Genomic DNA, 113,469 nt, shown 5'->3' on the forward strand with positions numbered 1-113,469 from the left:
TCGCTAAGCGGTCGAGGAACATACGATCGTGGGAGATGATAACAGCGCAGCCAGCGTATTTTTCGAGCGCGTCTTCGAGCGCTGCCAGCGTTTCCGTATCAAGATCGTTGGTCGGTTCGTCGAGCAGCAGAACGTTGCCGCCCGCCTGCAACATCTTGGCAAGATGCACGCGGTTGCGCTGACCACCGGACAGATTGCCGACCTTGGCCTGCTGATCGCCGCCCTTGAAGTTGAACGCGCCGCAATAAGCGCGGGAATTCATTTCAAACTTGCCGAGCTTGATGATGTCGTTGCCGCCGGAAATTTCTTCCCAGACATTCTTGTTCGGATCAAGGTGATCGCGGCTCTGATCGACGTAACCAAGATGCACAGTATCACCGATGCGGATCGAACCGGAGTCCGGCTTTTCCTGACCGGTGATCATCTTGAACAGCGTCGACTTACCGGCACCGTTCGGGCCGATAACACCAACAATGCCACCTGGAGGCAGCTTGAAGGTCAGGTCCTCGATCAGCATACGGTCGCCAAACGACTTGGTCAGACCTTCCGCTTCAATAACCACCTGACCGAGACGCTCACCTGCCGGGATCAGAATCTGGGCATCGCCCGGACGCTGGTTTTCCGCAGCTTCGACCAACTGATCATAAGCCTTGATACGTGCCTTCGACTTCGACTGACGCGCTTTCGGGCTTGCGGCAATCCACTGGCGTTCTCGCTCAAGAGCTTTCTGACGCGAATCTTCTTCACGACCTTCCTGAATCATGCGCTTGGACTTGGCTTCCAGATAAGCAGAGTAGTTGCCTTCGTAAGGAATACCGCGACCGCGATCGAGTTCGAGAATCCAGCCCGTTACATTGTCGAGGAAGTAGCGATCATGCGTGATGAGCAGGACAGCGCCTTCATATTCACGCAGGTGCTTTTCCAGCCAGGCAGTGGTTTCAGCGTCAAGATGGTTGGTCGGTTCGTCAAGCAGCAGCAGATCAGGCTTCGACAGCAGCAGCTTGCAAAGTGCAACGCGACGACGCTCACCGCCCGAAAGCTTGGTGACGTCGGCATCCGCAGGCGGGCAGCGCAGAGCTTCCATCGCCATTTCAACCTGGCTTTCCAGATCCCAGAGATTCTGGCTGTCGATGATATCCTGAAGCGCCGCACCTTCGTCTGCGGTTTCATCAGAATAGTTCATCATCAACTCGTTGTAACGGTCCAGAATGGCGGTCTTTGCAGCCACACCTTCCATCACATTGCCGAGCACGTTCTTTTCTGGGTCAAGATGCGGTTCCTGCGCGAGGTAACCACAAGTAGCACCGTCTGCGAGCCAGGCTTCGCCGGTGAAATCCTTGTCCATTCCAGCCATGATCTTAAGGATCGTTGATTTACCGGCGCCGTTTGGGCCGAGAATACCGATCTTCGCATCTGGATAGAATGACAGATGAAGGTTTTCGATAACCTTCTTGGCGCCGTAGGCTTTGTTCAGCCCGGACATATGATAAATGAATTGGCGTGCCATAAAGCGCGTCGTCTCCGCAGGTTGAGAAGCGCGATCGGTCCAATGCTTGCCGAGCCGCGCGGAAATTATTGACGCGTATGTAGGCTAATTATGCCCCGGAAGCAAACGGCAACCCGCGAAACAGAAGCCGTGGAAACGGCCGATCAATGTTTGATGAGAACTATAAATAATGAAACCGGGCGCGGATATTTCCGTCACCCGGTTTCCCCTCTGGCCACCGTCCGCGAAAGTTTCCTCCCTTTCATCGGACGGCCTGCAAGTTATGACGTGGAATCTTTGTTTAGACGCCCCTGATTGCCCTTCAAAACCCCGTCTGCCGAGCTAGATTTGCTTAAGCTTCTGCGCTTTTCAAGCGGAATCTGCACAAAAAACGCAATTGCCTAAAATTCATTCACTCCGAGCTCCTGTGCCTGTTATAACGACGCCGCATCGCGGGAGATTGACTATTTGCACGGCATAAAATCAGATGACGAAATGACATTCAAAACCATTCATCGTCTGTCGGTTTCAGACAAATCAGAACTCCCGTTCCGCGCCGTCTGCGCCAACAGGCCGCGAGCAGTCGTCCAGATATGTCACGGCCTCGCCGAACATTCCGCGCGGTACGAACGCTTTGCCTCGGCATTGGTCGCGGCGGGCTACCACGTCTATATCCACGACCACCGGGGGCACGGGAATAATATCGGTCCTCATACACCCAAGGGCATGTTCGCACAGAAGATGGGCCATGTTGTGGCTATCGAGGATGTGCGGACGCTCAACCGCCATATTCACGAGAGCCATCCGGGCTTGCCAGTCGTTCTTTTCGGCCATTCCATGGGCGGACTGATCGCGCTGAACTACGTTCAGAACTACGCCGATACAGTCGATGCGGCGGCGATCTGGAACGCAAATTTCGATGGTGGAGCGGAAAGTGCCGCAGCGCTGGCACTTCTTTATATGGAGCGCATGCTGAAAGGCTCGGATGTCCCCAGCACCATTCTGCCGAAAATGACATTCCGCGCCTGGGGCCGGTCCATGCAAGGCCACCGCACGCTATTCGACTGGCTTTCGCACGATCCGGCTGAAGTCGATGCCTATGTCGCAGATCCGCTCTGTGGCTTCGATGCCAGCGTAGCGCTGTGGATCGATATTTTCCGCTTGATCCGCCGTGGTGCAGACGACCGGAACTTCTCGAAAGTCCCGCGAAACATGCCGTTTAACCTTGTTGGCGGTGCGGAAGATCCGGCAACAGCAAACGGTGCGGCTGTGCGCAGGCTGGCAGAGAGAATGCGGAAAATGGGCTTCGAACACGTCAATTGCACGATCCTGCCCGGCACCCGACATGAGAGCCTCAACGAGATCAACCGAGATCAGGTGACGCAGAATTTTCTGGATTGGCTTGCAGATGCTCTTCCGTATCCTGCAATGTCCGGCTAAAAAACGGCAGTCAATCGATCAATCGAGCTATTATCCAGGCCTGAACTCACGATTACTTGAACCGCCTTGGCTTTGCCATCCAATCAATGCTATGGAGCGCGCCTTGCGCGTTATCGGATTTCCGGGCAGGAAAGCCGAGCTTATGCAGATAGCGCGAGGAATAAAGGAACACTCCGCTTGGACACACCGACGATTTCTGTGGTTATCCCCTGCCGCAACGAAGCCGACAATCTTGCATTCCTGCTGGATGAAGTCGATGCCGCCATGCAGGGCCGCGCATACGAAGTCATCGTCGTCGACGACGGTTCGACGGACTCAACCAGCGATGTGCTTGCAGGCCGCATCCATGCGGGCAAGCCGCTTCGCCATCTGCGCCACGACCGGTCATCAGGCCAGAGCGCCGCAGTGCGCTCCGGTGTGTTTGCAGCGCGCGGCCCGATTGTCGTGACGATGGACGGCGACGGACAGAACAACCCCGCCTACCTTCCCGTTCTGGCAGATGCATTGATGAAGGCTGGGCCTGACTACGGCATTGCGGCCGGACAGCGTCTCAAGCGCACGGATACGAAACTCAAGCAGCTTTCGTCTCGTTTTGCCAACAATCTGCGTGGTGCGATTCTGAAAGACAAGACACGCGATTCCGGCTGCGGCCTGAAAGCGCTGCGCACCGACCTCTTCCGGCAATTGCCTTTCTTCGATGGATGGCATCGCTATCTGCCTGCGTTGGCAATCCGCGAGGGCTTCGACGTCGTGCATGTCGATGTCATCGATCGCGAACGCCGCCACGGCAAGTCCAATTACGGTATTCTAGACCGTGGAATGCGCGGCATTCTGGATCTTTATGGCGTCTGGTGGCTGCGGAAGCGTCGCAAGGTCGTTCCCCGCGTGAGGGAGATCACCCATGACTGATATTTTCAACAGTCTGTCGCAGTGGCTGCATGAGGTATTCGTGGCGCAGTGGGACGGCTGGATTGTGCTGGGATTCATCGCCCAGGCCTGCTTCACCATGCGCTTCGTCGTGCAATGGCTCGCTTCCGAAAAGGCGAAGCGCAGCGTCATGCCGGTCGCCTTCTGGTTCTTCTCGCTTTTCGGTGGCACCTTGCTGTTGATCTACGCGATCCAGCGCAAGGATCCTGTATTTATCGCAGGCCAAGGACTTGGCCTCGTCGTCTATATTCGCAATCTCTGGCTCATCGCCAACGAGAAAAAGCGGCCGACGACCGGGGAGTAAACTCCCCGGAATTTCTAGAGTATTTCCGGACGCAAAACCGGTTTCCACTTTTGCTGGAAATGCTCTGGTCAGGCCGGAAGCGTCCGGCCGACCGACCGATAATCGAGCCCGGTGCCTGCAATGTCTTCTGCCTTGTAGACATTGCGCAGATCAATCAGCACATTTCCGGCCATGACACCTGCCACGCGTTTCAGATCAAGCGCACGATAAGCGTTCCATTCCGTCAGCAGGGCGACGACGCCCGCTCCCTTTGCCGCTTCGTAAGCCGAATTGCACCAGACGACATCGGGAAGCACCGCCCTGGCAGCGTCCATGGCTTCCGGATCATGCGCCTGAACCTTGATCCCGGCCTTCTGAATGGCCGCGATAATATCGAGCGCCGGTGACTCGCGAATATCATCCGTGTTCGGTTTGAAGGCAACGCCGAGAACGGCAACGGTATCCGCACCGTTCTCCTTGGCAGCAGCCACGATCCGTTCAGCCATCGACTGTTTGCGCACCTCATTGACCGCAATGACTTGCTCAATCAGCGATTGCGGTGCCGCATATTTTTTGCCGGTCGCAGCGAAGGCACGCGTATCCTTCGGAAAGCACGATCCGCCAAAGCCCGGACCCGCATGGAGGAATTTCGAGCCGATGCGATTGTCCATGCCGATGGCGCGCGCCACTTCCTGCACGTTGCCGCCGGTCTTTTCGCAAAGATCGGCCACTTCGTTGATGAAAGTCACCTTCATGGCCAGAAAGGCATTGGCCGCATATTTGATGATTTCCGCGTTTTCCAGCGATGTGACGACCATTGGCGTCTCGCGCAGATAGAGCGGACGATAAAGGCGCTGCATTGCCGTCTTGCCGCTCTCATCCTCGACGCCAACGACCACACGGTCAGGTCGCATGAAGTCTTCAATAGCCGAACCTTCCCGCAGGAATTCCGGATTGGACACCATAGAGAACGGCACACCTGGACGAGCAGCCTTGATACGGTCGCGGATGCGCGCATTGGTGCCGACCACCACCGTCGACTTGATAACGACCACGGCGCCGGGCTTCATGGCGGCTGCAATTTCATCTGCAGCCGCTTCGATATATTGCAGGTCCGCCTCGCCGTCGCCGCGACGGGACGGCGTGCCGACCGCGATGAAGATGACGTCGGCATCGGCGACGCTTGCTGGAAGATCGGTACTGAACTCCAGCCGGCCATCGCGAATATTGCGGGTCATCAGTTCATCGAGCCCCGGCTCGAAAATCGTGACCTTCCCGGCTGTCAGCCGCTCGATGATCGACGGGTTCTTGTCGACGCAGGTAACGTGAAAGCCGAATTCGGCAAAACACACACCCGAAACCAGCCCCACATAGCCCGTTCCGATCATCGCCAGCTTCATAGGTTCAGTCCTTCAGTTTGCCTTCGTGAGAGCCTGTCGAAACTCCAGTTTCGGTTCGCCGACAATGGTCGCTTTGGAGCCCCGGAGCATAATGTACTTAAAGTTACATAAGCACCGGAAGCGCAAAACAACGCCATTTGCAGGCAACCAGAGCCGAAATATCGGTAGGTTCACAGCCATTTGTCGTAGTCGGATACCAGAAGATGCAGCGGCTTCTCGTTTTCTTCGATATTCGAAAAGCGGCCGATCGGCTCGCGGAAAATATTATCGGTCAGGTCATCGTTGACGGTGGAAACCTCGCCGATCAACACATCGCCGCCCTCGCCCCAGAAGGCATGCCAGTTGCCAGGCAGCAACGTCACGCTTTCACCCGGCTGAAGCTTCAGATGAGCGCCAGCCTTCTGCGTCACAAGACGTCCATCCGTTGCAACTGTCACGTCAGTTTCTTCATCCACACTGCCGTCTGGCAGTGAGTTGAACAGTTCCAGCACCAGCGTGCCGCCGCCGCGATTGATGATGTCCTCGGCTTTCACCACATGGCGATGCATCGGCGAAAGCTGGTTCTTGCGCGAAATCATGATCTTTTCGGCATAAAGCATTCCGCCCCCGCGCTTGAGGTCCTCGGCATTGCCGTTGCGCGTGGTGAAGAGGAACAGGCCGAGATCAGCGAACTTGCCCTGCCCGTAATCCGTAATATCCCAGCCGAGACGTGCATCGCGAATGGCGTGCGCATCTGAAGAGGTCCGCGCCTTGAGTTCGTCGGGCGACCAGTAAGCGAAAGGCGGCATAACGTAGCCGAAAGAACGGATGAATGCGTCGCTTTCGCGGATGATTTCGTTGATTTCAGAACGTTTCATGGCCACCGAGCCTCCCATGGTATGAAACAGATTGGGATAGGTTGACGTGGTAACTGGCTTTTAAACCAATTTGCAATCCCGGAAACGCTCCGAGGGCGGTTGTAACACACATTTGCAACGATCTGGTCACGCCGCAAAAGCGACATTTTGGCGTGTCGTCTTTACGCGAAAACCATGTCGCATCCCAATGCGCGTTTAGAATAGTTCAGTGATTGAATCAGCATAACGGAAGCCAGTTCACAGACCTCGGGAGATGTGGGCAAGCTATTGAGATAACGGGACAAGCCGTGCTTCCGGAAGACAAAAGGAACACCGGATCGAGCCTTAGTCGCTGGGAGAACAGCAAAGGGCAGATCCAAGATGGAAAGCAAGGGTTCGAGGCTATGGACGTTCGCAACGAAATGCTGGGGCTGTTGACCGGGCGCGACCCCAATTTCAGCCTGGAGCAGAAATTCTACACCGATCCAGAATATCACAAGCTGGATCTGGAGAATATTTTCTACAAGGACTGGCTGTTTGTCGGTCACGATTGCGAATTGCCGAAAACCGGTTCCTACATGACCGTGCAGATCGGCGCGTATCCCGTCGTCATCGTTCGCGATGCGCAGGGTGGCATTCGTGCTTTCCACAATTCCTGCCGTCATCGCGGCTCGCGCATTTGCGCCGCTGAAAAGGGAACCGCTGCAAAGCTCGTCTGCCCTTATCACCAGTGGACCTACGAACTGGACGGACGCCTGCTCTTTGCACGTCAGGTTGGCCCGGACTTCAAACCTGCCGAATATGGCCTGAAGCCGGTTCATTGCGAAACCGTCGCCGGCTATATCTATGTCTGCGTCGCTGACGAAGCACCCGATTTCGGTGCCTTCCGCAATCTCGTTGAGCCTTATCTCGCGCCGCACAATATCAAGGACGCAAAGGTCGCTTTCGAAAGCTCCATCATCGAGAAGGGCAACTGGAAGCTCGTCTGGGAAAACAACCGCGAGTGCTATCACTGCGCCGCGAACCATCCCGAACTCTGCCGCACCTACCCGGAAGCTCCGTCTGCAACCGGCGTGCAAGGTGTGATGGAAGACCCCGAGATCAACCAGCTCTGGAAGAATTGCAACAGCGTCGGTCTGCCTGCGGAATTCAACATGTCGGAAGACGGTCGTTATCGCATCACCCGCATTCCGCTTCTGCGCGATGCTGTGAGCTATACCATGTCAGGCAAGGCGGCTGTCAAGAAAGCCTTGAGCGATCAGGTGGCTGGCAATACGAATATCGGCGCAATGCTGCTGTTCAACTATCCATCGACGTGGAACCACCTGATGGCGGATCACGCAATTTCCTTCCGCGTGCTGCCGATCAGTGCGGAGGAAACGCTAGTCACCACCAAATGGCTCGTCCACAAGGATGCTGTTGAAGGCGTCGATTACGATCTCGACGAACTGACACATGTCTGGATTCAGACCAATGATCAGGATAGGCAGATCGTCGAAGAAAATGCGGTCGGCATTCGTTCACCCGCCTATCAGCCCGGCCCTTATTCGGTCGAGCATGAAGGCGGTGTGATGCAGTTCCTCGAATGGTACACCAACACCATTACACCGCGTCTGCGTGGCGAAACGGCAAAGCTCAGCCGCGTCGCCTGAAATCGTAATGCGAATCGAGAAGTGAGAAGGCCATGCAGCCTCTGAAATATCTGGACGAGATGCTGCCGTGGAACGACAGGTTGCAGATGCTGGAATGCATTTCGGCCATCGAAGAAGCGCCAGACGTGATGACCTTCTCCTTCAAGACCGCCGAGGACAACTGGTTCCGCTATACGCCGGGCCAGTTCGTCACACTCGAACTGCCGATTGAAAGGGCGGACGGTCTCGGCCCGGTGCTTCGGACCTATACGCTGTCCTCGACCCCTTCCCGTCCCTACCACGTCTCCGTCACGGTCAAGGCGCAAAAAGACAGCATCGGCACACGCTGGATGCTCGACAATCTGCGCCCGCCGATGAAGATCAAGGCTTATGGGCCAAACGGCGACTTCTCCCTCGCCAACCATCCGGGCGAAAAATATCTTTTCGTTTCCGCCGGTTCCGGCATCACGCCAATGGTCTCCATGACGCGCTGGCTTTTCGACTGCGCACCTGCAACCGACCTGGCTTTCATCAATTGCGCACGTAGCCCGGACGACATCATTTTCCGGCGCGAACTGGAACTGCTGGCCGGCCGCATGGAAGCAATGCATCTGGCCTTCATCGTCGAGCAGTCGTCGGCGCGCCATGTCTGGCTGGGCCTTCACGGACGCATCGACCGCGCCCGGCTTGAATTGCTTGCACCCGATTTCCTGCATCGCAAGGTTTTCTGCTGCGGACCGGAACCGTTCATGAACGGTGTGCGGGGCCTGCTGGAAGATGCCGGTTTCAACATGGCCAACTACCATCAGGAGAGCTTTCAACCAGCCAGCGAAATTTCATCGGTTCCGGTGCCTTCGTCGCTCTCCGAAACGCCAAGCATTCCCAGCGCTGCCCCGGCTCCGGCAGTTGCAGCCGCAAGCGTCGTCTTCAGCCTTTCCGGTGTGGAAGTCGAATGCACTGAAAACGACACGATCCTGCTTGCCGCACGCAATGGCGGCCTCAAGATTCCGAGCGCCTGCGAGTTTGGAATCTGCGGCACCTGCAAAGTGAAATGCCTCGGCGGCGAGACCGAGATGACCCACAATGGCGGCATTCGCGACGATGAAATCGCCGAGGGCTATATCCTCGCCTGTTGCAGCCGCCCCCGCGGTCGTGTGGAGATTGATGCTTAGAGCACATCGCGAAAAGTGTGAAACAGCTTTCGTGATGCGCGCTCTAAAATCAGGCCTTCTTGAGAAACTCGGTCCGCAGTACCAGCCCCTTGACCTGCTTGGTGCTGCAATCGACTTCGTCGGGATTTCCGGTGAGGCGAATCCCCTTGACCAGTGTTCCCCGCTTCAGGGTCGTGGATGTTCCCTTGACCTTCAGGTCTTTGATGAGCGTGACGGAATCGCCGTCATTCAGTTGAGTGCCATTGCTGTCGCGCACGATTACGTCGGTCATGACGGTTTCCTGTCTGGTTTTGGTTTGAGCCGTCCGTAGCACTCTTGCCGACGTTATACCAGAACACGGCTTACTGCTGGTCTCGCGAAACCTGTCTGGCTATAGTCAATAACGCAATGAGCAAAGCGGGAGCACTCCATGATCGGTCATGCACTTGTGGTAATCGACGTACAGAATGATTTCTGCCCCGGCGGTGCGCTGGCGGTTAATCGCGGTGACGAAATCATTCCCACCGTCAACCGGCTGATCGACGAAAGCGAGCACGTCATCCTCACACAGGACTGGCATCCAGCCAATCATTCAAGCTTCGCATCGACCCATTCCCACGCCAAGCCCTTCGACACGATCGAAATGGCCTATGGCCTGCAGACGCTCTGGCCCGACCATTGCGTTCAGGGCAGTCACGGCGCGGATTTCCACGCTGACCTGCAATGGATGCGGGCCCAGCTCGTCCTTCGCAAAGGCTTTCGCATCGGCATAGACAGCTATTCGGCATTCTTCGAAAACGACCGCAGCACACCGACCGGTCTTGGTGGGTATCTGCGCGAACGCAACATCGGCTCGCTCACGCTGGTGGGGCTGGCTACCGACTTCTGCGTAGCCTACTCGGCGCTTGACGCCATGGCCGAAGGCTTTCAGGTGCGCGTCCGTCTGGATGCATGTCGCGGGATCGATCTCAACGGCTCGATGGACATCATGCTGCAGAAGATGAAGCAGGCTGGCGTCGAACTGATCGACGAGCCTGCTTCGGCTTCGCACCTGTTATAGCATACTATTCCAGTTCGCCGTCCGGCAGCACGACAAAGATCAATACGGCAATGATTGTGATGAAGAACCGGAATGCGGATTCGATCCCGTTCCATGTTTGCGACATCCACATGCCGAACCATTCTCCGCCAACCGACATGAAGCCGACCTGCCAGACCAGAAAGCCGAGCGACAGACCGGCAATCGCCCATTTCTTGGAGCGGTTGAAACTGACCGCCCGGTCAGTCAGACGGCCAAGCATCGCAAACGCTCCTATCCAGCACAGGATTGCCGTCAGCGTTTCAGCCGCGATGATAAGCACATAGGCGGCATTGTGCAGCATCGGACTAGCGATGGCGCGATATTTGATCGTGGCATCGGGAAAGATAGTGTCCATCATCAGGACGTGCTGCACGAACCCGAAATTGGTGTCGTAATCGGTAATGTTACCGAACGAAACCAGCGTCGCGAAAAAGGCAATCGCCGCCACGAAGGCAGTTTTGCTCAACCGTGTTACGATCATGGAAACGTCTCTCCCCGAATTGGCCGCAGCGCACCGATCATGTCCCCTGAAAGCAATCTCGGCATGAAAGCGATGTCACTCGCATTCGATGATGGTCTTCAACTCCAGTGATTCGGTCAAGGCCAACAAAAAAGGGCAGCGAGAGGCTGCCCTTTTGATCCTGTGACACAAGGCGGCTTTAATGCCCTGTTGCCTCTTCTGCTTCTTCCTGCCAGTTCGGATTGAGCCGGTTGTAGCGCAGCGAAGACATGAACGAGAGGCCGATCAAAGCCGCACCGATAAGGCCAGTGATGACTTCCGGAATATGCACCAGCGTCTGGACATACATGATGACCGCAAGAACCAGGATCGCATAGAAAGCGCCATGTTCGAGATAGCGGTACTGGCCAAGCGTCTTGCGCTCGACAAGCATGATGGTGAGCGAACGCACATAAAATGCGCCGATACCGAGGCCGATCGCGATGATGAACAGGTTCGTGGTCAGCGCAAACGCGCCGATTACGCCATCGAAGGAAAAGCTGGCATCAAGCACTTCAAGATAGATGAAGGCGCCCAGACCACCGCGATGGACCATGTCCATCTGCTCCTGCGTCGCGTCCAGAACCTCACCCAATCCTTCAACGGCAAGGAAGGTCAGAAGACCGAACAGGGCTGCGATCAGGAATGTGTGCGAATGCTCGGCATCCAGCTGGTAGGAAAAGAAGATGATCAGGGCGATTGCGACGCCAATCTCGACACCCTGGACCGAAGCGAACCTCGACATGCGGCTTTCGATGGCTTTGATCCAGTGCACATCCTTCTCGACATCGAAGAAGTACTTCATACCGACCATCAGCAGGAATGTGCCGCCAAAGGCAGCGATGCCTGTATGCGAATCCGAGATCACGCGGGCATATTCATCCGGCTGCCAGATCGCAAGCTTCAGCGCCGAGATCGGATCGGTCCACATGGCAACCGCAACGATGGCCAGCGGAAAGATGATGCGCATGCCGAAAACAGCAATGATAATGCCCCAGGTCAGGAAGCGATGCTGCCATTCGGGCGTCATGTCGCGCAGGATGCGGGCATTCACGATAGCATTATCGAAAGAAAGCGAAATTTCGAGAACGCTCAAAACCGCACAAATGATGAAGACGGAGACCATTCCCCCAAAAGTGCCGGTCATTTCGTAACCGAGCCAAACGGCACCTGCGAGACCCAATACGGTAAAAACCATGGGCCAAATAAAATAACGAAGAGTGGCCATTTCAAACCATCGAATTATTATTGTTTATCAAACGGACAGGCACCGGCCACGGCAGCGCATGTTATCCGCGAAGCGAAAACCGCTTCTCGTTACGCGCTCTACCTGACCACTGCTCTTCCCGCCAAGGCGTAACGGCTATGTAAGTAGCTTGCCAGATGCAAACAAGAGAAAGCGTGGCAATAAATTGGCTAATTTGCGGATTTGATGTGCTGAAATATTTCGTTACTAATCCATGATACTAAAGTAGGACAGACCTGCGACCTCAAACACCTGTCCGTCCAGTAAAATCTTCCAGAACGCCTGATTTGTACGAATTGTCACGTGGCAAAAACTTTATCTCAACATAAATTCATAGTGAGGGCTGCATATCGCCATCGGTTGCTCCCGCTTCAGGAATGAGGAAATTCAACAGATGATTGCTCCGGAAGAGCTACAGCGTCGAATAGAGAAAAGACTTGCCGAGAGCAGTTTTTCACAGCCGGAGCTTCTGATCCGGCGCGCGCATCGCATGGCACAGGAAGGCAAGAATGGATCGGCCTCTGTCGCCGACGCGCTGCTCAAGGAAGCCGGTTCGCAAATCGGCCTGCATGAACTCTCCGAAATAATCGACCATAAGCCGTGGCTGCTCGAAATGATTATCAACGGCGCTGGAAAAAAGGGCGGCAATTCTGACCACCATTAGGAACAATTTCTGCAAAAACATGAAGTACCCACGCAGGAAAATCAGTCTGTCTGGATAATTTCTGATCCCGCTTTGATCAGATAAGATGCACCTCATACCGCGATACACTTCCAGAATTTGTCTTTCATACGTGATTGCAAGGGGAGAACTAGACGATGATAACTGGACCTCAATGCCGTGCCGCGAGGGCGCTCGTGGAATTCTCCCGCGAGCGTTTGGCGCAATTGTCCGGCATCGACGCACAGATAATCGAACGGTTTGAGCGCAAGCTGGGCCAGCCAACGGATGAGCAGATTTCGGGACTCGCGGACGCGCTGGAAAAAGCCGGGGCGCAATTCATTCCAGAAAATGGCGGCGGCGCCGGTGTACGTTTGAAATTCAACCGTTCGGAAACCAGACGTATTGCCAATCTGGAAAACGAGGGCGGCCCGACTGCTTCCGACGACGTTCCGTAGCCGGGAACCTGGTGAACCGTAAACGCCCCCATCCTGAAAGAGGATGAAACGGCTTTGTTGGGAATACTATGCTGGTTAAAAAGCGCCGGGCTGCTTCAATCAGACCGGCGCTCCGAGTTCTCAGTTCTCGATAAGGCTTACTTGGCAGTCAAGGCCGGCGGATCCAGCCGTGGCTGCATCTTGATCGTCACCAGATCCTTGGCTCCAAGATCATAATCTTTAAACGATACGCCGCGAAGGACCTGATCATCGTAGGTCTTGACGTAATAAGTCATGTTCTTCATGTCGGCGATGGCCGTCCACTGCGTGTATTCGAGTGGCGCACCCGGCTCCACGATCCAGCCTTTGGGAATATCAAAGTTGTTCGTGATGTGCTCGGCCAACCGTACACTTTGCGGGCCGCTTGGCACCTTCGCCGCAGACAGAACGAAACTCGTTGCACGCACGAACCTTGATGGAGGCGTCGTATCGCCAGGCACGCCCAGCATACCCGAGCCCTCCCCTAAAGGCTGGAAAGTAGCGCCATTGACTTTGAGCGGCTTGGTGTTTTCCGGCGACAGGTGAACATAATTACGCAAATTGGTCATATGCCAGTCGAAGGAGGGTGAATTCGTCATCACCCCGAGCGGATTATCATAAACCTTCAGCTTGCCATCCACCGGCTCGATGACGATCGATGCCCCCGTAGCGTCATGCAACGTATAGTGCACTGGCGGCGTGAAACCCATATTGGCCTGCTTGACATCAATGACGGCAACACTGGCCAGCGCATCCTTGACTTCAGCGACGGTTGAGAAATTGGTCAGAGCCCAGCTTAGAACATCCCACGGAGCAAGACTGTCTTCTGGCTTGGCCGTGGAAGGGTCCTGGAACTTGGCGAAATCCGGGAAATAGAGGATGCCGCCGGCAAGCCCTTTCTCGTTCATGCCGTCGGTGAGTGCCGGAATACCAAAGGCATTCATACCGATCACAGCGTATTTGCTCTTCCATTGCTTGCCGGGCTTTGCGTCGGCGGCAGTCGCCGTGAACGCATAGTTCCGCGGGACGACGATCATATCGGACTTGAGTTCGAACGCAAATTCCATTGTGCGCCCATAAACCATGCCACCATCACTCGTCGGGAGAACGAAGCTGGTGCAGGCGAAAGCCGCTTGAGGAACAACCAGGGCGGCAGCCATGAGCCCAGTTGCAACACCTCGTGCAAACATCCGGCGAGACGACTTCCAGATAGACTGTTTCGTTTTCATGATGACCTCGTTACTCCACGATTTGTCATTTCAAGTTTTGTCAAACTGACTTCCCCCGCCTCACCTCATTGAAGAAAAAGAGGCGCTGCTCCCGTTTCGAATAAATTATCGCTATCGATGAGAGTCAACACAACAAACCTTAGTATAAAGATCAAATTTCAGTTTATCTTGCGAGATGATTAACATATATATGGGGGTAAGTTTTTAATCCGATGTATTGCTGATTTTGCTAATACATATGATAGGGGGTTTTTCAGTGAGAAACAGAAGGTCGCATAACCAGAACGGGAATCTACTGAGAAAATATACCAGCAGTATTATATTAGCATCTTCTGTTTTATTAGCTGCATCAACGGCATCGCTCGCCGCGGATGCTGTGGCGCCACAACCAGAAATCCAGGATCAGCAGCGATGGCGTGTGATTTTCAGCCCTTATGTCTGGGGAGCGTCACTGAACGGCAGCGCCGGTCTGCTGGGTCGCAGCACTGATGTGAACGTCCCCTTCAGCGAGATTTTCGATAATCTCGACATGAGCTTCATGGGCAATGTCGATGTCGGCAACGGTACGGTCGGCTTTTTCATCGACGGGCAGTATGTCAAAACCAGCCAGGATGAAAATCTCCGCGACAACGAGCTTGCTCTCGACATCAAGACCACGACCCTGGCAGGTGGCGCTTACTATCGCATCTATGAACAGCAGCTCGAGGGAACGACACTTTTCGGAAACCAGCGTATTTTCGCAATCGAACCCACCATCGGCGTTCGCTGGACGAAGCTGGAAGCCGGCCTCGAAGTCGGCCGCTTCAGCGGGTCGCGCAAGGTCGAGTGGACCGATCCTTTCGTAGGTACGCGCGTCTTCTACGATATCAACGACCGGTGGAACATTTTCGCGGAAGCCGACATCGGCGGCTTCGGCGCAGGAACCAAGCTCAGCGCCAATGGCCAGATCTATCTCGGTTATCGCACGCTAGTTTTCGATGTGCCGACGACATTCCGCGTCGGTTATCGGGCACTTTATCAGGATTACAAGGACAACGATACGGTAGAGAAATTCAAGTATGACGTGACCCAGCATGGGCCTGTCATCGGTTTCTCCGTTACATTCTAGAGCGCGTTTCGATCTGATTGAATCAGATTGGCGCTCCAAGTATTTGCTTAAACGCGCATCCCGAGAATCGTTTCACACTTTTCGGGATGCGCTCTAATTCACGACAGTATGAATTCCAGTCGTTCGACCCGCCGCTAAACCGGCGGGTCTTTTGCTATCCAGCGTCACCTTTACCCCTTCTGGCGCGCACGAGACAAAGACCCGGAACAGTTTCAAGGATAGTAGAGAAACTGCAGCAGCTATCGACCAGAAAATCGATCGCTCTAAGTAAAATTCAACGACTTCTGCTAATAATGCGACCAAGAAGCTGTATATTTGAGCGCGTTTCGGTCCGATTGAATCAGATCGGGGCTCTGGCGCGTACCCCGAAAATTGTGAAACGTTTTTTGGAACAAAATACGCGTAAGATACTCTAAGTGGGGGATGCATGACTTATATCTTCGAGCTGCCTATTTATCTTTCTTTTGTGGCCTTCGTCGTACTGGGCATTGTATTTTATGCAGTCGGACGTTCCGCGCTGGACATGCTTTCCAAACATGCAACCAGCGATGCTCTGTCCATCCCGATCGGGGCCTTCATCAGTACTATTGCAACGGCCTGGGCTTTATCGCTGGGTTTTGTCGCAGCAGACATCTGGAGCGTCAATTCCCGTGCAGACCAGGCCACCAGCGAAGAGCGCTCTGCCATTTCCCGCCTGATCGGAACGTCCAGTACAGAGATATTGAACGCACCGAACCTCACCACCGCCCTGACCGGCTATCGTCTTGCCGTCATCGACGACGAATGGCGTGACAAGATCAACATCGAGCCGGCAGGCTCCGTCGAAACCGCGCTGCAGAATATCCGGCAGGAAATCATCAATCTGGCGCGCACAGACGTCCCGTCTCCGATTATCTCCCAGCTTATCAACGACTTCGATGCGCTGCAGGATGCACGCAATACCCGGCTGGCTGTCGGGTCGACCTCGATCGACTATTATAAATGGTATCTCGTACTATCCCTGACATTTCTCACGGCTATAACCATTGCAGCAACCCATGCCGATCGTGTGCGGGCAGGTGTAAAGGCGCTCGTCATTTATTCGCTCACAGCCTCTTTCTGCCTCTGGATTCTCGCAATCCATGCCAATCCCTATCAGGGACTGGAACGTCTTGAGCCGTCCCTGCTTTTCACCACCCATAAGCACGGCTAAGATATAGGGAGATTCGGTCTATTTTATCTTGCTGAAATTGCAGGGAAATCCGTCCAATCGAACGTGGAGCAGCGATTTGATAAAACTGCTGGGTGCTGGTGTTCTCATAGGCTTGGTGTTGCCGGTCGGGCTAGCGTCAGCGCAGACCTTTAGCGTCTGTCACGGCTATGAATGCCATTACCGGACCAAGGTTACGCTTACCGTGAAGGATCAGCAGCGCATCCGGAATCTTCTGCAAAGTGGCAGCCGCAGCGCAGATAGTGAACGGAAGGCATTGCGAACGGCAGTTGCTATCTTCGAACAGCGCGGCACCGCAGCTATCGGCGTTCGGGACAAGCCTCGAATGCAGTTCGGCAAGGCTCGCATAAAAGGCCAGATGGATTGCATCGATGAATCAACCAATACCGATAACTTCCTGCGCTATCTGCAGTCACGCGGCTGGCTGAAGCATCACACCGTTGCACGACGCACTTCGCGCGGCGCTTTCTTCGATGGTCGCTACCCGCACTGGACAGCGGTCATCGAGGACAGGCAGGGCCAGAAATGGGCCGTCGATTCCTGGTATGAGGCAGGCGGCGGACCGCCCGATATAATGCCGCTCCAGCAATGGAAGCAGCGCGGTTATATGGGCGAGCGTTAAAGACGTTTGACTGTCTTTCCGGTAACGATCACCGCCTTATATCGCTTGGCGAGAGCATTCATCCATTCACTATGAAAAGCGGGTATCCTGCCCGAGAGAATACAGGGCACCACAGAGGGGACGATCCATGCCTATTTTGAAGCGGTCTTTTTCCAGCATCTGCACCACTACGCTGGTCGCAGGCAGCATGTTTGTCGCGCCAATTGCCGAAGCATGCACGCGTTTCGTATATCACGGCGTCAGCGACCAGGTGATGACCGCGCGATCGATGGACTGGAAAGTGGATGTCGCGACCAATCTCTGGACCTTTCCACGCGGCATGAAGCGCTCTGGCGAGGCGGGCGACAACTCGATCCAGTGGACCTCCAAATATGGCAGCGTCATTGCTTCCGGTTATGATATCTCCACCACGGATGGGCTGAACGAAGCGGGACTTTCCGTTGGCGCACTGTGGCTGGTCGAATCCGAATATCCGAAATATGACGGCACCACGCCGGGTCTCAGCATTGCAGCCTGGGCGCAATATGTGCTCGATAATTTTGCTACAGTCGATGAGGCGGTCAAGAACCTGAGCGCCGATCCATTCACGATCGTCACGGACAAGGTGCCGGGCGAAGACAGGCTGGCCACGCTGCATCTGGCGATATCCGATTCCAGCGGTGACAGTGCGGTCATCGAGTATATCAACGGCAAGCAGGTGATCCATCACGGCAAGCAATATCAGGTGATGACCAACTCGCCGACCTATGACGAGCAGCTGGCGCTCAATTCCTACTGGACCCAGATTGGCGGCACCGTCATGCTGCCCGGCACCAACCGCGCTGCCGACCGTTTCGCGCGCGCCTCCTTCTACGTGAACGCCATCCCGAAAGCCGAGAACCCTGTTGAGTCGATTGCCAGTGTTTTCAGCGTCATTCGAAACACCTCGGTCCCCTACGGCCTGACGACGCCCGACCAGCCGAACATTTCATCGACACGCTGGCGGACGGTAGCCGATCAGAAGCGCAAACTCTATTTCTTCGAATCCGCTTTGACGCCCAATGTTTTCTGGGTTGACCTGAAGGAAATCGACTTTTCACCGGAGACCGGCAAGGTCAAGAAACTCGATCTTGGCGTGAATCAAACCAACACGTTCAATGGCGTCGTCAATGACAGTTTCAAGGAAAGCGAGCCCTTCAAGTTCCTCGGTCTCTGACCAGCTTTTGCAATTTTTGCTGAACCAATCGTGCCTCGTCGCGTTAGTTATTCATAACCAACCCAGAACGGAGGACCGACCAATGGACTGGAATCGCGTTGAAGGAAACTGGAAACAGGCCAAGGGCAAGATCAAGGAACAATGGGGTAAACTCACCGATGACGACCTCGATCAGATCGATGGTCAGCGCGAGCAGTTGGAAGGCAAAATTCAGGAACGCTACGGTATAGAGAAAGACCGCGTACGTTCCGATCTGGACGATTGGTACAATCGCCAGACTTGGCTTTCGTAAACCAGATTTGGCTTTCGTAAAAAAGTCGCCCTTGACAGTAAAGCCCTGCCATATGGCAGGGCTTTTTGATTTCTACCGGCAGCCGTCAACACGCTGCAGGGAGGCCGACAGCCCCATCAGGGAGAACGTATAGCGGGTCTGCGTACCACGTGCGGATGTCGCCTGCACCTTGAGCGTTTTGCCGGCACGCATAGCCCGCATCAGCTTCGCTTCATCGCCAATATTTTCGGCCCAGGCGCGATTGCCCTCGCTGAAAAATGGAAAGCGGGTGTCATCCACCATCACATTGACCGAGCTATCAGCCTTCAACTGATATCCCATAACCAATTGAGGGCTATATTGACCGTCTGCCTTGGAAATAATCACGAAATTATCGCCGTGCTGCACGCCTGTTGGATGAAAATTGACCGGTACAGTCAAAGCATAGCACTTGTTACCCGCAAGCTCGGTGTTCTGGTAAACGCCCCAATCGCGGAATTCACCCAAATAACTCGTCTTCGCTGAAGCCGCGAGAGAACTCGCCACCAACCCTGCCAATGCCAGCGTAACGGTGGCTGCATTTTTTCTCATCGCCCAAAACCTCCATGTTGTTGCCAGTTCACGTCACTTAAAAAATTGTTTCATTGCGTTACTATTTTCTTAACGAACTGCTAAAATTTGTTGAAAGTTTGCGATGAGAGCCAAAACACCAGCCTGATAAAGCAGGCAGCGTTGTGCAAACACGGCTATCGGCAACACCGAGCGGGCTGGCTGTACTTGTTGAAGAAGGATGTCAGAAACCGGATTCTCGAGAAAGCCCGAACCGCGAACAAGGCGCGGTTCCAAACGGGGATATCGCCCATCGCTTCAAAGCTGACGGAAGGAGAAAATGGTGGGCCCGGAGGGACTCGAACCCCCAACCAAGCGGTTATGAGCCGCCGGCTCTAACCAATTGAGCTACAGGCCCCACGCATCCTTGCCCTACCCTAAAGAAAGCCGGGATACAAGCTGTCAAATGCATCAGTTGCCCTAATGCGCACATATTCAGTTGCGAAGCATGCAACCTAGAACCACGGTGTTTCTGATTTGAACCGGCAGTTGCAATTGGCAGGCATTTCGAATCTGATATCGTTGGCTTCAGACATAAGAGGGAACTTAAGAAATAAATGATTTCAAAGGCAAAGCGGTCGACCTTATCGGCACGACCAGCTCCGCCAAAGCTGCCTCAACTTTCTCTACAGGAGATTTTATGAACAACCGCGCTACCACTCTTCTTGCAACCTCCTTTTCTGCAATCATGCTCGCAGGCGCCCTGACGCTGCCAGCTCTGGCACAGGAGAATCAGATGACGAAGCAGCCTGCGCGTATCGCCGTCACCGGCGAAGGCACCATGACCGCCTCGCCCGATATGGCCATCCTCAATCTTTCTGTGCTGCGCGAGGCGAAGACCGCTCGCGAAGCCATGACCGCCAATAACGAAGCCATGGCAAAAGTGCTCGAAGCCATGAAGAAAGCCGGTATTGAAGACCGTGATCTGCAGACCGGCGGCATCAGCATTCAGCCGCGCTATGTCTATCCTGATGACAAGAATGGCCTGAAAGAGCCGAGCATCACCGGCTACACGGTTTCAAACAGCCTGACGGTGCGCGTGCGCGATCTGGCCAAGGTCGGAAACGTGCTTGATGAATCCGTTACGCTCGGCGTCAATCAGGGCGGTGATCTGAGCTTCGTCAACGACAACCCGTCTGCGACGATCAACGAAGCGCGCAAGCGCGCCGTTGCCGATGCCATCGCCAAGGCAAAGACCCTTGCCGATGCTGCCGGTGTAGGCGTTGGCCGCGTCGTTGAGATCAACGAACAGAGCCGCCCACCAATGCCGATGCCAATCGCTCGCGCCCAGTTCAAGACCATGGCTGCTGGCGCGCCGGAAGATGCCGTGCCTGTTGCAGCCGGCGAAAACAGCTACAACGTTTCGGTCAATGTCGTTTTCGAAATAAAGGAATAACGGCATTCTGACTGGCGCGTAAAAAGGGGCGCACCAGCGCCCTTTCTCTAGCCCAACAGTATAGAAAAGCCCCGGACCAATTACTCAGGCCGGGGCTTTTGAATTTTGAACTATGTGCCTTAGCGAATGATCGGGCAACCACGTACATTTGCAAACACGACACCGGCAGGGCGACCGTGACGGAAACCGCGAACCTGAACCGACTTGCCGCGATAGACGACACGCGCATTGCGGATGCCCATGCGGTTGGCCTTCATCTTGGCGCCTTCAATGGAACAGGCACGGCCACGATAGACCGGACGGCCATGGTGGTAGCCGCGGTAGTCAACATTCACGATAGCGGAGCTTGCCGAAGTGCTGACGGCCGGAGTGACAACCGGCGATGCAGCATTGGCCGAAGCTGCCGTCGTGAAGATGGCGGCAACGCCAAGAGCGGCGGTTACAACGAACGACTTGAGCGAAATAGCAGACATCTTGGAACCTCTTTCGATTTGCTTTCAGGTCTTGCCTGAGACACCCGACAGTTAGTCCGCGATAGATGAACAGAATGAAAAACCCATGTTCATGTGCCGTTCAGCTTTCCGCAATGCAGAGCGCATATCCGGATGGCATCGAAATAAATTCAATTAAAACAATGAATTACAATAGATCCAAAACCATTCCGCGATATTGGACGGGCAGATTAAATTTACGCAATGTTTGAAAAACGCAGTTGAGCCATCATCGGCGGCTCGGCATCACCATATGGTCGATATAGTCGTCCTCATCTTCCAGATCGTGATCGAAAGCCGTGACCTTGCCGCGAACGGAGATGCCAGCCTCGTGCACCGTTTCGGGCGAGCCTGAAACAAGCGGATGCCACCAGTAGAGATCTGAGCCTTCGGCAACCAGACGGTATGCACAGGTCACAGGCAGCCAGTTCACCTCATCAACGATTTCCGGTGTCAGAAAAACGCAGTCCGGCACTGTCTTCTTCCGGTTCGGATAATCACGGCACTGGCAGCTGTCCGGATTGAGCAGCGTGCAGGCTACGCTCGTCCAGTAGATCTCGTCGGTGTCGTCGTCGAGCAATTTATGCAGGCAGCATTGGCCACAACTGTCACAAAGGCTCTCCCACTCGCTGCGGGTGAGCTGGTTCAGGGTCTTGGTGCGCCAGAATGGTTTGTCGTTCATGATGCAGCGTATAATGGAATTATGTCGAGAATGGCATAGGCAAATCGCCGCCATCTGGAGCGCATCCCGAAAAGCGTGAAGCGGTTTTCGGATAAGATGTGGGTCAAAACAAAAAGTTGGGTCGCGCCGGTCTGCTTCATTCCGATTGAAACACGCTCCAAGAACTCTTGAAATCAGATTCTTACCGGGTTAATAGTCCGGCGTCATCACAATGACCGTAAGCGTCTTACGTTAGGCAACGCATCAATCTGGCCGGGAACGGCAATTCGCATTGATGTTTCGTTGCGCCTTCCCCGCATAATATTCAGGAATACATATGTCTCAGTTTGAATGCGCACGCCGCAGAAAGCTGCCAGCACGCTATGCATCTATTGTGATGCCTTTCATCTTGTCGATCATGATGACATTCATCGTCTCATTGATTGCCACCGCCAAGAGCCTCGGCATTACCCATCCCGACCTCGCTTCGAGCTGGATGACGGCATGGGCTCTTTCATGGGTGATCGCTTTTCCGGTCCTCCTCGCCATTCTGCCCGTCGTGCGCAAAATGGTCGCTCTGGTGTGCCACCCGCATTGATAATTTCTAACGCGCATCTTATCCGAAAACCGTTTCACTCTTTTCGGGATGCGCTCTAAACAGAAAAAGCCGCGCATCGTGATGCGCGGCTTTTCAATCTTCTTGCAGGCGGTTCAGCGGAAAATAGCTTCACCTTGTTCATCCACGATCTGCCGTCCCTTGTTCAGCGAGATGCTGGCGGCATCTTCGATGCCGGGGCAACGGTCGGCACGAACGAAACGATATTCCTTCACTTCGCCATCAATCGTCTTGGAAATGACGCCGCAGACCTGATACTGCCCGCCTTCGCTATAGGGCGTAGCAATGATCAGAAAGTCCTTGTGCTCAAGGCGACCAGCCTCTTTCGGCTCTGCCGGTGTCTCAGAGGCAGAGCCCCCACCGAAAAGACGCTTCAAAAAAGACATATCGCCTCCCCTTCCCGTATGTTTTTGTTCGGCTTAGCTATCGAGGCCCGCTTAGCTGTCGAGGAACGAACGCAGTTTACGCGAACGGCTTGGATGCTTCAGCTTGCGCAGTGCCTTGGCTTCAATCTGGCGGATACGTTCGCGGGTGACCGAGAACTGCTGACCGACTTCTTCCAGCGTGTGATCGGTGTTCATGCCGATGCCGAAGCGCATACGCAGAACGCGTTCTTCACGCGGCGTCAACGAAGCCAGAACACGGGTCGTCGTATCGCGCAGATTGGCCTGAATGGCAGCATCGATTGGCAGAAGCGCGTTCTTGTCCTCGATGAAATCGCCCAGATGCGAATCTTCCTCGTCGCCAACCGGCGTTTCGAGCGAGATCGGCTCCTTGGCGATCTTCAGCACCTTGCGCACTTTTTCGAGCGGCATGGCAAGCTTTTCGGCCAGTTCTTCCGGCGTCGGTTCACGACCGATTTCATGCAGCATCTGGCGCGACGTACGAACGATCTTGTTGATCGTTTCGATCATGTGCACCGGAATACGGATGGTGCGCGCCTGATCGGCAATCGAACGGGTGATCGCCTGACGAATCCACCAGGTCGCATAGGTGGAGAACTTGTAACCGCGGCGATACTCGAACTTGTCGACAGCCTTCATCAGGCCGATATTGCCTTCCTGAATGAGATCGAGGAACTGCAAGCCACGGTTCGTGTACTTCTTGGCAATCGAGATAACCAGACGAAGGTTGGCTTCCACCATTTCCTTCTTGGCGATGGTCGCTTCGCGTTCGCCCTTCTGCACCTGATTGACGATACGGCGGAACTCACCGATCGAGATCGCGGTTTCGGTCGCCAGCATCTGGATTTCGGAACGCAGACGGTCGATAGCGCGCGCTTCCTTGGCTGCGAACTCTTTCCAGCCGCGGGCTGAAAGCGTACCAACGCGCTCTACCCACTTCGGGTCCAGTTCGTGGCCCTGATATTCCTTCAGGAACTCCTCACGACGCACGCCGAAAGATTCGGCCAGACGCAGCAGCTTGCCTTCGTTCTGCACCAGACGCTTGTTGATGTCGTAGAGCTGTTCGACGAGCTGTTCGATACGGTTCTGGTTCAGCGACAGCGACTTCACTGCCTTGATGAGCTGATCCTTCAGTTCCTTGTAGCGACGCTCCTGGCTCGACGACAGTTCACCCGTCGCGGCCAGACGGCCTTCGACCTGCTGGTCCTGCAGCTTGCGCAGCTTCTTGTAGGTGTCAGCGATGAGGTCGAGGGTTTCCATGACCTGCGGGCGCAGTTCGGCTTCCATGGCCGCCAGCGACAGGTTGGCTTCGTCCTCGTCCTCTTCTTCCTCTTCTGCGGGCATGTCGCCGCCGACATTGGTAATATCGTCGTCGTCACGCGAGCGGCGCTGAGACTTGTCATCGCGCGGCTTTTCCTCTTCCACGCGCTCGATCACCGGGGCCTGCTTGGCTTCCGGACCGGCATAGGTGGTTTCGAGGTCAATGATCTCGCGCAGCAGAATATTGGAATCGTTCAGCTGGTCGCGCCAGATGATGATCGCCTGGAAGGTCAGCGGGCTTTCGCAAAGCCCGGCGATCATCGTTTCGCGGCCAGCCTCGATGCGCTTGGCGATAGCAATTTCGCCTTCGCGCGACAGAAGCTCGACGGAACCCATTTCGCGCAGATACATGCGCACCGGATCGTCGGTACGGTCGGTCGGCTCTTTCTTGGTCGTGGTGGTGGCAACAGCCGTGCCGCCGGATTCGACCAGATCGTTGCTTTCTTCCGAGTCGTCGTCGCTGTTTTCTTCGCGATCGTTGTCCTGCTCGTCATCTTCAACGACATTGATGCCCATATCGGATAGCATCGACATCGTGTCTTCGATCTGCTCAGATGTCACTTCCTCGGAAGGCAGCACGGCGTTCAGCTCGTCCATGGTGACGTAGCCGCGCTTCTTCGCGAGCTTGATCATCTTCTTGACAGCATCGTCAGAAAGGTCGAGAAGCGGACCGTCGGTGGCACCTTCGCGCTCGACTTCGGCTTCTTCGTTTTCCTTAACCTTCGTTGCCATATGTTCTTCTCCAGGCGACCCCGGTCGCTTCTAAGATATATAGAGTTCTCGGACAGTTTTGCGAGGTTGCAATCCGTCGGTTGATTCTGCGAGTAGCCGATTTCCTGTTAATGGCGGATTAACCTTGCCACCGGTATCGGGCTTCATGATCTCCGATTTCTTGTGGGCAGATCAGGCGGTCGACCAGACAACGCCACTTTTCCGGCCCAGATCCAGTTTGCTGGTTACAGCATCGGATATCACCGGTTCTGTTCTTTTTCCTTGTTCGAACTGTCGTGATTCCGTCATTTACGCCACACGTCAAGAGCGACTCACCTGATTCGCGCTTAAAAAGCGAATCATTTGTTGTCGCGGCCTCATCGTTGGCCAGATAGAGCACGTTTTCCGGATCGCAACCCCCGCATTCGGGCTGTTCTTGCCGAACTGATTCGGAAAGCCGAATCAGAAACCGCCGGGCGGGCGCCCCGAAGACAGGCCAAAACCGTCGATCAGAGCTTCAGTCGCATCAGCTTTCAAAATCTGATTTTGTATATCTTTGAGACGCGCAAACAATTCGCCCGTCTCGTCTGTTTCAAGCGCGGCCTCAACGGCTCGCAGCTCCTTATGTAGTGTGCGGGCGCGCTGATGCAAGTGAAGCGCCTGCCGAAGGGCTTCGCGCGCATCGTCTTCAGCCGCCAATGCTGTCGCGGTCCAGAGCTTCGCGCCCCTGACCACGAGTTCGAGCATTTCAATCTGGTCGCCATGACCGGCATTCACCAAAGCACGCCGCATGGCGACGCCGTCTTCCATGTGTCCGGCAGCCAGCACATCCAGCATGGCCAGATGCAGCGACTTAAGGACTTCATGCCCCAGATCAAGAGCCGCCAGCGTCTCGAAATCCTCTTCGATCAGACGCGGATGATTGAGAAGCGTCAGCACGATAGCCGTTTCGCGCAACGGGGCATGCGATCCCGCGCCAGGCCTGCCGCCTTTTACGAGCGTCGAGCGCACCAGACTATCCGAAATCGCAAGACGGCCATTACCGCCAGCCGATCCGCCACGTCCACCATCATTCCGGCGGTTGAAAGACGAATTGCGCTGACCACCGCCTTGATACCCCTGACGACGTCCCTGGCCGAAAAAGGCCTGTGCCCGCTCGCGCATATCCTGACTGTAATGCCGCCGGATATCCTCATTCGCGATGCGGCTGGTAATTTCACGCAGGCGCGCTTCGAGTTCAGCCCGACGTTCCGGCGTATCGAATACCCCACCCGTCGTTTCCCGCGTCCACACCATATCGACCAGCGGCTTCGCATCGCGCAAAACCACATGAAATGCCGCCGGACCTTCGGCCTTGACCAGATCATCCGGGTCCTGCCCTTCTGGAAGAAGCGCAAATCGCAGTGATTTGCCTGGTTGCAAGGCAGGCAGTCCGAGATCGACGGCGCGATAGGCGGCGCGAAGCCCGGCCCCGTCACCGTCGAAGCACAGAACAGGTTCCGGGCTGATGCGCCAGAGAAGTTCGAGCTGTTCTTCGGTAAGCGCCGTGCCAAGCGGAGCCACCACCTGATGGATACCTGCCTGCGCCAGCGCAATCACATCCATATAGCCTTCAACAGCGATGATGGATTTGGCAGGCTCACCACCTTGCGGCTGGCAGGCCTTGCGCGCCCGCAAGCCGTTATAAAGAACCCGCCCCTTGTGAAACAGTTCAGTTTCCGGCGAGTTCAGATATTTGGCCGGGGCATCCGCAGAAAGCGCCCGCCCGCCGAAAGCGATGATCCGCCCGCGCAGATCTTCAATCGGAAACATGACACGATCGCGAAAACGGTCATAGGAAACGGCAATTCCTTCACCGTGCACGACAAGGCCGCATGCCTCGATCTGCTCGCGGGAAACACCTTTGCCTGCCAGAAATTCCTTCAATGCATTGCGCGATTCCGGCGCATAGCCAATGCGGAAAGATTGCTGCGTTGCGGTCGAAAGTCCGCGATCCCGCAAATAGGCGCGCGCCTTGGCACCGACGGCGCTTTGCAACTGACTTTCGAAAAACTGCGCTGCCAGTTCCATGACATCGTAAAGTGTTGCGCGTTGTGCCTCGCGCTTTTCCATTTCGGGATCGCGCGCCGGCATTGGAACGCCAGCCATATCGGCGACCCGTTCCACCGCCTCCGGAAAGCTCAAGCCCTCAAGGTCGGTCAGAAACTTGAAGTGATCGCCCGTCACACCGCAACCGAAACAATGATAGCGGCCCTTGCGGTCTTCACAGTGAAAGCTTGGCGTCTTTTCGCCATGGAACGGACAGCAGGCCCAGAAATCGCCCTTAGGGGGATTGCTTTTCTTGCGGTCGAACGAAGCGCGCGTTCCTATCAGCGTCGAGATCGGGACGCGGTCTCTGATCTCATCGAGAAAGGATGGCGAGAAACGCATTACAAATTTCACTTTCGATTTATTCAGGCAGGTCATACAGGCAGCAAGCGTGTATTCCAGAGAGTATATAGGCGCGCCCGCTCTGACAGTCCATCGCGCAGGCATGTCCCTCCCCGCTAATCACATGTCGCTGCCAAACAAGCGCATTGTCACAAAACTGTCATATGTTCGTCATGACGCTGCGGGAATGGATTGCATTTTATTGCGAACAAGCCCATATCTCTTGAAGATTTGATTAGCCGGAACATATTTTTTCTTCATTTGTTGCGTTAGCTTAATCACCTTGAGTTACAACACCCACCTCCAACCCGAAGGGATTTTGCCGTGAACGGTTCTTTGGTCCTTTTGCATCTGGCCGGTGCAGTTGCGCTTTTGCTTTGGGCGACGCGGATGGTGCGGACCGGGGTGGAGCGTGCCTATGGCGACCGGCTGCGCAGACGCCTGCGCAACCAGATGCAGAACCCGCTGCTTTCCGTCGCCTTCGGCCTTGCCCTTGCTATCGCCCTGCAAAGCTCGACAGCGGTCACGCTTCTCGTCGGTTCATTCGTCGGTTCAGGTTTTGTCAGCGGTGTCGCAGGCCTCATGGCCGTGCGCGGTGGCGAGCTTGGCTCCGCCCTTGTCGTCAAGATCCTGAGCTACGATCTCACGCTTCTGGTGCCGCTCTGCCTGGTCATCGGCACAGGTATCTTCATGACCACCGAGCGCCGCGACTGGCGCCAGATCGGCCGCATTCTGGTCGGCATCGGTCTTCTCATCATGTCGCTGGAAATGACCGGCCAGGCCACAGAGCCGTTGCGGCAAAGCGAATTGCTGCCGGTCATCGTCGACTATCTGTCCGGCGATCCGATCACAGCCTATCTGCTCGCAGCCCTGATGACATGGCTGTTTCATTCCAGCGTTGCCGCCGTCATCCTGCTCACCACCTTTGCCTCGCGCGGGCTGATCCAGCCCGAACTTGCCGTGGTGATGGTTCTGGGCGTCAATCTGGGGTCGTCGATCATCGCCCCGATCCTGACCCGCCATGCGCCGCCGGAAACTCGCGTCGTGCCGCTCGGTAATCTTTTGATGCGCGGTGCCGGATCGCTCATCATGCTGGTGCTTTACCAGACCTTCAAACCGTCGGTCGCCTTCCTTGGCGTCGATCCGGTCTCGCAGGTGGTCAATGCGCATATCCTGTTCAATGTCATCGTGATGATTGCCGGCATTCCGCTTTCCGGCCTCGTGCTGCGTGCAACCGAGGCGCTGGTCAATCTCAATGCGGGCAAGAACGCTCCGGCTGCACAACAACCAATCGAGATCGAACAATATAGCGCGCTCGATACTGCCGTTCTCGACCGGCCCTCGCAGGCGCTTGCCAATGCAACCCGCGAAGTGGTCGGCGTCTGCGACACGATCGAAGTCATGCTGCGGCGGATCATCGAGCTTTATGAAAAGCCCGATCAGCTGCGGATCGATGAGCTGGAAGCCCTTGATGACCGCGTGGACAAGCGCCATGCCGCGATCAAGCTTTACCTGACCCGGCTTGCAACCCATGAGATGACCGACTTCGAGTCATTGCGCATGCAGGAACTGCTGGGCGCATGTGTGAAGCTTGAACAGGTAGGCGACATCATCGTGCGCAACATGCTGGCGCAGGTTCAAAAGAAGATGGACCACAAACTGGAATTCACCGAGGAAGGCTGGACGGAACTCAGCCATTTCCACGCCATGGTTCTGGCCAATGCGCATATGGCGTTCAACGTGATCGTTTCACGCGACGGGCGCACGGCCCGCCAGCTCGTGCAGGAAAAGGACCGGCTGCGGGAACTGGAAAAGCAGACCAGCCTGCGCCATTTCACCCGGCTGCGTGAAGGCGCCACCCGCAGCATCGAAACCAGCACCATCCATCTCGATACGATCCGAGACCTCAAGCAGATCAACTCGCTTCTCGCCTCAATGGCCTATCCAGTCCTCGAGGAACAGGGCCTCCTCAGCGATACGCGCCTCAAGACGGTCAAGCAGAGCTGATGATATTCAAAAAAGCCCCCGCTGAGCGGGGGCTAAACAAAACGAAGGGCCGTTAAGCTTCACGCTTTCACTGCAAAAGCGATTTCACGATAGCACTGGCTTTGGTGAAATCCATCTTGCCTGCATAGCGCTCTTTCAGGACAGCCATGCACTTGCCCATGTCGCGGAGACCCTGGGCACCGATTTCAGCAATCACATCCGCGCAGGCCTGCTTGATCTCATCTTCGGTCATCTGCTGCGGCAGAAACTCGGTGATGATCGTGATTTCCTCACGCTCGGCTTCAGCAAGCTCAAGGCGGCTGCCTTCTTCATAGATGCGAGCGGACTCTTCGCGCTGCTTGACCATCTTGCCGAGAATGCCCAGCAGTTCTTCATCCCCGACCGGATCCTTGCCAGCGGTGCGGTTGGCGATATCTCGGTCCTTTACCGCAGCCAGAATAAGGCGCAGCGTCGACGTGCGACGCTTCTCCTGTGCTTTCAGCGCGGTTGTGAGGGCCTGGGAAATCTCCTGGCGAAGCATAACGTCTCTCCTGACGGTGTTGTTCTGTGTTGTTCGTCTCGTGCATCTATACAGCAAGCGCATAGAAACGCCGAGCTGTCCGAACCGCCATCCCGCGAAATAATAATACGGCGATTATCGTCATTATTTCAGGAAAGCATGGCTTCGGACGATTGACCCGGCCTTCAAGTTTCTCTATTGCTCAAGGCTTAGCAGGACATCGGCACGTGCTCGCGGCGGGAGGTTTAAATCCCCGCTGCCTTTTGGCGCATATATGACCCTTGACGCTTCATCTTTCAAGCCATCCGCCCTTAGCGGCACTGTGGCTGGTTGAAACACGGATGCGTGCCGCCTAAAGCATGCCGCCCAAAAGTGGGAACCGGTTTTGGGACAACGGCATGCACGAAAACAAACAGTTAGGGTGTCGATTTGATTCCATCAGTTCGGCGCACTAACTGGTAACGAAATAACAGCACACGCTGGCGTGCAGCTAACGAAACAGGAGTGCAGACCATGACAGAAACCACACCGAAAACAGCACCCTGGACTGTTGAGAAGCGAACCGCCGTCCTCGTACTCGCCGATGGAACCGTGATCGAAGGCAAGGGCCTTGGCGCCATCGGCGCGGTCGAAGCCGAAGTCGTGTTCAACACGGCGCTGACCGGTTACGAAGAAATCCTGACCGATCCGTCCTATGCCGGTCAGATCGTAACCTTCACCTTCCCGCATATCGGTAATGTCGGCACCAATGTTGAAGATATCGAAGACCTGACGCCAGCCAATCGCCACGGTGCTGTCGGCGCGATCTTCAAGGCCGACATCACCTCGCCATCGAATTTCCGCGCAACGGAAAATCTGGATGCCTGGCTGAAGCAGCGCGGCGTTATTGCGCTCGCCGATATCGATACGCGTGCGCTGACCTCGCTCATCCGCGAGCGCGGTGCGCAGAACGCAGTCATCGCGCATGATCCGAGCGGCAAGTTCGATCTCGATGCACTCAAGGCGCGCGCTGCCGCATGGAGCGGCCTGGAAAATCTCGATCTTGCCAAAGACGTCACCATCGGCCAGAGCCTCACATGGAAGGAAACACCATGGACGCTCGCAGACGGCTATGGCGAACAGGACACCCCGGACTATCACGTGGTAGCGCTCGACTTCGGCGTGAAGCGCAACATTTTGCGCCTGCTCACCGGCCTCGGCGCCAAAGTCACAGTGCTTCCTGCAACTGCGACGGCTGAAGACGTTCTGGCCCACAACCCGGATGGCGTTTTCCTGTCTAACGGTCCTGGCGATCCGGCCGCAACCGGCGAATATGCCGTGCCAACCATCAAGAAGCTTGTCGAAACCGATCTTCCGGTCTTCGGCATCTGCCTCGGCCACCAGATGCTGGCGCTCGCGCTTGGCGGACGCACCGAGAAAATGCATCAGGGCCATCACGGCGCCAACCATCCTGTCAAAGACTACACGACGGGCAAGGTCGAGATCGTATCGATGAACCACGGCTTCGCGGTCGATTCAGATTCGCTGCCGGAAAATGTCGAGGAAACGCATGTGTCGCTCTTCGACGGCACCAATTGCGGCCTGCGCGTCGTCGGCAAGCCGGTATTCTCGGTGCAGCACCATCCAGAAGCATCGCCCGGCCCGCAGGATTCGCACTATCTGTTCCGTCGCTTCATCAACCTGATCCGCGAAAAGAAGGGCGAAACGCCGCTTCCGGAACGCGAACAGGCAGCTTAACCCTGCCTCACGAGTTATCACAGTAAAAGGCCGGAGTGAAAACTCCGGCCTTTTCTGTTTTTCGTATCGATCAAACCTCTGACAGCTTGGCCGATGGTGTCGGGCGCACCCGCGCCACCACAATAACCAGCGCCAGAAAGACCAGCCCCGCACCGACGGCATAGGGCATGCCCGCAAAGACGAACGGCGCGTTCATGCCGGTAAACACGGCGAAAAGCTGCGTGAAGATAAGCGGACCGATAATCGTCGTAATGCTCGACACGCTTGTCAGCGCGCCCTGCAATTCGCCTTGCGCAGAAGGCGGAACCTTGCCCGCCGCAATACTGCGTAGCGGCGGATCGGCCAGACCTTCCAGCGCCGTCAGGAAAATGACGGCGTAAACCATCCAGCCTTCCCATGCTATGGCATAGCCGATCATGCCCAGACAGGAGAACAGCACACCTATAATTGCCGTGCGCCGCTCGCCGAGTATTGGCAGAACCCGTGGCAGAACCAGTGCCATGACGAATGCCGCCCCGATACCGAAAAGCCCGAGCGACAAGCCGATCTGGGCTTCGCTCCAGTTATATCGATAAGCACCTACGAAGGCCCAGACGGACGGATAGACCGCATGTGCCAGCCAGAACAGGAAGAAGACCAGCACCACCCAGCCGATGCCGGGATAGCTTCGCATCTGCTTGAGTGCGCCGAGCGGATTGGCCCGGGCAAACTGGAACGTGCGCCGGTTTTCGCGTGTCAATGTCTCCGGCAACAGGAAATAGGCCAGGATGAAGTTGATGAATGACAGGAACGCCGCTCCATAGAACGGAACACGTGGACCGAACTCACCCAGCAAGCCGCCCAGAACCGGGCCAAGCGCAAAGCCGACACCGAAGGCAATGCCGATCAGTCCGAAATTGCGCGCACGATTGCTGTCATCGCTGACATCCGCAATGTATGCCGACGCCGTGGCGAAGCTCGCTCCGCTGATACCTGCCAGCACCCGGCCGACGAAAAGCATCCAGTAGGTGGTTGCGAGCGCGCAGATCAGATTGTCGAGCGCAAAGGTAAAGATCGAGGCGAGCAGAACCGGGCGCCGCCCGAAACGGTCGCTCAAATTGCCGATCATCGGCGCAAACAGGAATTGCATTCCGGCATAAACCAGCAAGAGCCAGCCGCCGTCGACAGCAGCAGTGCTGATATCCGCGCCGGTCAGCTCTTCAAGAAAGGCCGGCAGAACCGGCATGATGATAGCAATGCCGATAATGTCGAGAAACAGTGTCATAAAGACGAGTAACAAGCCCCGCCGTACAAACTGGGGATCATGCATGGGACACCTGAAATATGCTCCACGACAGACAAGGTGGAACAATCATAAATTGTGTTGATTGGAGAACTCGCGCGCCATCGTCGCTCAAAATTGAACGTCACGCTTGCAAATCGGAAAAGGCCGCGCCGGTGCAAAAGCATTTATCTGGAAAATTATTTCACGACAAGACGAATATTACCGGGTTTGGACAAAAAGAGCGGGTGCTTGTCCTGCATAAAGAAAAAGGCGGTCGAAACCGCCTTTTCTAAAATATTGCAGGCACTTTAAACATCGCCGCTGAACGTGTCGCAGGATTCCAGCTTGCCACTATCGAAGCCGCGCTGGAACCACTTGGCGCGCTGTGCGGAGGTGCCGTGATTGAAGCTTTCAGGCACGACATAACCCTGGCTGCGCTTTTGCAGCGTATCGTCACCGATCTGATGTGCTGCATTGAGCGCCTCTTCAAGGTCGCCTGTCTCAAGAATACCCTTCTGTTCCGTGTAATAGCCCCACACACCGGCGAAGCAATCAGCCTGAAGCTCAACACGAACCGACATCTGGTTGGCCTGCGCTTCACTCATCTGCTGACGCATCTGGTTGAACTTGGGCAGAATGCCAAGCAGGTTCTGGACATGGTGGCCCACTTCATGCGCCAGAACATAGGCCTGCGCAAAATCGCCGGAAGCGCCGAAACGGTTTGCCAGTTCCTTATAGAAGCTCAGATCGATGTAGAGCTTGCGATCACCGGGGCAATAAAACGGTCCGGATGCTGCAGAAGCAAAGCCGCATGCCGAACGAACCTGTCCGGAAAAGAGCACCATTGTCGGCGGCGTGTAAGTTTGCCCGCGTGACTGGAAAATGCCGTTCCAGACGTCTTCCGTCTCGGCCAGCACCGTGCGGGCGAACTGCGTCGTCTCGTCATTGGCAACATTGCCGCCCTCGGCAACTGTTCTTCCAGATTGTCCGGCCTGCTGCGTCACGCTCGGCCCCATGCTGCCATCACCGAAGAGGATCGGCAGCGGATCGATACCGACTGCACGCAATACGAAGAACATCACCACCAGAATGAGAATGCCTGAAATTCCACCACCGCGCACAATGCGGAAGCCGGGACCGCCAAGGCCACCACCGCGACCGAAGCCGCCGCCTACGCCCCCACCCTGCTCTCCGCGCACATCTTCCACATTGTCGCTTTGTCTACGGCCTTGCCAGCGCATTGACCATCTCCCCTTCACCGTGCCGTCGACGACCAAACGACATCAAACCATACATGCAATTGTCGCATAAAGAGTTGGCACGGCAACATAAAAAGTAAATGGCAGCGTCAATCACAAACGAAGACGCTTTCGCAATAGTTTGGACACAAGAAAGCGTTTTCTGCTTCGATAGATAAAAACTGCCGCAACAGGCACCGGTAGAAGGCATGCCACAAGAACTGGCGACTTCCAGCCATAGGGAAACGCGACCTCATTCATGATGCGCCCCGGCATGAACGCGAAGGCCCCTGCCCCGAGAATACCACCCAGATAAACGCTTCTGATGATTCTACGATGAGGCTCGATCTGCGCCGCTCGGGCTGCAGCGACAGCGCGCACGCATCCCGACAGCACCAGTATCGAAAGAATGTGTATCGGACTGAAACCGCCGACGAGGTTGATCTCGTGAATGAAGAAACTGGATATTGCAGTTGCAATCATCAGGACCATCCATAGTCGCCCAAGCACCTTGTGCAGCGCGGTGCCTTTACGGCGCATGAAAATGACAAGTCCGATAATCGCAGCAGGCAGAACAGTCGCCACATGAATTTGAATGGCAAGCGGTGCATGAAAAAGCGGTTCGAAGTTCATCGCAGGGTTCCTGTTGAATTTCCTGTCGCTTTCAACAAGACTGCACTCGTCTCAATCGAAACGGCGTCAAATGCAGGAAAACTACGTGACCGGCGGCTTGTTGCAATTCGCGCTTCGCGAACTGGCGACCATTATTCGGGCGCCGCGTCTGTGGGGCACCTTCATTGTTATAGTTCTGATCTTCACCATTACGGGCCCATTCGGAACGGACCAGTCCATGCCGGTGGCGGTTCGCTTCTTTTACTGGCTCTCCGTGCAGTTTGCCGGATGGTCCACGGCAATCGTGTTTTCCGTTCTGGCTGATGCCTTTCTGGAACCTGTTGCCACACACGCCTTTGCCCGCATGATGATCGGGGCGGTCGTTGCTGCTCTGCCGATCGGACTGTGGATTGCGTGCATCGACTGGGGTTTTTCAGGCAGAACGCCGACGACGGCAGCTATTCTCGGCAATGCCGTAATCTCGCTGCCGCTCAGCGCCCTGTTCTGCATTCTCGCCTACATGACGCTGCGCCGTGATCTGGAAGCCGTGCCGAGAAATCTTTCCGATGCGCCGCCGCCATTGCTGGCTCGGCTGAAACCGGAGAATCGGGGCGCGATCCTGCGCCTCTCCGCCGAGGATCATTACACGCGGGTCGTCACCAGCCGGGGACAGGAGCTTATTCTTCTCCGCTTTTCCGATGCCGTGAAGGAAGTCGGCAAGACAAGCGGGCTTCAGATCCATCGTTCGCACTGGATTGCTGACCGGCATGTCGCAGAATTGCGCAAAACCAATGGCGGTCTCAGCCTGCTGGCGAACGACGGTACCTTGCTGCCGATCAGCCGCGCAAGCCAGAAATCTACGCGAGAACGCTTTGGTTCGGTTATAACATCCATCGAGAAAGCGCGGGGCAGGCAAGAATTTTCGTGAATGCCCCCACTTTCTTTGAAATAAAGCAATTTGTGGGGTTCCGCTTTCGGAATCGATTGCCTATAAGGCCCGCTTAGCCCACAGAATTCATACGCTGCCAACCCGCCGGTAAACCGTGCGGGTTTTTCTGGCAGGCTAAGCAGCATGTCTCTCGAAAGTGGGAACCGGTTTCGAGACAAAGACATGCATGAAACAAGAGCATGATCCCGAAAAATGGGAACCGGTTTTCGGACAAGATCATGCGCCCGAAGAAGATAGGATGAGCGCCCATGCCGAAACGTACAGATATCAAATCGATCCTGATTATCGGCGCGGGCCCCATTGTCATCGGCCAGGCTTGCGAATTCGACTATTCCGGCACGCAAGCCTGTAAGGCGTTGAAAGAGGAAGGCTACCGCATCATCCTCGTCAACTCCAACCCGGCCACGATCATGACCGATCCCGATCTGGCGGATGCGACCTATATCGAGCCGATCACGCCGGAAGTCGTCGCCAAGATCATCGCCAAGGAACGCCCGGACGCACTTCTGCCGACCATGGGCGGCCAGACCGCGCTGAACACCGCATTGTCGCTGCGCCGCATGGGCGTGCTGGAGCGCTACAATGTCGAGATGATCGGCGCCCATGCCGAAGCCATCGACAAGGCTGAAGATCGCGCGCTTTTCCGTGAAGCCATGGAAAAGATCGGTCTCGATACGCCGGAATCGAGACTGGCCAACGCCACCGAAATCAAGGACGAGGACCGCAAGCGTCACGAAGCCAAGCGCGCTGAAGTGAAGTCGCAATATGCTGGCGATGATCTCGACAAGGCACTCGACAAGCTTGAAACCGAATGGCAGCTCGGCGAAGTCGAACGCAAGCAGCGTTACATGACGCACGCCCTTGCCAAGGCGGCGCAGGCGCTCGACGTGGTTGGCCTCCCGGCCATCATCCGCCCCAGCTTCACACTCGGCGGCACAGGCGGTGGCATTGCCTATAACCGTCAGGAATTCTTCGAAATCATCGAGCGCGGCCTGGACGCATCGCCGACGACCGAAGTTCTGATCGAAGAGTCGGTTCTAGGCTGGAAAGAATATGAAATGGAAGTCGTCCGCGACAAGGCGGACAACTGCATCATCATCTGCTCCATCGAAAATCTCGATCCGATGGGCGTGCACACCGGCGATTCGATCACTGTCGCGCCTGCGCTGACGCTGACCGACAAAGAATACCAGATCATGCGTAACGCCTCGATTGCGGTGCTGCGCGAGATCGGCGTTGAAACCGGCGGCTCCAACGTGCAGTTCGCGATCAACCCGGCCAATGGCCGCATGATCGTCATCGAAATGAACCCGCGCGTCTCGCGTTCTTCGGCGCTCGCTTCCAAAGCAACCGGTTTCCCGATTGCCAAGGTCGCGGCCAAGCTTGCCGTCGGCTACACGCTGGATGAACTCGACAACGACATCACCGGCGGCGCAACGCCAGCCTCGTTCGAACCGTCGATCGACTATGTCGTCACCAAGATCCCGCGTTTTGCATTTGAAAAATTCCCCGGCTCCTCGCCGATCCTGACCACCGCCATGAAGTCGGTCGGTGAAGTGATGGCCATCGGCCGCACCTTCCAGGAAAGCTTGCAGAAGGCGCTGCGTGGCCTCGAAACCGGCCTTACGGGTCTTGACGAAATCGCTATCCCGAACATTGAGGAAGGCGACGAGAAGAACGCGATCCGTGCAGCCATCGGCACGCCGACGCCGGACCGCCTGCGCATGGTCGCACAGGCAATGCGCATTGGCCTGACTACCGAGCAGGTGCACGACGCATCCAAGATCGACCCATGGTTCCTCGAGCAGATCGAAGCCATCGTGAAGACCGAAGAGCGCGTCCGCGAACACGGCCTGCCTCAGGATGCTGAAAACCTGCGTATGCTGAAAGCCATGGGTTTCTCAGACGCGCGCCTAGCAGGCCTCACCGGCAAGGACGCCGAAGACGTGGCCAAGCTGCGTGGCGAACTTGATGTGCATCCGGTTTACAAGCGCATCGATACCTGTGCTGCGGAATTTGCTTCGCCGACCGCTTATATGTACTCGACTTATGAAACGCCCTTCGTCGGCCAGCCGCGTTCGGAAGCTGAAGTGTCCGACCGCAAGAAAGTCGTCATTCTCGGCGGTGGTCCGAACCGTATCGGTCAGGGCATCGAGTTCGACTATTGCTGCTGCCATGCAGCTTTCGCGCTCAATGATGCCGACTACGAAGCCATCATGATCAACTGCAACCCGGAAACGGTTTCGACCGACTACGATACCTCGGATCGTCTCTATTTCGAGCCGCTGACGGCGGAAGACGTTCTGGAAATCCTGCGCGTCGAAAAGGAAAAGGGCACGCTGCACGGCGTTATCGTGCAGTTTGGCGGCCAGACTCCGCTCAAGCTCGCCAATGCGCTTGAAAAGGCCGGCATCCCGATCCTCGGCACCTCGCCGGACGCTATCGACCTTGCCGAAGATCGCGACCGTTTCCAGAAGCTGCTGATCAAGCTTGATCTCAACCAGCCGAAGAACGGCATTGCCTATTCGGTTGAACAGGCCCGCCTCATTGCGGCTGACCTCGGCTTCCCGCTGGTTGTTCGCCCGTCTTATGTTCTGGGTGGCCGCGCCATGCAGATCATTACCGACGAGCGTTCGCTGCAGAACTATCTGCTCGACACGGTGCCGGAGCTGGTGCCGGAAGATATCAAGGCGAAGTATCCAAACGACAAGACCGGCCAGATCAACACGCTGCTCGGCAAGAACCCGCTTCTCTTCGACACCTATCTGACACAGGCTATCGAAGTGGACGTGGACTGCCTCTGCGACGGCAAGGACAGCTATGTTTCCGGCATCATGGAACACATCGAAGAAGCTGGCATCCACTCGGGTGACTCGGCTTGCTCGCTGCCTGTCCATACGCTTTCGCCTGAAATCGTTGCCGAACTGGAACGTCAGACCGCAGCACTTGCCAAAGCGCTCAATGTCGGCGGTTTGATGAACGTGCAGTTTGCCATCAAGGACGACGAAATCTTTATCCTTGAAGTCAATCCACGCGCATCGCGTACGGTTCCATTCGTCGCCAAGACCATCGGCACGCCGATTGCCAAGGTTGCAGCGCGCATCATGGCCGGTGAAAGCCTGGAAGACGCTCTCAACGCCTATGGCGGCAAACCGGCAAGCTCCAAGCGTCCGCACATCGCGGTCAAGGAAGCTGTGTTCCCGTTTGCGCGCTTCCCCGGCGTCGACACGCTGCTCGGACCGGAAATGCGGTCCACCGGCGAAGTCATGGGCCTCGACTACGACTATGCTCTGGCCTTCGCCAAGGCGCAGCTCGGTGCAGGCGTTGAACTGCCGCGTGAAGGCACGGTGTTCGTGTCGGTGCGTGACGAAGACAAGGAGCGCGTGCTGGGTGCAGTCCGCAAGCTTGCAAGCATCGGCTTCAAGGTGATGGCAACCGGCGGAACGCAGAAGTTCCTCGAAGCCAACGGCGTCGAATCGACCAAGGTCAACAAGGTCATCGAAGGCCGTCCGCATGTGGAAGATGCGATCCGCAATCGCCAGATCCATCTCGTCTTCAACACGACCGACAGCGCCAGCGCGGTTTCCGACTCCAAGTCGATCCGTCGTGCAACGCTGATGCAAAAGCTGCCTTACTACACGACCATGGCCGGAGCGGAATCTGCCGCTGAAGCCATCGCAGCGCTCAAGGCCGGATCGCTGGAAGTGCGTCCGCTGCAGGATTACTTCCGCTAGAGCATTTCCAGCAAAAGTGCGAAGCGGTTTTGCGTAGGATAATGCGTAAAAACAAACAGATAGAGCATTTCCAACGTTTAAATCAAAACAGGAAATGCTCTGATCGTACAGACCTAAAAGTAGAAAAAGCCGCCGGTCATTCCGGCGGCTTTTTTCATGCCGGTCTCAGGCCAATTTCAAGCCGTTTTCAGGGCTGGCAGTTCCAGAGGCTTTCCTGACGGATCGTCTTCCAGGCTAATCTGCTGCGTGAAAAGCCCATCGTGCAGATGCGGCTTGCCGAGATGGATGACGGCAGCGTCTTTCAGTTCATTGTTCAGCATGTCTCGAATCCGGTCATAGGCTTCGGCATCAAGACCATCGAGCGCACCATCGATGACGATCCACTCGGGCTTTTGCAAGATCAGGCGGGCGAAGGCGATGCTTTGGCGCTCATCGTCCGTCAGCACTCGATCCCAGCGCGCAACGCGGTCGAGGCTCGTGGAAAGTCGTTCAAGCCCGGCGCGTCGCAAAACGTTTTCCAGATCCTCCTCGGAAAACTTCGTGATATCGAGCGGATAGACAATCACGCCCCTGAGGTTACCCGGCGGAAAATACGGCGCTCGCGGCATGAAGGCGACACCATCGCCAACCGGCATGCCGATCCGCCCCTCGCCCCATGGCCAAAGTCCGCCCAATGCGCGGAACAGCAGCGTTCTTTGCGTTTCGGTCCCACCCGTCACAAGAACCCGTTCACCAGGTTTTACTGAAAAGGCCTTGCGGGAGAGCTTCAGGCACTGATCGGGAGCGGCAATGGAAACACCGTCCAGCGTCAGCCTGTCATTGTCGTTCGTCGTAAGGTCAATCTGTCGGTCCAGATGGCCGAGCTCGTCCATGCGCAGCACCGCCTGACGGAAACTGGCCACACGCAGCAGCGTGGCCCGCCAGTCTGCAATCGCCCCGAAATTGTCGACGAACCAGCGCAGTGCGTTATGCACCTGCGTAAATGCGCCGACAGCCATCATCAGCCCGCCAAATGTCAGCCCTCCGCCGAAATAGACCGGAGCCGCTACAAGGATTGGCGCAACGATGGTCAGCCAGCCATAACCGGCCGTCACCCAGGTCAATCGCGTGGTCGCATAGACGATCTTGCGGATCGCCGCCAGAACGGCATCAATATCCAGATCGAGGCGACGCCTTTCGTCGCCTTCGCCGCGCGACAGGGTTATGGCGTCCACATGTTCGTTGACCCGCATCAGCGATGCGCGGAAATCCGCTTCTCGCGCATAGCGATTGGCGTTGATATTGACCAGACTGCGCCCGACGATCCAGGTCAGCCATGAGGCGGACGCCGCATAAATGATCACCGCCCAGACCATGTAGCCGGGGATCGAAAAGCTATAGCCTGCGACATGAAACACGAAACCGCTCGACAGCGACCACAGAACGCCGACGAAACTCACCAGAATGACAGTGGACTGGAGGAGATTGATCCCAAGGTCGCACGACATTTCCGCAAAGTGACGCGCATCTTCGTGCAGACGCTGATCGGGATTGATGCCGATTTCGCCCGCATTGGCGAGACGGAATGCCCTGCCCGGCACCAGCCATTGCCCCACCAGGTCGCGTGCCAGCCCCTCGCGCATCTTCAGCTTGAACATCTGGTTGAGCCAGGTCTGCGACACATTGAGCACAAGCAAACTGCCCGCAATCCCGAAGAAGACCATCAGTTGATGGAAGAAAGCCTGCAAATCCCGGCGGGAGAGTGCGTCGTAGAAAGGTTCATTCCAGCGATTGATGGCGACCTGTCCGATGGCGATCAGCACGATGAGAATGAAAATTCCGGTCCCCAGCGCTACCAGCGTGTTGCGCACCGGCGAAACCATAAAGGCCCCGACCATCATCGACACTTGAGAGAAAAGATCGGTTCCGTCGCGTGATGGCGTGCCACCGATCAGCTTTGCCGAACTTTTACGCAGGCGCTCCCTGACGCTGCGTTTGGGCTTTTTGCGGGGGCGCTCTTTTTTAGGAGCACTCTGCTTCGTCTTGTCCTGGTCTGGTTCAGACGTCATGTCCTGCCTCGCTGCCCATCCGCCCGCTCAATTTTGCAGATATGTTTGCAACATGCTCATTAGAGCATTTCCAGCAAAAGTGGGAACCGGTTTTGCGTTCGGGAATGCATCACAAAAAATAGATAGAGCGGTTCCAGCGATTCAGTCTTAACTGGAACTGCTCTATCTACGTCACGCGGAAGTCAAAGATAGGCGATCACCACGCTTTTCGCGCAAACCATCGGTGATGGCCCACAACAATATGCGGTTTTTACAGCAAATCATTCGTTGCAATTATGGCCTGAACTCGAACCCTACTGGAAGCCCAGCATGACTGTTACAATCCAGCCCATCGACAAAGTGCTCATTTATGCAACCTGGAACGGCCGCCTTCTGGTCTTTGAAGAACCGGATTTTCCTGAAACCCCGCTTCAGGTGCCGCGCGGCACGGTCGATCCGGGAGAAGATATTCTCGCCGCCGCCTATCGTGAGTTCGCCGAGGAAACCGGGCTCCTTTATGACGATGGAATGCTCCATCTCGAAACCACCGATTATGAGTACCCGGACGGTGAAGGCGCCGAGCTTCACCGCAGAAACTGTTTCCATCTGCGATTGAACGCTGCGACGCCTGAAACCTGGGATAATTATGAAATGTCGCCATGCGACGGAAGCGCTCCGATTCTGTTCCGGCTGTTCTGGCTCGACCGATTGGGCGCAAAAAGACCGGCTCGGACTCGGAATGGCGCGGAGCCTGGATAAAATCAGTTTCTAGCTAGCATTCTAGCTGTCTTGTATTGGTCGAATTTGTCGCATATAGTTAGCACATCGATTTTTCGGTCAAGTGACTTTGCGACCCGTGCGGCCCGCCGTGCTTCCTGACGATCTCCTGTCCATAAATTCGATTCACAGGGACGTATGTGAAGCATACGGACTACTCTACTACTAATGTTACAAAGGAATTTCCCATGGCTACGGGAACAGTTAAGTGGTTCAACACGACCAAGGGCTTCGGCTTCATCCAGCCTGATCAGGGCGGCACGGACGTATTCGTCCACATTTCCGCTGTTCAGCGCGCTGGTCTGGCCACGCTCGATGAAGGTCAGAAGGTCACGTACGAAATCGTACAGGACCGTCGTTCGGGCCGTTCGTCTGCCGACAACCTCGTCGCAGCATAATTTTTGCCGTAAGGCAAAGAAAAGGCGGGTCCTCGGGCCCGCCTTTTTTGTTTGTCCGCTTTCTGCTCAGACCTTTGCCATCGCGCTCGCGCCCAGAATAAGGGCCGCGATCAGTGCTGCGACAGTGCGGACATGATTCCACATGGTCCAGTCGCGCACATAAGCCAGCCAGACCTCCGCCGATGCGGTGGCATTAGCATCCATCGCCGCAAGCTGGTCGTTCAGCGGCACATTCAAAACCATCGTGACGCCGATGGTTCCAACAAGATAGACGGCAGCGCCGATCATCGCCCATTTCGACAGGCTTCCATAGCCCATCAGGCCCAGAACGATAATCACCAGACACAACAGCGCCGTTCCGAAAAAAGCGGCAAAAAACGTACCGTTGATGACAGTGATATTGATCGACTGCATCGCCGTTATACCTGCATTGGCCGGGATGCGTGCCAGCGCGGCCATCACAAAGCTTGAGAACGCATAGAAGATGCCGCCTGTAATGGCGCTACCCCATGCCGTCAGCAGCACAAGCAGTTGAAAACTCATTGTCATGATCGTCCCTCCCATGTGCCCTCATCGGCAGCTTTGCGGGCAAAATCTGCAAACCGGCGCGGCTTTCGTCCGAGAGCTTCCTCCACGCCATGTGCCACATTGGCATTGCGGCCATCGAAAAGCTCGGTGAAAAGATAGCGCAAAAGCGTGATTACATCTTCTGGCAATGCCTGCTCGTGCAGCGCCGCCTCATATTGAGCGAACGAAACCGGGTGAAATGATAATTCCCGGCCTGTCGCCTTGGCAATCTGGCTTACCGCCTCGTTGAAACTGAACAGTTCCGGGCCAGTCAGTTCATAGAGCCGATTGCGATGTTCTGCTCCGGTAAGCGAGGCGACGGCCACGTCGGCAATATCATCAGCATCGATGAAGGGTTCTTTCGTTTGTCCGACCGGCAAGGTCAACGAGCCCGAAAGCAACTCATCCCGCATGTAATTCTCGCTGAAATTCTGCATGAACCAGCTGGCGCGCAGCACAGTCCAGTCCAGCCCGGACGCTTGCAGAACCTGTTCTGCAGCTTCCGCCTCCTCCTCGCCGCGCCCGGAGAGAAGCACGATATGCTTCACATCTGCCTTCTTCGCCGCCGAAAGAAATGCGCGGATGACATCCACAGCGCCGGGCAAAGCCAGATCCGGCTGATATGTGACATAGGCGCTCGTGATGCCTTCAAGCGCTTCAGCCCAGGTGGACTGGTTGTTCCAGTCAAAGGGAACTTCGGTGCTGCGCGATACCGCACGAACGGGCAATCCCTTCTCCAGCAACTTCTCCGTGACCCGCCTGCCGGTTTTGCCGGTAGCACCAATCACCAGATAACGGCCATTCCGATCCATATTCATTCTCCATCTCCAAAATATGAGTAACCCTCATATTTGCAATATGTGAGCAATCCTCATATTCTGTCAAGAGCGAAAAATGTGAGTCGGTCATGAAGCAGAAGTCCGCCAGGGAAACAGAAACAATCAGCGCGCCAATCCTGCGCCGCACGCCCAGCCAGAGCCGTGCACAGGAGAAGATCCGCCGCATAGCCGAATGCGCAACAGTGCTGATCGCCGCCAAAGGCAGCGATAGCCTCAAGATGAGCGAGATTGCACAGCAAGCCGGCATTTCGATCGGCGCGCTTTATCAGTATTTTCCCGACAAAAGCGCCCTGATCCGCTATTTGTTTGAAAGCTGTAACGCGCAATCACGCCAGTGCATCGAGGAAGGGCTTGCAGCGGCCAATTCGGCTGATGAGCTGATTGTCGCGTTCAATGCATTGATCGATGAGTATCTGGCATTGATGCGGCTGGAACCGGCAATGCGTGACATATGGTCGGCCACCCAAACCGACAAATCACTGTCGAAGCTGGAGATTGCCGAAAGCAGGCAGAACGGCCAATTGCTGGCCGACACGATCCGTCGAATCGCGCCCGACAAAGAGCCGGCACAACTGGACGAATCCGCTTTCCTGCTGATGCATTTTGGCGAATCCGCCATGCGCATCGCCGTCGAGGTTTCGGAGGACGAATGCAATGCGCTGATAACAGCCTACAAAGTCATGGCCACGCGCAGCCTGCGCGACCTGATGGCCGGATAGAGCGGATGATCGCCCGTCCGATCAGTTTCGTTGCGTGAATATGTCAGCATTGCTGATCGATCTGTTCGTTTCGGCAACACATTTTTGCGAAATCCGGCAATTGCCGATGAAATGACAATCCTTCTGTTGCGCTTCCCGCGCCGATGGGACATAGAAAACGCGCAAAACCGGACCGTGCCCGGTGCCGGTTAATAGAGCCTGCCATTTATGGAGATCTAATCATGGCATTTCTCGCCGACGCCCTTTCTCGTGTAAAGCCATCTGCAACCATCGCGGTCAGCCAGAAAGCACGTGAACTGAAAGCCAAGGGCAAGGACGTGATTGGTCTCGGTGCGGGTGAGCCCGACTTCGACACACCCACGAATATCAAGCAGGCCGCTATCGACGCGATCAATCGCGGCGAAACGAAGTATACGCCCGTTGCCGGTATTCCTGAACTGCGTCAGGCCATCGTCGCCAAGTTCAAGCGCGAAAACGGCCTCGACTATAAGCCGGAACAGGTCATCGTCGGCACCGGCGGCAAGCAGATTCTCTTCAACGCCTTCATGGCGACGCTGAACCCCGGCGATGAAGTCATCGTTCCTGCCCCTTATTGGGTCAGCTACCCTGAAATGGTAGCGATCAACGGCGGTAACCCGGTTTTCATCAACACGAAGATCGAAGACAATTTCAAGCTGACCGCCGCCGATCTGGAAAAGGCCATCACGCCGAAGACCAAGTGGCTGATCTTCAACTCGCCGTCGAACCCGACCGGCTCGGCTTACACGGAAGCAGAACTCAAGTCCCTGACTGAAGTTCTCGTCCGTCATCCGCATGTCTGGATCCTGACCGACGACATGTATGAGCATCTGGTCTATGGCGATTTCGTCTTCACGACCCCTGCGCAGGTCGAGCCTTCGCTTTACGACCGCACGCTCACCATGAACGGCGTGTCGAAGGCCTATGCGATGACCGGCTGGCGTATCGGCTACGCAGCAGGACCGCTGCAGCTCATCAAGGCCATGGATATGGTTCAGGGGCAGCAGACCTCCGGCGCCTGCTCCATTGCACAGTGGGCCGCAGTCGAAGCGCTCAACGGCACCCAGGATTTCATTCCGGAAAACAAGAAGATCTTCCAGGCCCGTCGCGATCTGGTCGTGTCGATGCTCAATCAGGCCAAAGGCATCAAGTGCCCGACGCCGGAAGGCGCCTTCTATGTCTATCCGTCCTGCGCAGACCTGATCGGCAAGAAGACGGAAGCTGGCAAGGTCATCGAGACCGATGAAGACTTCGTCACAGAATTGCTGGAAGCCGAAGGCGTGGCCGTCGTTCACGGTTCGGCATTCGGTCTTGGACCGAACTTCCGCATTTCCTATGCAACGTCGGATACGCTGCTCGAAGAAGCTTGCACCCGCATCCAGCGCTTCTGCGCAAGCCTGCGCTAAAGCATTTCCAGCAAAAGTGCGAAGCGGTTTTGCGCAGGATAATGCGTAAAAGCAAATGATCTGAACATAGAATGATCGAGGGGCCGAAAGGCCCCTTTTTCGTGCCTGCAATTCAAGTGAAAAGTGCGACTTGGCGAAAAGCCAAAAAAAAAAGCCAGACAAATGTCTGGCTTTGAGTTTTGAAGGTGCCTTTGAGGCAAACCTCCAGAGGGGAACACTCAGCCTGCGCAAATGGGAGGAGGAAACGCAGCGCTGAGATGACCTTTATATGCCTCGTGCCCATTGTTTTTGCAATGCGACTTTATCGCAATGCAGCTATGCGTTTTACGCATGACTAGATTTGACCAAATAAACATTTAATAACAATCGGTTACACAGGAACGAATTACTTCGTAACATTATAATGTGCAGATTAGCCGCCTAAAGCATGAGCATCGGCAAAAAAGCGATGCCTCCAAAATTGGCAAATCACCTTCTCTGAGTCGCCCAAAGCAGATGTCACGCAACTGTCACTGCAGTGCAGCGGGCCTGTCACACAACGAGCCTAAAAGCCCCGGCAAGACGCCGCGCATGACGCGCCTGGCGGATGAGCCGCGCTCGAAAAGCCGCTGCGACAATTGACAGACCCGAGAAGGAGCGTACCCGTGCGGATCGTTCAGATTACAGACACCCATCTCAGCCCCATCAAGCCGCACTTCAATCGCAACTGGGAACCGCTCGTCGCCTGGATCGATCAGCAAAAGCCCGATCTCATCATCCACACCGGTGACCTGACAGTCGATGGCGCCGATGTGGAAGCCGACCTTCTGTTTTGCCGCGCCTGCCTGAACGATCTTCCAGCGCGCGTTCTCAGTCTTCCGGGCAATCACGATATCGGCCATCTTCCCGAAAGCCACCAGCCGGTCAATGCGCAGCGCCTGATGCGCTGGCGCCGTCATGTCGGCCCGGACCGCTGGGCGGAAAATTTCGGCGACTGGTGCATCATCGGGCTCAACAGCCTGATCATCGGATCGGGTGAAGCCGAAGAAGAAGAGCAGTTTCACTGGCTCGAAGACGAACTGAAAAACAGCGACGGCAAGCCCGTCGCCGTCTTCGCGCACAAGCCGCTCTTCGTGGACGATCCGGATGAAGGCGACAGCGGTTACTGGGGCATCCGCCCTGCTCCCCGTCAGCGCCTTTATGATCTCTTCGCACAGTATAACGTGCAGCTTCATGCCAGCGGTCACCTGCACCGTGCCTGGTCAGGCGATGCGTTCGGCACGAACTATGTCTGGGCGCCTGCCGCCGCCTTCATCGTTGGGCCGATGGAACGCGACCTGCCCGGCGAACGCGTCCTCGGCGCTGCCATTCACGATCTCGATGAAGTTGCCACAAGCAGCATCGTCCGCATCGATGAACTGACGCCCTATGTCATCGATGACGTGGTGCATGAAGTCTATCCCCATCACACCGGCGACGGTGAGAAAGTGACCGAGGAGGCAAGCCAGTGAGCACGCTTGCCATTCGCGATATCGGCAAATCCTACGGGGAAAACCGCATTCTCGATGGCATTTCCATCGAAGCTGCGGAAGGCGAATTCATCGCGCTTGTCGGCCCGTCGGGCTGCGGCAAGAGCACATTGCTACGTATTCTCGCCGGTCTCGACCATACGGATGAAGGAAGCGTCGAACTTGCCGGGCGCAACATAACCGGCGCTCACCCCGCCGACCGGAACATCGCCATGGTGTTCCAGTCCTACGCGCTCTATCCCCACCTGACGACGGCGCAGAATATCGCGGTGCCGCTTGCCATGCGCGATCTGACCGCTGCGGAACGCCTGCCCATGATCGGTGCTTTCATTCCCGGCCAGCGTGGTAAGCGCGCCGCCATTCAAAAGCAGGTCAGGGCAACGGCCACCAGCCTCAAAATCGACCATCTGCTCGAACGCAAGCCGGGCCAAATGTCCGGTGGCCAGCGCCAGCGCGTGGCGCTTGCCCGCGCACTCGTCCGCCAGCCCGGCGCATTCCTGATGGATGAACCGCTGTCAAACCTCGATGCCAATCTGCGCGTTCACACCCGTACGGAAATTGTCGAACTGCATCGCCGCGCCGGTGTCCCCACCATCTACGTGACCCATGATCAGGCCGAAGCGCTTAGCATGGCCGACCGCGTTGCGGTGATGATGGGCGGCAAACTGCTCCAGATCGACACGCCAACCGCGATCTATAACGATCCACGCCATATCGAGGTCGCGCAATTCATCGGCACGCCGCGCATCAATATTCTGGAAGCGCTGGTCAGCGATAACGGAATGGTGCATTTCGCCGGTCGCGCCATCCTGCAGGACGTCGCCGCCCATTCCGGCACCAAAATCCGCATTGGCATTCGTCCTGAGCATTTTCAGTTCAAGCCGCACGACAAGACAGGCGTTGCGGGTACGGTTTCGCGGATCGAATTCCTCGGCTCGGAAGTTCTGGTCTATCTCAAGGCTCCCGGCGCTTCGCACGATCTCACTGTGAAGCTTTCCCCCGAAGAAGCCCGTGACATCGTCGTCGGCCTGCCCGTGGGCCTGCATTTCGATGCAAGCAACGCCCATCTCTTCGCAGAAGACGGTCTGCGCCTGCGCCAGCCCGCCGGGAACATCGTCAAGATTGCATCCCCGGCAAAGGCTGCCGCTCATGTCTGATCTTGCTTTACCCGGCCGCGCAGCCACCAGCGCGCGCACGGCGGCAGAGGAAGCCCGCCGTCGCGAAGAACGCCTTGCCTGGAAACTCGCGGCTCCGGCCATCATTCTGACCGTGCTGCTGATCCTCCTTCCAACGGCCGCCGTCATATTCTGGAGCCTGACCAATTTCGAGCTCGGTTATGACGGTTTCGAATTCATCGGACTGGAAAACTATGCCGAACTGTTCAGCGACCGGACGTTTCTGATCTCGCTGAAGAACACCGCCATCTACACCGCGATCGTAGCGCCCGCTTCCGTCTTTCTCGGTCTTGGCGTCGCGCTCCTCATCGAAGGCGAAGTGCGCGGTAAATCCTTCTTTCGCACAGTCTATTTCCTGCCGGTGGCATCGCTGCTCGTTGCCATGGCAACCGTCTGGCAATATCTGCTGCATCCGACACTCGGTCCCGTCAACGCCATGCTGAGCATGATTGGCATTGCCGGTCCTAACTGGCTCGGCTCCAGCGAGACGGTGCTGTTCAGCCTCGCACTGATCGGCATCTGGCAGAGCGTCGGCTTCAACATGGTGCTGTTTCTGGCCGGTCTGACGGCCATTCCGCGAGAACTCTATTCCGCAGCCGAAGTTGACGGCGTGAAAAACAGCTGGGAGCGCTTCCGGCTGGTCACGTGGCCCTTGCTCGGCCCCACCACGCTTTTTGTCACGACGATCAGCATCATCAATGCCGTGAAGGTATTCGAGACGGTCAAGACGCTGACCGAGGGCGGCCCGAACAAGGCTTCGGAAGTCCTGCTCTGGACCATCTATCAGGAAGGCTTCGTCTATCTGCGCGTCGGCTATGCCTCGGCAATGACGGTGATCTTTCTCGCGGTTCTCGTGATCCTGATGATGTTGCAGTTCCGCGTGCTGGACCGCCGCACCCATTATTGAGGGGGACCTCCCATGTCACTCGCCCGTTCGCTTCGCCTCGGCATTCTTTCACTGGGTGCCCTGCTTTTCCTCGCGCCCTACATCTTCATGCTGTCTACGGCAGCAAAATCGCAGCAGGATATTTTCTCGTCGTCGCTGTCGCTGATCCCGCAACACTGGGCGCTCTGGGATAATCTTGTCAAAGCATTCAGCCGCGTGCCGATGGGGCTTCTGCTGTTCAATGGCGTGGTTGTCTGCGCACTGGTTCTGGTCATTCAGGTCGTGGTCGCCATTCCCTGCGCCTATGCCATGGCAAAGCTGAACTTTCGCGGCCAGCGCACCATGATGATGATGGTCATGCTCGGCCTGCTCGTGCCGATCCATGCCACAGCGCTGCCCTTCTATGTCGGCTTCAACCAGCTCGGCGTGCTCAACAGTTATTTTGCTCTCAGCGCTCCGTTCTTCATCTCGGTCTTCGGCATCTTCCTGTTTCTGCAATTCTTCCGCGCCATGCCGGACGACCTGATCAGCGCCGCGCGTCTCGATGGCATGTCGGAAGCAGGCATCGTCATGCGGGTGATCGTGCCCAATGCATGGCCTGCCATCACCGCCTTCTCGATCTTCTCGGTTGTTGCGCACTGGAACGATCTGTTCTGGCCGCTGATCGTCGTCAACGGCATGGAACGCGCCACGCCACCGCTGGGCCTTCTCTATTTCCGCGCGGCTGAAGCAGGCGATGATTACGGGGCGCTGATGGCTGCAACCCTCATCATCACCCTGCCGCTGCTGCTGGCATTTCTGGCTGCCCAGCGCCGCTTCATCGAAGGCATCACCCTCACCGGCCTCAAGGGCTGAATTCTTCCCTCCATCCTCCACAGGAGTTCAAACATGAATCGCCTTGCAAGCAATCTTGGTACGCTCGCCGCTCTGGCTGTTGCGTCAAGCCTTGCCTCACCGGCTTTCGCCGACACCACCCTCAATGTGCACTATCCGATGCCGGGTTTCTTCAAGGATGTCATGGCTGACATCTCAGCCAAGTTCATGGAGGAAAATCCGGGCATCAAGATCAACTTCGTCAGCCCATCGGCAACCTACGAAGAAGGCATCCAGACGATCATGCGTCAGGCCGGAACGTCGGAAATGCCGGACATTACCTTCACGGGTTTGAACCGCCTGCGTGTTCTGACGGAGCGCAATATCGGCGTCGACTTGAAGCCGCTGGTCGAAAAAGAAGCCGACATGGAAGCACAGGGCTTCACCGATCACCTGCTAAGCCTGGCGCGTGTCGGCGACCGTCAGGTCGGCCTTGCTTTCGCGACCTCCAACCCGATCATGTACTACAATGCCGATCTTCTGAAGGCGGCAGGCGGCAATCCCGACACTCCACCCACCACCTGGGATGAAGTGATTGAACTGGGCGGCAAGATCAAGGCGCTCGGCAACGGCAATGAGGGCATCGACTTCCGCTGGCAGGGTGATGACTGGATGTTCTCCGCGCTGCTGTTCGGCGCGGGCGGCACCATGCTGACCGACGACGAGAAGAAGGTTGCCTTCGACGGGCCGGAAGGGCTCGAAGCCTTCAAGCTTGTCGACCGCATGGTGAAGGAAGGCGGCATGCCGGTTCTGACCAAGGCTGCGGGCGAACAGGCTTTTGCGGCTGGCAAGGTCGGCTTCTCGTTCCAGACGACTGGCGCGCTGCGCAACACGATCAAGAATGTCGGCGACAAATTCGATCTTCGCACGGGGAAAATCCCGCTGGTCAACGCAGAAAAGGGTCGCCTGCCAACCGGCGGCAACGCGGTTGTCATCCTGACTGAAGACCAGTCCAAGCTTGATGCTGCATGGAAATTCGCCAAATTCGCTGCCGGACCATACGGCGCTTCCGTGGTTGTTCCCGGCACCGGTTACGTGCCCAACAACGAACTGGCTGCAAAGTCGGACGAATATCTCGGCAAGTTCTACGAGGAAAACCCACTCTTCAAGGCTGGCCTCAGCCAGATGTCGCTGATGATCCCCTGGTACGCCTTCCCCGGTTCGAATGGCGTGAAGGTGACGCAGACCATCGTGGATAATCTTTCGCGCGTCGTCGAACAGTCCGCCACGCCGGAAGACGCCCTTGCCGATGCCTCGAAGGAAGTCCAGCGCCTCTTGCCGCGCAAGTAATCATCCATCGTTAAAAACAAAAAAGGCCGCGCTGGCAATCAGCGCGGCCTTTTGCATTCATGTGGATGCGATCAATAGGTCCAGTTGCGGGCCTTCGAGAACAGGAAGTCGCGGAACGCATGCAGTTTCGCGGAGTTCTTCAAAGCTTCCGGATAACAGAAGAACGTATCGAAGGACGGTATTTCTTCCAGTTCCGGCAGAAGCTGCACCAGACCGGATTCCTTGTCCGCCATATAATCGGGCAGAACGGCAATGCCGACACCACGCTGAACAGCGCGACGAATCGACAGCAGATTGTTCACCTGCAACGCCGGAATGCGTGTGCTGCCATCGGCACGTCCGGCAATCTCCAGCCAGTTCAGGCCAGTGAGATAGCTTGGCGCCGGTTCGCCGAAGGTGACGACGCGATGCTGGTCGATCTCTTCGATCGAATTCAGCTTGCCATATTTCGAAACATATCCAGCCGATGCATAGACATGCATATGCACCGTGAACAGACGGCGCTGGATCAGGTCCGGCTGCTGCGGCTGCCTCAGCCGGATGGCACAATCCGCATGACGCATCGTCAGATCCAGTTCCTCGTTGTCGAGGATAAGCTGGAGCTGGATATCGGGATAAAGCTCTACGAATTCCTGAATACGCTCGATCAGCCAGCCGGAACCCAGACCAACGGTCGTCGTCACGCGGAGACGGCCTGTCGGCTTTTCCTTGCTTTCGGCAAGCTTCGAACGAACGTTCTCGAGCTTCATCAGCACGTCATGCGCCGTGCGATAAAGCGTTTCGCCCTGCTCGGTCAGGATCAGACCACGCGCGTGACGATGAAACAGCGGAACGCCGACATCCTGCTCCAGCGCGCTCACCTGCCGTGAGATAGCCGATTGCGACAGATGCAATGTCTGGGCCGCGTGGGTGAATGACCCAGCCTCAGCCGCAGCATGAAATATGCGCAGTTTATCCCAGTCGAGCGGAGCGACCACGATTATCCCCTCTCATTGTTTTCACCGCATTCACCTTATGCAAAACCGCCTCACACTTTTGGCTCGGAAAGGCTCTATTCCGCAGCTTCGTGCAGCGGTTCCTGTGCGGCGAGCCAACGCTCGGCTTCAAGAGCAGCCATGCAACCCATACCGGCGGCGGTCACAGCCTGCCGATAAATATCGTCCGTGACGTCGCCAGCGGCGAAAATGCCCGCAACATCGGTGGCCGTCGAATCGGGCGCGGTCCACAGATAGCCGTTTGGCTTCTGCTTGAGTTTGCCCTCGAACAAAGAAACCGCAGGCGCGTGACCGATGGCGACAAAAACGCCATGCGTGTCGAGTTCCTGTGTCTCACCCGTCACAACATTCTTGAGGCGCACGCCGGTCACTGTCGCACCCATAGGCGGCTTTGCTTGCGTGCCGAGAATTTCGTCGATCACGCTGTTCCAGATCACAGAGACGTTCTGGCGCGAGACCAGACGATCCTGCATGATCTTCTCTGCGCGGAAGCCGTCGCGGCGATGCACGACCGTCACGCTCTTGGCGATATGCGAAAGATAAAGCGCTTCCTCGACAGCCGTATTGCCGCCGCCGACAACGACCACGTCCTTGCCGCGATAGAAGAAACCGTCGCAGGTCGCACAAGCCGAAACGCCGCCGCCCATGAATGTCTGTTCGCTGTCGAGGCCAAGCCACTTGGCCTGTGCACCCGTCGCGATGATCAGCGCATCGCAGGTATAAACCGTGCCAGAATCACCTTTCAGGCGGAAAGGACGCACCGTGGTTTCCACCTCGGTGATGATGTCATGGACGATTTCCGCGCCGACATTCTGCGCCTGCGTCGCCATCTGGTCCATCATCCAAGGCCCCTGCACCGGCTCGGCATAGCCCGGATAGTTTTCCACATCCGTGGTGATCATGAGCTGGCCACCTTGCTGCAGCCCGGCAATGATGATGGGCTTCAGCATCGCGCGCGCGGCGTAAATCGCCGCGGTATAACCAGCAGGACCTGAGCCGATGACGATGACTGGCGCATGACGCTGTGACATGAAGTTCTCTCCGGTCCCGGAGCGTTTCGACCTGATCGAGCCAGATCGACGCTCCATATGTCTGTTTTCGCACGTTTGTCTTAGGACACCTTGGTCCAAAGCATTTCACACTTTTGGGTGTGCTCTAAAATCGATTTAAAGCAGCGGGTTCTGGCTTACCAGAATCGCTTTCGCGTCCAGTTCGGCCAATGCCCCGACCTTATGGCCAAAGTAGGTCTGCCCCTGAATGTTTGCAAGGTTTGACAGGGATTTGCTGTGCGTTAGCCACAGCTTGTGGCCTTTAAGCAAACCCTTTGACAGCCACACGTTGCGGGTGGATCGATCTCACGCTAAACAAACATCACATGAGAGACAATTCGCCCAACCTCGGAGCCGTCCGCCATCTATAAAACAGTCGCCAATATCTGCGCGCGCTTCGGCCTCCTCATGGCTGTTGCCATGCTCCTGCCCGCCGCAATAGATCTGCGCGATGGAAGTGACGATTGGCTGATCTTCGTGCGCTCGGCTGCGGCAACGGGCGCGCTCTCTGCCCTGATCCTGCTTGCCACCCAAAACCAGACAATGCGCTTCACCCCGCGCCTCGGCTTTCTGCTGACGGCCTGCCTCTGGCTGACTGCGAGCTTTCTCGGCTCTATTCCGCTTTATTTTTCACATCTGCCGATCAGTTATGCGACGGCGTTCTTCGAGGCGATGTCGGGCGTTACCTCCACCGGAGCCACCGCCCTGACCGGGCTCGACAATATGCAGCGTGGCATTCTTTTGTGGCGGTCGCTTCTGTGCTGGATCGGGGGCGTCGGCTTTATCGGCTTGGCCCTGCTGATGCTGCCTTCCCTGCGCGCGGGCGGGCTCGCGCTTTTCCACATGGAGAATTCTGACAAGTCGGAAAAAATCCTTCCGCGCATGAACCAGATAGCACTGGGCATCGTGCTTGCTTATCTCAGCCTGACCGCCGCCTGCATTATTGCGTATTTTGCTGTCGGCATGAGCGTTTTCGACGCCATCAATCATGGCCTGACCACAGTGGCCACAGCCGGTTTTTCGACGCATGACAGCTCGCTCGGCTTCTATGAGGGAAACCAACTGCTTCTGGTCGTGTCCACGATCTTCATGGCCCTCTCGGCTCTGCCCTTCGTGCTTTACATCAAAGCCTTCATGCCGCGGCGCATGGAGCTGCTCGCAGATCCCCAGGTGAAGCTGTTCTTCACAATCGTGATCGGATTCAGCTTTGCGCTCGCAGTGGTTCTGCGGCTCGGTTCCAATGTGCCGTTCGGCGATGCGTTGATCTCGGCCGCGTTTCATTTTGTCTCGGTCATGACCACGACAGGTTATGCCACAGAGGACTATTCGCTCTGGGGACCGCCAGCGATTGGAATTTTCTTTCTCGCGTCATTTCTGGGCGGCTGCGCCGGCTCCACGTCAGGCGGCATCAAGATGAACCGTCTTATCATCCTGTGGAGCCTGACGCAGGCTAATCTCGCCCGTCTCATCATGCCCCACGCCGTCATCAAGATCCGTTACGGCAGTTCGGAAGTTTCCGGTGACATTGCACAGAACGTTCTTCTCTACCTGTTCCTCTACTGCGCTTCCCTCGTCACGGGCGCCGTATTGCTCGCCTCGCTCGGACTTGACTTCGTGTCGGCCTTCACTGGCGCCCTGACCGCGCTTTCCAATGTTGGCCCCGGTTTGGGGGACACCATCGGCCCCGTCGGCAATTTTTCAACCATTCGGGACCCCGCCTTATGGGTCCTTTCATTCCTGATGCTGGTCGGGCGTCTGGAGCTCGTTACCGTGTATATCCTGTTCACTCGCGCTTTTTGGGTGCGTTGACAGAGCGTTAGGCAGTTTACATCCGCCTGTTTCATTTGATATGAGCAGGATTAGATTGCGCCACAATGGCGACGAATGTTCTATAATTACCCCGGAATGAAATTTCCTTGCGCGCGGAGTTACGCATGCCGATCAAGGCCGATCTGGATGATATCGATTGGAAAATCCTTCGGGAGCTCCAGAATAACGGGCGCATCACCAATGTCGAGCTGGCTGAACGCGTCGGCATTTCGGCTCCGCCCTGCCTTCGCCGTGTGCGCAAGCTTGAAGAAAGCGGCGTCATCCGGGGGTATCGCGCCATTCTCAATGGCAATTCCCTTGGACAGGACCTCGTGGCGTTCTGTTCGGTCGGCCTCCATCGTCAGGCCGATGCGGACCTCAAGGCTTTTGCCGAAAAAACCAAGCAATGGCCTCTTGTACGCCGCGCCTGGATGGTTTCGGGTGAGTCCGATTTCCTGCTCCATTGCGTCGCGCGCGATCTCAACACGTTCCAGACCTTCGTGATCGAAGAGCTGACCGCCGCTCCCAATGTAGATTCCGTGCGCACAGCTCTGACCATTCGTCCGGTCAAGGACGAACCGCTGATGATCCTTTAAATATTGGATTTTGCGCCGAGATTAGAGCATGTCTCCCGAAAGTGGGAACCGGTTTCGGGATAAAGACATGCATAAAAACGGATAGAGCGGTTCCAGTGACTCTGTTTTAACCGGAACCGCTCTGGCTTGCTACTTCCCGGCGAATACGCGCTCGTAAACAGCACTGATAGCGGCAGCTTCCTTTTCAAGCGGAAAAGTGGCGCGGACATGCTTGAGAGCATTTTCGCCGTCGCGTTCCGCGCGTGCCGGGTCTGCCATATAGGGCTCGATTGCCTTGCGCAGGGCTTCGCCATCCCCCGCCGGAACCGATATGCCCGTATCGTCAACGAACATTTCCGCATAGGCGCCTGCGTCGCTGGCAACCACGGCCGTTCGCGACGCCATGGCTTCAAGCGGTGTCAGCCCGAAACCTTCATTGCGCGAAGGCGCGACATAAAGCGTCAGACGGCGATACCAGACCCGGATATCCGGCACTTCCCCCAGAATAAGGATACGATCCTGCAGTCCGGCAGCGGCGATCTTCGCCTTCAGATCGTCCAGGAAAGACTGGTGCTCAGCGGTCGTGCGCCCGGTGATGATGGCCGTCCATTCGGGATATTTCGGCAATAGTGCGATCATCGCATCGACGAAGAGGTCCGTTCCCTTGGAGGAACGCACGCGGCCGAAACAACCAATGGCATATTTTCCGGGCAGACCGGAAGCCGCAAAACTATCTTCTTCATCAACAGGCGGATGGAATCGCTGCAAGTCCACGCCATGCATGATGACCTGATGCGGGACTTCGAGAAAGCTTCCCGACCGGCCACTCGTTGCAATCACCGCATTCATGCGGCGGATGAGCCATTTGGTAAAAGGCTTGTGGTCGCGCTGTGCAGCCGAGGTAAACACCAGCCTCAGCTTCATGCGCAGCACATCGCGCATGAAAATACCGGCCAGCATTTCGATATTGCGCCGCGCATGCCAGATGCGGAACGGTTTCGTCCGCGGCTTCGACCAGAAGGACAGCAGAGCTTTCCACCCCAGATGGGGAAGTGAGTCAGGCAGGCCCGGCCCCATCGTGGCAATGTTCAGGCCGTTTGCGCGCTGCAAAGGGATAAGCTGAACAATCGTCGATGTGACACCGGAGAGGCGGCGCTTGAAATTCGGCGCCACCACTTCGACATCCTGAACCCGAACTTGTCCGGAATCTGGTCCTGAAACTGACTTGTCAGCGGACACGGAAATCAGACGAACTTCAAACTGAGGATTTCGTAGGAACGCGAGCCGCCCGGTGCGTTGACTTCAATCGTGTCGCCTTCGCCCTTGCCGATCAGCGCACGCGCAATCGGCGATGAAATGGAGATGCGGCCCTCCTTCACATCGGCTTCCTGATCGCCGACGATCTGGTAGATTTTTTCTTCTTCCGTATCTTCGTCGATCATGGTGACGGTAGCGCCGAACTTGATGCGGTCGCCCGACAGTTTCGAAACGTCGATAATCTCGGCGCGTGCAACCAGATCTTCCAGTTCGTTGATACGACCTTCATTCAGGCTCTGGGCTTCTTTCGCAGCGTGATATTCGGCGTTTTCCGACAGATCGCCATGCGCACGCGCTTCCGCGATCGCCTCAATAATCCGAGGGCGCTCCGATTGCTGACGCCAGCGCAGCTCTTCCTTGAGCTTTTCAAAACCGCCAGGGGTCATAGGGAACTTTTCCATACCCAGTCCTTTCCTTCGTCCGGCGCTCGCCTCACCCCGAGGCCTGCACGCACCGGCAGTTTGATTTGCCCGCCTCACCTCGCGCAATGCTTGGATAGTGCGAGGCGCTTTTCGGAGGCTTACCAGCCACCGACACACAAAAAGAAAACGGTCACCGAAACACCCGTCTCGGAACCGTTCGAATAGCCGTTCACAGAACTATAGCATTTCCATCAATCATTTCACGCGGAAAAATATGTCTCTGTCAACTCTTGAGCGGTTCACGTTAAAACGGAATTGTGCAACCGCTCATATTTTTGTTTGCACGTATTATCCAACACCAAACCGCCTCGCACTTTTGCTGGAAATGCTCTGTCCAAAGCTGCCACTATTTCGAATTGACTATTTTGAATTGACTGGCCAGCTCGCGGGCCATTTCTCCGGACCTCCGGCATAATTGCCGTCGCAATCTCCTTTGGAACGCTCCTGCAACAGAACGAAGCGAACCCGGCCCTCGCCGCTGTCAGTGGCTTTCCAGACATCGTAAATGCCGCAATCACCAAGCCCTCTTCCCTTGAAGAAAGCCGTCAGCGTCCTGGTCTTCTGGGTCCAGTCGATGTTCCATGCCGTGTCGGTCACTGTCGGACCATCGTCCGAAATGGTCGGCAGCGAGATCGGCACGATCTTGTTTTCGTAGCGGCTGTAGAAGGTGTAAGGCTGGTTATAGGCGCCCGGCGATCCGCATGGCAGGCCGATGAGATCGAGACCATCGGCAATCGTCGTCTCGAAACCGCCCGCATTGCGGAACGTGCCGGGGCTCGCCCCGCCACAAACCGCCGTTTCGTCGGAAAAATCCTTGCGGATTTCAGCCGGTATTTCTTCGACCGTTTCAATCAGCTTGATCTGTGGTGGGACCGGTGCCGGTTTGCCACCCTTGACCTGCAATGCCTCGACCGTTCCGTCGCGCGATTGCTGCTCGTCCACATAGATCAGCCCGCCGACAAGGCCAGAAAGCGAATAGATCGAGGTCTTTCCGGCGAATTTCAGCTGCAGTTTCTGGCCATTCTTCATCACGTCGAGCGCTTTGTCGATATCGCCCGTGTAATCGAGCTGGTCGTCCTGTGCCTTCAAAGCCGAGACATCGACATCGAGCACCGACTTGCCATCGATTGAAATTTCCATTTTGCCGGTCTTCTGAGACGGATCGACATAGGACAGCCTCAACACCGGTTTCGACCCGGACTGACTGCTGCGAAAGATACCAAGCCCCGGCGCGCCTTCACTCGCAACCGGAGAAAGGGTCAGCGTACAATTTTGCGCGAAATCGCACAGAACCAGCGTATCGCGAATTTTCTTGAAAGCAGCCTGCGATTCCCCACCCGCCAGAAGCAGCATCGCTGTGGCAATCGATGTTACCGCAACGGATTGACGATTCAAAATGAGCATAAAACACCCCGTAGTAAGAAATCGCTCTAACTATAAACAGACCATGCGCGAATGTCGCAGAATCGGAAGTTCCCTTGCCGTCCGCCCGTAATATTGCCTATAGCATGGCGACCGGAAAAGGCCGAAAAGCGTCCGGTTTCTCTTTCTATAGAAATGCACCCTGAAAAGTTTGAAACGAGGCAATGATGACGCGCGTACAAGCCAACATGCTGCTGCTTCTGGCAGGCGTCATCTGGGGCATGGGTTTCGTCGCCCAATCGACGGCGATGGCCAGTATCGGCCCGTTTCTGTTCATCGGTTTCCGCTCGGCAATCGCTTCGCTTACAGTCCTGCCATTGGCCATAGCCGAAGGGAGAAAGGCAAAGGCCAGCCTGAGCCGGTCGAACTATATCTTCTTCATGATCGTCGGATTGAGCCTGTTCACCGGGCTGGTGCTTCAGCAGATAGGGCTCATCACCACCTCCGTCACCAATGCCGGTTTTCTGACCGGGCTTTATGTCGTGATGGTACCTGTACTCGGCGTCATTCTGTTTCGCACCTGGCCGCACCCGGTCGTCTGGCCGAGTGCAGCGGCATGTCTGGCAGGTATCTTCCTGCTTTCCGGCGGAACGCTGACCGCACTCAAGCAAGGTGACTGGCTGATCATCAGCGGCGCCGTCTTCTGGGCCTTGCAGGTGGTCCTGATCGGCCGGGCAAACCGCGCAGGACGGCCTATTGCACTTAGCTGCATCCAGTTTGCGACCAGCGCTGTCGCAGGCCTTGCCATCGCATCCATGGTCGAAGATTTCAACTGGGCTGCCATTACGCTCACCTGGAAGGAAATCCTTTTCACCGGCGTTTTTTCGTCCGGCATCGCATTCACCTTGCAGGCTATCGGGCAGCGCTATACCACCTCGGCACAGGCCGCGATCTTCCTGTCGTCGGAAGCGCTTTTCGCAGCCCTGTTCGGCGCCATCTTCCTCAGCGAACGACTGACCTTCATCGGCTTTATCGGCTGCGGACTGATTTTTGCCGCCATGCTGGCCGTCGAGCTCATTCCCATGTTCTGGAAACGCAAACCAGTGCTTGTTCCCGCCGAGTGAATTCTATCAGGCTTTGAAGATCAAAGCCGCACCACCTGCTATGAAGGCAAAGCCCAGCAGATGGTGCCAGGTAAAGGCCTCCTTGAGATAGAAGACCGAGAACAGGCTGAAGATCACCAATGTGATGACCTCCTGAATGGTCTTCAGTTGCGCCGCCGAATAGACCTCATGCCCGATGCGATTGGCCGGAACCGCGAGACAATATTCGATCAGCGCGATACCCCAGCTTATGAAAATGACAGTGACAAGCGGCGTGCTGGTAAATTTCAGATGCCCGTACCAGGCAAATGTCATGAACACGTTCGAACCGATGAGAAGCAGGATCGGCAGAACGCTTGGCGAAATCAGTGCTGACATGGAAATGACTTCAGGGACCGGGAGGATATTGTCTGCGGCATGGCCCGAAACCGCTGCACGGTGATAGAACAAAGGTGGCATCTTGCCAATCCTGCGCCTTGCCGCTGCCCCGTTTGCGCCACAGCCCTTAACACCGGCGCTGACTCTTCCTTTACGCTTGCGGGCTAATATTCGGGAAACGCCATCGGTCTGGTCTCCTGAAGAAAAGGTATGGACATGAGTTCTGCGTTGTCCGCCACCGCTCCAGTCAGCCGCCAGCGCTCCCGGTTGCGAGGTCTGGCCCCGTCACTATCCGTCGCCCTGCTGGCCATCATCGCCGGCTGTTCCGGCGAAAGCGCCCCGCGTCCGCAGGCCAGTGTCGGCAATTCGGATATGATTGTACCCGATGCGCCGGTCGCGAGTACTGCCCCGGCAATAGAAGCACCTGTCATGCAGGAGCCGCAGGAAGAGCGCATCGTGGGGCTTGCCGAGGAGGAAGAAAACCACGTCGCGAAATCCACGCCGCAGAGCCAGCCGCAATATTCCGGCGATTACGGCTTCGCAGCCCCTATTCAAAACCCGGTAACGGCTGCTGAAAACATCTACACGATGTCCAATGCGGAAGCGGCCTGTCGTACGCGCCTGAAACGGCTCGGCGTCGTGTTCAAGGAAAAGCCGACGATCTATCGCAGCAGTTCCTGTCAGATCGCGAATCCCATCGAAGTATCCGGCTTCAACAGCGGGTCTATCGCCTTCAAACCGGCGGCAACGCTGAACTGTCAGGTGACGGAAGCATTTGCCCGCTGGATCAAGGGCGACCTGCAACCCGCCTCGCGGCTGCGCTATCTGTCCGGGGTGAGCACGATTTACAATGCCGGAGGCTATTCCTGCCGCACGATGAACAGCCGTCGCGGCGCAAAAATGTCGGAACATTCACGCGGCAACGCCATCGACGTCACCAAGATCGTGCTGAACAACGGCAAGAACATCATGGTGCGCAAGCCGGGCTTTTTCGCCTTCCGGGAAAAAGGCCTGCTCAACAGCGTACGCTCCGATGCATGCGGCTATTTCTCGACGGTTCTCGGCCCCGGCTATAACCCGGAACATGCCGATCACTTCCATTTCGACCTGATGCAGCGCCGCAGCGGCTATCGCGCCTGTAAATAAGCCCGGCGCAATGCCGGGCTCGACGATGCTTTATTCTTCTGGCGGCACCGGGGACGGCTTGCCGTTCTCATCCAGAGAAACCATGACGAATTCGCCGTGGGTCACGAGATCCATGTGCTGGGTCAGGTAACGCTGCGCCCAGGCTTCGACCCGCAGCGTGATCGAGCTGCGTCCGACCTTCGTAATCTCCGTATAGACACAAAGCGCATCGCCGATCTTCACCGGCTTGGCGAAGGACATTTCACGGACAGCCGCCGTCACCACGCGGCCCTTGGCGCGCTCTGCGGCACGAATACCCGAGGCGGAGTCCATCTGCGCCATCACCCAGCCGCCGAAAATATCGAACGCTGCATTCGCATCCTTGGGCATGGCGGGCACGCGCAATGTCAACATGCCCTTCGGCGTAGTGTCGGTATTCATGGATGTGAGTCCTTAAATGCTTGAGAGAGTCGGCCTCTAATATGTGACAAGCCCGCCGTGAAGAAAAGTGCCGCGAATATTTTAAAGTATATTCACGAAACGCGAGCTTAGTAATAATTAATCATGAACTGAAATCGAAAAAACGTGATGAAGTTAAATAACAATTCTCGTGCTATGAATAAATAAAGGAAGTATATTAGAGGAACGATATATGAAGCTATCGGTTAAATCTTCCATCATTACATTAGCACTCCTTATTTCAACAAATGCTTATGCATCATCGGCAATCGTCACCTCGACAATTAATCTGCGCGTCGGCCCCGGCACTCAGTATGGGAGCATCGGATCGATACCGAACGGCGTTGGCATCGCTGTGGGCGGCTGCACCAGCGGCTATGGCTGGTGCCAGGTCACATATGGCGGCATGACCGGCTGGGCTGCATCCAGCTACATCGCTATCCAGACAGGTAACGGATACACGACAAACGACAATTTCGGATCGACCGCCGCAGCGGTCGGCATACCGCTCATCGCAGGCATGGTCATCGGCTCGGCCATCGCCAATAGCGGCCCCGGCTGGGGACCGGGTTGGGGTCCTGGCCCTTATCGTGGCTGGGGCGGCGGCGGCGGCAATGTCTATAATGGCTGCATCGGGCGCAATTGTCAGTCCAACTGGGGGGCACCTCGTCCTCACTGGGTCGACCGACCCGGCTGGCGCGACAATCCGGGCTTTCATCACGACATTGGCCCCGGCTTTGGTCGTGGTTTCGGTCCGGGTCCCCGTATGCGTCTCGGCGGCAGGCTTTAGAGCAACCCAGAAAACGCGAGCCCTCCTGACAGCCTTCTGTCAGGAGCCTCGCTGGATATAAAAAGGGTGTGGAGGATTTCGTCCCCACACTCTTTTCATTTAGGCGTTGAAATTCCATATTGGGGACATGGCTTCCTCAAAAGACAAACACTCCCAGGATTCGCACAACAAGGCTGGCGGCTTCGGCGAAGCGCCACAGGCCGAGTTTTCCGGTGCGCCCCTATCCGGTTCCATCGCCGATTGGGCGAAGGAGATTGGCGACGAGGCTGCAAAGTCCAAGCAGCCCAGCGGCGGCGCGAGCGCGAAAAACCCGAAGCAGCCCCCGAAACAGCCAAAGAAAATCCCCGAGCGCAGCAAGGAAGCGTCGCGCACCGGTCGAGGCACGTCGATGGGCGGCGCCGCTTCCGCCAAGGAGCGTGCGGCGGCTGGTCTCAATCCCGTTGCCGGCCTCGATATCAGTCTGGAAGACGCTGCCGGGCTCAATCCGTCTGGTGCGACCGCAACGGTTCAGGCCCTGTCGGACCTGATCGCATCCGGCAATCCCTTGTTCAAGAATGGCGAACTGTGGACGCCACACCGCCCTTCCCGTCCGGAAAAATCCGAAGGCGGCATCGCCATCGAGATAGAAACCAGCTTCGAACCGTCCGGCGATCAGCCGACGGCTATTCGCGATCTGATGGAAGGGCTGGAGAATGACGACCGCACGCAGGTCCTGCTCGGCGTCACCGGTTCGGGCAAGACCTTCACCATGGCGCAGGTCATCCAGCGGACGCAGCGCCCTGCACTGATCCTGGCGCCAAACAAGACGCTGGCCGCGCAGCTTTACGGCGAGTTCAAGAGCTTCTTTCCGAACAACGCCGTCGAATATTTCGTTTCCTACTACGATTATTACCAGCCGGAAGCCTATGTGCCCCGCTCGGACACCTATATCGAGAAGGAATCGTCCATCAACGAGCAGATCGACCGTATGCGCCACTCGGCCACGCGCTCGCTGCTCGAACGCGACGATGTGATCATCGTCGCCTCCGTATCGTGCATCTACGGTATCGGTTCGGTCGAAACCTATACGGCAATGACCTTCGAAATGAAGATCGGCGACCGGCTCGACCAGCGCCAGTTGCTCGCCGATCTCGTGGCACAGCAATACAAGCGGCAGGACATCAACTTCGTGCGCGGCTCGTTCCGCGTGCGTGGCGACACGATCGAAATCTTCCCGGCCCACTTGGAAGATCGCGCCTGGCGCATTTCCCTTTTCGGTGACGAGATCGAAACCATAACCGAATTCGACCCGCTGACCGGCCAGAAAACAGGTGAGCTGAAATCGGTCAAGATCTACGCGAATTCGCACTATGTGACGCCGCGCCCGACACTCAATCAGGCCATGAAGTCGATCAAGGAAGAGCTGAAGCACCGCCTTGTCGAACTGAACAATGCCGGTCGCCTGCTGGAAGCCCAGCGCCTCGACCAGCGCACGACATTCGACCTGGAAATGCTGGAAGCAACCGGCTCCTGCGCGGGCATCGAAAACTATTCGCGCTATCTGACCGGCCGCAACCCCGGTGAGCCGCCGCCGACACTGTTCGAATATATTCCCGACAACGCGCTGGTTTTCATCGATGAAAGCCATGTCACGGTTCCGCAGATCGGCGGCATGTATCGTGGCGACTTCCGCCGCAAGGCAACGCTTGCCGAATATGGCTTCCGCCTGCCATCCTGCATGGACAACCGTCCGCTCCGCTTCGAGGAATGGGATGCGATGCGTCCGCAGACCATCGCTGTCTCGGCAACGCCGGGCGGCTGGGAAATGGAAGAAGCGGGCGGCGTATTCGCAGAACAGGTCATCCGTCCAACCGGGCTGATCGATCCGCCTGTCGAAATCCGCCCTGCCAAGTCACAGGTCGATGACGTGCTGGGCGAAATTCGCGAAACGGCGCAGAAGGGCTATCGTACACTGGTCACGGTGCTGACCAAGCGCATGGCTGAAGATCTGACCGAATATCTGCATGAACAGGGCGTGCGCGTGCGCTACATGCACTCGGATATCGACACGCTGGAGCGTATCGAGATCATCCGCGATCTGCGCCTCGGCGCGTTCGACGTGCTGGTGGGCATCAACCTGCTACGCGAAGGTCTCGACATTCCCGAATGCGGCTTCGTCGCCATTCTCGACGCCGACAAGGAAGGCTTCCTGCGTTCGGAAACCTCACTGGTCCAGACCATTGGCCGTGCCGCGCGTAACGTGGACGGCAAGGTCATTCTCTACGCCGACAACCTCACCGGCTCGATGCAGCGTGCGATGGACGAAACCAGCCGCCGCCGCGAAAAACAGGTCGCCTATAATGAAGAGCATGGCATCACGCCTGCCTCGGTGAAGAAGAATATTTCGGATATTCTCGGCTCGGTTTACGAGCGCGATCATGTTCGCGCGGATATTTCAGGCTTTGCCGAAGAAGGCGCGATGATGGGCAACAATCTTGCCGCTCATCTGGAGCATCTGGAGAAGCAGATGCGCGACGCCGCTGCCGATCTCGACTTCGAAAAGGCCGCGCGCCTGCGCGACGAAATCAAGCGGTTGCGCGAGACCGAACTGGCCATCGCCGATGATCCGCTGGCACGCGAATTCGAAGCGGGCGATGCAGGTGCGGGGCGCAACAAGGGCAAGTCCACCGGAAAACCCACTGGCAAATCCCGTTTCCGCAAGCCGACACTGGATGAAATGGGTGCCGACACGACACGCCCCGCTGGCAAGCCGTCTCTGTTCCAGAAACCATCGCTTGACGACATGGGACCGGGCACCGACATGGCAAAACCGCTGTTCCGCAAGAACACGCTGGACGAGATGACGGTCAAGCGGACGGAAGTGCCCGCTGGCGGAAACGAAGTGGCGATCCGTCGTGAGCGCGCCGGCATCGGGTCTTACGAAGACCCGGCCGAAACGGCGCGCAAGAAGCGCCGCCCCGGCAAGACAGGCCGACCGGGACGGTGATTGGGGCGCACTGATTATGTGTTGGAGGACTTACCAGCCTTCCAACACGATCTTGCCCTTCGCCTTGCCGCTTTCAAGTACGCCGTGAGCTGCCTTGAGATTGGTGGCATTGATCGGTGAAAGAACGTCCGTCAGCGTTGTCTTGACCTTGCCTTCGTCAACCAGTCGCGCGACTTCGTTCAACAGCCTGCCCTGCTCAGCCATATCTGCGGTCTGATAAATCGGGCGCGTGAACATCAGTTCCCAGTGCACCGACACCGACTTGCGCTTGAAGGGCATAATGTCCAGTTTGTCCGGATCATCGATCAGTCCAAACCGGCCTTGCGGAGCGATGAGCGTGACGATTTCAGAAAGGTGATCCAGTGTCTGCGTCGTCGAAAAGACGAAGGCCGGTGCACCGATCCCCAAAGCTTCAACCTGTTCGGCCAGCGGCTTGCTGTGGTCAATGACATGATGCGCGCCGAGCTGCTTGACCCATTCCTGCGTTTCCGGTCGCGAAGCCGTCGTTATCACCGTCAGATCGGTCAATGCGCGTGCCAGCTGGATCGTGATCGAACCGACACCACCTGCCCCGCCGATAATAAGAATGGCCTTAGCCGCACCCGCCACAGGTTCGCGCACATCCAGCCTGTCGAACAGCATTTCCCAGGCGGTAATCGACGTCAGCGGCAAGGCCGCAGCTTCACTATTGGCAAGCGATGCTGGCTTGTGCCCAACGATGCGTTCATCGACAAGGTGAAACTCGCTGTTGGCACCCGGACGGATCAGCGAACCTGCATACCAGACCCTGTCGCCGGACTTGAAATCCCGCACCTGATCCCCGATCCCGACGACAGTTCCAACCACATCCCAGCCAAGCACTTTCCATTGGCCAGCCTCGGGCGAAACGCCGTTACGGATTTTATAATCAACCGGATTTACTGAAACTGCTTCCACTTGAACAAGCAGATCGCGCCCGGCGGCAACCGGTTTGTCCAGTGTCACATCGATGAGCGAATCCACACGCTCCAATTTACCAGCGTCCTGATAGGCAACAGCTTTCATTGTCTTTGCTCCATTTGCTATGGACCAAATATTAGACTACTATCGAATAATATAAATACGCACAAATATCGCCCATAGTGTCAATATTCGTACTTAGTATATAAAGGATACCGATATGACCAAGGCCAAGCATTCACGCTTCGACTGCAGCCCCGGTTGTGCGGTAGAAGCGGCCATCAGCCTGATCGACGGAAAATGGAAAAGCGTCGTTCTCTTCCATCTCATGGATGGTACGCTTCGGTTCAATGAAATCAGACGACAGATACCCAGTGTCACGCAGCGCATGTTGACCAACCAGCTACGGGAGCTGGAAGAAGACGGCCTCATCGAGCGCAAAGTCTATGCTCAGGTGCCGCCAAAGGTGGAATACAGCCTTTCCCCGCTGGGTCGCAGCATTGAGCCTATTCTGCTTGCATTGAAGGAATGGGGCGACACCAATATCAACCGATTTGGCAAACCGGCGAAAGAATCATCACCCTCCATACAGGATGCGGCGTGAAAAAGGGCGGCCCTTGCCGCCCTTTCATGTGAACCGTCTTCAGCGGCACTGCCCGCCATTCATGATGCGATAGCCTGCGCGGTCGGCTTCGCAACGATTGGGGAACGTGCGCCTGTCGTTTCCGCGTCGCGCGCAAACCGGCATATATTCCCGCGTACAGGCGCCCGCTCCCGGTCTACCCGGTCTGTTGCCCTGATGTGGCGGACGCATGCCACCTTCACCGCCCCATCCCGGGCCCGGCCTCGATGAGCATTGACCGTTTGCGATGATGCGATAGCCCTCCGCTCTTGCCTGACATGAATTGCCGAAGGTTTTGCGTGAAGAGCCGCGCGTGGCGCAGACAGGCGCATAATTCATCGGACAGATTTGCGGCTGTGACGGTCCGGGGCGCATCGGTGGGCGATAGTCCGGCCCGCCTTCTGCAACGCAACCGGCGAGAAGCAGTGCGCCCGCAAGCACAGCCAACTGTTTGAAACGATGAAATTGCATTTTCCTCTCCTTTTGTCCCGAACGCTAAGATGGCGCAACCTTCAATAAGGGCAAGTCTTTTTGCAAAAGTGCAAAACCTTGCGGACCATATCGACAACCCGCCCATATAGGTTACTTTGACCGAGGTTGAGGGGCGGAACAGGCAGTATGAATCGGTACCGGCGCAGCATAGCGGTTATCTTGGCTTCGCAGCTTTTCAGCCTGCCTTTCGGCGTCGCTTCATCCTATGCAGCGAGTGAACCGAACCCGCCGGTCTATGCGCCACCTTTACCGCCGGAGAAGAAAACGCCGACTGTCGGTCGCATCTGCCAGCTCATTGGCGCCAATGCCGACGCCCATGGCATTCCACGCGATTTCTTCGCCCGGCTGATCTGGAAGGAAAGCCGTTTCGACCACAATGCCGTCAGCCCTGTCGGCGCTGAGGGTATCGCGCAATTCATGCCCTACACGGCAAAGGAACGCGGCCTTGCCGATCCTTTCGACATCGAGCAGGCGATTCCCGCATCGGCGAGTTTCCTGCGGGATCTGAAAGGTGCATTCGGCAATTGGGGCCTTGCAGCCGCCGCCTATAATGCAGGGTCCGGGCGCGTTTCCAACTGGATGCGGTCCGGCGGTTTCCTGCCGCTCGAAACAGAAAATTATGTGCTGGACATTACTGGCGCGCCTGCCGACGACTTTGCGGCGGGCAAGGAGATCGTGAACCGCCCGCTGGATCCAAAGCTTGCATTCAATGAGGCTTGCAAGCGTCTGCCCATCATCCGCAGCGCCACCATTCCCATGTCGCGCGTGAAACCCAAACCGTGGGGCATACAGGTCGCAGGCAACTTCCGCCGCAGCGCGGCCTTCAATCAATGGACGCGTCTGCGCAAGCAGTTCAGTACCGTGCTTGCCGGCCATGATCCCGTCATCAGCCGGATTCGCACGCCGATCGGTCGACGTGGTATATACGCAGTACGCATAGGGGCAGACAGCCGTAGTGAAGCCGACGGTATTTGTGCGAAGCTGCGCGCTGCCGGTGGTGCATGCATAGTTTCGCGCAATCGATGAGAAAACCCGAAAAAATGGCACTATATTCCCGATATATTAGGGATAGCCTGTTCAGTTTTGGAAATGGCTAGACGATTTTCTTGAAACAATCGTAAAAATTACAGACGATACCGGTTCAAAGATAACCAATCATGTACCCCCCAAAGAATTTGCTTGCCAAATACCGCATCATAGATCAGTCTCCACCTGTTCGGGCACTTAGCGAACAAATGGAAGACTGGAAGAACGGCGTGCCGGGGCCGCTATAAGTTCCGGGTCGAAGGCTCCCCTTCGGCAATGATCGGTTCCTTCCCAATGTCGAGAACTGCCTGCATAACCCTCTGCCGGGTGTGTGGTGCGCTTGGCAGAATTTGTAATACCACTGTCTCCCACAAGAGCGGTGGCGCCAAGGAAAAGGAACGGATCCAATGGCACAGACCGGACTGGTCAAATTCTTCAATACCGAAAAAGGCTTCGGTTTTATCAAGCCGGACGACGGTGGCGCTGACATCTTCGTACATATCTCAGCTGTACAGGCTTCTGGCCTCACTGGCCTCGCAGACAATCAGAAGGTTTCCTACGAGACGGAACCGGATCGTCGCGGCAAAGGCCCCAAGGCCGTGAACATCACCGTTACCGGCTAATTGTTCATAAAAGAACCTACCTTTGCCCCGGCTTCTGCCGGGGTTTTTTATTGCCCTTTACCGCCGACAAAAGCCCCGCAATTCAGGCGCGAAATATTACAGATACTGCATGTAATTTACCGGAAACTGACAGCTTTCCATCCCCCTTCACCATTGTTCAGCCTCCATTCATGTCGAAAGAGTTAATCAGTTATTCATAAACGATACGTCCGTGCCCGATTGGCAGACATATCGGAGAAATTACAGTCGAGCTTCTGAAGGAGCGAACAATGAACCGATTTGCGAAAACAGCCATTCTGGCAGCGGCATCCCTCGCGGCAGTTGCCGCACCGCTTGCAACAGCATCGGCAGATTCCTGGGGTCGTCATGGTTGGGATCGCGGCGGCTGGGACCGTCCCTATTATCGTGACCGGCATCGCAACAATGGCGACGCTGTCGCCGCAGGTGTGATCGGTCTGGCAGCAGGTGCCCTCATCGGCAGCGCGCTGAGCCAGCCGCAGCCGACCTATGTGCAGCCTGCCCCGGTCTATGCGCCGCCTCCACCGCCGCCTGCCTATTATCCGGCAGCCCCGGCTCGCCAGGCGACCTATTATCGCTCAAGCTATGAGCCATGGAGCCGCGGCTGGTATCAGTATTGTTCCGACCGTTACCGGTCGTTCAATCCGAATACCGGCACCTATCGCGGTTATGACGGGCGCGATCACTTCTGCTCCGCCAACTAAACAGATCATCAATATGAAAAGCCGCCTTTAGAGGCGGCTTTTTTAGAGCAGACCTGATTGAATCAGATCTGCTCTCAGTATTTGTTCTAACGCGCATCTTTTCCGAAAACCGTTCACACTTTTCGGGATGCGCCCTAATCAGGCATATCCGACGTCGGTCAGAAACGGATTGGAGCGTCGCTCTTCACCGAACCGTCCGCCGGGACCATGTCCGCAGATGAAACCTATGTCGTCGCCGAGCGGCAGCAACTTTTCCTTGATGGAGCGAATCAGCGCCGCGTGATCGCCGCCCGGCAGATCGGTTCGCCCGACCGAACCATTGAAAAGCACGTCACCGACAATCGCAAACCGCGCCTCGGGACTGAAGAACACGACATGGCCCGGCGCGTGACCGGGTGTATGGAAGACGTCGAACTCGTGACCGGCGACGGAAACCTTGTCCCCTTCACTCAGCCAGCGATCTGGTGTGACGTTGCGCACGCCTTCCGTGATCCCGTATTTCAGGCCGGTCGCTTCAAGATTATCAAGCAGGAACTTGTCGTCCCGATGCGGGCCGATAATGTCCACATTCAGAGCTTCCTTGAGGTCGAGCGCTGCGGCGGCATGATCAATATGACCATGCGTGATCCAGATCGCCTCTACGTCGACCGCCTGGGATTCAATCGCCTCCCGGATGCGGTCAAGATCACCGCCAGGATCAATCACAACCCCCTTCTTGGTCTCACTATCGAAAAGAATAGTACAGTTTTGCTGGAACGGCGTGACGGGCACGATGATGGCCTGCAATTGCCCCATAGTCTTACTCCACTCGAATAAATAGCAGTCAGGAAGGTGCTTTCTGACACACAGATAGAGCATTTCCAGCAAAAGTGCGAAGCGTCTACGCGGGAAATCAGTTCACGGGACTGATTTCTTATCCCGCTTCGATGCGTTGGAGAATGCGTACATACAAAGAGATGGAGCGGTTCTACAATTCCTTGTTAACTGGAACCGCTCTAGAGCGCGTCCCGAAAGTGTGAAACGGTTTTCGGAAAAGATGCGCGTTAAAACAAAGGACTAGAGCGTCGATCTGATTGAATCAGATCGACGCTCTAGTCCCGCGACCTTCAGGTGAAGCTCAAAAAAATACGGGCGGCTGAACGCCGCCCGTTTTCCCTCTCCAGGATTGTCCAAAACACCCTCCCCGAGAACCGTTTCAAGGTCTTCGGAATGCGCTCTGACAGTTCGTCTCACCGGTTGTCCCCACAACCATGCAGTCTGTAGTGCGTCAGGCCTTGGCGGCCATCGCGTTCTTGATCAGGCCGACAATAGCCGTGAGGGCGATACCGCCAACGCCGCCGCCTGCCAACTGGCCGACAATACCGCTGAGAGCGGAATCGAGACCACCGCCAGTCAACATCGGAAGCAGCTGGCCGAGGATGACACCACCGATGCCGCCTGCCACCGTGTTACCCGTGGTGCCCAGGCTGATATTCTTGACTGCGCCTGCGATGTTGCCGCCAACCGCGCCAGCGACAAGCTGGAGAATGATAGGTAGTAGAGATTCCATAACCGTCACCCCATCTGAGTTTTAAACCGGAATAACGCGACTCCGGCAAAAAAATCTTGTGCCTAAACTAGGGAATGTCAAACAATAAGCGACGGAACAACAAAAAAACGGCCCGAAGGCCGCTCTTTTTCTGTTTAAAACTCAGTTACTCTGCTGCCGCCCGCTTTGGCTGAACTTCTGCAGAATAGTCATTCATTAGAACATTTGTAATTTCGGAAGGCATGAAACGGTATTGACCGATCTCGGATACCGGCGTCACTTCCGCTGCTGTTCCGCACAAAAAGCATTCGGAGAAATCGGCAAGTTCTTCCGGCATGATTGGCCGCTCAATAACTTCGATGCCTCGACGCTTGGCAAGATCAATGATCGTGCGACGCGTAATACCGTCGAGGAAACAGTCCGGCTTCGGCGTATGCAGTGCTCCGTCCTTCACGAAGAAGACGTTAGCACCAGTTGCTTCCGCAACCTGCCCGCGCCAGTCGAGCATCAACGCATCGGCGTAGCCTTTGGCTTCGGCGGCATGTTTGGAGATTGTGCAGATCATATAGAGACCGGCAGCCTTCGACCGCGAGGGCGCGGTGCGCGGGTCAGGGCGGCAATATTCGGCAATATCGAGCCGGATTCCCTTCATCTTTTCTTCCGGCGAGAAGTAGCTCGGCCACTGCCAGATTGCGATGGCAAGATGAATACGGTTGTTCTGCGCCGAGACGCCCAGCGATTCCGAACCGCGCCAGGCGATCGGCCGCACATAGGCATCCTCAAACCCCTGCTTCTGCAGAAGTTCACGGCAGGCGTCATTGATTTCCGCAACGCTGAAAGGAATCTCGAAGCCGAGAATGCGCGCAGATTCGTGCAGGCGCTCAGTATGCTCGTTGAGCTTGAATATCTCGCCGCCATAGGCACGTTCGCCTTCAAACACGGCGCTCGCATAATGCAGGCCATGTGTCAGAACGTGGATTTTTGCATCTTTCCAATCGACGAATTCTCCGTCCAGCCAGATAAATCCGTCCCGTTGATCGAATGGAATCGCAGCCATTTTCTTGCTCCTAATTTTTCTCGCGGCACTGTCTCGATCTGGTTTCCAGCCGCTTTCAGATCGGGCAAACTTCTCCGCAACCCGTCTTCCCCAGCTAAATCGACATAACTGGCGCGACGGTCACCTTTTCCTGCGTAATCACTGGCCTTTTCGTTCAAAATGCTTTGATGTCACGCAAACATATTGCGCGAATCCCAGGCGGAGCATGCATGGAAAGATATTAAATCCTCCATAGAGACAGAATCTTGCGGCAACCCGATCCCGCCACCTTTCGTTCGAAACGGTGCAGGAAACCAGCCAGCGCAATTATTCATCCTCCTTGCATGCATCAGCGCGAACATTATTCCAAAAAAGCCAGCTTACACTTATCGAAAATTATCTGGGCGATTGAATTATGTCAATAATGCTGACATATTTAACGCAGCAGAACGGAGCACAGATGTGAATTCGACGAACGATATGAATTATATAAGCAATCCGTTGACGGCCGAGGAGGCGGCCGATCTCAACGTGATTGAACTTCTGTTTTTTTCCTATCGCGATTTTACCGCCGACCCCGATCTTATTCTGGAAAAGATCGGATTCGGGCGGGCGCATCACCGTGTCCTTTACTTCATCAATCGGAAACCCGGTATGACCGTTGCGGAGCTGCTGGAGGTTTTGCGGATCACCAAGCAGAGCCTGTCGCGCGTGCTCAAGCAACTGATCGATACCGGCCATGTCGTCCAGGCCACCGGCCTGCATGACCGTCGTCACCGCAAGCTTTATCCGACCAAAAGTGGTCGTCAGCTCACGCTCGCCCTCGCCCTTCCGCAGTCGCGGCGCATCGCGCGTGCGCTGGAAGACTGCGCACCGCAGGACCGCGACGTGATCGAACGCTTCCTCTATAATATGGTCAATCCCGAACGACGGGCGCAAATCGACGAGTTTTCCGCAGAAGACAGCTCCGCCCGGCAAGGCTGAGAGGACGTGTTACGAAAAGTAGCAGTAAGTGCTTGTACAAAAACGCTTCCGTGCAGGCAGTGAATAGACGTGCCGCATTCCAGTGAGTAATATGCCGTGCGACGCATCTTGCGTCATAGTCGAATTGGAACGGAATGGGATCGAAAGACGCCATGGCTGCAGAAGAAGAAAAGACGCTCTCGGATGACGCGCCTCACCTCCTCGTCGTTGACGATGACACGCGTATCCGCAGCCTTCTCTCGCAATATCTGACCAATAGCGGATTCCGTGTCACCATGGCTGGAAGTGCCGCCGAGGCGCGCCGAAAGCTGGAAGGCATCGACTTCGACCTGCTCATCTTGGATGTGATGATGCCGGGCGAAACCGGCGTTTCGCTGACACGATCCCTGCGCGAACAGAAGAACGTCCCCATCCTGATGCTCACCGCATTGTCGGAAACCGACAGCCGTATCGATGGGCTGGCTGCGGGTGCAGACGATTATCTGCCCAAGCCGTTCGATCCCCGCGAGCTGACGCTTCGCATCAACAATATCCTGCGGCGCGGCGCGCCGCCGACCCAGCCGAAGATCGAGCAGATCGTCTTCGGTCCCTATACATTCTTCATCCCGCGCCGCGAGCTGAAGAAGGGCACCGAAACGATCAAGCTGACCGACCGCGAGCAGGACATCATGGCGATCTTCGCCGAACGTGCCGGTGAAACCATCCCTCGCCACGAGCTGACCGGTCAGGACGGCGATGTCGGTGAACGCACGATCGACGTCCAGATCAATCGCCTTCGCCGCAAGATCGAACAGGACCCAGCCAATCCGGTCTGGCTCCAGACCGTGCGCGGTATCGGCTACAAGCTCAGCATCGAATAGCAACCGTCGACAATCAGGAATATCGCGATCAGAAAATGGTGTTTTCTCAAAACGCAGGGCGACATGTACAAAAGGTACAATCGCAATGTCGTTCACGGGGAACGCCATCCACCGAGAGCGATACTTCCGGGAGAGCATTTCCAGCAAAGGTGCGAAGCGGCCTTGCAGCGAAATACCTATTTAGAGCGCAACCGTTGAGGACTTAGGGACGTTTTAACACGATGAAATCGCCCTTGAGAAAGTTCACCCGCTGGTTGGCGCGCATCATGCCGAAGGGGCTTTATGCGCGGTCGCTCATCATCATCATTGCCCCGATGGTTCTGCTCCAGTCCGTGATCGCCTATGTGTTCATGGAACGCCACTGGCAAATGGTCACCGAACGACTTTCGACCGCCGTTGTGCGTGATATTGCGGGCATCATCGATATTCTTGAAACCTACCCGCAAGAACCCGGCTACGACAATCTCATCCGCATCGCGCAGCAGCGGCTGGCGCTGAACATTTCGATCCTGCCACCAGATCCGCTGCCGCCTCCCGGACCGAAACCCTTTTTCGCCATTCTCGATTACTTCCTGAGCGAAGAGATTACCCGCCAGATCAATCGCCCCTTCTGGGTGGATACGGTTGGCGATTCCGATCTTATCGAAATCAGGATCAAACTTGAGGACAAGGTGTTGCGCGTCTTTGCCCGGCGCAGTCAGGCCTATGCGTCCAATACGGGCATTTTCCTGACCTGGATGGTCGGCACCGCGCTTGTTCTGCTGATTATCGCTATCGCTTTCCTGCGCAACCAGATCAAACCGATACAACAGCTTGCCGAAGCGGCGGAAAGTTTCGGCAAGGGACGACCGATGCCGGAAGGTTTTCACCCGCGCGGCGCCGAGGAAGTGCGCCGTGCCGGCATTGCCTTCGTCCAGATGCGCTCGCGCATCGAGCGCCAGATCGAGCAGCGCACAGCCATGCTGTCAGGCGTCAGCCACGATCTGCGCACCATCCTGACCCGCTTCAAGCTGCAGCTTGCCTTGGTCGGCCACTCCATCGATACCGAGCCGCTCAATCAGGATATCGCCGATATGCAGACCATGCTCGAAGGCTATCTCGCCTTTGCGCGCGGCGAAGGATCGGAGGAAACGGCAAGCTATGACGTTACCAAACTGTGCGAGAAGCTGGAAAGCGAGGCGCGCCTGCGGGAACGCGGCTTCAAATATCATATCGAAGGCGACAGCGAGATTCATGTGCGCCCCAACGCCTTCTCGCGTCTGGTTAGCAATCTCGTCTCGAATGCCTTCCGTCACGCGCAAAATGTCGAGCTGTCGATTTCGCATGTCGAAGGCTGGCTGAAAGTCGTCGTGGACGATGATGGGCCCGGTATTCCGGAAGACCGCCGCGAAGATGTCTTCAAGCCTTTCGTCCGGCTGGATGAAGCGCGAACGCAGGATTCAGGCGGCACGGGCGGGCTGGGGCTTGCCATTGCACGCGACATCGCACGCAGTCACGGCGGTGATATTACACTGGACGATGCACCGGCTGGCGGTCTTCGCGCCATCATCCATATTCCGGCGTAAAGCCTTCTGGCTTCCGTCTTGAAAAATGCGCTCTAATAGAGCCTGCCGCCATTCGGCACTGGCTTGTCGATTGCCGCGAGAACCACTTCGCCGTCTTCATCCGGCATGCCAAGTGTCAGCACTTCCGACATGAATGGACCGATCTGCCGTGGCGGAAAATTCACCACAGCCATGATCTGTTTGCCGATCAGTTGCTCCGGCGTGTAGTGCCTGGTGATCTGGGCTGACGATTTCTTGATGCCGATCTTTTCGCCGAAATCGATCTTCAGCTTGAAGGCGGGCTTGCGCGCTTCGGGAAATGGCACGGCTTCCACGATGGTTCCGCTGCGGATATCGACCTTTTCAAAATCCGCCCAGCTAATTGTGGTTGCTTCGCTCATTTCATCATCCCCATATCCGCAGAAAACCCGGCGCGGTGCGCCGGGCTAAATTGCTAATGCTGCACTCAGGCGCGACCGACCGTCTCGAACACCACGCATTCAAGCGCTTCGCGCGCCGTGACGCCCGACCAGACCACAAACTGGAAGGCCTGGAAATAGGCTTCGCAAGCTTCGAGTGCTGCCGACAGCAGCACTTCAACCTGACGGCTCGTCGGTTCTGCACCGCCTGCCAGCAACAGCGACTGGCGATACATGATGGCGCCTTCCTGCTGCCAGAGATCGAAATGCCCCATCAGAAGCTTTTCATTGATGAGCGACAGCAGGCGCATCACTTCATTCACACGTGGCTCGGCCACCTTGATGTCGAATGCGCAGGCCAGATGCAGTGCCTCGAAATCCTCCATCCAGGAAAACGAGATATGATAGTCAGTCCAGTTGCCCGCAACCGAGATTGCAATTTCGTCGTCGCCAGTCCGCTCGAACGTCCAGTCGTTTGAATGCGCGACCTGTTCGATCACATCCACCGGATGTGCCTCACGTGCGAATTCAAGCTCAAGAAGGCTCATGTCCGTTTCCTGTTCTGGGAACCATCTGCCCCCAGATGCTTCCTAATTCCCGGCGCGCAAGTTATTGCTCGCCCGCACCTGAGACCGCGCAAGAACAAGCGCAGGGAAACAGGCACGAATTGATCGGTCGAGGAACCGGCATGCACGACGGCATGCAAGCGCCCCAATGGCACACGCACATACGCAACTGATACTGGAAAGCAGCCTGAAAGACGCGAAACCTGACACTGAGCCCCTCGCCGCCGCCTACATGACCGCGTTACGAATCATGTAGTGTTTTCAGTCTATTGATGCTGAATCTGAACGCCAGCCCCTTTTGAACAAAGAGCCGTGAAAGCATGTGGAAATATACGAGGGACCGGTCGCGACCCTTGCCTTAACCGACTCTAAGACAAGGGTTTTTGCCACTTATGGCCTGTTAATAAATATTCAGGGATTATTTTTGGGTTTTGCCGAAGATGAAGCTGATTTCGCCGTTTTGGCATCAGAATCAACTTCGAATTTGGCAAGACGTGCTTCCAGAGCTTCGATTCTTGCCAGCAACGCGCTGTTTTCCGCACGTGCCTTGATCGCCATTTCACGAACGGCTTCGAAGTCTTCGCGCTGTACCACGTCGAGCGTGTTCAGCACGCGTTCTCCTTGCGAACGCAAGGCCGTTTCCACTTCGCGGCGCACGCCTTGCGCAGCGCCTGCCGCATCCGTCACAAGCTTGGCGAGTTCATCGAGAACCCGGTTCTGTCCGCTGGTCATGGCAATCATTCCTTATTTCCAGGATAGACCTGTTGAAAACATAAATTTGAAATAGGGCCGTCTCAGTTCCGATGCAAGCGCAGCTATAGAAAGTGATCGGGTTCGGCGTATTTGAATCAATAATCATGGACCTCGCGAAAATAGCCATCTGCGGGAACCGGAGGCGAATGTACTTAAGGCTGCCTTAAGGGTACATCAGCACCGGAAGCACAGAAAACGCGATTTGCAGCAGGCGAGAACAGCTTGACCATAATGGGCCGGTCCAGCATGTTCCGTCACAAAATGGAGTGATTTCATGATTGAGACGTTGCTGCCCGCATCGGCGCTCGCCTTCCCAAATATCGATCCGGTGATTTTCCAGATCGGGCCGCTGGCGGTGCACTGGTATGGCCTCGGCTATGTTGTCGGCATCATGTTTGCCTGGTGGTATGGCAAGAAGCTCCTGCGCAGCCATCGCCTCTGGGCGCATAACCAGCCGCCAATGGCACCGGAAGCGCTCGACGATTTCGTGATCTGGGCAGCGCTCGGCGTCGTGCTCGGTGGCCGTATCGGCTATGTGCTCTTCTATAATTTCTCCTATTATATCTCCAATCCGCTTGCCATTCCGGCTGTCTGGGATGGCGGCATGTCGTTTCATGGCGGCATTCTCGGCACTACCATCGCCATGATCCTGTTTGCCCGCTCGCGCGGCATCAAGGTCTGGAGCATGTTCGACACGATTGCCGCCGGTGTTCCGGTCGGGCTTGGCGTGGTGCGCGTTGCCAATTTCATCAATTCGGAACTTTGGGGCCGCGTCAGCGATGTGCCTTGGGCGGTCTATTTTCCCAATGGCGGCCCGCTGCCGCGCCACCCAAGCCAGCTTTACGAAGCGTTCCTCGAAGGCTTTGTCCTGTTCTTCGTTCTGTTCCTTCTGGTCTGGGTCGGGCGCAAACTGAAGAAGCCCGGTTTCATCGCAGGCGCATTCGTGACCGGCTATGGTCTCAGCCGTATCGTGGTCGAATTCTTCCGCGAACCGGATGCCCAGCTTGGCTATCTCTTCGGCGGGTGGCTGACCATGGGCATGGTGCTTTCGGTGCCAATGGTGCTGATCGGGCTTTGGGCCATGTGGCGTGCCAACCGTGCAGCGGCGAAAGATGCCTGAAGCATCGCTGAAAGACCGGCTGAAACGTCTGATCGCCACCTCCGGGCCGATCAGCGTTGCCGATTTTATGGCAGCCTGCCTCGGTGATCGCGAGGCGGGCTATTACACAACGCGCGAACCTTTTGGGCGTGACGGCGATTTCATCACAGCGCCGGAAATCAGCCAGATGTTCGGCGAACTGATCGGCATCTGGTGCGTCAGCGAATGGGACGCGCTGGGACGCCCGGACAATATCGTGCTTTGCGAAATCGGCCCCGGTCGCGGCACGCTGATGAGCGATATGCTGCGCACGATCGGCAGGCTCGCCCCACAAATGCTGGACCATGCACATGTCGCCATGGTCGAAACGAGCCCGCGCCTTGTTGAAAGGCAAAAGGAGAAACTGTCCGATACCGGCGCGAAGATCGACTGGTTCGAACGCTTTTCCGATATTCCCGCCGATACTTCCAATGGCCCATTGATCCTCGTCACCAACGAGCTGTTCGATGCCATTCCGTTCCGGCAGTTCGTCAAGTCCAACGGGCGTTTCGTGGAACGGCTGATAGCGCTTGATGAACGCGACGAGTTCCATTTCGTCAGTGGTGCGGGCGGTATCGACCCAGCTCGCCTGCCGAAAGACCATGCGCAAGCGCCTGAAGGCACGGTCTTCGAGGCAGCCCCGGCGCGGACCGCACTGTTGCAGGAAATTGCGCAACGTATCGCGACCACGCGCGGCGCAGCGCTCAACATCGACTACGGCCATCTCGAAGCCGGCTTCGGCGATACGCTGCAAGCCATGCTCAAACATGCTTACGACGATGTGTTCGCCAATCCGGGCAAAGCCGATCTGACCAGCCATGTCGATTTCGACATTCTGGAAAAGACCGCACGGGCCAGCGGCTGCAAGACCGGAATGATGACACAGGGTGAGTTTCTGCTCGCAATGGGCCTTCTCGATCGTGCCGGACGGCTCGGCTCGGGCAAGGATGCAGCGTTTCAGGAAAAACTCCGGCAGGACGTCGAAAGACTGGCCGCCCCCGATCAAATGGGAACCTTGTTCAAGGTTCTCGCATTGAGTGACCGTCAGACGCGCCTCTACCCTTTTGAAGCCAAGTGATGCCTTTCCCTTCAGAAAGCTTCGATTGACAAGCTGTTCCGCCTCCCCCACCATCCTGCCGTTTTAAGAGAGAATGCCATGACCGATATGCCGCAACCGCTCCGCTCGCCTCTCCTTGAAAAGCCCGTCGGACAAAACGGGAAGCGGATCGCGCATGGCTTTTTCACCCGCAAGGGCGGCGTTTCCGATGGCATCTATACGGGCCTGAATGTCGGCAGCGGTTCGAACGATGTGCCGGAAAAGGTCGCGGAGAATCGCCGCCGCGTCGCCCAAAATCTTGGCGTTGCGCCCGATCATCTCGTGACCGTTCATCAGATTCACTCGCCCGACGTCCTCCGCGTTACGGAACCATTGGGAAGCCCGCGTCCGAAGGCCGATGCAATGGTCACAAATGTGCCGGGCATCGCCATTGGTGCCCTGTCTGCCGATTGCGGACCCGTTCTGTTTGCGGATCACGAAGCCGGAATCATCGGCTCGGCCCATGCCGGTTGGCGTGGCGCTTTCAGCGGCGTTCTCGAAAATACCATTGAAGCCATGATCGACCTCGGAGCGAAGCGCGAGAATATCGTTGCCGTTCTCGGCCCGACCATCGGACCAAAAAACTACGAAGTTGGACCCGAATTCTATGCCGAATTCATCGGCAGGGATCCTGCCTACATCACCTATTTCCGGCCTTCCGATAAGCCGGAGCACAAGCTGTTCGATCTGTGGACATTCATCACCGACCGGCTGACAAAGGCTGGCGTGCGGGCAGAATCTCTTCGCCAGTGCACCTATGCCGATGAGGAACAGTTCTATTCCTACCGGCGCACCACCCATCGCAACGAACCCGACTACGGGCGCCAGATTGCAGCGATAGCCATCATCAAAGAATAGGGAGAACCGCATGGCCCTTCACTTCGAGCCGGAAGAATTCGCCGCACGTCGCGACCGTCTGATCTTGAAGATGGAGGAGGAAAAGCTGGATGCGCTTCTGCTGTTCGCACAGGAGAGCATGTATTGGCTGACCGGCTATGACACATTCGGTTTCTGCTTCTTCCAGTGCCTTGTGGTGAAGGCCGACGGTTCGATGGTGCTGATGACGCGTTCTGCCGATCTGCGGCAGGCGCGCCACACGTCGAACATCGAGAACATCGTCGTCTGGACCGACCGCGACAATGCCAATCCGGCCTCTGACCTGCGCAATATCCTGACGGAGCTCGACCTTCTCGGCACCCGGATCGGGATCGAATACCAGACGCACGGTCTCACTGGCGCCAATGCTCGCAAGCTGGACGAGCAGCTACAGAGCTTCGCGAAGCTTTATGATGCATCCGGCATGGTGGATCGCCTGCGCCTGCTGAAGAGCCCTGCGGAAATCGCCTATGCCAGGCGCGCTGCCGAACTCAGCGACGATGCGCTCGACGCTGCCATAAAGCTGACCAAAGGCGGGGCGAACGAGGCCGATATTCTGGCTGCGATGATGAGCGCCAATTTCGCTGGCGACGGCGATTATCCTGCAAATGAATACATCATCGGCTCGGGCGAAGATGCCCTGCTCTGCCGCTACAAATCCGGTCGGCGCAAGCTGAACAAGAACGACCAGCTTACGCTCGAATGGTCGGGCGTCTTCCGGCATTACCATGCGCCGATGATGCGCACGCTCGTCGTCGGAAAACCGACCACACATCACCTGGAGCTCTATGCAGCCGCACGTGAGGCACTGGAAGCCGTGGAAGCCGCAATGACGCCCGCCTCGACATTCGGCGACGTCTTCGACGCCCATGCGCGGACCATGGAAGCGCATGGCCTCACCCGTCACCGTCTCAATGCTTGCGGCTATTCGGTGGGTGCGCGCTTCACCCCATCCTGGATGGACCCGCAGATGTTCTATGCCGGAAATCCGGAAAGCATCCAGCCCGACATGACTTTGTTCGCACACATGATCATCACGGATTCCGATACGCAGACCGCAATGACGCTGGGGCAGACTTATCTCACAACAAATGGCGCGGCTCAGCCATTATCCCGCCATTCTCTTGATATGATTGTCAAATGAGGCGCAATCGGCGATAAAACTGCCACAAGTGCATCCCGAAAAGTGCGAAGCGGTTTTCGGATGAGATGCACGTCGGGAAAGATCGATAGACTATTTCAAACTGAAAATGCCCTATCGCAGAGAAACTGCGCCTTCAGGAGCATGAAGCCGAACATGAACAAGGCACGTCTTTCAACGATGCTGTTGCTTGCCGGAGCGCTTACGAGCCTGCTTGCCGCCTGCAACAGCACCGAATCCGCTCTGAACGTACAGGGCAGCAATCAGAGTTCTGGCCAAACCGCTACGCCAGCGACGACACCGGGCACTGCACCAGCGCAGCCTGCGGGAACAACCCCGGCTGCGACCGGAACAGCGCCTGCAACAACCACGCCAATAACCGCTCCAGCGGCACCGCAACGCAGTGCGGCGCTCAAGCCGGGCAAATTGCATATCGCTCCGATTGTCGGCGCGCCTGTGAATGTGGTGACACCTCTCACACATCGCATGAATGATGATGCCAAGACAAAGGGCATTGAGCTTGCGGGCAACAACGACCCGAGTGCTGCCTATGTGATGAAGGGCTATTTCTCCGTTCTGTCGGAAGATAACCAGACCACCGTGCTCTACGTCTGGGACGTGCTGGATGCTTCCGGCAACCGTCTTCACCGGATACAGGGGCAGGAGAAAGTTCCAGGTGCGGCCGCAGACTCATGGAGCGTTGTTCCCGCATCCGCAATGCAGGCAATTGCCGACCGCACCATGCAGGAATATTCCACCTGGCTTGCGGCAAATCGCGCATAGAAAGCTGCTTTGGCAGCAAAAGACTGAAATCTTTTGCTGAATCATGTTTGCCTACTGTGGGAAAGCCGGAAAACCGGGCTTTTAACAGCAATTGTGTTCCCGAGGGCCTTGCAATGACGGTGACTCTTTGCAATAGGCCCCACATCCGAAAGAAAACCTTGCAAGCTGCACTACTTGGCCACCGCCCGACAGTATGCAGCTTAAAGTTTTTAAGAGATTAAGTCCGTTCCGGCGGACTGTTGCGACAGAACCAAACTGCAAACCGCGACCGCATCGGCGTCAGAGGCAAAAGAATGAAACTTTTCGCAGGCAACTCCAACCGGGTTCTTGCCGAATCCGTTGCTCAATATCTCAACATTCCGCTCGGCAAGGCCAGCGTCCGTCGCTTCGCCGATCAGGAAATCTTCGTAGAGATTCAGGAAAACGTGCGCGGCGAAGACGTATTCGTTCTGCAATCAACTTCCTATCCGGCAAACGATCACCTGATGGAACTGCTCATCATGATCGACGCCTTCCGCCGCTCCTCGGCACGTCGCATCACCGCCGTCCTGCCCTATTTCGGCTATGCCCGTCAGGACCGCAAGCCCGGCCCGCGCACGCCGATCTCGGCAAAGCTGGTTTCAAACCTGATCACCGAAGCCGGTGCAAACCGCGTTTTGACCCTCGATCTTCACGCAGGTCAGATTCAGGGCTTCTTCGATATCCCGACCGACAATCTCTATGCCGTTCCCGTCATCGCCCGCGACGTGAAGGCCAACTATGCCACCGGCAACTGCATGGTCGTTTCGCCTGACGTCGGTGGCGTGGTGCGTGCCCGCTCATTGGCCAAGCGCATCGACGCTCAGCTCGCAATCGTCGACAAGCGTCGCGAACGTCCGGGTGAATCGGAAGTCATGAACGTCATCGGCGACGTTGCCGGCAAAGATTGCCTGCTGTTCGACGATATCGTCGATTCCGGCGGCACGCTCTGCAACGCGGCTGAAGCCCTGCTGGCCAAGGGCGCGAACAGCGTCACCGCCTACATTACGCATGGCGTTCTGTCCGGCGGCGCGGTTGCCCGTATCGCTGCGTCGAAGCTGAAGGAACTGGTCATCACCGATTCCATCCAGCCGACCACAGCGATCAACGATGCGCCGAATATCCGCGTGCTTTCGATCTCCGATCTGATCGGCGAAGCCATTGCGCGTACGGCAGCGGAAGAATCTGTTTCGAGCCTGTTCGACTAATCAAAACACTAGTCGGATAGCAATTCCGAGACATGCCGCCAGTAACAGCACGAGCGGCATGTTCAGTTTGAAGACGACAAGCAACAATGCCGCCGCACCTGCGATCAGGACGGCGGCATTGTCTATTGTGCTCCAGACCGGCAGCGGCAATGTGAAGGGGCCCACAGCCTTCTCGATCACCTGCGAAAACAGGACGTGCAGCGAGAACCATAGCGCCAGATTGGCAATTACGCCGACGACTGCAGCCGTAATCCCGCCCAGCATGGCCGACAGCCAGCGCACCTGACGCAGCCGCTCCACGAATGGCGCCCCTGCCAGTATCCATAGAAAACACGGCACGAAGGTAAACCAGAGCGCGATCAATCCGCCGAAAAAACCGCCCAGAAGCGGTGGCAGGCCCGACAGGTTCGCAGCCCCGACGAAACCGACAAAGACCAGCACGAGGATCAGCGGCCCCGGCGTGGTTTCGGCTAGGCCCAGCCCGGTCAGCATTTCGCCGGGTTTCATCCAGCCGAAATGCTCGACCGCCTGCTGCGCCGTATAGGAAAGGGCTGCATAGGCGCCGCCGAAAGTCACAGCGGCAAGCTTTGAGAAAAAGGCCGCTTCCTGCACGAAAACATGCGCGCCGCCGAAGGCCAGATAGAGAAGGATGAGCGGCGCGAGCCAGAGCCCGCCCCAGACGAGCGTTTGCCGCGTGAATTCGCGCAAGGCGCCGGGCGTCGCTTCGCCCACTATAGTCACGGTTCCGTGCCCCTGAACCAGATGCCGCAAACCACCGGCAAGCGCCGCCAACAGCACGACGAGCGGAAACGGCAGCTTCAAAAGCGCAATGGCAACGAACGCGGCAATCGCCACCGCATAGGCGAAACCAGAGGCCAGTGTGCGCTTTCCCATGCGATAAAGCGCTTCAAACACGACAGCCAGCACCGCGGCCTTGAGACCGAACAACAGTCCGGCCACGACCTCGATATGCCCGAAGGCAATGTAAAGCGCCGACAAAGCAAGCATGACGGCTGCGCCGGGCAGCACGAACAAAAGCCCTGCCAGCAAGCCACCACGCCAGCCTTTCACCGCCCAGCCGGAATAGGTCGCGAGCTGCATGGCTTCCGGTCCCGGCAACAACATGCAGAAATTGAGTGCATGGATCAGCCGTTCCTGATCCATCCATTTCTTCTCATCCACAAGGATGCGTTGCAGCATGGCAATCTGCGCCGCCGGTCCGCCGAAGGACAGAAGACCCACTTTGCCGAAGGTTGTGAATAGTTCTTTGAAATCGGGCTGCTTTACTGGCTCTGTCACGCTGTCATCCTGAATGATCCCATCGCAAGCTGTCGGCGAGGATCATTACAGGTTCATGACAGTTTTCACAGGCAACAGCTTATTCTATTCAGCCGCAGCGCCTTCTTCTGCCAGCTCATCCGGCGCATTCGGGTCGCCCGGAGCGGTCTCACAGGCAAGGTCGGGGAAATTGACGATGCGCATTCCCTTGAAATCATTGCGCACCACCAGAAGCCCGCGCTCCTCGAAGTAGGTCAGCAGACGCCGCGCGCGGCTGAACGAATGCGTGCCGTAGGCGCGCGCCAGCGCCGCATCGGAGGGGCAAGGCGCACCGGTGACAGCCGCCTGCGCGACGATCAGGAACACGCCCTGCACATCGTCGGTGAGGCTTTCCGACAGCGACAGCGCCTGCTGCCATGTCTCGCCACTGGCCACATCGCTTTCGATACTGGCCTGCGCCACCGCCAGTCTGCGGCGGAAAGCAGGCAAAGCCAGCGGCTCGCCCGGAACACGGTGAATGCGGCAGCGCACCAGAAAATCCTGATAGAGAACGGCCACGGACCGGAAAGAGGCTTCAGGGTCATCCACGATCTCGCGCATGACCTTATCGAGAAGCTCGTCGCGTTCCACTTCAACGATACCGGGGAACAGAGGCGCTTCGACTGGCTCTGCCTCGGGTTTGGGCTTGGCTACCTGCGCCAGAATTTCCGCCGTCGATGGCGGCGGTGGCGGTGGCGGCGTCCTGCGCACAACAGTGCGGATTTCCTGCGGTGCAGGCGTGAAAATGAGATCGAGCGCATCTTCCGGCGCATCGGGCAGCGGCATCAGTTTCGGCGATGACGAACGTGCCGATGTCTCAACCTTGCCGATCTTGATCGGCAGCGGACGACGCGACAAAGCAGGACCAAGCGCCACGAAATGTCCACGCTGCAAATCGCGGAACATTTCAGCCTGCTTGCGCTCCATGCCGAGAAGATCGGCGGCGCGCGCCATGTCGATATCGAGAAATGTGCGGCCCATCAGGAAGTTGGAAGCTTCTGCAGCCACGTTCTTGGCAAGCTTGGCCAGACGCTGCGTGGCAATGACACCGGCCAGTCCGCGCTTGCGCCCACGACACATCAGATTGGTCATGGCGCCCAGCGAAAGCTTGCGCGCCTCGTCCGACACTTCGCCAGCGGCGGCGGGCGCAAAAAGCTGCGCCTCATCCACCACCACGAGCATTGGATACCAATAGTCGCGCTCGGCATCGAACAGGCCACCGAGAAAAGCCGCAGCCGCGCGCATCTGCTGTTCGACATCGAGGCCTTCGAGATTGAGTATCACCGAAACACGGTGCTGGCGGATGCGTCCGGCAATGCGGGTCAATTCGGCTTCGGTGCGAGCGGCATCGACAACAACATGGCCGTAAAGATCGGCAAGCGTGACAAAGTCCCCTTCCGGGTCAACGATGCACTGCTGCACCCATTGCGCGCTCTGTTCCAGCAGGCGGCGCAAAAGATGCGACTTGCCAGAGCCGGAATTGCCCTGCACGAGCAGGCGCGTGGCGAGAAGCTCCTCAAGATCAAGCATGGCCTGCTTGCCGCCGCCAAGCGCTGCTGCCGAGGCAGAACCGCTTCCAGCAACAGCACCCATGTCGATACCGACCTGCATCTCGCCTCCTTGTTTGAGAATGACCGAAACAGACGACTCGCACGGCCAAGCCTGCGGTCGATCAGGCATTCGCTTAACACTTTTGCGGCTGCCATTGCCACCCGTTAAGACAAATGCCCACAGATGCCGGGCAGTAGATTTCAACCAGAAGTTTTGATAGCAATCTGAACAGGGGCAAAAGCAGCAAGCGACCAGCCAGCGGGCGCGTCGGGGAGGATGAGCCACTCCGACCTTGGCATAGGCTTTGCTCTCTATTCGGAGGTGAACTCTATGTGGTTAATACCCATTAGATTCACGCTTAGAATAAAGAAAACCCGCACCAGCTGGCGAGCCACAGTGCGGGTTCAATTCTTTATCTAAGAACACGGTAGCTGGAGTTCGCGCTTCAGCTACCGATCCGAATATAGGCCATCGGGAGCATTTTTTCAACTATGGCCCTGTCAGCCTTCGCGCGAAGGCGAGCCCAAAAAACTTGCACCGCCGCACGCTATAGTCTATAGCCACCGCCATCCGCGTAGACACCCTTGGAGGCAACGCGGAATGGAGCGGTCCGGTCTTTCACCCTGTGACAGACGATACGGGCTGTTTCATGTCGTTTGCGTGATTCCTTTCGGGGATGCAAACGACACTCCAGTAACATCGAAAGGAAATGCCATGAGCGAGACTTACGTGCTCAAGGCCGATCTGCGCAGCCGGGTTGGTAAGGGGTCCTCCCGCGAACTTCGCCGCAACGGCCAGATTCCTGCAGTCATCTATGGCGACAAGCAGGAGCCCCTCGCAATCGCCGTCCCTTACAAGGAAATCTTCTACAAGATTCATGGCGGTGGCTTTAAGACCACTGTTGCCACGATCGAAGTAGACGGCAAGAAGATTCAGGTCCTCCCGAAGGACTACCAGATGGACCCAGTCCGCGACTTCCCGCAGCATGTCGACTTCCTGCGCGTTTCCGCAAAGTCGGTCGTTCACGTGAACGTTCCTGTTCACTTCAAGAACGAAGAAGCTGCACCGGGCATCAAGCGCGGCGGCGTTCTCAACATCGTTCGTCACGACGTTGAACTGATCGTTCCGGCCAATGCAATTCCGGAAGCGCTCGAATTCGACCTGACCGGCCTTGAAATCGGCGACTCGGTCCACATTTCGGCAATCAAGCTGCCGAAGGGCGCGACCGCTGCCATTCAGGATCGCGACTTCACCATCGCAACCATTGCTGCTCCTGCCGGCCTGAAGTCGGAAGAAGCTGCTTCGGAAGGCGCTGCAGAAGAAGAAGCCAAGGACGGCGAATAATCGCTTTCAGCATTTTGGGGGCTCTGAACCATGCTGCTCATCGCAGGTCTTGGCAATCCGGGCCCCAAATATGCGCATAACCGGCATAATATCGGTTTCATGGCGGCGGATGAAATATTCCGCCGCCATCGCTTTTCCAACTGGCAGAAGAAGTTTCAGGCCGAGATCGCCGATGGCGTTATCGACGGCGAGAAAGTGCTGCTGATCAAGCCGCAGACTTTCATGAACCTCTCGGGCCAGTCTGTCGGCGAGGCCATGCGCTTCTACAAGCTCACCTCTGCCGATCTCGTCGTCATCTATGACGAACTCGACCTCGTTCCGGGCAAGCTGCGCATCAAGACCGGCGGCGGCTCCGGCGGCCATAACGGCATCAAATCCATCGACGCACATGTGCAGTCCTTCCCCGGCGGCCAGAATTATCGCCGCATGCGGCTTGGCATAGGCCATCCCGGCGCGAAAGAACTGGTGCATAATTATGTCCTCGGCGACTTCGCCAAGGCCGACAATGAATGGCTGGACACGCTTCTGGGCGCTGTCGCCGACAATGTGGGCCTGCTTGCCAAACCGGGCGACGACAACAGCTTCATGAACCGCATTGCGCTTGCCATGGGCGACGGCAATCAGCGCCCCAACGGTTTCAAGGCCGACCCTGCGCAAGTGGAAAAAGCCCCCCCTGAAGCAAAGGCCAAGGCGCAGAGCCATATTCGGCAGGCGCGGCAGAACCAGAAGAAGCCGGGCATTCCTGAAAGCGGCCCGATGGCTGAAATGCTGAAAAAGCTGCTTGGCAAGAAGGACTAAAGCATTTCCAGCAAAAGTGCGAAGCGGTTTTGCGTGGGAGAATGCGTAAAATTAAGCCATTCCGAGGGGCGCGACGCCTCCGCCTCTTGACGCTTCACGGTCCTATGACGCATAGCCACAACAATAATATTCTATCGAGATAGGTACGATCATGGGTTTCAAATGCGGCATCGTCGGTCTGCCAAATGTTGGCAAGTCGACCCTTTTCAACGCGCTGACCAAAACGGCCGCTGCACAGGCCGCAAACTATCCGTTCTGCACCATCGAGCCGAACACCGGCGAAGTGGCGGTTCCGGATCCGCGCCAGAATGGCATTGCGAAAATCGCAGGCTCGAAGGAAATCATCCCGACCCGCATCAACTTCGTTGATATTGCGGGTCTGGTGCGCGGCGCGTCCAAGGGTGAAGGCCTGGGCAACCAGTTCCTCGCCAATATCCGCGAAGTCGATGCCATTGTGCATGTTCTGCGTTGCTTTGAAGACGACGACATCACCCACGTTGAAGGCCGTATCGACCCTGTGTCAGACGCTGAAACCGTTGAAACGGAACTGATGCTGTCGGACCTTGAAAGCATTGAGCGCCGCATCGTGCAGATCCGTAAGCGCGCAAGCAGCAAAGACAAGGAAGCGACCACGGTTCTGCCGATCATGGAGCAGGCGCTGGAGCTGTTGCAGAATGGTAAGCCTGTTCGCCTGATGCTGAAAGACATTGCACCAGACGATCTCCTGATCCTCAAGGGTCTGAACCTGCTCACTTCCAAGCCAGTGCTTTATGTCTGCAATGTTGCCGAAGGCGATGCTGCCAAGGGCAATGAGCATAGCGAGGCCGTTGCGAAAATGGCTGCGGAACAGGGCGCAGAGAGCGTCATCATTTCCGCTGCGATTGAAGCAGAAGTAGCCCAGCTTGCCGACGAAGAAGCCAAGGAATATCTCGACGCCATGGGTCTCGAAGAACCGGGCCTCGACCGTCTCATTCGCGCCGGCTACAAGCTTCTCGACCTCATCACCTATTTCACGGCAGGCCCGAAGGAAACCCGCGCCTGGACCATCCGTCGCGGCACCAAGGCTCCGGGCGCTGCCGGTGTCATTCATACCGATTTCGAGCGCGGCTTCATCCGCGCCCAGACCATCGCCTATGAAGATTACATCAAGTTCAATGGTGAAGTCGGTGCCAAGGAAGCTGGCAAGGCCAGGGACGAAGGCAAGGAATACATCGTCCATGACGGCGATGTGATGCTGTTCCGCTTCAATACCTGATACGATCAGGCCGCCGAAAACCGGCGGCCTTTTATTATACAGAGCATTTCCACAAACAGTTTTGGAGGAGATTGAGGGTGAGCAAGCCTCTGCCGAAATATGCCTACGAGGATATGGAAACGGGAATGACCCTTCCTTTCGGCCCTCGTACGATCAACAAGGAAGAAATCATCGAATTTGCCCGCGCATTCGACCCGCAGCCATTCCATCTCGATGAGGAAGCGGGCAAGGCGAGCGTCCTCGGCGGGCTGGCGGCATCGGGATGGCAGACCACTTCCCTCATCATGCGCATGGTCTGCGATGCCTATCTCACCAATTCCACGTCGCAGGGCGGCCCCGGCGTCGAATTCACACGCTGGAAACGCCCCGTGCTTGCCGGTGATACGCTGAACGGCGTGACGACCATCAAGGACAAGCGCATTTCCAAATCACGCCCGGCAATCGGGTTGGTAACGTTCCATCATGAGTTGTTCAATCAGCGCGGCGAAAGCGTGTGCGAGATGCAGCATCCATGCATGATGGGACGCCGCGATTACGATGCGATTCCAGAAAGCGCGGCCCCGGAAGGTGCGACCTCAGGAGGTGCAGCATGAGTTTCCTGGAAGAAAATCTCGGGCAGAACCTCGTGATCGGCAGCTATACGTTTACCGCCGAGGAAATCATCGATTTCGCCAGAAAATACGATCCGCAGCCGTTCCATCTGGATGCGGAAGCGGCAAAGAAGAGCGTCTTCGGCGGGCTTTGCGCTTCCGGCTGGCATACCACGGCAGTATTCATGAAGCTCAATGTCGCTTCCATCGTCGAGGCGACGAAGGACGCGCTGAAACGCGGCGAGACACCACCGACATTCGGCCCCTCGCCCGGCTTTGAAAACCTGAAATGGTCGAAACCCGTCTATGCCGGAGATACCATTACCTACAAGCGTGTGGTCCATGCCATCCGGCCGCTTGCTTCCCGCCCCGGCTGGTCGATGCTGACCATGACGACAAGCGCCTACAACCAGAACGGTGAAGAAGTGCTGTTCTTCGACAATGCAGCGATGGTGAAGCTGCCGCCCAAGACCGGCGCCTGAAATAAGAAAAGCCCGGAGTATTATCCGGGCTTTCTCGTATTCTCAATCGCCTTCGAAGGCAACCAGCGTGCGAACCGGCACACCCAGAGCTTCAAGCTTCTTGCGCCCGCCCAGATCGGGCAGATCGATGATGAAGCAGGCCGCGACAATGTCTGCGCCCATCTGAAGCAGAAGTTTCGCCGCCGCTTCCGCCGTTCCACCAGTGGCGATCAGATCATCGACCAGAATGATCCGCTCGCCCTTTTCGATCGCATCGCGGTGCATTTCCATTTCGTCAATGCCATATTCAAGGCTGTAGGCAATCCGCACGGTATCGCGCGGCAGCTTGCCCTTCTTGCGGATCGGCACAAAACCGGCTGAAAGCTGATGCGCTATAGCGCCGCCAAGGATGAAGCCGCGTGCTTCGATGCCCGCAACCTTGTCGACCTTGTTGCCTGCATAGGGATAGACCAGTTCATCGACAGAACGGCGAAATGCCTGCGCATCGCCCATAAGCGTCGTCACGTCACGGAACTGGACGCCTGGCTTTGGATAGTCCGGAATGGTGCGGATCGCATCCTTCAAGCTGGCTTTAAATCCGGATTCCATTTTCCATCCTTTCAGGCGGCCGTTGGGCCGGTCAAATTAATCAAGGCAAAGTTGGGGCCAAGCTCCTTTACACCCTCAAACGAGCAAATTGCAAAAGAAACCGCCCGTTTCTGCCATGAACATTGCGGCGACGCACCGTCATTTTCATGGCTTAATTGTGGCAACGATATTCCAGCGAACCAAACGGTCGCTTTCCATCCATCCATACCACAAAAAAATGGGCGCCCGCGGCGCCCATTTTTTTAATCCGGATTGACCGGTCAGTGCTTCACATTCGACCAGATCGAACGCTTGGCAACATAAACCAGACCGGCAAAAAGGATCAGGAATATGATGACCCGGAAACCGGTGCGCTTGCGATCTTCCAGATGCGGCTCTGCAGCCCACATCAGGAAAGCCGAAACGTCACGCGCATACTGGTCCACCGTCTGCGGCGCGCCATCGTCATAAGTGACCTGGTCGTCGCTCAGCGGCTTGGCCATCGCCAGAGCCTTTGCCGAAATGAAGTACGGATTGTAATGCGTACCTTCGGCAATCTGCATGCCCGCTGGAGGCTGTTCGTCGTAGCCGGTCAAAAGCCCGTGAATGTAGTCCGGACCAGCTTCGGCATACTGCGTGAATATGTCGAAGATGAAGGTCGGAAACCCACGCTCGACGCCACGGGCCTTCGCGATCAGCGAGAAGTCCGGAGGCGCTGCGCCGTTGTTCGAGGCTGCGGCCGCGGCCGCATTCGGGAACGGTGCCGGAAAGTGATCAGTCGGGAGGGCCTTGCGGGTGAACATCTCGCCATCCGCATTCGGGCCATCCTGCACTTCATATTCAGCGGCAAGCGCCTTGACCTGTTCCGGCGAGTAGCCGAGGCCTTCCAGCGTGCGGAAAGCCACCAGGTTCATCGAATGACAAGCCGAACAGACTTCCTTGTAGACCTTCAGGCCGCGCTGAAGCTGTCCCTTGTCATAGGTTCCGAACGGACCGGCGAAGCTCCACTTTTCCTGCTTGGGATGGTGGATCGGAAAATGTTCCGGCTCCGCGGCATTACCGCCTTCCTCAGCCGAGGCACCACCCATCGTAGCCAGGGCGATACCAAGCGCAACCAGCGGAGCAATACCGAAGGCAGCGAAACTCTTGAGGATGTTTTTCATTGTTACGTCCTTCATCTCTCTCGCTGGTTCAGCCCTTAATTTCCACTGGGGTAATCTCGGCCTTGCCACTCTTCTCCAAAACCGCCTCGGTGATCGAGTTCGGCAAACGCTTTGGCGTTTCGATCAGGCCGATGACCGGCATGATGACGATGAAGAAGGCAAAGTAGTAGAGCGTACCCAGCTGCGCCATGAAGACGTAGGAGCCTTCCGCAGGACGCGAACCCAACCATCCGAGGAAGATGGCGTTGATCACGAACAACCAGAAGAACAGCTTGAACCACGGACGATAGACAGCCGAACGAACCTTCGACGTATCGAGCCACGGCACGACGAAAAGGATCGCGATCGAACCGAACATGGTCAGAACGCCGCCGAGCTTCGAGTCGATCGGGCCGATGTTGAAGGTGATGGCGCGCAGCATCGCGTAGAAAGGCAGGAAGTACCATTCCGGGACGATGTGAGCAGGCGTCTTCAGAGAATCGGCCGGGATATAGTTATCCGGATGGCCGAGGAAGTTCGGCATGTAGAAGACGAAATAGGCGAAGATGACGAAGAAGACGAGCGCGCCGAAAGCGTCCTTGATGGTCGCATAAGGCGTGAACGACAGCGTATCGGTCTTCGATTTCACTTCAATGCCGGTCGGGTTGGTCTGGCCCGTCACATGCAGCGCCCAGACGTGCAGGATAACGACACCCGCAATCATGAACGGCAGCAGGTAATGCAGCGAGAAGAAGCGGTTGAGCGTTGGATTGTCGACCGCAAAGCCGCCCAGCAGAAGCTGCTGGATCGGTTCGCCGATTATCGGGAAGGCCGTGAAGAAGCCGGTGATAACCGTGGCACCCCAGAAGGACATCTGGCCCCAGGGCAGCACATAGCCCATGAAGGCAGTCGCCATCATGAGAAGGAAGATCACCACGCCCAGAATCCACAGAAGCTCACGCGGCGCCTTGTAGGAGCCGTAATAGAGACCGCGAGCGATGTGGAGATAAACGGCGATGAAGAAGAACGATGCACCGTTGGAGTGCATATAGCGCAACAGCCAACCGGAGTTGACGTCACGCATGATCTTCTCGACGGAGTTGAACGCAATGCCCGTATCCGCAGCGTAATGCATGGCCAGCACAACGCCGGTCAGGATCTGCGAAATGAGCATGAAGCTCAAAATGCCACCGAAGGTGTACATGTAGTTCAGGTTACGCGGCGTCGGATAGGCCACGAAGGAATCATAGACGAGACGCGGCAAAGGAAGCCGTTCGTCCACCCATTTTTCGATGCCGGTCTTCGGCGTGTATGTGGAGTGTCCAGCACTCATTTCTTCTCTCCCCAAGACCTGTTAGCCGATCCTGATGACCGTATCGGAAGTGAACGCATATTGCGGGATGTGCATGTTTTCCGGTGCCGGACCACTGCGGATACGACCGGCAGTGTCATAGGTCGAGCCATGGCATGGGCAGAACCAGCCACCGAAAGAACCGGACTCACCAAGCGGCACGCAACCCAGATGGGTACATACGCCGATCATCACCAGCCAGTTTTCCTTGCCTTCGCCTGCCGAGCGGGCGAGATCGGTCGCCTGCGCGTCCGACGCAAGGTTGGCGTTGCGTGCAATCGGATCCTTGAGATCACCGATTACGGTCGTCTTGCCGTCCTCGACTTCCTTGGCGGAGCGGTTACGAATGAAAACCGGCTTACCACGCCATTTAACAGTTAATGATGCTCCTTCCGCAAGGGACGAAACATCAACCTCGATGGACGCAGCCGCGAGTGTCGAAGCGTCCGGACGCATCTGGTCGATAAACGGCCAGGCCAGTCCGCCAACTCCGACGACACCGGCCATTCCCGTCGCAATATACAAAAAATCACGCCGTGTCGGCTCAGCCGTGTCGTGTGCGCTCACGTGCCAATTCCTTTTCAACCTGCATGTTCAATTGAACTCTCCCCTCGTCCTCTTTTGCACTTACGCAAAAGTAGTCCCGCAAGTGCTCACAGGACGAAATTCCCTCCATTTCACATTCCGGTTTAGGCGTGTAAAAAACGCTTGTCCAGCCACCAACCCCTTATGACGGCACGATGTCGCAGGCGGATTTGCTTGCTCAATTCAACGAATGCGCAACAAACCGACAATGCAGCACAGATAACGCAAAGCTTTCGACTTTAGCCGTTCCGCCCAATGAAACCACCGGACTGGCGGGCCCAAAGTCCCGCATAGATGCCGCCACGGGCAACAAGTTCGTCATGCGTGCCCTCCTCTACGATTCGCCCCTGATCCATCACGATGAGACGGTCGAGCGCTGCAATGGTGGAAAGGCGATGGGCGATCGCAATCACTGTCTTGCCGTCCATGAGGCGCTGCAGATTCTCCTGAATGGAAGCTTCCACTTCCGAATCGAGTGCGGATGTTGCCTCGTCGAGAATGAGGATCGGTGCATCCTTCAAAATGGCGCGCGCTATCGCAATGCGCTGGCGCTGCCCGCCGGAAAGCTTGACGCCGCGCTCCCCCACAAAGGCATCGAAGGAGCGCCGCCCCTGGAAATCCTCCAGATTGGCAATGAACCCATCGGCCTCGGCCTGTCGTGCTGCCTGCAGCAATTCTTCATCGGTTGCATCGTCGCGCGCCAGCATGATGTTGTCGCGCAACGATCTGTGCAGCAGAGCCGTTTCCTGGCTGACGACTGCAATGGCGCGGCGTAACGATGTCTGGGTGACGTCGCGAATGTCCTGTCCGTCTATGAGGATCGCGCCCTTCTCGACATCGTAGAGACGCAGGATGAGGTTCACGAAGGTCGATTTACCCGCGCCTGAATGACCGACGAGGCCGACCCGCTCGCCACCGCGCACGGTCAGATTGATGTTGTCGAGAACGCCCGCAGCCTTGCCGTAGTGAAAAGTGACGTTCTGAACCTCGATGCGCGCCTCTGTCACCTGCAACGGCTTTGCGTTGGGTCGGTCCTCCAGACCGAGCGGGGCAGAAACCAGCCGCATGGAATTTTCGATCAGTCCGAGCTGGCGCAGCATTCCGTTCATCTGCATCATGAGGCGCCCGAGCAGCATGTTGAGGCGCAACACCAGACCAAGCGTGAACGACACCTGCCCGACCGTGATGGCATCGCGCGTCCACAGATCGATGGCAATTGCCGCAACCGTCACGATCATCAGGCCGGAAAGCGCGGTGAGCGAAACACGGACGCCAGTCAGCGAACGCATGAAGGGGAGAATGGCACCAAGATAACGCTCGAAACCGTCACGCAGATAGCGCTCGTCATCGTCGGCAGTATTGAGTTTGATCGTCTGGATGTTGGAATAGCTGTCGACGATACGCCCGTTAATCATCGAGCCCGCCTCGGCCGAAGCCTCGGCACTCTTGCGGATGCGCGGCAGATAACGCCGTGCGATGAAACCGAAAGCGATAATCCACAGGATCACGGCTGCCGCCAGCCGCCAGTCGAGCCGGCCAACCAGAAACAGCGTGGTAATACTGTAGATCGCCATGAACCAGACGACCTGAATGAGACTTTCAATGAGGTCGCCTGCCGCCTGACCGGCCTGCCAGACCTTGGTGGCAATCCGCCCGGCGAAATCATTCTGGAAGAATGCATAGGACTGGCGGAGCACATAGGAATTCGCCTGCCAGCGGATCATATTGTAGAAGCCCGGCGACAGGGTCTGGTCTTCGAGCAGCGTATTGATCGCCGTCACGACAAGGCGGATCACAAGCACCGTGATCCCCATGAAAAGCAGCTCGGGGCCTGCCGCCTGCAAAAGCGCCGACCAGCTCCGCTCAACGCCGCCTTTTCCCGTCTGGTCGAGAATATCGACCAGTCTGCCGGTGAAATAGAACAGTCCGGCCTCGACCAGCGGCAGCAGCCCGCCGACCACAAGGGAAGCAGCCAGCGGCCCTTTCACCTGCCTTGCATAATGCCAGAGAAAGCCGAGCGTGGTTGACGGCGGCCTCAGCCTGTCCGGTTCGCGAAAGGGATCGACCCAACGTTCGAACAGGCTGTAAACCGCTTTCATCAATGGCGTGTGTCCTTATTTTATCAACGCATCCTCGGAATTATCATCGAAACCGAGGAAGCCGCCGGACTGGCGGGCCCATAGACTTGCATAAATGCCGCCGAGCGCCACAAGTTCCTCATGCGTGCCATCTTCAACAATGCGCCCCTTGTCCATCACCACGAGACGATCAAGCGCTGCGATGGTGGAAAGGCGGTGCGCGATCGCAATCACGGTCTTGCCTTCCATCAAGGTGTTGAGGCTGTCCTGAATAGCCGCCTCAACCTCTGAATCGAGCGCCGATGTCGCCTCGTCCAGAATGAGGACCGGCGCATCCTTCAGCATCACACGCGCAATGGCGATGCGCTGGCGCTGTCCGCCCGAAAGTTTGACGCCGCGTTCGCCAACATGGGCATCCAGTCCCTGCCTGCCTTTCAGGTCAGTCAATAACGGAATGAACTGGTCGGCCTGCGCCAGCCGGATAGCCTGCTGCAACATTTCTTCCGTCGCATCCGGTCGTCCATACATGATGTTCTCGCGAACCGAACGATGCAGGAGCGAGGTATCCTGTGTCACCATGCCGATATTGGCGCGCAGCGAATCCTGCGTGACTTTGGAAATATCCTGCCCGTCGATCAGAATGCGGCCCTTTTCCAGATCGTAGAAGCGCAAGAGCAGATTGACCAGCGTGGATTTACCAGCACCGGAGCGTCCGACCAATCCCACTTTCTGGCCCGGCTGAATGGTGAGCGTGAGATTTTCGATAACCCCTTTGCCCTTGCCGTAATGGAAGCCGATCTTGTCGAAATCGAGCTCGCCTCTGGTGACCTGCAACGCCGGTGCACGGGGCACATCCACAACTTCATGCGAGCGCGCAATCGTCGTGATCCCGTCTTCAACCGTGCCTATATTTTCGAACAGGGCGGACATTTCCCACATGATCCACTGCGACATGCCATTGAGGCGCAGCACCAGGCCGATGCCAACAGCTACGGCACCAACCGAAATCGCTTCATTCATCCAGAGCTGGATGCCGATTGCACCCACCGCAAACAGCAGAATGCAATTCGCCATGTAAAGGGTGAAATGGAACATCGTCACCAGACGCATCTGCCGATGCACAGTGCCGAGGAAGCCATCGAGGCTCTCGCGGACGTATGATTCTTCCCGGCTTGAATGCGAGAAAAGCTTGACCGTCGCAATGTTGGTGTAGCTGTCGACAATACGTCCGGTCATCGATGAACGCGCATCGGCCTGCTGTTCCGAAATCACACGCAGCCGCGGAATGAAGATACGCAGCAATATGATGTAGACGCCAAGCCAGACGGCAAACGGGATCATCAGAATAAGATCCGCAGATGCTGCAATGAACAGCGTGCCCGCGAAATAGACGATGACATAGTTGAGCACGTCCAGAAGCTTCATCACCGTTTCACGCACGGCGAGCGCAGTCTGCATCAGCTTGGTCGAAATGCGCCCGGCAAATTCGTCCTGAAAGAACGCCATCGACTGACGGATCAGGTAGCGATGCATCAGCCAGCGCACGCGCATCGGATAATTGCCGAGCAATGTCTGGTGGATGAGCAGCGAATGGATCAGCACCACGCCCGGCAGGACAACCAGAACGACACCCGCAATCAGTGCAAGCCGCCAGCCTTCATTGCTCAGGAATGTCTCGCGTGACTGATGAGACAGCCAGTCTACAATATTGCCCATGAAGGCAAAGAGCGACACTTCGATCACTGCGATTAGCGTCGTGAAGATCGCCATGCCGATGATCCACGGCCATGCGCCGCGCGTGTAATAAAGGCAAAAGGCTACCAGTCCGCGCGGGGGTTCGCGCGGCGGTTCTTCGGGATAGGCTTCGAGTCGTTTTTCAAACCATCTGAACATGGTGATCCTTTTAGGTGGCCCTGCAGGAATTGCCAAGACGGAAGGGGAACAAAACAGGAATATTTTCGTGATGCCAGAGTGATATTATTCTTGCGACCACGATCCAGCTAACTGATGTGTTGACGCGTAATGAGCAACCATTCTGAACGCTTGCAGCCATCGGATTTGTGGGCTACCCGCTTCATATGGAACTGCGCGTCGCACTTTACCAGCCCGATATTCCCGGCAATACCGGAACCATCCTGCGTATGGCCGCTTGCCTCGGCTTCGCGGTCGACCTGATCGAGCCTGCCGGATTCGACATTTCCGACCGGTCCCTGAAGCGCGCCGGCATGGATTATCTGGAGCAGGCCGCCCTCACCCGCCATGCCGGCTGGCAGCATTTCAATGATTGGCGCCTGCAGGCAACGCGCCGCATCGTATTGCTGTCCACCAAGGCGGCGATCCCCTATACGGATTATCAGTTTCAGGAAAATGACATTCTGCTCTTCGGGCGTGAGTCGTCAGGCGTTCCCGACAATGTCCACGATTCCGCCGATGCACGGCTTCTGATCCCGATGATGCCCGGCACCAGATCGCTAAATCTTGCGGTTTCCGTTGCCATGACGGCGGGCGAAGCTCTGCGCCAACGGAGGGAAAAGATCGATTCTCTCCACCCGGAATGACAAATTCAGGATTGCGCCTGGCGAAAGGACCGGTTTCGCAAGGCACCTCACCCCCCTCCGGTCTGAAAGGCTCGCTTCGTCCATGAACCTGTCTATTCGCACTCTTGCCTTTGCTGTCTCCACCTCTGCCCTGCTGGCAAGCGCCCCCGCCTTCGCCAAGGAAGCTTCGCCCATCGCCCCGAAGGTAATGGTCATCACCATGTTCGGCGAAGAAGCCAAGCCATGGCTTGAAGGCGAGAAATTCACGCAGAAGATCAAGCTGCCGGGCCTCAATCCTGAATATCCGGAAATCGACTGCACCGCCGAAGGCCTCTGCCACATGACGACGGCGATGGGCTTCGCCAATGCCGCAAGCTCGGTTTCCGCCATGGCCCTGAGCGACAAGCTCGACCTCTCGCACACCTATTTCGTGATCGCCGGCATTGCCGGTGTCGACCCGAAGCACGGCACGCTCGGATCGGCGCATTGGGCAAAATACTCCATCGATGCCAATCTCAACCATCGCATCGATATTCGTGAAGCACCGGAAGGCTGGCCCACGGACTTCTTCGGCCTCGGCGCTGCAAAGCCCGGCGAAAAGCCGAAATGGGCGGCAGGCACGGAAGTCTTCGAACTGAACGGCAAGCTGGCCGACTACGCGCTGGCCACGACCAAGGGCGTCGAACTTCTCGATAGCGATGCAGCGAAGGAATATCGCAAGCACTACACGCAAGAAGCCGCAACCGGCGCGCCAAAGGTCACGGTCTGCGACACGGCTTCGGGCGATACCTACTGGCATGGTGCGAAGCTCGGCGAAGCCATGACCGAATGGTCGAAGCTTCTGACTGACGGCAAGGCCGACTATTGCACATCGCAGATGGAAGACAACGCCACGCTGACGTCGCTGAAGCGCGCTGCCGAAGCGGGCAAGCTCGATTTCGACCGCATTGCATTGCTGCGTACTGCGTCGAACTTCGACCGTCAGGGCAAGGACCAGACGGCGGCTGAATCGCTCGCCGCGAACTCCGGCGGTTTCCCGCTCGCCACGACCAACGCCTATCGCGTCGGCAAGGCCTATGCCGACAGCATCATCCAGAACTGGAATGCGTGGGAAAAAGCACCGCAAACGACGGCGAAATAAGGCTGTAACAGTATAACGACTCAAACAGAGAAGGCGCCCTATGGGGCGCCTTTGGGACTTCTAATCTGAATCATATTTCAAGGCTTTGACCGTCGCGATTAAAGCGCATCTCGAAAAGTGTGAAACGGTTTTCAGATAAGATGCGTGTTAAAATAATCATTTAGAGAGCCGATCTGGTTCAATCAGATCAAAACGCGCTCTAAAGCGCGGCTCAATCGGCCGTCTCCAGCCGGCGCATGGTGAATTCGATCACATCATCCGGCCGCTCGCACCAGCTTTCGATTTCGGTCCAATAGGCCGCCTTGGGGAATGTCTCAAACCATTCGCGCGCTTTTTCGCGCGCCGCCAGCCTCGGCAGGGTGAATGTCTCACGAACGAACCCATCGCGCGGCATGCGGCTTTGCTTCAAGCCTTTCTGGACACGGCTCTTCTGAAGCTGCTTGCGCAAGCCTTCGAGCGGTGGACGGGGCGGTGCTACTGTCATGCGATGCCCTCCCGGCAAAACCGGAACTGAATGACTTCCAAACCCTAGGTAGAGAAAGATAGGGGAGCAGTTTCACAAAGACGAGTCTTTTCTTGGGGAGAGGGTCTATACTGCCCTGCGATCACACGCTTCGCGCTTTGCGCCAGTCGCGGACTTTGATAAGCCATGAAACAATAGTTCATCCATTTAACCTTGGCTTGCGCGATACCGCCGAGCGATCCGGCAAACCGCGCCGGAAGGAACCAGACAATGCAACGCGACGAAATTCCGGCAATCATCCCGACAGACATCGAAGACAAAAAGCAGGCGGCGCAGCGCTGGTTCGAGGAACTGCGCGACCGTATCTGTGCAAGCTACGAACAACTTGAGGATGAATTGCAGGGCCCGCTTTCGGATCGCGAACCCGGACGTTTCGTTCGCACCCCGTGGCAGAAGGATGAAGGCCGTGGCGGCGGTGGCGTCATGTCGATCATGCATGGTCGCGTCTTCGAAAAGGTCGGCGTGCATGTCTCGACGGTCTATGGCGAGTTCTCACCGGAATTCCGCAAGCAGATCCCCGGTGCAGAGGAAGACCCGCGTTATTGGGCCAGCGGCATTTCGCTCATCGCCCATCCGCAGAACCCGAATGTGCCTGCCGTCCACATGAACACGCGCATGGTCGTGACCACGCGCCAGTGGTTCGGCGGCGGCGCTGACCTCACGCCGGTTCTGGACAGCCGCCGCACACAGGATGACCCGGACACGCTTGCCTTCCACAAGGCTTTCCGTTTCATCTGCGAGAAGCACAAGGATATCGTCGATTATCAGCGCGTGAAGGACTGGTGCGACGAGTACTTCTTCCTGCCGCATCGCAATGAACCGCGCGGCACCGGTGGCATCTTCTATGACTGGCTGCATTCGTCTGATGAAAAAGGCGGATGGGACGCGGATTTTGCCTATACGCGCGATGTGGGCCGCGGTTTTTCCGTCGTCTATCCGCATCTGGTGCGTCAGAACTTCAACAAGGACTGGACCGACGCGGATCGCAACGAACAGCTCATCCGCCGTGGCCGCTATGTCGAGTTCAACCTGCTTTACGACCGCGGAACGATCTTCGGTCTCAAGACCGGTGGCAATGTGAATTCCATCCTGTCTTCCATGCCGCCTGTGGTGAAGTGGCCGTAACAGTCATGAATAAAGGGCCGGTTTCCCGGCCCTTTGTCTGTTTCTACGCATTATCCTGCGCAAAACCGCTGCGCACTTTTACTGGAAATGCTTTTATGCATCGAATGCGGCATGATAGGCGACGTCGCCTTCCGGCATGTCCGGCCCGAAGGCCAGACACTGGAAATATTCCGCTGGCACGCCCGGCAGTTTCAGCCGCACATCGGCCTTGAAACCGAAGCGCCCGTAATAGCCGGGATCGCCCAGAAGAACGCAGCCCTTGGCACCTTCCTGCCGCAGAGTGGCAAGGCCCTCGCGGATAAGCTTGCCGCCTATCCCCTCGCCTTGCCGGTCGGGACGAACCGAAACAGGACCAAGCCCATACCAACCCTTATCCTCGCCGTCGATCAGGACGGACGAGAAGGCGACATGGCCGAGAACCTGCCCGTCCCCTTCCGCAACCAGCGACAAGGTAAGTGCTTTTGCAGCACGAAGCGCATCGATGATCTCGCCTTCCTTCTGGTTGCTATAAGCCACGGTACGGAATGCTTCATCCGTCAGGTGGCGGATTTCGGTAGCGTCTTCAGACGTTTCCCTGCGAATATGCATGACGCTCTCCTTCACCGGTTATTGAGCTGAGCGCGCACATTTTCGCGCCCTTTGAACGAGATGCGATAAGGACTACCCGTTCGGGATTCGATCAGTCGCTTGCGACGCAATTGCTGGAAAACTGCCATCGTGCAATCGGAAAGCAGATAGCCTTCACGGGTAAAGCATTCGATTTCGCAGATACGTCCGTCTTCGCGCAGATGACGGATGTAACCGCCCTGCGCCAGCACGTGCAATACGCGCTGTTCCATGCGTGAGATATTCATTGTTGTTCATGCCTGGATGGAAACCATGACAAGCACCAGCGCTCGCGGATGGTAAACCATCCACGGCCAATGCCGTTTCCGCTCCTGAACACTGCCGGTCAGACGCTCTCGGCGCCTGCCATCTACAGCTTGTTCGGAACGATCAAAGGCTTCCTACAATCTCCAGCATCAACAATTCCTCATCACGGTATTCCCGGCAAAACCCAAAGTGGCAGCCAACAGGGAACACATAAAAACAGGAGGGCTTGTCGCCCTCCTGCTCATTTATAAGCGCTGAGCGTCGGTGTCAAACCGTTCAGCTCTTCGGCTGGTTACGAAGCTTTTCCGCTTCCGCGTAGAACTTCTTCTCCCACTCATTGTGATTATCCAGCCCTTCCTTGATGAAGGGGGTGAAGATCGCGAGGTTCATCAGGCACCAGTTGACCAGCCGGGCCGGGAACTTCAGCGGCTTCACGAAATCGACGAACAAAACCACACGTGTCTTGTCGGTGTGATTCCACGCCTCATGCTCATAGGCATCGTCGAAAATCAGCACCTTACCTTCATGCCAATGGCAGACTTCCTTGTCCACGCGAATGGCAAGCTTGTCATTCGGCTCTGGCACGATGAGGCCAAGATGCAGGCGCAGCACGCCGTTATAGGGCCCGCGATGCGGCGGCAGATGCTTGCCCGGCTCGAAGATGGAAAACATCGCTGTCGTCAGGCCGGGGATCTTGTTGACGATACGCCACGTTTCCGGACAAGCCTTGATGTTCTGTTCCGCCTTCACACCGAAACCGAGCAGGAAGAAGGTCTTCCAGCGATTGTCGGTCGAGATTGTCTTCACATCGGTCGAAATATCCTGAAAGGAAGGCAGTTCGCTCTGGCGCAGAAGAACCTTTTCCAGCTCCTTGCGGATGGCGGGCCATTCCTTCTCGATCTCGGCTGACCACGGGAAGGTCGCATTGTCATAGACAGGCGGATTGCCAAGCTTGGCATATTTCAGATTGAGACCTTCGGCCCAGGATACGATCCCCATGAAAAAACGGGTGACCTTGCTCGGCCTGTCCATTGCGGCAAGGCCTTCTGTGCCAAACTTCTGCTGCGGATCGGTAGCTGCCTTGTCTTGTATCGATGTATCGGGATTGGACATCTCATGCTCTTTCAAAACGCGCGCTAAAAAGTTCTCATTACCTGTTTTGGGCATGTTTTATCCCAAAACCGGTTCCCACTTTTGGGAAACATGCTCCAGTCATAAAGCGATGAAACTACGGCTGAAATTTGCAAGCAAGCCGTCAGTTGTTCAATTTATCACGATCAAGCTTGCCCAGAAGCGTGGCACGGTCAAGGCTAAAACCGGAGTCTATCCAGAAAGTTTCAAGGGACCGCAATGCCTCTCCAAGTCCCGGTCCCTTCTGGATACCCAAGGCCAGGAGATCGCTGCCCGTGACGGGGAAAACAGGGGCGTCGTAATGTTCGGCGGCATCCAGCAGGCGCGCGAAGCCACCGGCGCGGATCATCGCATCGTCGCTGCCCGCAGCGTCGGCCCTCGCCGCCGCATAGGCCAGACGAATACGATCCAGCACAGCCTGTTTGCTGCCACGATAGATTGTTTTCTTCAGCGCCTGTTCGGAAAGTTCCGGCTTGACCGCATCGGCGCGTGCCCATGCTTCAAGGCGCGCCCTTTCCGCATTCGACATTTTCAGCCGCTTGCCCATCTCCTCCATCCGCACGCTGTCGGGCGGAATAATGCCCTCAAGCCGCAAAAGCGGATCGGGCTGCCAGCCAAGATCGGTCTCGGTCCGCACCAGCCCATGAATGGCGTCGATACCCCATTTCTCACTTTCAGGCAGAATAAGGTTCAGCACGCCCGCCTGTCGCATCCACAAGAGCGCGCGTGACGGATCGGGAGCAGACAGGAGCTTTTTCAGTTCCGACCAGACCCGTTCGGCGGAAAGCTGCTCAAGCCCGTCTTTCAACCGAGCGCTGGCTCGCAAGCCGTCAGCCTCGGGCCGTCCCGAACCATACCAGGCGAAGAAACGGAAGAAGCGCAGGATGCGCAGATAGTCCTCGCGAATGCGCTGTTCCGCGTCGCCGATGAAGCGCAGCGTCCGGCTCTCGATATCGGCAAGACCGCCGACATGATCGATGATCGTGCCGTCAGCCGTCACATAGAGCGCATTGATGGTGAAGTCGCGCCGCTCCGCATCCGCTTTCCAGTCGGTCCCAAAGGCGACCTTGGCATGGCGGCCGTTGGTTTCAATATCCTGCCGCAGCGTCGTGACCTCAAACGGATGGCCCTGCACGACAACTGTGATCGTGCCATGCTCGATGCCGGTCGGCACCGGCTTGAAACCGGCCTCGTTCGCCAGTCTGACTGTATCCTGCGGCAGATGCGTCGTTGCCAGATCGACATCGCTGACCTTTGTGCCGAGCAGCGTGTTACGCACCGCGCCACCCACGACACGTGCCTCGCCATCATCACTGTTCAGCGCTTTGAACAGGGCTTGCAACGGCTTTGCTTTCAGCCATTCCGCCTTGCCGGAAATATTCTTATTCTCGCTCAAACGTAGAGCCTTTCATAAAGTCCGCGAATGATACCGGCGGTTGCCCCCCAGATGAATCGCTCGTGATAGGGCATGGCGTAAAAAAAGCGTTCCTTGCCGTCAAATACCCGGCTTTCACGCCGGTGGTTCTCCGGGTTCATCAGGAAGGAAAGCGGCACCTCGAAAATATCTGCGACTTCATCCGGGTTCGGATGAACGTCAAACGGCGTTTTCACCACCGCCAGAATGGGCGTGATCGAAAAACCGCTGCCGGTGAGATAACGCGGCAGGTTGCCGATGATCTCCGCACGATCTGCCGCCAGCCCGATTTCCTCATTCGCCTCGCGAAGCGCTGCCCGCTCAGCTGTGCCATCTTCCGGGTCTATTGCGCCGCCCGGAAAGGCGATCTGGCCGGAATGCTTGCGCAGTGTATCGGTGCGTTGAGTCAGAAGAAGCGTGGCTTCCGATCCGCGATCGACCACCGGCACCAGCACGGCAGCGTCGCGCATCTTAGCCATCTTCATCAATTGTGTAATATCGGGATTAAGCGAATGATCGCCGATCAGATCATCGTGGTCTGGGCGCCATTGCCGAACCCGTTCGGCAAAATCACCGGCTGAAAAAGCGGGGAATTCACTCATTGAAGTGCAGCCTCCAGCGCATCGGAAGCCATGATCGGAAAGACCACGCCGCCTGAACGAATGGCAAATGTCGGCACGCAGTCGATTTCGATTTCCTCGCCAAGCGCCACCAGATCATACATGACAGCACGCGCGATCAATGCCTCCAGCCGTCCGCGAACAAGCAGGTAAGGCTTGAGACCACCGTCTGGCCGCTCGATCACGAAGCGCAAGGGATGCTGCGCATCGGCGGTCACGACGTCACCCACATTGGTGCGAAACGTCAGCAGTTGCGCTTCGGCTTCGCCGGAAACTTCCATCTCCACCGCAATGAAATGCGCGTCCTCGACGCGGATGCCGACTTTTTCCACCGGCGTCACCAGATAGGTTCGGCCATCGTCATCCTTGCGCAGCACGGTCGAGAATAACCGCACAAGCTGTTTGCGGCCAATCGGCGTACCCATATAGAACCAGGTGCCATCCGCCTTGATTTCCATATCGAGATCGCCGCAAAAATCCGGGTTCCAGCGCTCAACTGGCGGGATTCCGCGCTCTTTCGTCGCCGGACCGCCTTGCGCATCGGCATGGGCGCGCGCGATCAGGGCTTCCAGTCCGCCGGTCGTCTCAGTGTTCCGCATGGAATTGTGCGGCGTGTCTTTGCCTTCAGGGGTGCTTTTTCTCATCCGACTCGGTTATTCCTGCGCAAATAGACCCAAAGCCATGAAATAGTCACCCTTTCGCGGCTTGTCAGTATTATATAGCGATTTATGAGGCAGTTCCGCCAGAGCGGTCATATTGCGAGGTTCCCATGAGTGTCGTCATCACGCCTGAAACCGCCAATCCCGAACAGATCCCCGAAAAGATCATTGCGGAGGTCGAACGGGCGCTCGCAGACATCGCACGCATCAAGGAAAGCGTCGGGACTGTGATCTTCGGTCAGGAAAACGTGATCGAGCGCGCGCTCGTCGCCGTTCTGGCTGGCGGGCACGCTTTGCTCGTCGGCGTACCGGGTCTTGCCAAGACCAAGCTGGTCGAAACGCTGGGAACCGTCCTCGGCCTCTCCGGCCAGCGCATCCAGTTCACGCCCGACCTGATGCCTTCCGACATCATCGGTTCGGAAGTCATGGAACAGGATGCGGACGGGCGCCGCTCGTTCCGCTATCTCAAGGGCCCAATCTTCGCTCAGCTCCTGATGGCCGACGAAATCAACCGCGCTTCGCCGCGCACCCAGTCCGCGCTGCTGCAGGCGATGCAGGAATATCATGTCACCGTCGCTGGCCAGCGCTACGATCTCCCGGCACCGTTTCATGTGCTTGCGACACAAAACCCGCTGGAGCAGGAAGGCACCTATCCGCTGCCGGAAGCCCAGCTCGACCGCTTCCTGATGCAGATCGACATTCTTTATCCTGAACTGGATGCAGAGCGTCGCATTCTTCTGGAAACAACCGGTGTTTCCGAAGCAAAGGCCCATGAGGTCATCAACGCCGAACGGCTGATCGAAATGCAGACGCTGGTGCGACGCATGCCGGTATCGGAAAGCGTCGTGGAAGCGATCCTCAAGCTGGTGCGCTCCGCCCGCCCCGATGCCGATAACGATCATGCGAAGAAGCATATTGCCTGGGGCCCCGGCCCACGCGCCAGTCAGGCATTGATGTTGTGCGCCCGCGCCCGCGCGCTCTATGACGGCCGTCTCGCACCTTCCGTCGATGATGTGAAGGCGCTGGCCGAGCCGGTTCTTCAGCACCGCATGGCGCTCAATTTCGCCGCGCGCGCCGATGGCATGCATATTCGCGACGTCATCGCAAATCTGGTGAAGGCTGCCGTCTGATGGTCATTGGCGCAGAAGTTTCCACCGCAGATCGCAAGGAGACACTTGCCCGCGCCCGTGCGCGAGCAGCGGCCATCCCCGATCTGCTGGTTGAAGCTCAGCGCGTGGTCAACACCGTCATGAACGGCTGGCACGGACGGCGCAAACGTGGTCCGGGCGAAAATTTCTGGCAGTTCCGCCCCTATGTGGACGGCGAATCCCTTGCGCGCATCGACTGGCGGCGCTCCGCCCGCGACGATCATACCTATGTGCGCGACCGCGAATGGGAATCCGCCCATACGGTCTGGCTCTGGTGCGATTTCTCCCCCTCGATGCTCTATCGCTCGCAGCTCGCACCCGTTTCCAAGGAAGCACGTTCGCTCGTGCTGACACTCGCTCTTGCCGAGCTTCTGTCGCGTTCAGGCGAACGCATCGCCTTTCCGGCGCTTATCCAGCCTTTTTCGGCCCGTAACGGAGCCGAGCGTCTGGCGGGCGCGCTGATGCACGAAGCCCCCGTTGCAGCGTTGCCGGACATCGGCCAGATCCGCCGCTTTTCCGAAGTCGTCCTCGTATCCGATTTCCTGCATCCGTTCGATGAACTGACCGACCTTCTCGACCGTCTGGCACAACGCGGTGTCCGCGCGCATCTGGTGGAAGTTGCCGATCCGGCGGAAGAGACATTTCCCTATTCCGGCCGCACAGAATTTCGCGATCCCGAAACCGGCGCCACACTCGTCGCCGGTCGGGCCGAGACCTATGCTGATGACTATCGCCGCCTCTACATCGCCCGCCGTGAAACCCTGTCGGATTTCTGCAAGCGGCTTGGCTGGAGCTATACCGTTCACCGAACGGACAGGCCGACGGCGGAAGCGCTGGCACGCCTTCATGACGCATTGAGCACCAGCGGAAATTTAAGCGCCGCCCTGCCAGCAGCGGGAGGAGCCCGCTTATGAATTTTCTGCCGCTCGCCTTCGGCTCGCCGCTCATCCTCGCAGGACTGATCGCCCTGCCGGTCATCTGGTGGCTTCTGCGCATGACGCCGCCGCGTCCGCAGGAGGAAACCTTTCCGCCGCTCCGCATTCTGGCGCAGGTCTTCAAGCGTGAGGAAGTGCCGTCGAAAAGCCCGTGGTGGATGACACTATTACGGCTTCTTATTGCCGCGCTCGTCATTCTCGCACTTGCCTCACCGGTCTGGAATCCACGTCCTGTTGTGCTTGCAGGCGATGAACCGCTCGCCATCGTCATCGATAATGGCTGGGCTTCCGCCGAGGACTGGCAACAGCAGGTCAATGCTGCCGAAAAACTCATCTCCGATGCGGAGGGCACCGATGCGCCGATCTACATCGTGGGCTCGGCGGAACCGGCCAATGCCGAAATCGGCCCCTATGACGGCAAAAGCGCTACCGAGCGTCTTCAGGCACTGGAGCCGCGCCCGATCCCGGTCGACCGCAAGTCGGCAATGGAACGGCTGGTATCCGCCCTGCCCGCAGATACAAAGGTTCGTCTTGCCTTCATGAGTGACGGGCTGGCATCGCAAGGTGATGCGGAAACCTTTGCGGAACTGGACAAGTCAGGGCATCTGGCCTCCGTTCTCTGGTATGGAGCCAGCCTCAGCCGCACCTTTGCGCTGACCGGCATAGACAACAAGGCTGACAGTCTGGAAGCCGTCGCTATTCGCCCGGAAGGCGTGTCGGCACCACGCACGCTCACGGCCGCTGCCTATGACGACAAGGGACGCCGCATCGCCGAAGCGCCGCTTTCTTTCGCGCTTGGAAGCGCGGAAGGCACAGCACGGTTCAACCTGCCGGTGGAGCTTCGCAATGATTTCCGCCTGATCCGTGTTGACGGTATCGAGCAGGCAGGCGCGACCCGGCTCATCGACGCGGGATCGGAACGACGCACGGTCGGCCTTATCGCCAGCGGTGACGGTGATCTGGCACAGCCGCTGCTCTCGCCGCTGCATTATATTTCCCGGGCGCTTTCGCCCTACGTCAATCTGATCGAACCGCGCTCTGCCGATCTTCTGCAATCCGTGCCGGAAGTGCTGGACGCAAAGCCATCGATCCTCATCATGGCCGATATCGGCACGTTGCCGCAGCCTGTCACCGAACAGCTTTCCAAATGGATCGAAGACGGCGGCACACTCGTGCGATTTGCAGGCCCGCGTCTTGCCGGTGCCAGCGACAACGACCCGCTCCTGCCGGTAAAACTGCGCAAGGGCGAGCGCGCCTTGGGCGGAACGCTGTCGTGGTCCGAACCGCAGAAATTACGCACATTCCCGGATAAGGGGCCTTTCGCAGGTCTGGCTGTGCCAGATGATGTGACTGTCACCCGGCAAGTCCTTGCCGAGCCGTCATTCGATCTCAATGACAAGGCTTACGCCATTCTTCAGGATGGAACACCGCTGGTAACAGGCGAACAGCGCGGGCGTGGCAATATCGTTTTGTTCCACATTTCTCCGGATGCCAGTTGGTCGAGCCTGCCCATTTCGGGCTCCTTCGTGGAAATGCTGCGCCGCATCGTGTCGCTGTCGCAGAGAACCGGCGCGCAGGACAATCAGGCTTCGGTCTCGCTGCCGCCTTACCAGCTCCTTTCGGCTTCCGGCACCCTGACCCCGCCGACTTCAGAAGCCAAGCCGCTGATTGTCGAAAAGAACAGGCAGGTCAGCGTCAGCATCAACACGCCGCCAGGCTTTTATGGCAATGAGGACGGTTTGAAAGCTCTCAATATCTTCGAAGGAGCGAACATCAAGCTGCAACCGATTGCCCAGCCGGCACTTTCCGTTGGAATAACGCCTGCCTCCTACACATCGGACCAGTCGATTTCACTGGCGGGGCCATTCTTTGCCACCGCTGCAATGCTTCTCGCACTTGATACGCTTTTGATGCTGTGGCTGCGCGGTGCCTTCCGTCGCCGCATGAAGGTGCGTGCCAAGGCAGCAGGGATTGCTGTGCTGCTGACCGGTGCGCTCGCCTTCAATCTTCTTCCTTCCGGAATGGGCGAAGCAAAAGCTCAGGCCCAACCTCAGCCTCAAGCGCAGGTGCATGATGACAGCAAGCCGGGAGACGAGGCGATCATCAACTCCGTCTCGCAGACGCATCTTGCCTATGTCATCACCGGCAGCGCCCAGACCGACGATATCAGCAAGGCAGGACTGCGCGGCCTAAACTTCGCATTGACGGACAAGACCGCTCTTGAACCCGGTGACCCTATCGGTATCGACCCCGCCAAGGACGAACTGGCCTTTTATCCGCTGATCTACTGGCCAATCGATCCCACCACGCCGATGCCAAGCCCGGAAGCGATTGCCAAGGTCGATGCCTATATGCAGCAAGGCGGCACGGTGCTTTTCGACACGCGCGACCAGTTGCAGGCAGGAGCCAGTCTCGATCCGTCCGCCTCACCTGCCAACCAGCGCCTGCGCGCCATTCTCGACGGGATGAACGTTCCTCCGCTTGAACCCGTGCCGGACGATCACGTGCTGACCAAATCCTTCTTCATCATGCCCGACTTTCCGGGCCGCTATGAAGGAAGCCCGCTCTGGGTCGAAGCCTCGACACCGAACGCGTCATCACACGATCGTCCAGTGCGTACCGGAGACGGTGTGACGCCGATCATGATTACGGCCAATGATCTTGCGGGCGCATGGGCTGTCGATGATCAGGGCAATCCGCTGCTTCCGACCGTGCCGAATGATCCGATGCAGCGCATCTATGCCATTCGCGGCGGTGTGAACATCGTGATGTATATGCTGACCGGCAACTACAAGTCCGATCAGGTTCACGCCAAGGACCTGATCGAACGGCTGGGGAATTAGAGCATGTTTCGGAAAAATGGGAACCGGTTTTCCGGTAAAAGCATGCTCAAGCAACAGAGAAGGAGGCGGGCATGAATATCGAGTTCGACCCCTTCCTCTCCACGCCATGGCTGATCGCCATTCTCGTGCCGCTTGCACTTCTGGTGCTGGCAACTATCGCCTTGCGGATGCGCGGTGGTCTGATCCGGTTGCTGGCCGCGGCAGCGCTTGCGCTTGCTCTTTTCAATCCTGTCATCATCAATGAAGAACGCGAAGCGCTGAAAAGCGTGGTCGCTGTGGTGGTGGATCGGAGCCAGAGCCAGGAACTCGGAAGCCGCCGTGCCGATACGGATGCCGCCTTGAAGGCGGTGCAGGACCAGCTTGCAACCATGCCGCAATTTGAAACCCGCGTGGTGGAAGCTGGCAAACCCGGTGAAAACGAAGACGGTTACGCAACCCGGCTGTTCGGACCGCTGGCGCGTTCGCTTCTCGACGTGCCGCCATCCCGCGTGGCAGGTGCGATCATGATTACCGACGGTCAGGTGCACGATATCCCCGCCAACAAGAATGCGCTCGGTTTCGATGCACCGCTGCATGGGCTTGTGACCGGCAAACCGGACGAATTCGACCGTCGTATCCGCTTCAATAAAGCGCCACGCTATGGCATCAGCAGCAAGCCGCTCGAAATGTCATTTACGGTTATCGATGAAGGCAAGAGCCTCGGCAGTCCTGCGCCGGTCGAAATCCGCGTCAATGGCGAAACCGTCAGCGAGGAAGAAGCGCAGGTCGGGCAGGAAACTCCGATCACCATCACCCTGCCGCGC

109 protein-coding genes, 1 tRNA gene and 2 pseudogenes (2 of these 112 only partly in view) are annotated in these 113,469 nt (G+C 56.9%); 61 read left to right on the top strand and 51 right to left on the bottom strand.

The annotated features are described in order from the left end of the window. A protein-coding gene (ettA, locus tag CQZ93_RS09035; RefSeq protein ID WP_105542269.1) for an energy-dependent translational throttle protein EttA crosses the window boundary here: on the bottom strand, positions 1-1,507 show its 5' portion. The gene continues 143 nt to the left of window position 1, outside the view; only the first 1,507 of its 1,650 coding nucleotides appear in the window; it begins with the start codon at positions 1,505-1,507; its stop codon lies off the left edge, out of view. A 474-nt stretch (positions 1,508-1,981) separates the two neighbouring features. Between ettA and CQZ93_RS09040 the strand changes: the two genes are divergently transcribed. The 3 genes from CQZ93_RS09040 to CQZ93_RS09050 all read left to right on the top strand — a co-directional run bounded on the left by CQZ93_RS09040 (position 1,982) and on the right by CQZ93_RS09050 (position 4,157). Further along, positions 1,982-2,926, top strand: coding sequence for an alpha/beta fold hydrolase (locus CQZ93_RS09040; protein WP_105542270.1), 945 nt, complete (start codon positions 1,982-1,984; stop codon positions 2,924-2,926). 177 nt (positions 2,927-3,103) lie between these two features. Next, the gene (locus CQZ93_RS09045; RefSeq protein WP_105542271.1) at positions 3,104-3,835 is read left to right on the top strand and encodes a glycosyltransferase family 2 protein; all 732 of its coding nucleotides are present in this window, start codon (positions 3,104-3,106) and stop codon (positions 3,833-3,835) included. Then, positions 3,828-4,157, top strand: a complete 330-nt coding sequence (locus tag CQZ93_RS09050) for a lipid-A-disaccharide synthase N-terminal domain-containing protein (RefSeq protein ID WP_105542272.1) — start codon at positions 3,828-3,830, stop codon at positions 4,155-4,157. Before CQZ93_RS09045 ends, CQZ93_RS09050 begins: the two co-directional genes overlap by 8 nt. Positions 4,158-4,225: 68 nt before the next feature. Here CQZ93_RS09050 and CQZ93_RS09055 read toward each other — a convergent pair whose 3' ends face one another. After that, positions 4,226-5,536, bottom strand: coding sequence for a UDP-glucose dehydrogenase family protein (locus CQZ93_RS09055; RefSeq protein WP_105542273.1), 1,311 nt, complete (start codon positions 5,534-5,536; stop codon positions 4,226-4,228). Between the two features lie 170 nt (positions 5,537-5,706). Next, the gene (locus CQZ93_RS09060) at positions 5,707-6,393 is read right to left on the bottom strand and encodes a D-lyxose/D-mannose family sugar isomerase (protein ID WP_105542274.1); all 687 of its coding nucleotides are present in this window, start codon (positions 6,391-6,393) and stop codon (positions 5,707-5,709) included. A gap of 383 nt (positions 6,394-6,776) precedes the next feature. On the opposite strand from CQZ93_RS09060, the gene CQZ93_RS09065 reads away from it, so the two are divergent. Continuing rightward, positions 6,777-8,024, top strand: a complete 1,248-nt coding sequence (locus CQZ93_RS09065; protein WP_105542275.1) for an aromatic ring-hydroxylating oxygenase subunit alpha — start codon at positions 6,777-6,779, stop codon at positions 8,022-8,024. Between the two features lie 32 nt (positions 8,025-8,056). Further along, the gene (locus CQZ93_RS09070; RefSeq protein ID WP_105542276.1) at positions 8,057-9,175 is read left to right on the top strand and encodes an FAD-binding oxidoreductase; all 1,119 of its coding nucleotides are present in this window, start codon (positions 8,057-8,059) and stop codon (positions 9,173-9,175) included. Positions 9,176-9,224: 49 nt separating this feature from the next. Here the strand turns inward: CQZ93_RS09070 and CQZ93_RS09075 are convergent, their stop codons facing one another. Continuing rightward, entirely contained in the window at positions 9,225-9,446 is a 222-nt protein-coding gene (locus tag CQZ93_RS09075) for an alkylphosphonate utilization protein (protein ID WP_010659694.1), read from the bottom strand. A gap of 138 nt (positions 9,447-9,584) precedes the next feature. Here CQZ93_RS09075 and pncA point away from each other — a divergent pair, with 138 nt between their 5' ends. After that, complete coding sequence (gene pncA / locus CQZ93_RS09080) at positions 9,585-10,214, top strand: bifunctional nicotinamidase/pyrazinamidase (protein ID WP_105542277.1); 630 nt, start codon at positions 9,585-9,587, stop codon at positions 10,212-10,214. Between the two features lie 4 nt (positions 10,215-10,218). On the opposite strand, the gene CQZ93_RS09085 is transcribed toward pncA, so the two are convergent. Beyond that, positions 10,219-10,716, bottom strand: a complete 498-nt coding sequence (locus CQZ93_RS09085; RefSeq protein ID WP_105542278.1) for a DUF2165 family protein — start codon at positions 10,714-10,716, stop codon at positions 10,219-10,221. 178 nt (positions 10,717-10,894) lie between these two features. Beyond that, positions 10,895-11,962, bottom strand: coding sequence for a DUF475 domain-containing protein (locus CQZ93_RS09090; RefSeq protein ID WP_105542279.1), 1,068 nt, complete (start codon positions 11,960-11,962; stop codon positions 10,895-10,897). 412 nt (positions 11,963-12,374) lie between these two features. Here CQZ93_RS09090 and CQZ93_RS09095 point away from each other — a divergent pair, with 412 nt between their 5' ends. Both CQZ93_RS09095 and CQZ93_RS09100 read left to right on the top strand, forming a co-directional pair. Next, positions 12,375-12,644 carry a hypothetical protein gene (locus CQZ93_RS09095; protein WP_105542280.1) on the top strand — a complete coding sequence of 90 codons (270 nt, stop codon included), beginning with the start codon at positions 12,375-12,377 and terminating at the stop codon, positions 12,642-12,644. 155 nt (positions 12,645-12,799) lie between these two features. Then, positions 12,800-13,099 carry a helix-turn-helix domain-containing protein gene (locus tag CQZ93_RS09100; RefSeq protein WP_105542281.1) on the top strand — a complete coding sequence of 100 codons (300 nt, stop codon included), beginning with the start codon at positions 12,800-12,802 and terminating at the stop codon, positions 13,097-13,099. A gap of 137 nt (positions 13,100-13,236) precedes the next feature. On the opposite strand, the gene CQZ93_RS09105 is transcribed toward CQZ93_RS09100, so the two are convergent. Continuing rightward, positions 13,237-14,346 (bottom strand): linear amide C-N hydrolase, encoded by a 1,110-nt coding sequence (locus CQZ93_RS09105; RefSeq protein ID WP_105542282.1) that lies wholly within the window; start codon positions 14,344-14,346, stop codon positions 13,237-13,239. A gap of 418 nt (positions 14,347-14,764) precedes the next feature. Between CQZ93_RS09105 and CQZ93_RS09110 the strand changes: the two genes are divergently transcribed. From CQZ93_RS09110 to CQZ93_RS09130, 5 genes are all read left to right on the top strand, one after another. Next, positions 14,765-15,454 (top strand): hypothetical protein, encoded by a 690-nt coding sequence (locus CQZ93_RS09110; RefSeq protein WP_422616094.1) that lies wholly within the window; start codon positions 14,765-14,767, stop codon positions 15,452-15,454. Positions 15,455-15,881: 427 nt separating this feature from the next. After that, complete coding sequence (locus CQZ93_RS09115; protein WP_105542283.1) at positions 15,882-16,646, top strand: bestrophin-like domain; 765 nt, start codon at positions 15,882-15,884, stop codon at positions 16,644-16,646. 79 nt (positions 16,647-16,725) lie between these two features. Then, positions 16,726-17,286 carry a hypothetical protein gene (locus CQZ93_RS09120; protein WP_105543245.1) on the top strand — a complete coding sequence of 187 codons (561 nt, stop codon included), beginning with the start codon at positions 16,726-16,728 and terminating at the stop codon, positions 17,284-17,286. 127 nt (positions 17,287-17,413) lie between these two features. Continuing rightward, on the top strand, positions 17,414-18,481 hold the full coding sequence (locus CQZ93_RS09125) for a linear amide C-N hydrolase (protein WP_105542284.1): 1,068 nt from the start codon (positions 17,414-17,416) through the stop codon (positions 18,479-18,481). An 82-nt stretch (positions 18,482-18,563) separates the two neighbouring features. Further along, a complete protein-coding gene (locus CQZ93_RS09130) occupies positions 18,564-18,773 on the top strand; it encodes a CsbD family protein (protein ID WP_105542285.1) in 210 nt (69 codons plus the stop codon). 72 nt (positions 18,774-18,845) lie between these two features. Here the strand turns inward: CQZ93_RS09130 and CQZ93_RS09135 are convergent, their stop codons facing one another. Then, positions 18,846-19,343, bottom strand: a complete 498-nt coding sequence (locus CQZ93_RS09135; RefSeq protein WP_105542286.1) for an invasion associated locus B family protein — start codon at positions 19,341-19,343, stop codon at positions 18,846-18,848. Between the two features lie 299 nt (positions 19,344-19,642). Beyond that, a tRNA-Ile gene (locus tag CQZ93_RS09145) sits at positions 19,643-19,719 on the bottom strand. A gap of 282 nt (positions 19,720-20,001) precedes the next feature. On the opposite strand from CQZ93_RS09145, the gene CQZ93_RS09150 reads away from it, so the two are divergent. Then, a complete protein-coding gene (locus CQZ93_RS09150) occupies positions 20,002-20,757 on the top strand; it encodes an SIMPL domain-containing protein (RefSeq protein ID WP_105542288.1) in 756 nt (251 codons plus the stop codon). 119 nt (positions 20,758-20,876) lie between these two features. Here CQZ93_RS09150 and CQZ93_RS09155 read toward each other — a convergent pair whose 3' ends face one another. Further along, entirely contained in the window at positions 20,877-21,230 is a 354-nt protein-coding gene (locus CQZ93_RS09155; protein WP_105542289.1) for an antifreeze protein, read from the bottom strand. A gap of 247 nt (positions 21,231-21,477) precedes the next feature. Then, entirely contained in the window at positions 21,478-21,930 is a 453-nt protein-coding gene (locus tag CQZ93_RS09160) for a YcgN family cysteine cluster protein (protein WP_105542290.1), read from the bottom strand. A gap of 316 nt (positions 21,931-22,246) precedes the next feature. On the opposite strand from CQZ93_RS09160, the gene CQZ93_RS09165 reads away from it, so the two are divergent. Continuing rightward, the gene (locus tag CQZ93_RS09165; protein WP_105542291.1) at positions 22,247-22,507 is read left to right on the top strand and encodes a DUF2798 domain-containing protein; all 261 of its coding nucleotides are present in this window, start codon (positions 22,247-22,249) and stop codon (positions 22,505-22,507) included. A gap of 113 nt (positions 22,508-22,620) precedes the next feature. Here the strand turns inward: CQZ93_RS09165 and CQZ93_RS09170 are convergent, their stop codons facing one another. From CQZ93_RS09170 to dnaG, 3 genes are all read right to left on the bottom strand, one after another. Further along, complete coding sequence (locus CQZ93_RS09170; RefSeq protein ID WP_010659675.1) at positions 22,621-22,911, bottom strand: HlyU family transcriptional regulator; 291 nt, start codon at positions 22,909-22,911, stop codon at positions 22,621-22,623. A 51-nt stretch (positions 22,912-22,962) separates the two neighbouring features. Further along, positions 22,963-24,981 carry an RNA polymerase sigma factor RpoD gene (rpoD, locus tag CQZ93_RS09175; protein ID WP_105542292.1) on the bottom strand — a complete coding sequence of 673 codons (2,019 nt, stop codon included), beginning with the start codon at positions 24,979-24,981 and terminating at the stop codon, positions 22,963-22,965. 441 nt (positions 24,982-25,422) lie between these two features. After that, on the bottom strand, positions 25,423-27,390 hold the full coding sequence (gene dnaG / locus CQZ93_RS09180) for a DNA primase (protein WP_105542293.1): 1,968 nt from the start codon (positions 27,388-27,390) through the stop codon (positions 25,423-25,425). 324 nt (positions 27,391-27,714) lie between these two features. Between dnaG and CQZ93_RS09185 the strand changes: the two genes are divergently transcribed. Continuing rightward, positions 27,715-29,397, top strand: coding sequence for a Na/Pi cotransporter family protein (locus tag CQZ93_RS09185; protein WP_105542294.1), 1,683 nt, complete (start codon positions 27,715-27,717; stop codon positions 29,395-29,397). A gap of 67 nt (positions 29,398-29,464) precedes the next feature. Here CQZ93_RS09185 and CQZ93_RS09190 read toward each other — a convergent pair whose 3' ends face one another. Continuing rightward, a complete protein-coding gene (locus CQZ93_RS09190) occupies positions 29,465-29,917 on the bottom strand; it encodes a GatB/YqeY domain-containing protein (protein ID WP_105542295.1) in 453 nt (150 codons plus the stop codon). 492 nt (positions 29,918-30,409) lie between these two features. Between CQZ93_RS09190 and carA the strand changes: the two genes are divergently transcribed. Continuing rightward, positions 30,410-31,633 carry a glutamine-hydrolyzing carbamoyl-phosphate synthase small subunit gene (gene carA / locus CQZ93_RS09195; RefSeq protein WP_105542296.1) on the top strand — a complete coding sequence of 408 codons (1,224 nt, stop codon included), beginning with the start codon at positions 30,410-30,412 and terminating at the stop codon, positions 31,631-31,633. 70 nt (positions 31,634-31,703) lie between these two features. On the opposite strand, the gene CQZ93_RS09200 is transcribed toward carA, so the two are convergent. Next, positions 31,704-32,942, bottom strand: coding sequence for a TCR/Tet family MFS transporter (locus CQZ93_RS09200; protein WP_105542297.1), 1,239 nt, complete (start codon positions 32,940-32,942; stop codon positions 31,704-31,706). Between the two features lie 14 nt (positions 32,943-32,956). On the opposite strand from CQZ93_RS09200, the gene CQZ93_RS26355 reads away from it, so the two are divergent. Then, a complete protein-coding gene (locus tag CQZ93_RS26355) occupies positions 32,957-33,190 on the top strand; it encodes a hypothetical protein (protein ID WP_146114437.1) in 234 nt (77 codons plus the stop codon). A gap of 15 nt (positions 33,191-33,205) precedes the next feature. On the opposite strand, the gene ypfJ is transcribed toward CQZ93_RS26355, so the two are convergent. Beyond that, on the bottom strand, positions 33,206-34,138 hold the full coding sequence (gene ypfJ / locus CQZ93_RS09205; RefSeq protein ID WP_105542298.1) for a KPN_02809 family neutral zinc metallopeptidase: 933 nt from the start codon (positions 34,136-34,138) through the stop codon (positions 33,206-33,208). Positions 34,139-34,249: 111 nt separating this feature from the next. Continuing rightward, complete coding sequence (locus CQZ93_RS09210; protein ID WP_105542299.1) at positions 34,250-34,768, bottom strand: DUF2306 domain-containing protein; 519 nt, start codon at positions 34,766-34,768, stop codon at positions 34,250-34,252. Between the two features lie 70 nt (positions 34,769-34,838). On the opposite strand from CQZ93_RS09210, the gene CQZ93_RS09215 reads away from it, so the two are divergent. Then, positions 34,839-35,675, top strand: coding sequence for a LytTR family DNA-binding domain-containing protein (locus CQZ93_RS09215; protein ID WP_105542300.1), 837 nt, complete (start codon positions 34,839-34,841; stop codon positions 35,673-35,675). A gap of 269 nt (positions 35,676-35,944) precedes the next feature. Then, entirely contained in the window at positions 35,945-39,430 is a 3,486-nt protein-coding gene (carB, locus tag CQZ93_RS09220) for a carbamoyl-phosphate synthase large subunit (RefSeq protein WP_105542301.1), read from the top strand. Positions 39,431-39,606: 176 nt separating this feature from the next. Here carB and CQZ93_RS09225 read toward each other — a convergent pair whose 3' ends face one another. After that, complete coding sequence (locus CQZ93_RS09225; RefSeq protein WP_105542302.1) at positions 39,607-41,478, bottom strand: ABC transporter ATP-binding protein/permease; 1,872 nt, start codon at positions 41,476-41,478, stop codon at positions 39,607-39,609. Between the two features lie 309 nt (positions 41,479-41,787). Here CQZ93_RS09225 and CQZ93_RS09230 point away from each other — a divergent pair. Together CQZ93_RS09230 and CQZ93_RS09235 are read left to right on the top strand one after the other, a co-directional pair. Beyond that, positions 41,788-42,229, top strand: a pseudogene (locus CQZ93_RS09230) (NUDIX hydrolase). A gap of 193 nt (positions 42,230-42,422) precedes the next feature. After that, entirely contained in the window at positions 42,423-42,632 is a 210-nt protein-coding gene (locus tag CQZ93_RS09235; RefSeq protein WP_007875924.1) for a cold-shock protein, read from the top strand. 66 nt (positions 42,633-42,698) lie between these two features. On the opposite strand, the gene CQZ93_RS09240 is transcribed toward CQZ93_RS09235, so the two are convergent. Next, a complete protein-coding gene (locus CQZ93_RS09240; RefSeq protein WP_105542303.1) occupies positions 42,699-43,181 on the bottom strand; it encodes an anthrone oxygenase family protein in 483 nt (160 codons plus the stop codon). Then, the gene (locus CQZ93_RS09245; RefSeq protein ID WP_105542304.1) at positions 43,178-44,017 is read right to left on the bottom strand and encodes an NAD(P)H-binding protein; all 840 of its coding nucleotides are present in this window, start codon (positions 44,015-44,017) and stop codon (positions 43,178-43,180) included. The genes CQZ93_RS09240 and CQZ93_RS09245 overlap by 4 nt, the downstream gene beginning before the upstream one ends. An 89-nt stretch (positions 44,018-44,106) precedes the next feature. Here CQZ93_RS09245 and CQZ93_RS09250 point away from each other — a divergent pair, with 89 nt between their 5' ends. The 8 genes and pseudogenes from CQZ93_RS09250 to CQZ93_RS09285 all read left to right on the top strand — a co-directional run bounded on the left by CQZ93_RS09250 (position 44,107) and on the right by CQZ93_RS09285 (position 51,913). Continuing rightward, positions 44,107-44,757, top strand: coding sequence for a TetR/AcrR family transcriptional regulator (locus CQZ93_RS09250; protein WP_105542305.1), 651 nt, complete (start codon positions 44,107-44,109; stop codon positions 44,755-44,757). 221 nt (positions 44,758-44,978) lie between these two features. Further along, complete coding sequence (locus tag CQZ93_RS09255) at positions 44,979-46,181, top strand: pyridoxal phosphate-dependent aminotransferase (protein ID WP_105542306.1); 1,203 nt, start codon at positions 44,979-44,981, stop codon at positions 46,179-46,181. A 71-nt stretch (positions 46,182-46,252) separates the two neighbouring features. Next, a pseudogene (locus CQZ93_RS09260) lies at positions 46,253-46,442 on the top strand (hypothetical protein). A gap of 383 nt (positions 46,443-46,825) precedes the next feature. Further along, positions 46,826-47,671 (top strand): metallophosphoesterase family protein, encoded by an 846-nt coding sequence (locus CQZ93_RS09265; RefSeq protein WP_105542307.1) that lies wholly within the window; start codon positions 46,826-46,828, stop codon positions 47,669-47,671. Then, entirely contained in the window at positions 47,668-48,846 is a 1,179-nt protein-coding gene (locus CQZ93_RS09270) for an ABC transporter ATP-binding protein (protein ID WP_105542308.1), read from the top strand. Before CQZ93_RS09265 ends, CQZ93_RS09270 begins: the two co-directional genes overlap by 4 nt. After that, on the top strand, positions 48,839-49,771 hold the full coding sequence (locus tag CQZ93_RS09275) for a carbohydrate ABC transporter permease (RefSeq protein ID WP_105542309.1): 933 nt from the start codon (positions 48,839-48,841) through the stop codon (positions 49,769-49,771). The genes CQZ93_RS09270 and CQZ93_RS09275 overlap by 8 nt, the downstream gene beginning before the upstream one ends. Before the next feature lie 12 nt (positions 49,772-49,783). Further along, the gene (locus CQZ93_RS09280; protein ID WP_105542310.1) at positions 49,784-50,605 is read left to right on the top strand and encodes a carbohydrate ABC transporter permease; all 822 of its coding nucleotides are present in this window, start codon (positions 49,784-49,786) and stop codon (positions 50,603-50,605) included. A 33-nt stretch (positions 50,606-50,638) separates the two neighbouring features. Next, positions 50,639-51,913 (top strand): ABC transporter substrate-binding protein, encoded by a 1,275-nt coding sequence (locus tag CQZ93_RS09285; RefSeq protein WP_105542311.1) that lies wholly within the window; start codon positions 50,639-50,641, stop codon positions 51,911-51,913. A gap of 71 nt (positions 51,914-51,984) precedes the next feature. Here the strand turns inward: CQZ93_RS09285 and CQZ93_RS09290 are convergent, their stop codons facing one another. Both CQZ93_RS09290 and trxB read right to left on the bottom strand, forming a co-directional pair. After that, positions 51,985-52,890, bottom strand: coding sequence for a LysR family transcriptional regulator (locus tag CQZ93_RS09290; RefSeq protein ID WP_105542312.1), 906 nt, complete (start codon positions 52,888-52,890; stop codon positions 51,985-51,987). Between the two features lie 74 nt (positions 52,891-52,964). Then, complete coding sequence (gene trxB, locus CQZ93_RS09295; protein WP_105542313.1) at positions 52,965-53,939, bottom strand: thioredoxin-disulfide reductase; 975 nt, start codon at positions 53,937-53,939, stop codon at positions 52,965-52,967. A 426-nt stretch (positions 53,940-54,365) separates the two neighbouring features. Here trxB and CQZ93_RS09300 point away from each other — a divergent pair, with 426 nt between their 5' ends. Then, the gene (locus tag CQZ93_RS09300; protein WP_105542314.1) at positions 54,366-55,766 is read left to right on the top strand and encodes a TrkH family potassium uptake protein; all 1,401 of its coding nucleotides are present in this window, start codon (positions 54,366-54,368) and stop codon (positions 55,764-55,766) included. A 125-nt stretch (positions 55,767-55,891) separates the two neighbouring features. Then, the gene (locus CQZ93_RS09305) at positions 55,892-56,362 is read left to right on the top strand and encodes an Lrp/AsnC family transcriptional regulator (RefSeq protein WP_105542315.1); all 471 of its coding nucleotides are present in this window, start codon (positions 55,892-55,894) and stop codon (positions 56,360-56,362) included. 129 nt (positions 56,363-56,491) lie between these two features. Here the strand turns inward: CQZ93_RS09305 and CQZ93_RS09310 are convergent, their stop codons facing one another. The 3 genes from CQZ93_RS09310 to CQZ93_RS09320 all read right to left on the bottom strand — a co-directional run bounded on the left by CQZ93_RS09310 (position 56,492) and on the right by CQZ93_RS09320 (position 59,484). Further along, positions 56,492-57,580: a glycosyltransferase family 4 protein gene (locus tag CQZ93_RS09310; protein ID WP_105542316.1), complete on the bottom strand. Its 1,089-nt coding sequence runs from the start codon at positions 57,578-57,580 to the stop codon at positions 56,492-56,494. 5 nt (positions 57,581-57,585) lie between these two features. Beyond that, entirely contained in the window at positions 57,586-58,059 is a 474-nt protein-coding gene (gene greA / locus CQZ93_RS09315) for a transcription elongation factor GreA (protein ID WP_105542317.1), read from the bottom strand. Between the two features lie 381 nt (positions 58,060-58,440). Further along, positions 58,441-59,484: a DUF1176 domain-containing protein gene (locus CQZ93_RS09320; protein ID WP_105542318.1), complete on the bottom strand. Its 1,044-nt coding sequence runs from the start codon at positions 59,482-59,484 to the stop codon at positions 58,441-58,443. A gap of 185 nt (positions 59,485-59,669) precedes the next feature. Here CQZ93_RS09320 and CQZ93_RS09325 point away from each other — a divergent pair, with 185 nt between their 5' ends. Then, entirely contained in the window at positions 59,670-60,566 is an 897-nt protein-coding gene (locus tag CQZ93_RS09325) for a DMT family transporter (RefSeq protein ID WP_105543246.1), read from the top strand. Positions 60,567-60,572: 6 nt separating this feature from the next. On the opposite strand, the gene CQZ93_RS09330 is transcribed toward CQZ93_RS09325, so the two are convergent. Further along, the gene (locus CQZ93_RS09330; protein ID WP_105543247.1) at positions 60,573-60,923 is read right to left on the bottom strand and encodes a DMT family protein; all 351 of its coding nucleotides are present in this window, start codon (positions 60,921-60,923) and stop codon (positions 60,573-60,575) included. A gap of 216 nt (positions 60,924-61,139) precedes the next feature. On the opposite strand from CQZ93_RS09330, the gene CQZ93_RS09335 reads away from it, so the two are divergent. Then, on the top strand, positions 61,140-62,069 hold the full coding sequence (locus CQZ93_RS09335) for an extensin-like domain-containing protein (RefSeq protein ID WP_105543248.1): 930 nt from the start codon (positions 61,140-61,142) through the stop codon (positions 62,067-62,069). Positions 62,070-62,099: 30 nt separating this feature from the next. Here CQZ93_RS09335 and CQZ93_RS09340 read toward each other — a convergent pair whose 3' ends face one another. Continuing rightward, a complete protein-coding gene (locus CQZ93_RS09340) occupies positions 62,100-62,489 on the bottom strand; it encodes an acyl-CoA thioesterase (RefSeq protein WP_105542319.1) in 390 nt (129 codons plus the stop codon). Positions 62,490-62,700: 211 nt separating this feature from the next. Here CQZ93_RS09340 and CQZ93_RS09345 point away from each other — a divergent pair, with 211 nt between their 5' ends. Both CQZ93_RS09345 and uvrB read left to right on the top strand, forming a co-directional pair. Continuing rightward, on the top strand, positions 62,701-63,297 hold the full coding sequence (locus CQZ93_RS09345; protein ID WP_105542320.1) for an SH3 domain-containing protein: 597 nt from the start codon (positions 62,701-62,703) through the stop codon (positions 63,295-63,297). Positions 63,298-63,424: 127 nt separating this feature from the next. Then, on the top strand, positions 63,425-66,283 hold the full coding sequence (gene uvrB / locus CQZ93_RS09350; protein ID WP_105542321.1) for an excinuclease ABC subunit UvrB: 2,859 nt from the start codon (positions 63,425-63,427) through the stop codon (positions 66,281-66,283). A gap of 30 nt (positions 66,284-66,313) precedes the next feature. On the opposite strand, the gene CQZ93_RS09355 is transcribed toward uvrB, so the two are convergent. Further along, entirely contained in the window at positions 66,314-67,327 is a 1,014-nt protein-coding gene (locus CQZ93_RS09355; RefSeq protein WP_105542322.1) for a zinc-binding alcohol dehydrogenase family protein, read from the bottom strand. 115 nt (positions 67,328-67,442) lie between these two features. Here CQZ93_RS09355 and CQZ93_RS09360 point away from each other — a divergent pair, with 115 nt between their 5' ends. Further along, positions 67,443-67,826, top strand: coding sequence for a winged helix-turn-helix transcriptional regulator (locus CQZ93_RS09360; protein WP_105542323.1), 384 nt, complete (start codon positions 67,443-67,445; stop codon positions 67,824-67,826). 39 nt (positions 67,827-67,865) lie between these two features. Here CQZ93_RS09360 and CQZ93_RS09365 read toward each other — a convergent pair whose 3' ends face one another. Next, complete coding sequence (locus CQZ93_RS09365) at positions 67,866-68,315, bottom strand: Kazal-type serine protease inhibitor family protein (RefSeq protein ID WP_105542324.1); 450 nt, start codon at positions 68,313-68,315, stop codon at positions 67,866-67,868. Between the two features lie 147 nt (positions 68,316-68,462). On the opposite strand from CQZ93_RS09365, the gene CQZ93_RS09370 reads away from it, so the two are divergent. The 3 genes from CQZ93_RS09370 to CQZ93_RS09380 all read left to right on the top strand — a co-directional run bounded on the left by CQZ93_RS09370 (position 68,463) and on the right by CQZ93_RS09380 (position 70,707). Beyond that, positions 68,463-69,362, top strand: coding sequence for a lytic transglycosylase domain-containing protein (locus CQZ93_RS09370; protein WP_286152891.1), 900 nt, complete (start codon positions 68,463-68,465; stop codon positions 69,360-69,362). A gap of 407 nt (positions 69,363-69,769) precedes the next feature. Next, positions 69,770-69,985, top strand: coding sequence for a cold-shock protein (locus tag CQZ93_RS09375; RefSeq protein ID WP_010659637.1), 216 nt, complete (start codon positions 69,770-69,772; stop codon positions 69,983-69,985). Between the two features lie 269 nt (positions 69,986-70,254). Next, entirely contained in the window at positions 70,255-70,707 is a 453-nt protein-coding gene (locus CQZ93_RS09380; protein ID WP_105542325.1) for a BA14K family protein, read from the top strand. Between the two features lie 138 nt (positions 70,708-70,845). Here the strand turns inward: CQZ93_RS09380 and CQZ93_RS09385 are convergent, their stop codons facing one another. The 3 genes from CQZ93_RS09385 to CQZ93_RS09395 form a co-directional block, all read right to left on the bottom strand. Beyond that, positions 70,846-71,502: an MBL fold metallo-hydrolase gene (locus tag CQZ93_RS09385; protein WP_105542326.1), complete on the bottom strand. Its 657-nt coding sequence runs from the start codon at positions 71,500-71,502 to the stop codon at positions 70,846-70,848. Between the two features lie 472 nt (positions 71,503-71,974). Next, positions 71,975-72,256 carry a hypothetical protein gene (locus CQZ93_RS09390; protein ID WP_105542327.1) on the bottom strand — a complete coding sequence of 94 codons (282 nt, stop codon included), beginning with the start codon at positions 72,254-72,256 and terminating at the stop codon, positions 71,975-71,977. 145 nt (positions 72,257-72,401) lie between these two features. Further along, a complete protein-coding gene (locus CQZ93_RS09395; protein WP_105542328.1) occupies positions 72,402-73,292 on the bottom strand; it encodes a branched-chain amino acid aminotransferase in 891 nt (296 codons plus the stop codon). A 441-nt stretch (positions 73,293-73,733) separates the two neighbouring features. Here CQZ93_RS09395 and CQZ93_RS09400 point away from each other — a divergent pair, with 441 nt between their 5' ends. The 3 genes from CQZ93_RS09400 to CQZ93_RS09410 all read left to right on the top strand — a co-directional run bounded on the left by CQZ93_RS09400 (position 73,734) and on the right by CQZ93_RS09410 (position 76,680). Continuing rightward, a complete protein-coding gene (locus CQZ93_RS09400; RefSeq protein ID WP_105542329.1) occupies positions 73,734-74,255 on the top strand; it encodes a MarR family winged helix-turn-helix transcriptional regulator in 522 nt (173 codons plus the stop codon). Positions 74,256-74,407: 152 nt separating this feature from the next. After that, positions 74,408-75,115 carry a response regulator gene (locus tag CQZ93_RS09405; protein ID WP_105543249.1) on the top strand — a complete coding sequence of 236 codons (708 nt, stop codon included), beginning with the start codon at positions 74,408-74,410 and terminating at the stop codon, positions 75,113-75,115. Between the two features lie 221 nt (positions 75,116-75,336). Next, positions 75,337-76,680 carry an ATP-binding protein gene (locus tag CQZ93_RS09410; protein ID WP_105542330.1) on the top strand — a complete coding sequence of 448 codons (1,344 nt, stop codon included), beginning with the start codon at positions 75,337-75,339 and terminating at the stop codon, positions 76,678-76,680. A 32-nt stretch (positions 76,681-76,712) separates the two neighbouring features. Here CQZ93_RS09410 and CQZ93_RS09415 read toward each other — a convergent pair whose 3' ends face one another. The 3 genes from CQZ93_RS09415 to CQZ93_RS09425 form a co-directional block, all read right to left on the bottom strand. Then, positions 76,713-77,060, bottom strand: coding sequence for a tRNA-binding protein (locus CQZ93_RS09415; RefSeq protein WP_105542331.1), 348 nt, complete (start codon positions 77,058-77,060; stop codon positions 76,713-76,715). 65 nt (positions 77,061-77,125) lie between these two features. Next, positions 77,126-77,626, bottom strand: a complete 501-nt coding sequence (locus CQZ93_RS09420; RefSeq protein ID WP_010659627.1) for a type III secretion system chaperone family protein — start codon at positions 77,624-77,626, stop codon at positions 77,126-77,128. Between the two features lie 429 nt (positions 77,627-78,055). After that, the gene (locus CQZ93_RS09425) at positions 78,056-78,376 is read right to left on the bottom strand and encodes an accessory factor UbiK family protein (RefSeq protein WP_105543250.1); all 321 of its coding nucleotides are present in this window, start codon (positions 78,374-78,376) and stop codon (positions 78,056-78,058) included. Between the two features lie 295 nt (positions 78,377-78,671). Here CQZ93_RS09425 and lgt point away from each other — a divergent pair, with 295 nt between their 5' ends. The 6 genes from lgt to CQZ93_RS09455 all read left to right on the top strand — a co-directional run bounded on the left by lgt (position 78,672) and on the right by CQZ93_RS09455 (position 84,657). Next, complete coding sequence (gene lgt, locus CQZ93_RS09430) at positions 78,672-79,517, top strand: prolipoprotein diacylglyceryl transferase (RefSeq protein ID WP_105542332.1); 846 nt, start codon at positions 78,672-78,674, stop codon at positions 79,515-79,517. Then, complete coding sequence (locus CQZ93_RS09435; RefSeq protein WP_105542333.1) at positions 79,510-80,613, top strand: class I SAM-dependent methyltransferase; 1,104 nt, start codon at positions 79,510-79,512, stop codon at positions 80,611-80,613. The genes lgt and CQZ93_RS09435 overlap by 8 nt, the downstream gene beginning before the upstream one ends. A 78-nt stretch (positions 80,614-80,691) precedes the next feature. Then, positions 80,692-81,489 (top strand): peptidoglycan editing factor PgeF, encoded by a 798-nt coding sequence (gene pgeF / locus CQZ93_RS09440; RefSeq protein ID WP_105542334.1) that lies wholly within the window; start codon positions 80,692-80,694, stop codon positions 81,487-81,489. Positions 81,490-81,499: 10 nt separating this feature from the next. After that, positions 81,500-82,651: a M24 family metallopeptidase gene (locus CQZ93_RS09445; protein ID WP_105542335.1), complete on the top strand. Its 1,152-nt coding sequence runs from the start codon at positions 81,500-81,502 to the stop codon at positions 82,649-82,651. A gap of 141 nt (positions 82,652-82,792) precedes the next feature. Continuing rightward, complete coding sequence (locus tag CQZ93_RS09450; protein ID WP_105542336.1) at positions 82,793-83,431, top strand: hypothetical protein; 639 nt, start codon at positions 82,793-82,795, stop codon at positions 83,429-83,431. A 293-nt stretch (positions 83,432-83,724) separates the two neighbouring features. Then, positions 83,725-84,657 carry a ribose-phosphate pyrophosphokinase gene (locus CQZ93_RS09455; protein WP_105542337.1) on the top strand — a complete coding sequence of 311 codons (933 nt, stop codon included), beginning with the start codon at positions 83,725-83,727 and terminating at the stop codon, positions 84,655-84,657. Here CQZ93_RS09455 and chrA read toward each other — a convergent pair whose 3' ends face one another. Together chrA and CQZ93_RS09465 are read right to left on the bottom strand one after the other, a co-directional pair. After that, a complete protein-coding gene (gene chrA / locus CQZ93_RS09460; RefSeq protein WP_105542338.1) occupies positions 84,658-85,956 on the bottom strand; it encodes a chromate efflux transporter in 1,299 nt (432 codons plus the stop codon). A gap of 84 nt (positions 85,957-86,040) precedes the next feature. Then, positions 86,041-87,585: an ATP-binding protein gene (locus CQZ93_RS09465; RefSeq protein ID WP_105542339.1), complete on the bottom strand. Its 1,545-nt coding sequence runs from the start codon at positions 87,583-87,585 to the stop codon at positions 86,041-86,043. A gap of 654 nt (positions 87,586-88,239) precedes the next feature. Here CQZ93_RS09465 and CQZ93_RS09470 point away from each other — a divergent pair. The 5 genes from CQZ93_RS09470 to CQZ93_RS09490 all read left to right on the top strand — a co-directional run bounded on the left by CQZ93_RS09470 (position 88,240) and on the right by CQZ93_RS09490 (position 91,994). Then, positions 88,240-88,869, top strand: a complete 630-nt coding sequence (locus CQZ93_RS09470; RefSeq protein WP_105542340.1) for a 50S ribosomal protein L25/general stress protein Ctc — start codon at positions 88,240-88,242, stop codon at positions 88,867-88,869. 30 nt (positions 88,870-88,899) lie between these two features. After that, complete coding sequence (gene pth / locus CQZ93_RS09475; RefSeq protein WP_105542341.1) at positions 88,900-89,667, top strand: aminoacyl-tRNA hydrolase; 768 nt, start codon at positions 88,900-88,902, stop codon at positions 89,665-89,667. A gap of 151 nt (positions 89,668-89,818) precedes the next feature. Further along, complete coding sequence (ychF, locus tag CQZ93_RS09480; RefSeq protein ID WP_105542342.1) at positions 89,819-90,922, top strand: redox-regulated ATPase YchF; 1,104 nt, start codon at positions 89,819-89,821, stop codon at positions 90,920-90,922. A 77-nt stretch (positions 90,923-90,999) separates the two neighbouring features. Continuing rightward, positions 91,000-91,515, top strand: coding sequence for a MaoC family dehydratase (locus CQZ93_RS09485; RefSeq protein WP_105542343.1), 516 nt, complete (start codon positions 91,000-91,002; stop codon positions 91,513-91,515). After that, entirely contained in the window at positions 91,512-91,994 is a 483-nt protein-coding gene (locus CQZ93_RS09490; RefSeq protein WP_105542344.1) for a MaoC family dehydratase, read from the top strand. The genes CQZ93_RS09485 and CQZ93_RS09490 overlap by 4 nt, the downstream gene beginning before the upstream one ends. Before the next feature lie 42 nt (positions 91,995-92,036). Here CQZ93_RS09490 and CQZ93_RS09495 read toward each other — a convergent pair whose 3' ends face one another. From CQZ93_RS09495 to CQZ93_RS09520, 6 genes are all read right to left on the bottom strand, one after another. Beyond that, on the bottom strand, positions 92,037-92,582 hold the full coding sequence (locus tag CQZ93_RS09495; RefSeq protein WP_061345912.1) for an adenine phosphoribosyltransferase: 546 nt from the start codon (positions 92,580-92,582) through the stop codon (positions 92,037-92,039). 260 nt (positions 92,583-92,842) lie between these two features. After that, entirely contained in the window at positions 92,843-93,724 is an 882-nt protein-coding gene (locus CQZ93_RS09500) for a cytochrome c1 (protein ID WP_181153330.1), read from the bottom strand. 28 nt (positions 93,725-93,752) lie between these two features. After that, positions 93,753-95,036, bottom strand: a complete 1,284-nt coding sequence (locus CQZ93_RS09505; RefSeq protein ID WP_105542346.1) for a cytochrome b — start codon at positions 95,034-95,036, stop codon at positions 93,753-93,755. A 21-nt stretch (positions 95,037-95,057) separates the two neighbouring features. Further along, entirely contained in the window at positions 95,058-95,621 is a 564-nt protein-coding gene (petA, locus tag CQZ93_RS09510) for a ubiquinol-cytochrome c reductase iron-sulfur subunit (RefSeq protein ID WP_105542347.1), read from the bottom strand. Between the two features lie 257 nt (positions 95,622-95,878). Next, complete coding sequence (locus tag CQZ93_RS09515; protein WP_105542348.1) at positions 95,879-97,738, bottom strand: ABC transporter ATP-binding protein; 1,860 nt, start codon at positions 97,736-97,738, stop codon at positions 95,879-95,881. A gap of 15 nt (positions 97,739-97,753) precedes the next feature. Then, positions 97,754-99,610 carry an ABC transporter ATP-binding protein gene (locus tag CQZ93_RS09520; protein ID WP_105542349.1) on the bottom strand — a complete coding sequence of 619 codons (1,857 nt, stop codon included), beginning with the start codon at positions 99,608-99,610 and terminating at the stop codon, positions 97,754-97,756. Positions 99,611-99,795: 185 nt separating this feature from the next. On the opposite strand from CQZ93_RS09520, the gene CQZ93_RS09525 reads away from it, so the two are divergent. Together CQZ93_RS09525 and CQZ93_RS09530 are read left to right on the top strand one after the other, a co-directional pair. Beyond that, positions 99,796-100,275, top strand: coding sequence for a tRNA (cytidine(34)-2'-O)-methyltransferase (locus CQZ93_RS09525; RefSeq protein WP_105543251.1), 480 nt, complete (start codon positions 99,796-99,798; stop codon positions 100,273-100,275). 82 nt (positions 100,276-100,357) lie between these two features. Then, positions 100,358-101,395, top strand: a complete 1,038-nt coding sequence (locus tag CQZ93_RS09530; protein ID WP_105542350.1) for a purine-nucleoside phosphorylase — start codon at positions 100,358-100,360, stop codon at positions 101,393-101,395. A gap of 211 nt (positions 101,396-101,606) precedes the next feature. Here the strand turns inward: CQZ93_RS09530 and CQZ93_RS09535 are convergent, their stop codons facing one another. Further along, complete coding sequence (locus CQZ93_RS09535) at positions 101,607-101,879, bottom strand: hypothetical protein (protein ID WP_105542351.1); 273 nt, start codon at positions 101,877-101,879, stop codon at positions 101,607-101,609. Between the two features lie 249 nt (positions 101,880-102,128). Here CQZ93_RS09535 and hemF point away from each other — a divergent pair, with 249 nt between their 5' ends. Beyond that, positions 102,129-103,043 (top strand): oxygen-dependent coproporphyrinogen oxidase, encoded by a 915-nt coding sequence (gene hemF, locus CQZ93_RS09540; RefSeq protein WP_105542352.1) that lies wholly within the window; start codon positions 102,129-102,131, stop codon positions 103,041-103,043. A gap of 93 nt (positions 103,044-103,136) precedes the next feature. Here the strand turns inward: hemF and CQZ93_RS09545 are convergent, their stop codons facing one another. The 6 genes from CQZ93_RS09545 to CQZ93_RS09570 form a co-directional block, all read right to left on the bottom strand. Then, positions 103,137-103,631 (bottom strand): GNAT family N-acetyltransferase, encoded by a 495-nt coding sequence (locus tag CQZ93_RS09545; RefSeq protein ID WP_105542353.1) that lies wholly within the window; start codon positions 103,629-103,631, stop codon positions 103,137-103,139. An 11-nt stretch (positions 103,632-103,642) separates the two neighbouring features. After that, positions 103,643-103,897 carry a YjhX family toxin gene (locus CQZ93_RS09550; protein WP_105542354.1) on the bottom strand — a complete coding sequence of 85 codons (255 nt, stop codon included), beginning with the start codon at positions 103,895-103,897 and terminating at the stop codon, positions 103,643-103,645. 295 nt (positions 103,898-104,192) lie between these two features. Beyond that, positions 104,193-105,029, bottom strand: coding sequence for an ornithine lipid ester-linked acyl 2-hydroxylase OlsC (gene olsC, locus CQZ93_RS09555; RefSeq protein WP_105542355.1), 837 nt, complete (start codon positions 105,027-105,029; stop codon positions 104,193-104,195). Between the two features lie 142 nt (positions 105,030-105,171). Next, complete coding sequence (locus tag CQZ93_RS09560) at positions 105,172-106,443, bottom strand: CCA tRNA nucleotidyltransferase (protein ID WP_105542356.1); 1,272 nt, start codon at positions 106,441-106,443, stop codon at positions 105,172-105,174. After that, positions 106,440-107,063, bottom strand: a complete 624-nt coding sequence (locus CQZ93_RS09565) for a CoA pyrophosphatase (RefSeq protein WP_105542357.1) — start codon at positions 107,061-107,063, stop codon at positions 106,440-106,442. Before CQZ93_RS09565 ends, CQZ93_RS09560 begins: the two co-directional genes overlap by 4 nt. After that, positions 107,060-107,725, bottom strand: coding sequence for a DUF1285 domain-containing protein (locus CQZ93_RS09570; protein WP_105542358.1), 666 nt, complete (start codon positions 107,723-107,725; stop codon positions 107,060-107,062). The genes CQZ93_RS09565 and CQZ93_RS09570 overlap by 4 nt, the downstream gene beginning before the upstream one ends. Positions 107,726-107,850: 125 nt before the next feature. On the opposite strand from CQZ93_RS09570, the gene CQZ93_RS09575 reads away from it, so the two are divergent. From CQZ93_RS09575 to CQZ93_RS09590, 4 genes are all read left to right on the top strand, one after another. After that, complete coding sequence (locus tag CQZ93_RS09575; RefSeq protein WP_105542359.1) at positions 107,851-108,870, top strand: AAA family ATPase; 1,020 nt, start codon at positions 107,851-107,853, stop codon at positions 108,868-108,870. Beyond that, positions 108,870-109,802, top strand: coding sequence for a DUF58 domain-containing protein (locus tag CQZ93_RS09580; RefSeq protein ID WP_105542360.1), 933 nt, complete (start codon positions 108,870-108,872; stop codon positions 109,800-109,802). The genes CQZ93_RS09575 and CQZ93_RS09580 overlap by 1 nt, the downstream gene beginning before the upstream one ends. Next, positions 109,799-112,666 (top strand): DUF4159 domain-containing protein, encoded by a 2,868-nt coding sequence (locus CQZ93_RS09585; RefSeq protein ID WP_105542361.1) that lies wholly within the window; start codon positions 109,799-109,801, stop codon positions 112,664-112,666. The genes CQZ93_RS09580 and CQZ93_RS09585 overlap by 4 nt, the downstream gene beginning before the upstream one ends. A 71-nt stretch (positions 112,667-112,737) precedes the next feature. Next, positions 112,738-113,469 carry the start of a glutamine amidotransferase gene (locus tag CQZ93_RS09590; RefSeq protein WP_105542362.1) on the top strand. It continues 1,344 nt past the right edge of the window, so the window shows 732 of its 2,076 coding nt (coding positions 1-732); it begins with the start codon at positions 112,738-112,740; its stop codon lies beyond the right edge, outside the window.

The organism is Ochrobactrum vermis (assembly GCF_002975205.1).
GTDB classification, from domain to species: domain Bacteria; phylum Pseudomonadota; class Alphaproteobacteria; order Rhizobiales; family Rhizobiaceae; genus Brucella; species Brucella vermis.

Coding starts and splice junctions, on each gene's coding strand:
- CQZ93_RS09150 (WP_105542288.1), top strand. CDS start 20,002: ATGAACAACCGCGCTACCACTCTTCTTGCAACCTCCTTTTCTGCAATC.
- CQZ93_RS09525 (WP_105543251.1), top strand. CDS start 99,796: ATGGAACTGCGCGTCGCACTTTACCAGCCCGATATTCCCGGCAATACC.
- CQZ93_RS09505 (WP_105542346.1), bottom strand. CDS start 95,036: ATGAGTGCTGGACACTCCACATACACGCCGAAGACCGGCATCGAAAAA.
- CQZ93_RS09160 (WP_105542290.1), bottom strand. CDS start 21,930: ATGAACGACAAACCATTCTGGCGCACCAAGACCCTGAACCAGCTCACC.
- CQZ93_RS09580 (WP_105542360.1), top strand. CDS start 108,870: ATGGTCATTGGCGCAGAAGTTTCCACCGCAGATCGCAAGGAGACACTT.
- carB (WP_105542301.1), top strand. CDS start 35,945: ATGCCGAAACGTACAGATATCAAATCGATCCTGATTATCGGCGCGGGC.
- CQZ93_RS09300 (WP_105542314.1), top strand. CDS start 54,366: ATGGCTGTTGCCATGCTCCTGCCCGCCGCAATAGATCTGCGCGATGGA.
- CQZ93_RS09535 (WP_105542351.1), bottom strand. CDS start 101,879: ATGACAGTAGCACCGCCCCGTCCACCGCTCGAAGGCTTGCGCAAGCAG.
- CQZ93_RS09375 (WP_010659637.1), top strand. CDS start 69,770: ATGGCACAGACCGGACTGGTCAAATTCTTCAATACCGAAAAAGGCTTC.
- CQZ93_RS09285 (WP_105542311.1), top strand. CDS start 50,639: ATGAATCGCCTTGCAAGCAATCTTGGTACGCTCGCCGCTCTGGCTGTT.
- CQZ93_RS09550 (WP_105542354.1), bottom strand. CDS start 103,897: ATGAATATCTCACGCATGGAACAGCGCGTATTGCACGTGCTGGCGCAG.
- hemF (WP_105542352.1), top strand. CDS start 102,129: ATGCAACGCGACGAAATTCCGGCAATCATCCCGACAGACATCGAAGAC.
- CQZ93_RS09380 (WP_105542325.1), top strand. CDS start 70,255: ATGAACCGATTTGCGAAAACAGCCATTCTGGCAGCGGCATCCCTCGCG.
- CQZ93_RS09420 (WP_010659627.1), bottom strand. CDS start 77,626: ATGAGCCTTCTTGAGCTTGAATTCGCACGTGAGGCACATCCGGTGGAT.
- CQZ93_RS09090 (WP_105542279.1), bottom strand. CDS start 11,962: ATGGCCACTCTTCGTTATTTTATTTGGCCCATGGTTTTTACCGTATTG.
- CQZ93_RS09390 (WP_105542327.1), bottom strand. CDS start 72,256: ATGGAATCTCTACTACCTATCATTCTCCAGCTTGTCGCTGGCGCGGTT.
- trxB (WP_105542313.1), bottom strand. CDS start 53,939: ATGTCACAGCGTCATGCGCCAGTCATCGTCATCGGCTCAGGTCCTGCT.
- CQZ93_RS09395 (WP_105542328.1), bottom strand. CDS start 73,292: ATGGCTGCGATTCCATTCGATCAACGGGACGGATTTATCTGGCTGGAC.
- CQZ93_RS09155 (WP_105542289.1), bottom strand. CDS start 21,230: ATGTCTGCTATTTCGCTCAAGTCGTTCGTTGTAACCGCCGCTCTTGGC.
- CQZ93_RS09415 (WP_105542331.1), bottom strand. CDS start 77,060: ATGAGCGAAGCAACCACAATTAGCTGGGCGGATTTTGAAAAGGTCGAT.
- CQZ93_RS09190 (WP_105542295.1), bottom strand. CDS start 29,917: ATGCTTCGCCAGGAGATTTCCCAGGCCCTCACAACCGCGCTGAAAGCA.
- CQZ93_RS09135 (WP_105542286.1), bottom strand. CDS start 19,343: ATGAGAAAAAATGCAGCCACCGTTACGCTGGCATTGGCAGGGTTGGTG.
- CQZ93_RS09085 (WP_105542278.1), bottom strand. CDS start 10,716: ATGATCGTAACACGGTTGAGCAAAACTGCCTTCGTGGCGGCGATTGCC.
- CQZ93_RS09130 (WP_105542285.1), top strand. CDS start 18,564: ATGGACTGGAATCGCGTTGAAGGAAACTGGAAACAGGCCAAGGGCAAG.
- CQZ93_RS09465 (WP_105542339.1), bottom strand. CDS start 87,585: ATGCAGGTCGGTATCGACATGGGTGCTGTTGCTGGAAGCGGTTCTGCC.
- CQZ93_RS09520 (WP_105542349.1), bottom strand. CDS start 99,610: ATGTTCAGATGGTTTGAAAAACGACTCGAAGCCTATCCCGAAGAACCG.
- CQZ93_RS09060 (WP_105542274.1), bottom strand. CDS start 6,393: ATGAAACGTTCTGAAATCAACGAAATCATCCGCGAAAGCGACGCATTC.
- CQZ93_RS09365 (WP_105542324.1), bottom strand. CDS start 68,315: ATGCAATTTCATCGTTTCAAACAGTTGGCTGTGCTTGCGGGCGCACTG.
- CQZ93_RS09585 (WP_105542361.1), top strand. CDS start 109,799: ATGAATTTTCTGCCGCTCGCCTTCGGCTCGCCGCTCATCCTCGCAGGA.
- CQZ93_RS09320 (WP_105542318.1), bottom strand. CDS start 59,484: ATGCTCATTTTGAATCGTCAATCCGTTGCGGTAACATCGATTGCCACA.
- carA (WP_105542296.1), top strand. CDS start 30,410: ATGACAGAAACCACACCGAAAACAGCACCCTGGACTGTTGAGAAGCGA.
- CQZ93_RS09445 (WP_105542335.1), top strand. CDS start 81,500: ATGGCCCTTCACTTCGAGCCGGAAGAATTCGCCGCACGTCGCGACCGT.
- CQZ93_RS09435 (WP_105542333.1), top strand. CDS start 79,510: ATGCCTGAAGCATCGCTGAAAGACCGGCTGAAACGTCTGATCGCCACC.
- CQZ93_RS09370 (WP_286152891.1), top strand. CDS start 68,463: ATGAATCGGTACCGGCGCAGCATAGCGGTTATCTTGGCTTCGCAGCTT.
- CQZ93_RS09055 (WP_105542273.1), bottom strand. CDS start 5,536: ATGAAGCTGGCGATGATCGGAACGGGCTATGTGGGGCTGGTTTCGGGT.
- CQZ93_RS09100 (WP_105542281.1), top strand. CDS start 12,800: ATGATAACTGGACCTCAATGCCGTGCCGCGAGGGCGCTCGTGGAATTC.
- CQZ93_RS09235 (WP_007875924.1), top strand. CDS start 42,423: ATGGCTACGGGAACAGTTAAGTGGTTCAACACGACCAAGGGCTTCGGC.
- greA (WP_105542317.1), bottom strand. CDS start 58,059: ATGGAAAAGTTCCCTATGACCCCTGGCGGTTTTGAAAAGCTCAAGGAA.
- CQZ93_RS09040 (WP_105542270.1), top strand. CDS start 1,982: ATGACATTCAAAACCATTCATCGTCTGTCGGTTTCAGACAAATCAGAA.
- CQZ93_RS09455 (WP_105542337.1), top strand. CDS start 83,725: ATGAAACTTTTCGCAGGCAACTCCAACCGGGTTCTTGCCGAATCCGTT.
- CQZ93_RS09105 (WP_105542282.1), bottom strand. CDS start 14,346: ATGAAAACGAAACAGTCTATCTGGAAGTCGTCTCGCCGGATGTTTGCA.
- CQZ93_RS09335 (WP_105543248.1), top strand. CDS start 61,140: ATGAGTTCTGCGTTGTCCGCCACCGCTCCAGTCAGCCGCCAGCGCTCC.
- CQZ93_RS09125 (WP_105542284.1), top strand. CDS start 17,414: ATGCCTATTTTGAAGCGGTCTTTTTCCAGCATCTGCACCACTACGCTG.
- CQZ93_RS09345 (WP_105542320.1), top strand. CDS start 62,701: ATGAAGCTATCGGTTAAATCTTCCATCATTACATTAGCACTCCTTATT.
- CQZ93_RS09470 (WP_105542340.1), top strand. CDS start 88,240: ATGAGCGAGACTTACGTGCTCAAGGCCGATCTGCGCAGCCGGGTTGGT.
- CQZ93_RS09075 (WP_010659694.1), bottom strand. CDS start 9,446: ATGACCGACGTAATCGTGCGCGACAGCAATGGCACTCAACTGAATGAC.
- CQZ93_RS09115 (WP_105542283.1), top strand. CDS start 15,882: ATGACTTATATCTTCGAGCTGCCTATTTATCTTTCTTTTGTGGCCTTC.
- CQZ93_RS09050 (WP_105542272.1), top strand. CDS start 3,828: ATGACTGATATTTTCAACAGTCTGTCGCAGTGGCTGCATGAGGTATTC.
- pth (WP_105542341.1), top strand. CDS start 88,900: ATGCTGCTCATCGCAGGTCTTGGCAATCCGGGCCCCAAATATGCGCAT.
- CQZ93_RS09355 (WP_105542322.1), bottom strand. CDS start 67,327: ATGAAAGCTGTTGCCTATCAGGACGCTGGTAAATTGGAGCGTGTGGAT.
- CQZ93_RS09330 (WP_105543247.1), bottom strand. CDS start 60,923: ATGTCAGCACTGATTTCGCCAAGCGTTCTGCCGATCCTGCTTCTCATC.
- CQZ93_RS26355 (WP_146114437.1), top strand. CDS start 32,957: ATGCTCCACGACAGACAAGGTGGAACAATCATAAATTGTGTTGATTGG.
- uvrB (WP_105542321.1), top strand. CDS start 63,425: ATGGCTTCCTCAAAAGACAAACACTCCCAGGATTCGCACAACAAGGCT.
- CQZ93_RS09210 (WP_105542299.1), bottom strand. CDS start 34,768: ATGAACTTCGAACCGCTTTTTCATGCACCGCTTGCCATTCAAATTCAT.
- CQZ93_RS09305 (WP_105542315.1), top strand. CDS start 55,892: ATGCCGATCAAGGCCGATCTGGATGATATCGATTGGAAAATCCTTCGG.
- CQZ93_RS09545 (WP_105542353.1), bottom strand. CDS start 103,631: ATGCATATTCGCAGGGAAACGTCTGAAGACGCTACCGAAATCCGCCAC.
- CQZ93_RS09070 (WP_105542276.1), top strand. CDS start 8,057: ATGCAGCCTCTGAAATATCTGGACGAGATGCTGCCGTGGAACGACAGG.
- CQZ93_RS09575 (WP_105542359.1), top strand. CDS start 107,851: ATGAGTGTCGTCATCACGCCTGAAACCGCCAATCCCGAACAGATCCCC.
- CQZ93_RS09215 (WP_105542300.1), top strand. CDS start 34,839: ATGCAGGAAAACTACGTGACCGGCGGCTTGTTGCAATTCGCGCTTCGC.
- CQZ93_RS09170 (WP_010659675.1), bottom strand. CDS start 22,911: ATGTCTTTTTTGAAGCGTCTTTTCGGTGGGGGCTCTGCCTCTGAGACA.
- CQZ93_RS09255 (WP_105542306.1), top strand. CDS start 44,979: ATGGCATTTCTCGCCGACGCCCTTTCTCGTGTAAAGCCATCTGCAACC.
- ychF (WP_105542342.1), top strand. CDS start 89,819: ATGGGTTTCAAATGCGGCATCGTCGGTCTGCCAAATGTTGGCAAGTCG.
- dnaG (WP_105542293.1), bottom strand. CDS start 27,390: ATGCGTTTCTCGCCATCCTTTCTCGATGAGATCAGAGACCGCGTCCCG.
- CQZ93_RS09340 (WP_105542319.1), bottom strand. CDS start 62,489: ATGAATACCGACACTACGCCGAAGGGCATGTTGACATTGCGCGTGCCC.
- CQZ93_RS09500 (WP_181153330.1), bottom strand. CDS start 93,724: ATGAAAAACATCCTCAAGAGTTTCGCTGCCTTCGGTATTGCTCCGCTG.
- CQZ93_RS09405 (WP_105543249.1), top strand. CDS start 74,408: ATGGCTGCAGAAGAAGAAAAGACGCTCTCGGATGACGCGCCTCACCTC.
- CQZ93_RS09360 (WP_105542323.1), top strand. CDS start 67,443: ATGACCAAGGCCAAGCATTCACGCTTCGACTGCAGCCCCGGTTGTGCG.
- rpoD (WP_105542292.1), bottom strand. CDS start 24,981: ATGGCAACGAAGGTTAAGGAAAACGAAGAAGCCGAAGTCGAGCGCGAA.
- CQZ93_RS09280 (WP_105542310.1), top strand. CDS start 49,784: ATGTCACTCGCCCGTTCGCTTCGCCTCGGCATTCTTTCACTGGGTGCC.
- CQZ93_RS09200 (WP_105542297.1), bottom strand. CDS start 32,942: ATGCATGATCCCCAGTTTGTACGGCGGGGCTTGTTACTCGTCTTTATG.
- CQZ93_RS09245 (WP_105542304.1), bottom strand. CDS start 44,017: ATGAATATGGATCGGAATGGCCGTTATCTGGTGATTGGTGCTACCGGC.
- CQZ93_RS09425 (WP_105543250.1), bottom strand. CDS start 78,376: ATGACCAGCGGACAGAACCGGGTTCTCGATGAACTCGCCAAGCTTGTG.
- olsC (WP_105542355.1), bottom strand. CDS start 105,029: ATGTCCAATCCCGATACATCGATACAAGACAAGGCAGCTACCGATCCG.
- CQZ93_RS09275 (WP_105542309.1), top strand. CDS start 48,839: ATGTCTGATCTTGCTTTACCCGGCCGCGCAGCCACCAGCGCGCGCACG.
- pgeF (WP_105542334.1), top strand. CDS start 80,692: ATGACCGATATGCCGCAACCGCTCCGCTCGCCTCTCCTTGAAAAGCCC.
- CQZ93_RS09570 (WP_105542358.1), bottom strand. CDS start 107,725: ATGAGAAAAAGCACCCCTGAAGGCAAAGACACGCCGCACAATTCCATG.
- CQZ93_RS09410 (WP_105542330.1), top strand. CDS start 75,337: ATGAAATCGCCCTTGAGAAAGTTCACCCGCTGGTTGGCGCGCATCATG.
- CQZ93_RS09385 (WP_105542326.1), bottom strand. CDS start 71,502: ATGGGGCAATTGCAGGCCATCATCGTGCCCGTCACGCCGTTCCAGCAA.
- CQZ93_RS09490 (WP_105542344.1), top strand. CDS start 91,512: ATGAGTTTCCTGGAAGAAAATCTCGGGCAGAACCTCGTGATCGGCAGC.
- CQZ93_RS09250 (WP_105542305.1), top strand. CDS start 44,107: ATGAAGCAGAAGTCCGCCAGGGAAACAGAAACAATCAGCGCGCCAATC.
- CQZ93_RS09450 (WP_105542336.1), top strand. CDS start 82,793: ATGAAGCCGAACATGAACAAGGCACGTCTTTCAACGATGCTGTTGCTT.
- CQZ93_RS09565 (WP_105542357.1), bottom strand. CDS start 107,063: ATGAGTGAATTCCCCGCTTTTTCAGCCGGTGATTTTGCCGAACGGGTT.
- CQZ93_RS09325 (WP_105543246.1), top strand. CDS start 59,670: ATGACGCGCGTACAAGCCAACATGCTGCTGCTTCTGGCAGGCGTCATC.
- pncA (WP_105542277.1), top strand. CDS start 9,585: ATGATCGGTCATGCACTTGTGGTAATCGACGTACAGAATGATTTCTGC.
- CQZ93_RS09240 (WP_105542303.1), bottom strand. CDS start 43,181: ATGACAATGAGTTTTCAACTGCTTGTGCTGCTGACGGCATGGGGTAGC.
- CQZ93_RS09065 (WP_105542275.1), top strand. CDS start 6,777: ATGGACGTTCGCAACGAAATGCTGGGGCTGTTGACCGGGCGCGACCCC.
- CQZ93_RS09495 (WP_061345912.1), bottom strand. CDS start 92,582: ATGGAATCCGGATTTAAAGCCAGCTTGAAGGATGCGATCCGCACCATT.
- CQZ93_RS09530 (WP_105542350.1), top strand. CDS start 100,358: ATGAACCTGTCTATTCGCACTCTTGCCTTTGCTGTCTCCACCTCTGCC.
- lgt (WP_105542332.1), top strand. CDS start 78,672: ATGATTGAGACGTTGCTGCCCGCATCGGCGCTCGCCTTCCCAAATATC.
- ypfJ (WP_105542298.1), bottom strand. CDS start 34,138: ATGCGCTGGCAAGGCCGTAGACAAAGCGACAATGTGGAAGATGTGCGC.
- CQZ93_RS09165 (WP_105542291.1), top strand. CDS start 22,247: ATGTCTCAGTTTGAATGCGCACGCCGCAGAAAGCTGCCAGCACGCTAT.
- CQZ93_RS09225 (WP_105542302.1), bottom strand. CDS start 41,478: ATGACGTCTGAACCAGACCAGGACAAGACGAAGCAGAGTGCTCCTAAA.
- CQZ93_RS09095 (WP_105542280.1), top strand. CDS start 12,375: ATGATTGCTCCGGAAGAGCTACAGCGTCGAATAGAGAAAAGACTTGCC.
- CQZ93_RS09515 (WP_105542348.1), bottom strand. CDS start 97,738: ATGAAAGCGGTTTACAGCCTGTTCGAACGTTGGGTCGATCCCTTTCGC.